The following is a 108,947-nucleotide window of genomic DNA, read 5'->3' as shown; positions in this document are numbered from 1 at the left end:
GGCCGTGCTGGTGCTGGACCTGCGCGCACTGTGGCTGGACGTGGACGGCGACGGTCGCCGCGGACCGGGCGAGGACATCCAGACTCTCTCGGGCCTGCCCTTCCCCGAAGGCCCGGCCGAGGTGCGATTCGACGCCGCCGACATCCACTGGCTGCGCGCCTATACCCACCTGATCGAGGGGGTCGCGTCCCTGATCCTGGCCTTCGACCCCGAACCCGCCCTGGCGCAGCGCATCGCGCTGGAGGCCGCGCTGGCCGAGCAGTTCGCCGAACCGCCCGGCCAGATGGCACGCGCGCCGAACATGGACATGCAGGCCCGCGCCTTCGGACCCGTCGTCGACCGCATCGCCGTGGTGCTGCAGACGCTGCGTCGGCAGCCCGATGCGGCGCTGACCCAGGCCGCGGGCGATCACCTGCGCGCCATGGTCGCCGCGAACCGCCTGTTCTGGGCCGAGGTCGCGACCGAGACCGACAACGACCGCGAATGGATCCCGAACGACGCCCAGCAGGCCGCCCTGGGCTTTGCCCTGCCGCCCGGCACCGGCCCCATGTGGCTGGCCATCCTGGACGAGGTCGAACAGGCGTTGGAGGGGCGGATGCTGATCCCCTACTGGCGGTTCGCGCCGGGCCATGGCGTCGATCTGGCGCAGTGGCTGCGCGAGCCCGCGCCGGTCGAGGTCGCGGACTGGGTGCAGGGCAGCGCCGCCCTGCCCTATGCCCGTCCCGGCCTGACCGTTGGGCGCGACAATTGGGACCGGTTTCTGGGCAGCCTGGGCGCGCGGGCGGGCCTGACGATGCTGCTGCTGAACTGACGCTGCGGTCGAATCGCGCTGCTTGCGCTATCGGCGCGGCAGCTTTGTGATCACGGCAAATCTGGCTGTGATCACATTCGGCAACTTCCCGCCGGTTTTGCGCATTTTACGGGGAATTCGTTTCTGTGTGCCGCGACAGCGTGGCACAAGGCCCCAAATCTGTCGAACCGAACGAGGGGGTCGAGATGAACATTCACGAATACCAGGCCAAGGCGCTGCTGCGCCAGTACGGCGCACCCGTCAGCGATGGCCGCATCGTGATGAAGGCCGACGAGGCCAAGACCGCAGCCGGCGAGATGGACGGCCCGCTCTGGGTGGTCAAGGCCCAGATCCATGCGGGCGGCCGCGGCAAGGGCAGCTTCAAGGAAGCCGAAGCCGGCGAGAAGGGCGGCGTCCGCCTGGCCAAGTCGGTCGAGGAGGCCGAGGAGCTGACCCGTCAGATGCTGGGCCGCACCTTGGTCACGCATCAGACCGGCCCGGCCGGCAAGCAGGTCAACCGCATCTACATCGAGGACGGCAGCGACATCGCGCGCGAGCTGTACCTGGCGCTGCTGGTGGATCGCCAGACCTCGCGCGTGAGCTTCGTCGCCTCGACCGAGGGCGGCATGGACATCGAGGAAGTGGCCGAGCACACGCCCGAGAAGATCGTCAGCTTCAGCGTCGATCCGGCCTCGGGCCTGTCGGACTTCCACGGCCGCCGCGTGGCCTTCGCCCTGGGCCTGGAAGGCGCGCAGGTCAAGCAGTGCGTGGCGCTGGTCAAGAACCTGTATCGCATGTTCATCGAGAAGGACATGGAGATGCTGGAGATCAACCCGCTGATCGTGACGCCCGAAGGCCAGATCAAGTGTCTGGACGCCAAGATGGGCTTCGACAACAACGCCCTCTACCGCCAGCCCGACATCATGGCGCTGCGCGACGAGACCGAGGAGGACAGCAAGGAGCTGGCCGCGTCCAAGTTCGACCTGAACTACATCGCGCTGGACGGCGAGATCGGCTGCATGGTGAACGGCGCGGGCCTGGCCATGGCGACCATGGACATCATCAAGCTGTTCGGCGCCGAGCCTGCCAACTTCCTGGACGTCGGCGGCGGCGCCACCAAGGAGAAGGTCACCGAGGCGTTCAAGATCATCACCTCGGACCCGAATGTGAAGGGCATCCTGGTCAACATCTTCGGCGGCATCATGCGCTGCGACATCATCGCGGAAGGCATCATCGCCGCCGTGAAGGAAGTCGGGTTGCAGGTCCCGCTGGTCGTGCGCCTCGAGGGCACGAATGTCGATCAGGGCAAGCAGATCATCGCGGATAGCGGCCTGAACGTGATCGCCGCCGACGACCTGAAGGACGGCGCCGAGAAGATCGTCAAGGCGGTCAAGGGCTGATGAAGTTTGTCGCGGCCTTTAATGCGCTAGGTTATGCCGTGGCTAATCCACGGCAGGACTGGTCGTCTGAGAAGGCCGACGGCATCTGTATTACAATCTGGATAAAAGAAATGGGAGTTGCTGACAAGCTCCCGTATCTCGACCTCCGGGAACTCCACCCGGTGGGAGCAGATTGGACAGACAAGCCCGGAAACATATTGCGGAAGAAGCATCTACAGCGCGCTTTGATTGAATTTGGCGGCCGCGTTGACGTCATCCTTTTAGATGGCACTCCCGGCGGGTCTTATGAAAACGCGAACCCATGGATCGTGGCCGAAAGAGGCGGTCGTTATTGGCAGGTCTCGCAGCTCGATCCGGCAAGTGGATTCTTCCGCGCAGATATCCAAGCGAATCCAGCGCCCCGAAACGCAAGAAAGTAGGAAAGCCAACAATGGCCGTTCTCGTCGACAAGAATACCAAAGTCATCTGCCAGGGGATCACCGGATCCCAGGGCACCTTCCACACCGAGCAGGCGATCGCCTATGGCACGCAGATGGTCGGCGGCGTGACCCCCGGCAAGGGCGGGTCCGAGCATCTGGGCCTGCCGGTCTTCAACTCGGTCCATGAGGCCGTCGCGAAAACCGGCGCCAATGCCAGCGCGATCTATGTCCCGCCCCCCTTCGCGGCGGATTCGATCCTGGAGGCCATCGACGCCCAGGTGCCGCTGATCGTCTGCATCACCGAAGGCATCCCGGTCCTGGACATGATGCGCGTCAAGCGCGCCCTGGCCGGGTCGAACTCGCGCCTGATCGGGCCGAACTGCCCGGGCATCATGACGCCGGACGAATGCAAGATCGGCATCATGCCTGGCAGCATCTTCCGCCGCGGCAGCGTGGGCGTCGTGTCGCGCTCGGGCACGCTGACCTATGAGGCGGTCAAGCAGACCTCGGACGTGGGCCTGGGCCAGTCCAGCGCGGTCGGCATCGGCGGCGACCCGATCAAGGGCATGGAGCATATCGACGTGCTGCAGATGTTCCTGGACGATCCCGAGACCGAGTCCATCATCATGATCGGCGAGATCGGCGGATCGGCCGAGGAAGAGGCCGCCGAGTTCCTGGCCGAGCAGAAGCGTAAGGGCAAGTGGAAGCCCACCGCGGGCTTCATCGCCGGCCGCACCGCCCCTCCGGGCCGTCGCATGGGCCATGCCGGCGCGATCGTGTCGGGCGGCAAGGGCGACGCCGAATCCAAAATCGAGGCCATGAAGAAGGCCGGCATCATCGTCGCCGACAGCCCCGCGGGCCTGGGCGAGGCCGTGCTGAAGGCGATCAAGGGTTGATGATTTGACTTGCCGCCCCCCGGCACCCAAGTACCGGGGGGCGGATCGACCAAGGGGATACCGATTGGACCAGCAGCCACAGCCAGGCCGACAGACGGGACCGCGCGCGCGGGGCCTTCTGTCGCTTGTCGCGTTGCTGGGCCTGGCCGCATGCGGCGACAGGATGACGACCGACATCCTGCCCGGAGGCATCCCCGCCCGCACCAATCTGCATCAGGCCAGCGGCCTGCCGCCGGAATCGGTGCGCACCGTGGCGCGGCGGGATTTCGGATGGCGGGTGATCTATCGCCCTGCCTTCGCCCCCGCCAACGCCGAGAGCCGCGCGGCCGTCGCGCTGTGCGGCCTCGAACGTCGCGCGCCGCTGCGCATCCAGCAGCAGCCGCGGCTCGACCCATTCGCCGATCCCGGCGCCCGCATCTTCGACATCTACTGCGCCTGACCCAACCCTTCCATTTGCCCTGAACGGGGACCAGCCATGACCGACCAGCCAAAGAACACCGATTTCCACGACTCCTCCTTCCTGCAGGGCCACAACGCGGCCTATGTGGAGCAGCTCTATGGCCAGTGGGCCAAGGATGCGGGCGCGGTGGACGAGGCCTGGGGAGCCTTCTTCCGGTCGCTTGGCGACGATCAGGACGTGGCCGTCCGCGAGGCCGAGGGCGCCAGCTGGAAGCGCGCCGACTGGCCGCCGGTCCCCCATGACGACACGACCAGCGCCCTGACCGGCGAATGGCCCTCCGCCTCCAAGGGCGATGCCGATGCCGCGATGAAGAAGATCGCCGCCAAGGCCGAGGAGAAGGGCGTCACGCTGACGACCGACCAGATGCGCCAGGCCGTGCTGGACAGCATCCGCGCGCTGATGCTGATCCGCGCCTTCCGCATCCGCGGCCACCTGCACGCGCAGCTGGACCCCCTGGGCCTGCGCGAGGTGCCCGACCATGGCGAGCTGAACCCCGCCACCTACGGCTTCGGTCCCGGCGACATGGACCGGCCGATCTTCATCGACAACGTGCTGGGCCTGGAGATCGCCTCGATCCGCCAGATCACCGAGCTGATGACGCGCACCTATTGCGGCACCTTCGCGCTGCAGTACATGCATATCTCGAACCCCGAAGAGGCCGCCTGGCTGAAGGAGCGGATCGAGGGTTACGGCAAGGAGATCGCCTTCACCCGCGAAGGCCGCCGCGCCATCCTGAACAAGCTGGTCGAGGCCGAGGGCTTCGAGAAGTTCCTGCATGTCAAGTACATGGGCACCAAGCGCTTCGGCCTGGACGGCGGCGAGGCGCTGATCCCCGCCATGGAGCAGATCATCAAGCGCGGCGGCGCTCTGGGGGTCAAGGAGATCGTGTTCGGCATGCCCCACCGCGGCCGCCTGTCGGTCCTGGCCAACGTGCTGTCGAAACCCTACCGCGCGATCTTCCACGAGTTCCAGGGCGGCAGCTTCAAGCCCGAGGACGTGGACGGATCGGGCGACGTGAAGTACCACCTGGGCGCCAGCGCTGACCGCGAATTCGACGGCAACACCGTCCACCTGTCGCTGACCGCCAACCCCAGCCACCTGGAGGCCGTGAACCCGGTCGTGCTGGGCAAGGCCCGCGCCAAGGGCGACCAGCTGGGCGACGTGACCGACCGCAGCTCGGTCCTGCCGATCCTGCTGCATGGCGACGCGGCCTTCGCGGGCCAGGGGGTCGTCGCGGAATGCCTGCAGCTGTCGGGCATCCGCGGGCACCGCACGGGCGGCTGCATCCACATCGTGGTGAACAACCAGATCGGCTTCACCACCGCGCCGGCCTTCAGCCGCACCTCGCCCTATCCGACCGACATCGCGCTGATGGTCGAGGCGCCGATCTTCCACGTGAACGGCGACGATCCGGAGGCGGTCGTCCATGCCGCCCGCGTGGCGACCGAGTTCCGCCAGAAGTTCAAGAAGGACGTTGTCCTGGACATCATCTGCTATCGCCGCTTCGGTCACAACGAAGGCGACGAGCCGATGTTCACCAACCCGGCGATGTACACCAAGATCAAGGCGCAGAAGACCACGCTGCAGCTCTATACCGAGCGTCTGGTCGCCGACGGGCTGATCCCCGAGGGCGAGATCGAGGACATGAAGGCCGCCTTCCAGGCCCATCTGAACGAGGAGTTCGAGATCGGCAAAAGCTACAAGCCGAACAAGGCCGACTGGCTGGACGGCAAGTGGTCGGGTCTGGACCGCGAGGGCGCGGATTACATCGCCGGTGAGACCGGCATCGCCCCCGAGGTGATGACCCAGGTCGGCCGCGCGCTGACCACCGTCCCCGAGGGGCTGAACCTGCACAAGACCGTGGGCCGCCTGATCGAGGCCAAGAAGCAGATGTTCGAGACCGGCGAGGGCTTTGACTGGGCCACCGCCGAGGCGCTGGCCTTCGGCTCGCTGGTGACCGAGGGGCACGGCGTGCGCCTGGCGGGCCAGGACAGCACGCGCGGCACGTTCAGCCAGCGTCATTCGGCCTTCATCGACCAGAAGACCGAGGACCGCTACTATCCGCTGAACAACATCGCCGAGGGTCAGGCCCGCTACGAGGTCATCGACAGCATGCTGTCGGAATACGCGGTGCTTGGCTTCGAATACGGCTATTCGCTGGCCGAGCCCAACACGCTGACCCTGTGGGAGGCGCAGTTCGGCGACTTCGCCAACGGCGCGCAGATCATGTTCGACCAGTTCATCTCCTCGGGCGAGAAGAAATGGCTGCGCATGTCGGGCCTGGTGATGCTCCTGCCGCACGGCTTCGAGGGTCAGGGCCCCGAGCACAGCTCGGCCCGCCTGGAGCGGTTCCTGCAGCAATGCGCCGAGGACAACTGGATCGTCGCGAACTGCACCACGCCCGCGAACTACTTCCACATCCTGCGCCGCCAGATCCATCGCGGCTTCCGCAAGCCGCTGGTGCTGATGACGCCGAAATCGCTGCTGCGCCATCCGCTGGCGGTCAGCCGCGCCGAGGAGTTCCAGACCGGCTCGACCTTCCACCGCGTGCTGTGGGACGATGCCGAGCGCGGCGGATCGCCGACCAAACTGGTGGCCGACGAGCAGATCAAGCGCGTCGTCATCTGTTCCGGCAAGGTCTATTACGACCTGCTGAAGGCGCGCGACGAGGCCGGGATCACCGACACCTACCTCCTGCGCCTGGAGCAGTTCTATCCCTTCCCGGCACAGTCGATGGTCAAGGAACTGGGTCGCTTCAAGCAGGCCGAGGTCGTCTGGTGCCAGGAGGAGCCCAAGAACCAGGGCGGCTGGAGCTTTGTCGAGCCCTATCTGGAATGGGTGCTGGAGCGGCTTGGCGCCAAGCACACCCGCGCGCGCTATGCGGGCCGCAACGCCGCGGCCTCGGTCGCCACGGGCTTGGCCTCGCGCCACAAGGCCGAACAGGAGGCGCTGGTCGCCTCTGCCCTGAACCTTGAAGGATGATCCGATGACCACCGAAGTCCGCGTGCCCGCCCTGGGCGAATCCGTCACCGAGGCCACCATCGCCACCTGGTTCAAGAAGCCCGGAGACCGCGTCGAGGTCGACGAGATGCTGTGCGAGCTGGAGACCGACAAGGTCACCGTCGAGGTGCCCAGCCCCGCCGCCGGCACCTTGGCCGAGATCGTCGCCGCCGAGGGCGAGACGGTCGGGCCCGACGCGCTGCTGGCCCAGATCAGCGAGGGTGGCGAAGCCGCCGCCCCCGCCCCGAAACCTGCCAAGGCCGAAGCACCGGCCGAAAAGACCGAGGAACAGAAGACAATGAGCGGCAATTCCGTGGACGTGATGGTCCCGTCCCTGGGCGAAAGCGTGACCGAGGCGACCGTCGCCACCTGGTTCAAGAAGCCGGGCGACCGAGTCGAGGCCGACGAGATGCTTTGTGAGCTGGAAACCGACAAGGTCTCGGTCGAGGTCCCGGCCCCCGCCGCGGGTGTCCTGGCCGAGATCCTGGCCGAGGAAGGCGCGACCGTCGATGCCAAGGCGCGCCTGGCGATCATCACCGAGGGTGCCGCCGGCACCGCCGCGCCCAAGGCGTCGGATGCGCAGGAGACCGTCCTGCCGAATGCCGGCCCCGAGGAGACCAAGCCGCGCGACGTCGAGGATGCACCCTCGGCCAAGAAGGCCATGGCCGAGAAGGGCGTCAGCCGCGACCAGGTCCAGGGTTCGGGCCGCGACGGCCGCGTGATGAAGGAGGACGTGGCCAAGGCCAAGGCAGCCCCCGCGCCCGCCGCGAAGGCTCCCGCCGCCCCCCGCCCGGCCGAGGATGCCGCGCGCGAGGAGCGGGTCAAGATGACCCGCCTGCGCCAGACCATCGCCCGCCGCCTGAAGGACGCGCAGAACACCGCCGCGATGCTGACGACCTACAACGAGGTCGACATGTCCGCGATCATGGGCCTGCGCAACGAGTACAAGGACGCCTTCGAGAAGAAGCACAAGGTCAAGCTGGGCTTCATGTCCTTCTTCGTGAAGGCCTGCTGCCACGCGCTGAAGGAGGTCCCCGAGGTCAATGCCGAGATCGACGGCACCGACGTGGTCTACAAGAACTACGTCAACATGGGCGTCGCGGTGGGCACGCCTTCGGGTCTGGTCGTGCCGGTCGTGCGCGACGCCGACCAGAAGGGCTTCGCTGCCATCGAGAAGGAGATCGGCGAGCTGGGCCTGAAGGGCCGCGACGGCAAGCTGTCCATGGCCGAGATGCAGGGCGGCACCTTCACCATCTCGAACGGTGGCGTCTACGGCTCGCTGATGTCGTCGCCGATCCTGAACCCCCCGCAGTCGGGCATCCTGGGCATGCACAAGATCCAGGAGCGTCCCGTGGTCGTCGGCGGTCAGATCGTCATCCGCCCGATGATGTATCTGGCGCTGTCCTATGACCACCGGATCGTCGACGGCAAGGGCGCCGTGACCTTCCTGGTCCGCGTCAAGGAGGCGCTGGAAGATCCGCGCCGCCTGCTGATGGATCTCTGATCCCGCCGGGGGCCCTTCGGGGCCCCTCTCGCGCCACGGGCTTGCACTCCCGGCGGCGCAGGACCAAAGCTGGGCCGTCACGAACCGGAGCCTGACCCATGCAACTGATCGTCCGCTACACCCATGCCGACGCCGCCGCCTTCCGCCGGGCCTTCGACGCCGATGCCGAGGATCGGGGCCGCAACGGCCTGACCCAGCTGCAGCTCTGGCGCGAGGATGACGGTCATTCCTGGGCGCTGTTCCAGGTCGGCAACCCCAAGACCGCCCGCGACTATCTGGACGGCGCCTCGGCGGTCTTCGCGGCCCAGGCCGGCGTCACCGCCACCGACGCGCATTTCGTGGAAACCGTCTGATGTCCCCCGAGGTCGCAGCCCTGGCCGTCGCCGGCCTGATCCAGACCGCGCAGTTCGCGACCTATTCCGTGATGGCGCAGCGCCAGGTCGGCCGCCGCGCCGCCATGAGCCCGCGCGACGGCGGCAAGGTCGAGCTGACCGGGACGGCCGGCCGCCTGCAACGTGCCTTCAACAACCATTTCGAAGGCCTGATCATGTTCACCCTGGCGGTGGTCGTGGTCACGCTCGGCCAGGCATCCGGCACGCTGACGGCGATCTGCGCCTGGACCTATGTGGCCGCGCGCATCCTCTACATCCCCGCCTATGTGCGGGGCTGGGTGCCGGGCCGGTCGATCATCTGGATCATCGGCTTCGGGGCGACCGTGCTGATGATCCTCTCCGCCCTGCTTTCTTCTTCATGAAAATATCCCGCGGGGGTGCGGGGGCGCGAAGCCCCCGCCGCTGCGGCCTGATCTAAAGGAACTGCCATGTATGATCTCATCGTGATCGGCGCCGGCCCCGGCGGCTATGTCTGCGCCATCCGCGCCGCCCAGCTGGGCCTCAAGGTGGCCTGCGTCGAGGGCCGCGAGACGCTTGGCGGCACCTGCCTGAACGTGGGCTGCATCCCCTCCAAGGCGCTGCTGCACGGCACCCACATGCTGCACGAGGCGCATGAGAACTTCGAGAAGATGGGCCTGATCGCCCCCGAGGTGACCGTCGATTGGCAGAAGATGCAGGGTTACAAGGCCGAGACGGTCACCGGCAACACCAAGGGCATCGAATTCCTGTTCAAGAAGAACAAGATCGACTGGATCAGGGGCTGGGCCTCCATCCCCACCGCGGGCCAGGTCAAGGTCGGCGACACCGTCCATGAGACGAAGAACATCGTCATCGCCACCGGCTCCTCCCCCGCCGCGCTGAAGGGCGTGACCGTCGACAACGACGCGGGCGTGATCGTCGATTCAACGGGCGCGCTGGCGCTGAAGCAGATTCCCAAATCCATGGTCGTTATCGGCGCAGGCGTCATCGGGCTGGAGCTGGGTTCAGTCTATGCCCGCCTCGGGGCCGAGGTGACGGTGGTCGAATACCTGGACGTCATCACCCCCGGCATGGACGGCGAGGTGCAGAAGCAGTTCCAGAAGATGCTGGTCAAGCAGGGCCTGTCCTTCGTCATGGGCGCCGCCGTGCAGTCGGCCGAGGCCAAGGACGGCCAGGCCACTGTGACCTATGCGCTGAAAAAGGATGACAGCACCCACAGCCTGACCGCCGACGTGGTCCTGGTCGCCACCGGTCGCCGTCCGCATGTGGAGGGCCTGGGCCTCGACGCGCTTGGCGTCGCAATGACCGATCGCGGCTTCGTCAAGATCGACGATCACTGGGCGACCAGCATCAAGGGCGTCTATGCCATCGGCGACGCGGTGCCCGGCCCGATGCTGGCCCACAAGGCCGAGGACGAGGGCATGGCGGTGGCCGAGGTCATCGCCGGCAGGCATGGCCATGTGAATTATGGTGTCATCCCCGGCGTCATCTACACCACCCCCGAGGTCGCCAATGTCGGTCTGACCGAGGAGCAGGCCCGCGAGGGTGGGCGCAAAGTCAAGATCGGCAAGTTCCCCTTCATGGGCAATGCCCGCGCCAAGGCGCAGTTCCTGGGCGAGGGCTTCGTCAAGCTGATCGCCGATGCCGAGACCGACCGGATCCTCGGCTGCCACATCGTCGGGCCGTCGGCGGGCGACCTGATCCACGAGGTCTGCGTGGCGATGGAGTTCGGCGCCTCGGCCGAGGATCTGGCGCTGACCTGCCATGCGCATCCGACCGTGTCGGAAGCCGTGCGCGAGGCGGCGCTGGCCTGCGGCGACGGGGCGATCCATGCGTAAGGCCGGGGCGGACGGGGCGGCGCGCGCCGCCCTGACCCTGCCGCGGCGCGGGCTGCTGCTGGCGGCCCTTGCCGTCGCGGCCTGCGGCGGCGGGCGCGGATCGTCGGGCGGCAACGGCCGCATCGGCGGCAGCGGCCTCTATCCCAACGAGACGCCCGAACTGCGCCAGCGCATCAACTACTGGTCGCGCCACTATCAGGTGCCCACCAGCCTTGTGCAGCGGGTGATCCTGCGCGAATCCAGCCACCGCCCGGATGCCCGCAACGGCTCGTATTACGGGCTCATGCAGATCAACCCGACCACGGCGCGCACCATGGGCCATCGCGGCCCGGCCTCCCAGCTGCTGGATGCGGACACCAACCTGCGCTTTGGCGTGAAATACCTGCGCGGCGCCTGGATCGTCGCGGATGGCGACCCCGACGGGGCGATCAGCTGGTATTCGCGGGGCTATTACTACGAGGCGCGGCGGCGCGGCCTGCTGCGCGTGACCGGGTTGCGGGCCTGAGGCCCCGGCCCGACCGGACGCCGGGGGTCAGCCCCCGGCGATGATGCGGACATAGTTCCGCGTCTCGCGATAGGGCGGGACGCCGCCATGCTTCTGCACCGCCCCCGGCCCGGCATTGTAGGCCGCCAGGGCCAGAGTCCAGTTGCCGAACTGATTGTACATCATCCGCAGATAGCGCGCACCGCCGTTCAGGTTCTGGATCGGGTCGTTGGGGTTCACCCCCAGCTTGGCCGCCGTGCCCGGCATCAGCTGCGCCAGACCCATCGCGCCTTTGTGGCTGCGCGCATTGGGGTTCCAGCCCGATTCCTGCTGGACCAGCCTCAGGAACAGATCCTCGGGGATGCCGTGGCGCTGCGCGGCCTGGCGCGCATGCGGCAGGTATTCGCTGCGCCGCCCGGTATAGCGCGGGATGTTCGGCGCGCTCTCCAGCACGATCTCCTGGCGGCCCGCATTGGGCTGCAGCCGGGCCGAGGACTGATACTGCGTCGACAGCCGCGAATCCATCAGGCGGGTCTGCCGGGCGAACTGTTCGGCCCGCGACTTGGAGGAGCTTCCCGACAGGCGCAGCCCCTGCGCGCCGACCTCGGTCGGGGCCGCCAGGGCCAGCACGACCGCCGCGCACAGCGAAGCCGCCAGGGAATGGGTGATCCGCATGATGTCCGCCCTCGTTCTTCGTTCGGCGCCGGGCGCCGTCTTTGGCGTCACTATACATCAAAACCGGTCTTCGGAAAGCTGCGGGTTGGTGCTGCGCGACTTCCTGCTTGGCTTCCACCGGCGGGCTGGGCTAGACCCGATGGAAATCGACATAACCCAAGGAGCGCGCACATGGCTGGCAGCGTCAACAAGGTCATCCTGGTCGGCAATCTGGGCCGCGACCCGGAAATCCGCAGCTTTCAGAACGGCGGCAAGGTCGCGAACCTGCGCATCGCCACCTCCGAGACCTGGAAGGACCGCAACACCGGAGAGCGCAAGGAGCGCACCGAGTGGCACACCGTCGCCATCTTCAACGAAGGCCTGGTCGGCGTGGTCGAGCGCTATCTGAAGAAGGGCAGCAAGGTCTATGTCGAGGGTGCGCTGGAGACCCGCAAGTGGCAGGACCAGTCCGGCCAGGACCGCTATTCGACCGAGGTGGTCCTGCGCGGCATCGGCGGCACGCTGACCATGCTGGACGGCGCCAGCGGCGGCGGCGGCGGCGGCATGGGTGGCGGCGGCATGGGCGGGGGCCGCGACAGCGGCGGCTATGACGACTACAACCAGGGCGGCGGTTCGTCCTTGCGCGGCGGCGGCAGTCAGGGCGGCGGCGGCCGCGCGGATTACGACGACGAGATCCCGTTCTGATCGGACCCGCGAATCACCTGCGACGGGCGGCCCCTCGGGCCGCCCTTTTTCGTGGTGCGATCTTTCGGCCCGCCCCGTCCGACCTTGCGGCAAGTTGCGCGGCGGGGGGGCCGCGCTTTGCGAATGATCCCGCGCTTGCAAAGCCTGCGCGACGGGTCTTTCTGGGCTGATCCTCGACGCGGCTGATCCGCGCGGACGCAACAGGAAGGCACGCGCCATGACCCTGACACTGACCGATCTGACCCCCCCGCCGGGCTATGAGCGCCTGGTGCTGGCCGAGGCCCCGCAGGCGGGGCTGCGCGCGCTGATCTGCCTGCATTCGACCGTGCTGGGGCCGGCGGCGGGCGGATGCCGGATGTGGGACTATGCCAATGACGCGGCCGCGATCCATGACGTGACGCGCCTGGCCCGCGGCATGACCTACAAGAACGCGATGGCGGATCTGGGCCTCGGCGGCGGCAAGGCGGTCATCATCGGCGACGCGCGCCGCGACAAGACGCCCGCGATGATGCGCGCCTTCGGCGAGGCGGTGGATGCGCTCGGCGGCACCTACTGGACGGCCGAGGACGTGGGCATCTCGCCCGAGGACATGGCCCATGCGGCGCAGGCGACGCGCTTTGCCGTGGGCCTGTCGGGCGCCTCGGGCGACCCCTCGCCCTGGACCGCCGAGGGCGTGTTCCGCTGCCTGACGGTAGGCGCGCGCCACGCGCTCGGCAGCGACGACCTGACGGGACGGCGGGTGCTGGTGCAGGGGCTGGGCCATGTCGGCCGCTCGCTGGCCGACAAGCTGGCCGCCGCCGGGGCGCAGCTGATCGTGACCGACATCAACCAGGCCGCGCTGCGCGACGCGCAGGATCAGCTGGGCGCCACGATCTGCGCCCCCGATGCGGTCTTCGATCAGCAGATCGACATCTTCGCGCCCTGCGCGCTCGGCGGCGTGCTGACCGGGACGACCGCGCAGGCGCTGACCGCGCGGCTGGTCTGCGGGGCCGCTAACAACCAGCTGGCCGATGACGGCGTGGCGACGATTCTGGCCGCGCGCGGCGTGACCTACCTGCCCGACTATGTCGTGAACGCGGGCGGCATCATCAGCGTCGCCAGCGAGATCCACGGCCATCCCGACGCCTGGCGGCTGGAGCGCCTGACCGCCATCGCCGGCCGCGTCGATGAGATGCTGACCCGCGCCACCGCCAGCGGCGACCTGCCGGCGCGGGTGGCCGACCGCATGGTCGAGGCGATGCTCTCGCCCCGCCGCGCCGCTTGATCCGGCTCCGGCGCCAGCCAGCCGCGGCGTCCCCCTCGATGGGGGGCGGCGCGGCTTTCCGGGCCGGGACGGCGATCAGTGCCGCGCGTCGGCCAGCACCCGGGTCAGAGTCGCGCCCTCCACCGCGTCGCTGACGAAGGCCGCGCCGATCCCGCGCGCCAGGACAAAGCGCAGCCGCCCGTCCACGACCTTCTTGTCCTGCCCCATCAGCGCGATCAGCGCCGCATCGTCCGGCAACGCGCCCGGAATGTCGGACAGCCGCGCGGGCATGCCCATCGCGCGCAGATGCGCCAGGACCCGGCTCGGGTCCTCCTGCGGGCACAGCCCCATCCGCGCCGACAGATCGAAGGCCAGCGCACAGCCGATCGCCACCCCCTCGCCATGCAGAAGCCGGTCGGAATAGCCCGTGGCCGATTCCAGCGCATGGCCGAAGGTGTGGCCCAGGTTCAGCAGCGCGCGCTCGCCCTGCTCGGTCTCGTCGCGGGTGACGATGCCGGCCTTCATGGCCACCGAATGCGCGACCGCGCGCTGGCGCAGGCCCGCGTCGCGCGCGAGGTCCGGCCCGTGCGCCTCCAGCCAGCCGAAGAAATCGGCATCCCCCAGCAGTCCGTATTTCACCACCTCGCCATAGCCCGACAGGAAGTCGCGCGGGCTCAGCGTGTCCAGCACGTCGATATCGGCCAGGACCAGCGACGGCTGGTGGAACGCTCCGATCAGGTTCTTGCCGTGGGGGCTGTTAATGCCGGTCTTGCCGCCCACGCTGCTGTCGACCTGCGCCAAGAGCGTGGTCGGCAGCTGCACGAAGCGCACGCCGCGGCGCAGGATCGCCGCGGCGAAGCCCACCAGGTCGCCGATCACGCCGCCGCCCAGGGCCAGCACCACGTCGCGCCGCTCCACCTGCCGCTCCAGCAGCCATTCGACGCAGCGGGTCAGCTGCGGCCAGCTTTTGGTGCCCTCGCCCGCGGGCAGGACCAGCGCCTCGCAGGCGATGCCCTCCGCGCGCAGCGCCGCCTCCAGCGCCGGCAGGTGCAGCCGCGCGACGACCTCGTCGGTGACGATCGCCACGCGCGGCCGCGCCAGCAGGGGCGCGACATGCCGGCCCGCATCGGCCAGCAGCCCCTGCCCGATGCGCACCTCATAGGCCCGGTCGCCCAAGGGCACGGTCACGGTCACCGGATCGGTCATGGTCTCTCCTGCATCAGCGTGGGATGGGCGGCGCGCAACTCGGCCAGCAACCGCAGCGCGGTGGCCTCGATGCTGTCGCCCGCGCAGGACACGAATTCCATGTCGGCCAGCGCATAGACGGGGCTGCGCTCGGCCAGAAGCCGCAGCAGCGTGCCCTTGGGGTCGGCGGTCTGCAGCAGCGGCCGCGTCGGGCGCTGCCGGACCCGCGCCCAGAGCGTCTCGGGCGCGCAGTTCAGCCAGACGGACAGGCCCCGCGCGGCGATGGCCACGCGGTTCTCGGGGCGCATCCAGGCGCCCCCCCCGGTGGAGATCACGCAGGGCGCCCCCGCCAGCAGCCGCGCCAGCACCTGCGCCTCGCGGGCGCGAAAGAACGCCTCGCCGTCGCGGGCGAAGATCTCGCTGATCGTCATGGCGGCGGCGGCCTCGATCTCGGCATCGGAATCCGTGAAGGGCACGCGCAGGCGGCGCGCCAGCTCCGATCCGATGGCGGTCTTGCCCGCCCCCATCATTCCGATCAGCACGATATGGCGCGTCAGCACCTGTGTCATCCGGCCCCCCGTCAATCGGCTGACTGAATGACGTGATCTTTCGGAAATTGCCATATATATTCGCCCTGGGCCGGCCTCAGACCGGCCATGACACAACAAGACACGGTCGAGCAAAGGCGAATCGAATGCGGATGTTGAAACTGCTGGTGGTGCTGATTCTGGCGGGGCTGATCGGCCTGGCGGGCTATGCCTATTTCGGCGACATGGCCCCCAACCGCCGCGAGGTGCGCACGCCGCTGCAGATGGATGCGCCCGCAGCCGACACAACGACCCCCGCCCCCGCCACGGAACCGACCGAGGCCTCGGGTGGCTGATAGCGGCCCTTGGGCGGCGCTGGCCGTGACGGTGGCGCTGCTGGCGGGTCCGGCCGCCGCGCAGCAGCAGCCGCTGTCGGCCAGCGACTGGCTTTCGGGCAGCGTGCGCGGTCCGGTGCGCGAAAGCTCGGCCTGGCGGCCGGGCGACGCGCCCCCGCCGCGCCCCGATGCCCGGCCCCAGCCCGTCGCCACCAGCGGCGCGGTGGGTCCCGTGCAGGTCAGCCGCCTGGACGAGGGCGATCCCGACCATACCGGCACGCAGAGCCCGCGCCGCGCCGGCCTGCCGCCCGATCTGTGGTCGGGCAGCGATCCGGCGGTGCTGGCGCCGATGGTGCTGGCCACGCCCGCGCGTCTGGAGGCGATGCAGGCGCTGCTGCGCCGGGTGCTGACCGCGCAGCTGGCCCCGCCCACCGGGGGGCAGGGCGCACGCGGCCAACTGTTCCTGGCCCGCGCCGACCGCCTTCTGGACATGGGCGCGCTGGACGAGGCGCAGGCCCTGCTGGTCGCCGCCGGTCCCGGCCAGCCCGAGATCTTTCGCCGCATGTTCGACATCGCCCTGCTGGAGGGCGACGAGGGTCGCGCCTGCGCCATCATGAACGGCACGCCCGGCATCGCGCCCAGCTTTGCGGCGCGGATCTTCTGCCTGGCGCAGACCGGGGACTGGGCCGCGGCCGCCGTCAGCTTGCACGGCGCCGAGACCCTGGGCCTGATCGACGAACGCCAGGCCGTGCTGATGACGCACTTCCTGGACGACGCCTTTGTGGACGGGACCGAGCTGCTGGAACCCGCAGAACGCCTCAGCCCGCTGGAATTCCGCATCCACGAGGCGGTGGGCCAACCCCTGCCCACGCTGACGTTGCCCGTGGCCTTCGCGCAATCGGACCTGCGGCTGAACAGCGGCTTCAAGGCCCGGCTGGAGGCCGCCGAGCGGCTGGCGCGCACCGGCGCCCTGCCCGCCGCGACCCTGCGCCAGATCTATGGCGAACAGCGCCCCGCCGCATCGGGCGGCGTGTGGGAGCGGGCGGGCGTCATGCGCACGCTGGAGGCCGCGCTGGCGGGGGGCGACCTGACCCAGGCCCTACCCCGCGCCTTCGAGGAGTTCCGCGCCGCCGGCATGGCCGATCTCTTGGCCGCGATGGTCGCGGCCGACCTGCCCGCCGCGATCCCCGACCCAGAGGCCGCCCGCGTGGCCGAACTGTTGCGCGCCTGGTCGGGCCTGGCCGACGCGACCGTGCCCACGCCAGACCCCGCGATGGAGGCCCCCGTCCCCCCCGTGCCCGAGACCCGGCGGGGCGAGGCGCTGCTGACCGCGATGGCGGACATCGACGCCGCGATCGAGGGCGATCTGGCCCGCGCGGGCCGCGGCATCGCGATGCTGCGCGCCCTGGGCCTGGACCGCGACGCCGACCGCGCGCAGGCGCAGGTCGTCCTGCTGCCGCAGATGACCGCCCAGCCATGAGCGCCGATCACAACGCCATCAGCGCCTTTCTGGACGCCCAGGCCGCGGAATCCGGGGCGGCGCGCAACACGCTGCTGGCTTACGGTCGCGATCTGCGCGACCTGTCCGACTGGCTGAACAGGCGGGCGCTGACGCTGGCCGCGCTGACCCGCCCGCTGGTCGAGGATTACCTGGCCCATTGCGACGCGCAGGGCCTGTCGCGGGCGACGCGGGCGCGGCGGCTGTCCTCGATCCGCCAGTTCACGCGATTCGCGCTGGAGGAGGGCTGGCGCACCGACGATCCGGCCATCCGCATCGCGGGACCGGGCCGGGCCAAGCGCATCCCCCGCACGCTCTCGCGCGAGGAGATCCAGGGCCTTCTGGGCGCGGCCCCCGCCATCGGGCGCAACCCGGCCGACCGGGCGCGCAACCTGTGCCTGATCGAGCTGCTCTATGCCACCGGCATGCGCGTCTCGGAACTGGTCGAGCTGCCGGTCGCGGGCTGCCGTGGCGATCCGGCGGTGCTGGTCATCCGCGGCAAGGGCAACAAGGACCGCATGGTCCCCCTGGGCGGCCCGGCGCGGAAGGCGCTGCGCGACTGGCTGGCGCTGCGCGACGCCGCCCCCGAGGGCAGCCCCTTGGCGCGGCTGCTGGCTGCCAAGGGCGGGCGGTGGCTGTTCCCCGCGCCGGGCGCTGCGGGGCATCTGCCGCGGCAGGGCGTCTCGCGGCTTCTGGGCCAGATGGCTGTCGCGGCGGGGATCGATCCGACCCGCGTCACGCCCCATGTCATCCGCCACGCCTTCGCCACCCACCTGCTGGAGGGGGGCGCAGACCTGCGCAGCATCCAGATGCTGCTGGGCCATGCCGACCTGGGAACGACCGAAATCTATACCCATGTGCTGAACCATCGCATGCGCGAGCTGGTTCTGAACCATCACCCCCTGGCGCGGCCCCATCCGCGCGGCTCCGCTTCCTCAACCTGACGGGACTACATGACCGACATCCTCTCCGCTCTTGATTTCGCGGCCCTCGTGACCATCGGCGCGATCCTGGTCTGCCTGCTGCTGTCGGCCTTCTTCTCGGGGTCGGAAACCGCCCTGACCGCCTCCAGCAAGGCCAAGCTGCGCGCCCGCGCGGACCGCGGCGACAGCGGGGCCGCCGCCGCCGTCCGCGTCACCGCCGACAGCGAGAAGCTGATCGGCGCGATCCTATTGGGCAACAACGTGGTCAACATCCTGGCCGCCAGTCTGGCCACCGCGCTGTTCACCCGCCTCTTGGGCAGCGGCGGCGTCGCCATCGCCACGCTGGTCATGACGGTGCTGGTGCTGATCTTCTCAGAGGTGATGCCCAAGACCTATGCGATCTCGGCCCCCGAGAAGGTCGCAAGCCTGGTCGCGCGGCCCATCCGCCTGCTGACCGTGGTGCTGGCCCCCGTCGTGACCGTGGTGCGGCTGATCGTGGGCGGCATGCTGTCGCTGGCCGGGCTGAAGACCGACCCCGACAAGCACATGTTCTCTCTGGAGGAGGAGATCGAGGGTGCGCTCTCGATCGGCCATGCCCAGGGCGCCGTGAACAAGGAGGACCGCGACCGCCTGCTGGGCGCGCTGGACCTGGGCAACCGCACCGTCGAGGAGATCATGCGCCACCGCTCGGAGGTGCAGATGATCGATGGCGACCTGCCCCCCGCCAAGATCCTGGAGCAGGTCCTGGCCAGCCCCCACACCCGCCTGCCCGTCTATCGCGACGAGCGCGAGAACATCATCGGCGTGATCCACGCCAAGGACCTGCTGCGCGCCGTCAACCGCGCCGTGCGCGAGGCGGGCGATGCCGGGGCCGCGCGCCATTTCGACCTGGCCGCGGTGATGATGCCGCCCTATTTCGTCCCCGAGACCAGCGCCCTGGACGAGCAGATGCGCGAGTTCCTGAAGCGGCGGACGCATTTCGCGCTGGTCGTGGACGAATACGGGTCCTTGCGCGGCCTGATCACCCTGGAGGACATCATCGAGGAGATCGTCGGAGAGATCGCCGACGAGCATGACACCGAAGAGGATCAGACGCTGAAGCCCAACCCCCAGGGCGACTATCTGGTCGAGGGCGGCATGACCATCCGCGACCTGAACCGGCAGCTGGACTGGGACCTGCCCGATGACGAGGCCAACACCATCGCGGGCCTGGTGATCCACATGGCGCAGTCGATCCCGGAACAGGGTCAGGTGTTCAGCTTTGCGGGATACCGCTTCGAGGTCGTGACGCGGCGCGAGAACCGCATCACCCGCCTGCGCATCCGCCCCCTGGCGCCCGCCGCCCTGCCCTGAGGCGCGTCGGCTTGCAACCGCCCCGGCCAGGGCCTAACAACGCGCCAACCCCATGCGCTGCAAGGAATCCCCCATGGACATCGCCGCCCGTCGCACCGCCGACCCCGCCCACTGGAACCTGGCCAGCGCGATCCGCGTGCTGTCCATGGACGCGGTCGAGGCCGCCAATTCCGGCCATCCCGGCATGCCGATGGGCATGGCGGACGTGGCGACCGTGCTGTTCCGCAACCACCTGAAATTCGACGCCAGCGCGCCGCACTGGTTCGACCGCGACCGCTTCATCCTGTCGGCCGGCCACGGCTCGATGCTGATCTACAGCCTGCTGCACCTGACCGGCTATGAGCAGATGACGCTGGAGCAGGTCCGTAACTTCCGCCAGCTGGGCGCGATCACCGCGGGCCACCCGGAATACGGCCATGTCGAGGGGGTCGAGACCACCACCGGCCCCCTGGGCCAGGGCATCGCCACCGCCGTGGGCTTTGCCATCGCCGAGGAGGCGATGCGGGCCGAGTTCGGGTCTGATCTGTGCGACCACCGCACCTGGGTCATCGCCGGCGACGGCTGCCTGATGGAGGGCATCAGCCACGAGGCCATCGCCCTGGCCGGGCACCAGAAGCTGGGCCGGCTGATCGTGCTGTGGGACAACAACGACATCACCATCGACGGCCGGGTCAGCCTGTCGGACGCGACGGACCAACATGCGCGTTTCGCCGCCGCGGGCTGGCGCGTGCTGTCCTGCGACGGCCATGACGCCGCCGACATCGACCGCGCCCTGACCGAGGCTGCGCAGGATGACGGCCGCCCAACCCTGGTCGACTGCAAGACGATCATCGGCTTCGGCGCGCCGAACAAGGCCGACAGCAGCAAGGCCCACGGCTCGCCCCTGGGGAAAGACGAAATCGCCGCGACCCGCGCCGCCTATGGCTGGAGCCACGAGCCCTTCGTGATCCCCGACGACATCCGCGCCGAATGGCACGCTATCGGCGAGCGCGGCGCCCAGGCCCGCGCCGCCTGGAACGATCGCGTGGACGGGCTGGACGACGCGGCCCGCAACGATTTCGCGCGCCGCATCGGATCGGAGGCGAACCCGCGCCTGAATGCGATCATCGACGCCTTCAAGGTCCAGACGCTGGAGGCCAAGCCCAAGGTCGCCACCCGCAAGGCCTCCGAGAATGTCCTCGAGGTGCTGAATGCCGAGATGCCCGAGAATTTCGGCGGATCGGCCGACCTGACCGGGTCGAACAACACCAAGACCGGCGGCCAGGGCATCTTCGATGCCGGCAACCGCATGGGCCGCTATCTGCATTACGGCATCCGCGAACACGGCATGGCGGCGGCGATGAACGGCATCTGGCTGCATGGCGGCTTCCGCCCCTATGGCGGGACGTTCCTGACCTTCACCGACTATGCGCGCGGCGCGATGCGCCTGTCGGCGCTGATGGGCCTGCCGGTCGTCTATGTCATGACCCATGACAGCATCGGCCTGGGCGAGGACGGCCCGACCCACCAGCCGGTCGAGCATCTGGCGATCTGCCGCGCCACGCCCAACACGCTGACCTTCCGCCCCTGCGACCAGATCGAGACCGCCGAGGCCTGGGAGATCGCGCTGTCGCAGGACGCGACGCCCTCGGTCCTGGCCCTGTCGCGCCAGAACCTGCCGCTGCTGCGCGAGGACGTGGCCGAGAACCGCACCGCCAAGGGCGCCTATGTCCTGCGCGAGGGGTCGGCCGCGCCCAAGGTCGTGCTGATGGCCACCGGATCGGAGGTCGAGATCGCCGTCGCCGCCCGCGACGCGCTGGAGGCCCAGGGCATTCCGACCCGCGTCGTCTCGGTCCCGTCGATGGAGCTGTTCCGCGACCAGGACAAGGCCTATCGCGCCGAGGTCCTGCCCGCCAACACCGTCCGCATCGCCATTGAGGCCGCCGTGCGCCAGCCCTGGGACTGGCTGCTCTTGGGCGAGCGCGGGAACGAGGAGCGCTCGGCCTTCGTCGGCATGGAGGGCTTCGGCGCCTCGGGCCCCGCGCCCGAGCTCTATGCCGAATTCGGCATCACGGTCGAGGCGGTCGTGGAACGCGCGAAAGCGCTTCTGTGACGACCGCCGCGCCCTTGGCCCGACCGGCCCGCTGATGCGCGTCCTGGCGCGCGGCTTCGCGCTGATGGGCCGTGAACGGGACGGGTTGCGCCGTCCCGGTTCGGACCAGGCGCGCGGCATCGCCCTGCTGCTGGCCGCGATCCTGGGCTTCACGCTGATGGATGCGACGGCCAAGCACCTGACCCAGACCTATCACCCGGCGCAGGTGGTCTGGGCGCGCTTCGTGGGCAACCTGCTGATCTTTGCGCTGATCTTTCGCGGCGCGATGCTGCCTTTGCTGCGCACGCGCCAGCCGGGGACGCAGCTTGCGCGCGCGATCATGCAGCTGGGATCGGTGGGGCTGTTCTTCACCTCGCTGCAATATATCGGCCTGGCCGAGGCGACCGCGATCATGGACCTGAACCCGGTCCTGATCACGCTTGGCGGCGCGCTGTTTCTGGGCGAACGCGTCGGGCCGCGCCGCATGGCGGGCATCGCCGCCGCGCTGGTCGGCGCGCTGCTGATCATCCGGCCCGGCATGGGGGTGTTCCAGCCCGCGGCGCTTCTGCCGCTGGCGGGGGCCTTCACCTATGCGGCGGGCGCGCTGCTGACGCGCATCGTGCGTGCGGATTCGGTGGCGACCTCGGTCCTGTGGTCGGCGGTGGTGGGCAGCATCGCCTCGTCCCTCGTGGTGCCGCTGTTCTGGCAGCCCATCGCCGCGGGCGATCTGTGGGCCTTCGCGGCGCTGGCGCTGTTCGGCACCGCCAGCCAGTATCTGCTGGTCAAGGCCTTCAGCGCGGCCGAGGCCGGCGCCCTGGCCCCCTTCGGCTACACCGGACTGATCTGGGCGGGGCTGTGGGGCTGGCTGTTCTTCGGCCAGCTGCCGGATGGCTGGACCATCACGGGGGCGGCGATTATCGTGGCGGCCGGGCTCTATGTCTGGTCCCGCGAGGCCCGCGCCGCCAGGGAGGCACCATGCGCGACGACCGATCCACGCTGACCGACCGGCTGGCCAATGGTGCCTTCCTGGCGATCATGGGGCTGGCCCGGATGCTGCCCTATCAGCGGCGCATCCCGGCGATGGGCTGGGTCTTCGCGCATCTGATCGCCCCGGTCGCGGGCTGGCGGCGGCGCATCCGCGACAACCTCGCCCTGGCGCGCCCCGACCTCTCCCCGGCCGAGGTCGCGGCGCTGGTCCGCGCGGTGCCCGACAATGCCGGCCGGTCCTTGGCCGAAATCTATTCGGGCGACGAGTTCACCGACCGCATCCGCCGCGCCGATCCGCTGGAAGGACCGGGCCTGGCCGCGCTGGAGGCGGCCTTCGACAGCCACCGCCCCGTCATCCTGGCCTGCGCGCATTTCGGCAATTACGACGCGATGCGCGCGGCGCTGTCGGCGCGCGGCTGGCCGGTCGGCGCGCTTTATCGCCCGATGAACAACGAGGCGTTCAACCGCCATTACGTCCCCGCCATCACCGCCATCGCGGAGCCGCTGTTCCCGCGCGGCCGGTCGGGCCTGGCCGCGATGCTGCGCTTCCTCAAGGGCGGCGGCTGGCTGGCCCTGGGGTTCGATCAGTTCGACCGCGAGGGGGCCGAGCTGCGCTTCTTCGACCTGCCCACGCGGACGGTGCTGACGCCCGCGGATCTGGCCCGCCGCTATGACGCGCTGCTGGTGCCGGTCGCGGGGATCCGGCAACCGGACGGGCTGTCCTTCCGCGTCCATGTCGGCAGCCCCGTCGCCCATGACGACTCCCGCGCGATGATGCAGGCGCTGAACGACGATCTGGAACAGCAGGTCCGCCGCCACATGGACCAGTGGTTCTGGGTCCACCGCCGCTGGAAGTGAGCGGGCCTTGCCGCTTGACAGCGCGGCCCCCCATGCGTCAAAAGGACGCCGCCACGGTTCCGGCTTGCCGGATTGAAAGGGAATTCCGGTGCGCCCGTCCGCGGGTCAGGCCGGAGCTGCCCCCGCAACTGTAAGCGGAGAGCGCGGGCCGATCATGCCACTGGAGCCCGCTCCGGGAAGGCCGGCCCAAGCATCGACCCGCAAGCCAGGAAACCTGCCGCGGTCCTCACCCATTTCCGGCGCGGGGCGTGCCAGGAAAGCGGCCGTTCCGCAGCGGTGACACTCACCGCCCCGTCGCCGCGATGCGACCGGGCAGAACTGCGTGTCGCAGGCCCCCGCGCCTGCCTTCGAAAGGCCCGACCGATGCGTCGCCCCCTGTCCCTGCTGGCATTCGCCGCCGCCCTGCCCGCCCTTCCCGCCAAGGCGCAGGAACCCATCCTGCTGGACGAGATCGTGCTGTCCGCGGGCCTGACCCCCCTGCCCGCGGACGCCTATGCCCGCGCCTTCAGCACCGTCACCGCCCAGGAGATCCGCGACCGCGGCATCACCACCGTCCAGGACGCGCTGCGCGCCCTGCCGGGCCTGTCGGTCAACACCTCGGGCGCGGGCCTGACGCAGGTCCGCATCCGCGGCGCGGAGGCGAACCAGACCCTGATCCTGATCGACGGGGTCGAGGCGGTCGGCGGCGCGGACGAGTATTTCCTGTCGGGCCTGGACACCGACAACATCGAGCGGATCGAGGTGCTGCGCGGCCCGCAATCGGTCTTCTACGGATCGAACGCCTCGGCCGGCGTCGTCAACATCATCACCCGCCGCGCGCCGCAGGGCCGCTCCTACGGGGCGACGATCGAGGCGGGCAATGGCGGCGCAGCCAGCCTCAGCGCCGGGCATCGCGGCGAACGCGGCGGCATGCAGGTGATCCTGTCGACGCGCGACGATCTGGGCTATGATCTGTCGGGCAGCGGCGGCGATAAGGACGGGCTGCGCCGCAAGACGCTGAGCGTGACCGGCGATCTGGCCGCGACCGAGGATCTGCGCCTTGGCCTGACCCTGCGCCGCAGCGCTGAACGCATCCAGCAGGACGATGCCGATTCCGGCGCCGCCCGCCCCGAAGACTACATCGTCGATTCGGACATGATCCGCGACCGCGACGAGCTGCAGGCCGGGCTCTGGGCCGAATACGGCGCCGCCGACGCGCGGCTGACGCATCGGCTGGACTGGCAGCAGAGCGTCCTGCGGGAGACACAGGACGCCGACCCCGAGCAGCGCGGCGAGACCCGCAAGCTGAAATACCGCGCCAGCCTGGGCCTGGACGGCGCGGCGTCCGAGGCGCGCCACCTGCTGAACCTCCTGGCCGAACATCAGCGCGACGAGAACACCACCGCCCCCGGCCAGTCGCGCGAGATGAGCTCGGTCGCGCTGGAATACCGCGCCTTCCTGGACGGTGGGGTCAGCCTTCAGGCCGGGCTGCGCCATGACGCGAACCGGGTCTTTGACGATTTCAACAGCTGGAACGTGGCGCTGGACTGGCAGATCCCCGACCGGCCCTTCCGGCTGCATGCCTCGGCGGGGACCGGGCTGGTGAACCCGTCCTTCTTCGAGCTTTACGCCGATCAGAGCTTTGGCAGCGTCGCCTATCGCGGCAATCCGGATCTGCGCCCGGAGCGCAACCGCGGCTTCGACATCGGCGTCGAGGCGCAGCTGCCCGGCGGGCGCGGCAGCATCGACGTCACCTATTTCAACGAGACCTTCCAGGACGAAATCGACATCGTCGCCCTGCCCACCCCGGACGGATCGCTGCTGTTCTCCTACGCCAACCAGGCCGGCGACAGCCCGCGCGAGGGGGTCGAGGTCAGCGCCCGGATCAACGCGTCCGACCGGCTGAGCCTGTCGGGCAGCTATACCTATCTGGACGCGAAGAACCCCGACGGCTCGGCCGAGGTCCGCCGCCCCCGGCATGAGGCGGGCCTTTCTGCGACGCTGGCCATCCTAGACGGGCGCGGCACGATCAGCGGCGATCTGCGCCATGTCTCGGGCAATGTGGACACGCGCTTCTTCGGCGATTTCAGCGCGGGCACGTTGCCCGCCTTCACGGTGGCAAACCTGGCCGCGGGCTATGACGTGACGCCGAACGTCCGCGCGGTCGCGCGGATCAGCAACCTCTTCGACACGGATTACTCCGAGAGCTGGGGCTATCCCGCGCAGGGCCGCACGGCCACCATCGGGCTGCAGGCGCGCTGGTGATCCGCGCGTCGGCCCTGCTCCTGGCGCTGGCGCTGCCGGCGGGGGCCGCGCCGCCCGAACGGGTCGTGTCGATCAACCTGTGCACCGATCAGCTGGCCATGCTGATGGCCGCGCCGGGGCAGCTGGTCTCGGTCAGCTGGCTGGCGCGCGACCCGACGCTCTCGGCCATGCCCGATGAAGCGCGCGCCCTGCCCGCCAATCACGGCCTGGCCGAGGACATCCTGCGGCTGCGCCCCGATCTGGTCCTGGCCGGGGCCTGGAGCGACCCGACCACGCTGGCCATGCTGGAGAGGCTGGGCCTCCGGGTCGAGACCTTCGGCGCCGACGCCGACATGGCGGGCATCCGTGCCGACCTGCTGCGCATGGGCGATCTCCTGGGCCGGGCGGACCGCGCCCGCGATCTGGCCGCGGCCTTCGACGCGCGGCTGGCCGCGGTGCCCCCGCCCGACGGGCCGCCCCCGCGCGCGGCTCTCTATGCCACCGACGGTTACAGCGCCGGTCGCGGCAGCCTCTCGGACGCGATTCTGGCGGCGGCGGGGCTGGCCAACATCGCCGCCGATCTGGGCCGGCCCGATGGCGGCTTCGTCCCGCTGGAGCGGCTGGTGCTGTCGCGCCCCGACATGCTGGTCACCGACCGCGCCGGACCCGACCCCGCCCGCGCCGAGGAGGTGCTGCGCCATCCCGCCCTGACCGCCCTGCGCGCCCGCACCCCCGCCACAGCCCATCTGGACGCGCGCTGGAGCTGCGCCACCCCGCATGTGGCCGACGCCGTGGCCGATCTTGCGGCGGCGCGGCCATGAGGGCGCTGTGGTCCGCCCTGGCGGCCCTCGTCGCGGCGCTGTTCCTGGCCTCGCTGCTGGTCGGGCCGGTGCCGCTGGCGCCGGGGACGGCGCTGGCGGTGCTGGCCGGGCGCGGCGATCCGCTTCTGGTGCTGGTCATGCAGGAGCTGCGCCTGCCCCGCGCGATCCTGGGCGCGGCGGTGGGTGCCTCCCTGGGGCTGGCCGGGGCCGCGATGCAGGGCTATCTGCGCAACCCCCTGGCCGAACCGGGGCTGATCGGCACGTCAGGCACGGCCGCCATGGGCGCGGTGCTGGCCATCCAGACGGGGCTGGCGGCGGCGGTGCCGCTGGCGCTGCCGCTGTCAGCGCTGGCGGGGGCCGGGCTGTCGGTCGCGCTGGTCCTGACGCTGGCCGGGCCGCATGGCGGGGCGCTGGCGGTGATCCTGGCGGGCATCGCCATCTCCGCGCTGGCGGGCGCGGCGACCGCGCTGGTCCTGAACCTGGCGCCCAACCCCTTCGCGGCGAACGAGATCATCTTCTGGATGATGGGGTCGCTGGCCGACCGCTCCATGCTGCACGTCCAGATCGCGCTGCCGGTGATGGCGGCGGGGGCGCTGATCCTGGCCCGCACCGGACCGGCGCTGCGCGCGCTGAGCCTGGGCGAGGACGCGGCCGCCAGCCTAGGCCTGTCCCTGCGCGCGCTGCGGCTGCGGCTGGCCTTGGGCACGGCGGCGCTGGTGGGGGCCGCGACGGCGGTGGCGGGCACGGTGGGCTTCGTCGGGCTGGTCGTGCCGCACCTGCTGCGCCGGGCGGTGGGGGGCGATCCCGCGCGCCTTTTGCCCGCATCGGCCCTGGGCGGCGCGGCGATGGTGCTGGCCGCCGACATCGCGGTGCGGGTGATCGTGCCCGAACGCGACCTGAAGCTGGGGGTGCTGACCGCGCTGATCGGCGCGCCCTTCTTCCTGCGGCTGATCCTGCGGCTGCGACGCGAGGCGCCATGACCCTGATGCAGATCCGCGGCCTGTCGGTCTCGCGCGGCGCCGCGCCCGTCCTGCGCGACATCGACCTGACGGTCGCCGCCGAAGAGGTCGTGGGCCTGATCGGCCCGAACGGCGCGGGCAAGACGACGCTTCTGCGCGCGGCGATGGGGCTGCTGCCGGCGCAGGGCCATGCCTCGCTGGCGGCGCTGGCCCCCACCGCGCGCGCGCGCCACGCGGCCTATCTGCCGCAATCGCGCGAGATCGCCTGGCCCATGACTGTGCGCGCGGTGGTGGGGCTGGGGCGCATCCCCCATCCCGGCACCTCCGGTCCCCGCGACCGCGCGGCGATCGACGCCGCGCTGGCGGCGCTGGCGCTGAGCGATCTGGCGGATCGCTGCGCCACGACGCTGTCGGGTGGCCAGCAGGCGCGCGTGCTGATCGCCCGGGCGCTGGCGCAGGACACGCCCCTGCTGATCGCGGACGAACCCACGGCGGGGCTCGACCCTGCGGCGGCGATCCGGGTGATGGCGCTGATGGCGCGACTGGCGGCCGAGGGGCGCGGCGTCGTCGCCTCGCTGCACGATCTGGGCCTGGCCGCGCGGCACTGTACGCGGCTGGTGGTGCTGGACGGGGGCCGGATCGTCGCGGACGGCCCGCCGCTTCAGGTGCTGACGCCCGACCTTCTGGCGGGCGTCTTCGGGATCACCGCGCATCTGGCGACCGGACCCGACGGCCCGGTCTTTCAGCCGCTGACGGCGCGCCCCTAGAAGTCCCAGTCTTCGTCCTGCGTGGCGACCGTCTTGCCGATCACGTAGGACGAGCCGGAGCCCGAGAAGAAGTCGTGGTTCTCGCTGTCGGGCGACAGGGCGGCCAGGATCGCGGGGTTCACCTCGCAGGCGGCGGCGGGGAACAGCGCCTCATAGCCCAGGTTCTGCAGCGCCTTGTTGGCGTTGTAATGCAGGAAGGCCTTCACGTCCTCGGTCAGGCCGATCCCGTCATACAGCTCCTCGGCATAGCGCGCCTCGATCTCGTAGAGGTCGAACATCAGCGCGAAGGCGAACTCCTTCAGGGCCGCACGCTCGTCCTCCGACACCCGCTCCAGCCCGCGCTGGAACTTGTAGCCGACGTAATAGCCATGCACCGCCTCGTCGCGGATGATCAGCCGGATCAGGTCCGCGGTGTTGGTCAGCTTGGCGCGTGAGGACCAGTACATCGGCAGGTAGAACCCGGAATAGAACAGGAAGCTCTCCAGGAAGACCGAGGCGATCTTGCGCCGCAGCGGATCGGCCCCCGCCTTGTATTCGTCCAGGATCAGCCGGGCCTTCTGCTGCAGATGCGGGTTCTCCTCGGACCAGCGGAAGGCGTCGTCCACCTCGGCCGTCGAACACAGGGTCGAGAAGATCGACGAATAGGACCGCGCATGCACCGCCTCCATGAAGGCGATGTTGGACAGCACCGCCTCCTCATGGGGGGTGATCGCATCGCCCATCAGCGATGGCGCGCCCAGACCGCTCTGGATCGTGTCCAGCATGGTCAGCCCGGTGAAGACGCGGATGGTCAGCTCACGCTCGGCCGGACGCAGCGTGGCCCAGCTGGGAACGTCGTTGGACAGCGGCACCTTCTCGGGCAGCCAGAAATTCGCCGTCAGCCGGTTCCAGACCTCCAGGTCCTTCTCATCCTCCAGCCGGTTCCAGTTGATCGCGCGCGCCGCGCCCGTCACCATGTCACGCATCGCCCAAACCCTTCTTCTTCATGCAAATATCCCACAGGGTTCCGGGGGTGTGAAACCCCCGGTCCGACGCCCGTCACAGCGAACAGGACACGCAGCCCTGCACTTCGGTCCCTTCCAGCGCGGTCTGGCGCAGCCGGATGTAGTAGATCGTCTTGATCCCCGACTTCCACGCCTTGATCTGGGCGCGGTTGATGTCGCGGGTGGTGGCCTCGGCCGGGAAGAACAGCGTCAGGGACAGGCCCTGGTCCACATGCTCGGTCGCGGCGGCATAGACGTCGATGATCGCGTCAGGCCCGATCTCGTAGGCGTCGCGGTAATACTCCAGGTTGTCGTTCGACATGAACGGCGCCGGGTAATAGACGCGGCCGATCTTGCCTTCCTTGCGGATCTCGATCTTCGAGACGATCGGATGGATCGAGCTGGTCGAGTTGTTGATGTAGCTGATCGACCCGGTCGGCGGCACCGCCTGCAGGTTGCGGTTGTAGAGGCCGTCGCGCATCACGGCCTCCTTCAGCGCGGCCCAATCGGCGCGGGTCGGCAGGTCGATCCCCTCGAACAGGCGTGCGACATCGGCCCGCTCGGGCAGCCAGTCGCGGTCCAGATACTTGTCGAAGAAGGTCCCATCGGCATAGCGCGACCGCTCGAACCCGTCGAAGGTCGCGCCCCGCTCGCGCGCCAGCGCGTTCGACGCGCGGATCGCGTGATAGGCCACGGCCGCGAAATAGACCGAGGTGAACTCGACCGCCTCGGGGCTGTCGTAATGCACCCGCTCGCGCGCGAGAAAGCCGTGCAGGTTCATCTGCCCCAGGCCCACCGCATGGGCCAGGTCGTTGCCGCGCCGCACCGAAGGCACCGCGTCGATGGCCGACATCTCGCTGACGGCGGTCAGGGCGCGGATCGCGGTTTCGACCGTGGCGCCGAAATCCGGGCCGTCCATGGTCTGCGCGATGTTCAGCGATCCGAGGTTGCACGAGATGTCCGTCCCCATCCGCGCATAGCTGAGATCCTCGTTGAAAGCCGAAGGCTCGGCCACCTGCAGGATCTCCGAGCACAGGTTCGACATGGTGATGCGCCCCGCGATGGGGTTGGCGCGATTCACCGTGTCCTCGAACATGATGTAGGGATAGCCGCTCTCGAACTGGATCTCGGCCAGGGTCTGGAAGAAGGCGCGCGCGTTGATCTTGCGCTTGCGGATGCGCTTGTCCTCGACCATCTCGGCGTATTTCTCCGAGACCGAGATCTCGGAGAAGGCCATGCCGTAGACCTTCTCGACGTCATGCGGCGAGAACAGGTACATGTCCTCGTTGCGCTTGGCCAGCTCGAAGGTGATGTCGGGGATCACGACGCCCAGGGACAGCGTCTTGATGCGGATCTTCTCGTCCGCGTTCTCGCGCTTGGTGTCCAGGAAGCGCAGGATGTCGGGATGGTGCGCGTTCAGATAGACCGCGCCCGCGCCCTGCCGCGCGCCCAGCTGGTTGGCATAGCTGAAGCTGTCCTCCAGCAGTTTCATCACCGGGATGACGCCCGAGGACTGGTTCTCGATCCCCTTGATGGGGGCGCCGGCCTCCCGGATGTTGGTCAGCATCAGGGCCACGCCCCCGCCGCGCTTGGACAGCTGCAGGGACGAGTTGATGGCCCGGCCGATCGACTCCATGTTGTCCTCGATGCGCAGCAGGAAACAGCTGATCAGCTCGCCGCGCTGCGCCTTGCCCGCGTTCAGGAAGGTGGGCGTCGCCGGCTGGAAGCGGCCCGACAGCATCTCCTCCATGAAGCGCATGGCCTGGTCCCGGTCGCCGCGCGCCAGCGTCAGCGCGACCATGACCACCCGGTCCTCGTAGCGCTCCAGATAGCGCTGGCCGTCGCGGGTCTTGAGGGTGTAGCTGGTGTAGTACTTGAACGCGCCCAGGAAGGTCGGGAAGCGGAACTTGGCCTTGAAGGCCGCGGCCCAGATCGCGTGCAGAAAGTCCCGCGGATACTGCGCCAGGACCTCGCCCTCGTAATAGCCCTCGTCCACCAGGTAATCCAGCTTCTCGTCCAGGCTGTGGAAGAAGACGGTGTTCTGGTTCACATGGGTCAGGAAATACTGACGCGCGGCCATGCGGTCCGCGTCGAAGCGGATCCTGCCCTCCGCGTCATAGAGGTTCAGCATCGCGTTCAGCGCATGATAGTCGAGGTCGGGCTTCACGGCGTCAAGCATGGCTCTCTCCAGAATTGGTCCAGCCCGTCGCGGATGCGGGCGATGTCGGTGTCGGTTCCGGCCAGTTCGAACCGGGCCAGGAGGGGAATGGCGCATTTCTGCGCGATGATGCGGGCGGCCAGGGCATAGGTCGGGCCGAAATTGCGGTTGCCCGCGCCGATCACGCCGCGGATCAGAGCGCGTCGGTCGGGGTCGTTCAGGAACGCGATCACCTGCTTGGGGACCGCGCCCCGGCCCTCGCCGTCGGAATAGGTCGGACAGATCAGCACGAAGGGGCGCGCGGGGCGCGGCACCTCCTGGCCCGTCCGGATCGGGATGCGCAGCGCGGGCAGGGCCAGCCGCTCGACGAAGCGGGCCGTGTTGCCCGACCCCGAGGAGAAATAGACCAGCCGCTCCACCGTGCCGCGCTCCGCAGGGTCAGGACAGGCGGCCGATCATGTCGGGACGGAAGCCCGCCCAGTGATCCTCGCCCGCCACGACGACCGGCGCCTGGCGATAGCCCAGGGCGGTGACGCGGGCCATGGCCTCGTCGTCCTGGGTCAGGTCGATCACGTCATAGTCCAGCCCCCGCGCGTCCAGGGCGCGGGTCGTGGCGGTGCACTGCACGCAGGCGGGTTTGGAATAGACGGTGATGGTCATGCGCATGGGTCCGTGTGTTGGGGGCCGGGCGGCCTTGGGCGGCTGCGGCGATAGCTGGTTGGGCGGCCCGCATGGCGGTCTGGCTGACGGGCCTGTATCGAATTCGGATACAGGATATAGAGATGTTGCCCCTCAAAATGTCAAGATGTTGACATTTTGCTCTCGGTATCTGCGTCGGAAGGAATCAGATCCTTAACCACTCGTTTACCTTATTGCCCCAAAATGCACGTCATGCGGGCGGAATCGCCGAAGGACAGTGACGTGATGGGCAGGAGCGGGGCGGCAGACATGACCGATGACGGCCGGAATGGCAAGCAGCGGCTGGACACATGGTCCCCGGCCCGGGAGGTCGCACCGACGGGCTTTTCCGAGGAGGCGCTGAAGGGTCTGGCCGAGCTGGAGGCTCGCAGCGCGCCCCCCGACGTCGAGACCAGCCCCGCCTATGTGCGGCCCTTCCGCATGACCGACCGGCTGCGGCCCGAGGTCGCGGCCGGGGGCGGGCTGCTGCGTGATTCGTCCGGGCACGCCCGGCCGCATTATTGGGGACACCGCGAACGGCTGCGCACCCGCTTTCTGGAGGGCGGCCACGCGCCCATGCCGGAATACGAGCTGCTGGAACTGCTGCTGTTCAACGCCATCCCCAAGATCGACGTCAAGCCGCTGGCCAAGCGGCTGCTGGCCGAGTTCGGCGACCTGAACGGCGTGATCGCCGCCTCCGAGCACCGCATCCTCCAGGTCGAGGGTGCCGACCGATGGGTCTATCTGCAGCTGCGCGTGATCGATGCCTTTGCGCAGCGCATGGCGCAGGCCCGCGTGATGCAGCGCGAGGTGCTGTCCTCCTGGGACGCGCTGATCGCCTATTGCCGCACCTGCATGGCGCACCGCGAGACCGAGCAGTTCCGCGTCCTGTTCCTGGACCGCAAGAACGTGATGATCGCCGACGAGGCCCTGGGCCAGGGCACGGTCGGCCATGTCCCCGTCTATCCGCGCGAGGTCGCCAAGCGCGCGCTGGAGCTGAACGCCAGCGCCGTGATCCTGGTCCACAACCACCCCTCGGGCGACCCGACCCCCAGCTCCGAGGACATCGCCATGACCGCGCGCGTGCTGTCGGCCTGCGCGGCGATCGACGTGACGGTGCATGACCATGTCATCATCGGCAAGGAGGAGGAGACCTCGTTCCGCGCCGAAGGACTGCTCTAGCGCGTCAGGACGTGGCGAAGCGGTAGCCGACCCCGGCCTCGGTGAAGATGTAACGCGGATTGCCCGCGTCGTCGCCGATCTTGGCGCGCAGCTGGCGGATGAAGACGCGCAGATACTGGCTGTCCTCCAGATGCGCGGGCCCCCAGACATGGCTGAGCGCCATGGCCTGCGTCACCAGCCGCCCGGCGTTGGAGGCCAGGAGCCACAGCAGGTCGAACTCCTTGCGGGTCAGGTGGATCGACGCGCCGTCCTTGGTCACCGTCCGCCCGGCCGCGTCGATCACCAGATCGGCGATGGTCAGCGCCGCGCCGCGCGGCTCGGACGCGCCGCGGTCGCGCAGAAGCCCGCGCAGGCGCGCCAGAAGCTCTCCGATGCCGAAGGGCTTGGTGACGTAATCCTGCGCGCCCGCGTCCAGAAGCGCCACCTTGTCCGCCTCGCTTGCGCGCACCGACAGCACCAAGACCGGCACCTGCGTCCAGTCGCGCAGCCGCAGCAGCACCTCACGCCCGTCCATGTCGGGCAGGCCCAGGTCCAGGATCACCGCCTCGGGCGTGGTCAGGGCGCAGGCCTCGATGCCCGCGCGGCCGGTGGCGGCCTCGGTGACGTGATGGCCCTCCGCCTCCAGCGCGACGCGCAGGAAGCGCCGGATCGGCGCCTCGTCGTCGATGATCAGGATACGCGCGGACAGGCTCACAGCGGCGCCTCGGGATTGGCCAGCGGCAGGGTCAGGGTGATGCGGGTGCCGCGCCCGTCGGGCCGGGCGGGCTGGGCGGTGATGCGCCCGCCGTGAGCCTCGACGATGCCGCGCGCGATGGCAAGGCCCAGCCCCGTGCCCGCGCGCTGCCCGTCGCCCTGATCGACGCGATAGAACATGTCGAAGACGCGCGCCCGCGCCTCCTCGGGGATGCCCGGCCCCTCGTCGGCCACCCACAGCAGGGCGTCCGGCCCCTGCACGCGCGCGCCCACCTGGATGCGGCTGGCCTCGGGGGCGTATTTGGCGGCATTGTCCAGAAGGTTCATCACCACCTGCTCGATCAGCAGCGGATCGGCCAGGACCGGCGGCAGTCCGGCGGGCACCGCGACCTCGACCGCATGGCCGCGCAGCGCGCCGCGCAGGCGGTGGCGCGCGCTGCCCGCGATCTCGCGCAGATCGGCGGCGATGCGCTTGGGCACCAGCGCGCCGTGGCCAAGCCGGGTCATGTCCAGCAGGTTCTGGATGTAGCGGTCCAGCCGCTCGCCCTCGTCGCGGATCGTCTCGGCCAGTTCGGTCCGCGCGACGGCGGGCAGGCTCAGCCCCGGATCGGCCAGCGACGAGGCCGCCCCGATGATCGAGACCAGCGGCGTGCGCAGGTCGTGGCTGACCGAGGACAGCAGCGCCGCGCGCAGCCGCTCGGCCTCGGAGGAGACCAGCGCGCGTTCCAGGTCGCCCTGCAGGGCGATGCGCTCCAGCGCGACGCCGGTCTGGTCGGACATCGCCTCCAGCAGGCGGCGGTCCATGGGGCCGGGCGCGCGCCCGTCGGGCAGCGCGACGCCCAGCACGGCCACGCGCCGGTCCGGCGACCCCACCGGCAGGAACAGCCAGCGGCTGGCGGGCAGCGTGCCCGAGCCGCGCCCCGCCTCCTCGCCCCGCGTCCAGGCATAGTCCGCGGCCGAGGCGTCGCGCAGCTCCAGCGTCTCGCCCGGCGGCTCGGCCGCCTCGACGGCCAGCCGGCCCGTCGCGTCGGGGCGCATCAGCACCGTCCGCCCACCCGAGGCCGCCGCCACATGGGTCGCGGCCGCATGCAGCACCTCGACCGCCGATCCGGCCCCCGCGACCTGGCGCGCGAAATCATAGAGCAGGTTGGTGCGCATCGCGATGTCGCGCTGCGCCAGCGCCCGGTCGCGCAGCCGCGCCGCTAGGTTCCCGGTCAGCCCGGAGGCGATCAGGAACAGCAGCAGCGTCATGATCTGGTCCTGATGGATCACGAACAGCGTGTTGCGCGGATGGGTGAAGAAGAAGTTGTAGGTCAGAAAGCTGATGCAGGACGCGTAGAGCGATGGCCACAGCCCCTGGCGGACCGCGACCAGGATCACCCCGGTCATGAAGATCAGCGACAACGACGGGATCGGAAAGATCCGGTCTGCCGCCAGGGCCAGCAGGCTGGCACCGGCGACGGTCAGCGTGGCCTTGGCATAGGCCCGCGGGTCGCGGTCCACCGACCAGGTGCGCACCGCGGGCGGCGTGCGCCCCTTGCGCGGGTCCGAGACCATCGTGACCTCGAAGTCGCGCCCGGCCTCGGTCACGGCGCGGGCGACGTTCTCGCGCCCGATGCGGCGCCACCAGGGGCGCGGACGCGCGCGGCCCAGCAGGATGCGGCTGACGTTGCGGCGGCGGGCATAGTCCAGGATCTCGTCGGCGACGGGGCCGGCGGCGGTCAGCGTCGCCACCTCGGCGCCAAGGCGCTCGGCCAGGCGCAGGGCCTGGGCCAGCGCCTCGGTATCGGCCTCGGGCAGGCGGTCGGCATGGGCCGAGGTCACCGTCACCGCGACCCATTCGACCCGCGCCCGGTCCGCCATCCGCTTGGCCGTGCGCACCAGCGTGCGCGCCACCGGGCTGGCGGTCAGCGCGACCAGCACGCGCTCCTGCGCGGGCCACGGCCCGCCGATGGCGTTGGCGCGCATGTGCTCCTGCAGCTGCGCGTCCACGCGGTCGGCGGCCGCGCGCATGGCCAGCTCGCGCAGCGCCGTCAGGTTGCCGCGCGAGAAGAAGTTCTGCACCGCCCGCGCGATCTGGTCCTGGACATAGACCTTGCCCGCGCGCAGCCGCTCGATCAGCTCCTCGGTGGGCAAGTCGATCAGCTCGACCTCGTCGGCGCGGTCCAGGACGGCGTCGGGCACCGTCTCGCGCACGCGCACGCCCGAAATCCGCGCGACCCGGTCGTTCAGCGTCTCCAAGTGCTGGACGTTCAGCGTGGTCAGCACGTCGATGCCCGCCGCCAGGACCTCCTCCACGTCCTGCCAGCGCTTGTCGTGGCGCGATCCGGGGATGTTGGAATGGGCCAGCTCGTCGATCAGGGCCAGCTGCGGGCGGCGCTCCAAGAGCGCGTCCAGGTCCATCTCGTGCAGGATGCGCTCGCGGTAGAAATGCGCCCGCTTGGGCAGCAGCTCCAGGCCCGCCAGCAGGGCCTCGGTCTCGGCGCGGCCATGGGTCTCGACGACGGCGGCGACCACGTCCACGCCTTCGGCCGCGCGTCGCCGCGCGGCCTCCAGCATGGCATAGGTCTTGCCGACCCCCGGCGCCGCGCCCAGAAAGATCTTCAGCCGCCCGCGCCCCTCGCGTTCGGCTTGGGCCAGAAGGGCATCGGGTTCGGGACGCAGTTCGGTCATGGATCAGCCTTCGCTTTGGGTCCCAGTGGGGGCCTGCGGAAAGGCCGCGTCAAGGGCCAGATTGACGGCCAGCACGTTCACGCGCGGCTCTCCGAAGAGGCCCAGCCAGCGCGGCTCGACCTGGGTCTCGATCAGGGCCGCGACCCGGGCCTCGGGCACGCCCCGCGCGGCGGCGATGCGCGCGGCCTGGGCCCGCGCGTTCTGGGGCGAGACATGCGGGTCCAGACCGCTGCCCGAGGCGGTGACGGCATCCACCGGCACGCGGGCCGCGCCGGTCGAGGCGACATAGTCCGCCGCCCGCGCGGTCTGATCGGCGATCAGCGCCGCGCTGTTCGGCCCGAGGTTCGAGGCCCCCGCCGCCGCCGCATCGTAGTCCACCGCCGAGGGGCGCGGCTGCAGGTATCCCGGCGCGGCGAAGGCCTGCCCCACCAGCGCCGAGCCGATGACCTGCCCGTCGCGGACGATCAGGCTGGCATTGGCCTGTTTCGGCATCAGCGCCTGGCCCAGCCCGGTCAGGGCCAGCGGATAGGCCAGCCCCGTCAGCACGGTCATCACCCCAAGCGTCGCCAGGGCGGGTCGGATATGGTCGATCATGGCTGTCTCCTCAGGCCAGGCCCAGGGCGGTCACGGCCATGTCGATGACCTTGATGCCCAGGAAGGGAACGATCAGGCCGCCCAGGCCATAGATCGTCAGGTTGCGACGCAGCAGGGCCGCCGCGCTGGAGGGCGCGTATTTCACCCCCCGCAGCGCCAGCGGGATCAGCGCCAGGATCACCAGCGCGTTGAAGATCACCGCCGACAGGATCGCGCTCTGTGCGCTTTCCAGGCCCATCACGTTCAGCACGGCCAGGCCGGGATAGGCGGCGATGAACAGCGCGGGCAGGATGGCAAAGTATTTCGCCACGTCGTTGGCGATGCTGAAGGTGGTCAGCGCGCCACGGCTGATCAGCAGCTGCTTGCCCACCAGGACGACCTCGATCAGCTTGGTCGGGTCGCTGTCCAGGTCGATCAGGTTCGCGGCCTCCTTGGCGGCCGAGGTGCCCGAGTTCATCGCCACGCCCACATCGGCCTGGGCCAGCGCCGGCGCGTCGTTCGAGCCGTCGCCGCACATGGCGACCAGCTGGCCCTTGGCCTGCTCGGCGCGGATCAGCTCCAGCTTGTTCTCAGGCGTGGCCTCGGCCAGGAAGTCGTCCACGCCCGCCTCGGCCGCGATGGCGGCGGCGGTCAGGGGGTTGTCGCCGGTGATCATCACCGTGCGGATGCCCATGGCGCGCAGTTCCGCGAAACGCTCGCGCACGCCGGGCTTGATGATGTCCTTCAGATGCACCGCGCCCATGATGCGGGTGCCTTGCGACACCAGCAGCGGCGTGCCGCCCGACCGGGCGATCTGGTCCACCGACGCGGCCAGCGCGCCGTCCATCGCCGTGCCGGTATGGCGCAGGATCGCGTCGACCGACCCCTTGCGCAGCTGGGTGCCGTCGGTCAGGTCGGCGCCCGACAGACGGGTCTGGGCCGAGAACGCGATGGCCTCGGCCGTGTCGGCCATCGGCGCGTCGGCGCCGGGCTGGCGGCGGGCCAGCTCGACCAGGGACTTGCCCTCGGGCGTGTCGTCGGCGCGGCTGGCGGCCAGGGCGGCGCGGGCCAGATCGGCGGGCGAGACGCCCTGCGCCGGGATCAGCGCGTCGGCCATGCGGTTGCCGAAGGTGATCGTGCCGGTCTTGTCCAACAGCAGCACGTCCACGTCGCCTGCGGCCTCGACCGCGCGGCCCGATTTCGCGACCACGTTGGCGCGGGCCAGACGGTCCATGCCCGCGATGCCGATGGCCGACAGAAGCCCGCCGATGGTCGTGGGGATCAGCGTCACGAACAGCGCGGCCAGGAACACCACCGGGATCGAGATGCCCGAATAGCGCGCGAAGGGCTCCAGCGTGACCACCACGAAGAGGAAGATCAGCGTCAGGCCGGCCAGAAGGATGTTCAGCGCGATCTCGTTCGGGGTCTTGCCGCGTTCGGCCCCCTCGACCAGCGCGATCATGCGGTCGAGAAAGCTGCGGCCGGGTTCGGCGGTGACGCGCAGCACCAGCCAGTCCGACACGATGCGCGTGCCGCCGGTGACCGAGCTGAAATCGCCGCCGGATTCGCGGATCACCGGGGCGCTCTCGCCGGTGATGGCGCTTTCATCGACCGATGCCACGCCGCGCACCACCTCGGCATCGGCCGGGATGATGTCGCCCGCGCGGACCAGCACGATCTGGCCCTGCTTGAGGCTGGCGGAGGGCACCGTGGTCGCCGTCTCGGGCGCGGCATCGGGGCCGGAGAGGACCTGCACCATGGTCTCGGACTTGGTGGCGCGCAGGCTGTCGGCGCGGGCGCGGCCGCGGCCCTCGGCCAGGGCCTCGGCGAAGTTCGCGATCAGCACCGCGGCCCACAGCCAGACCGCGATCGGCACCGCGACGCCCGCGCCGGGCACGCCCAGCACCAGGTCGCGCAGGCCCAGCACGCTGACCATCAGCGCCACCACGGCGGTGGCGAAGATAACCGGGTTCTTCAGCAGCAGCCGCGGCGCCAGCTTGGCCACCGCCTGCCGGGCGGCGGCGGGGGCCAGCGCGCCCATCGAGGGAACGGGAAGCGAATGTTTCGACATTGCGAATGTGCCTTCAGAAGGTTTGCCCGCCCAGCATGGACACATGCTCGGCGATGGGGCCCAGGACCAGGGCCGGGAAGAAGGTCAGCGCGCCCAGGACCAGCACGGTGATGACCAGCAGCAGGACGAACAGCGGACCATGCGTCGGGAAGGTCCCCGCCGTGGCCGGCACCGGCGACTTCATCGCCAGCGAGCCGGCGACGGCCAGCATCGGCACGATGATCGCGTAGCGACCAAGCGCCATGGCGATGCCCTGCAGCGTGGTGTGGAACGGCGCCGCCGCGCCGAAGCCGCCGAAGGCCGAGCCGTTGTTGCCGGTGGCCGAGCTGTAGGCATAGAGGAGTTCCGACAGCCCGTGCGGCCCGGTCTCCTGCAGCGAGGCGAGGCCCGCGGGGATCACCGTCGACAGCGCGCTGAAGACCAGGATGCCCAGGGGCATCGACAGGAAGGCCAGGACCGACAGGGTGACCTCGCGCCCCTCGATCTTCTTGCCCAGGTATTCCGGCGTGCGCCCGACCATCAGGCCGGCCAGGAACACCGCCAGCACGACATAGAGGAGCATCCCGTAGAGGCCCGAGCCGACGCCGCCGAAGATCACCTCGCCGACCTGCATGTTCAGCATCATCACCAGACCCGACAGCGGCATGAAGCTGTCATGCATCGCGTTGACCGAGCCGTTCGACGCGGCGGTCGTGGCCTCGGCCCAGAGCACCGACAGGGTGGCGCCGAAACGGACCTCCTTGCCCTCCATGTTCGGGCCGGTGTTGCCGGTGGCCTGCGCCAGGGCGGGGCTGCCCGCCTGCTCGGGCAGGTTCATCGCCACAAGGCCCGCTACGAACAGCACGCCCATCGCCGCGAAGATCGCCCAGCCCTGCCGCCGGTCGCCGACCATGCGCCCGAAGAGGAAGCAGAAGGCGACCGGGATCAGCAGCAGATAGACCGTCTGGATCATGTTCGACAGGATGGTCGGGTTTTCCAGCGGATGGGCCGAGTTCACGCCGAAAAAGCCGCCGCCGTTCGTTCCCAGCTGCTTGATGGCGATCTGCGCCGCGGCGGGACCCTGGGCGATGACCTGGCTTGCGCCCTCCAGCGTGGTGGCGCGGACATAGGCCGAGAGCGATTGCGGCACGCCCTGCCAGATCAGCACCACCGCCGCCACGACCGACAGCGGCAGCAGGACATAGAGGACCGAGCGGACCATGTCGGTCCAGAAGTTGCCGAGCCGGCCGTCGCCCTTTGCGACGAAGCCGCGGATCACGGCCACGGCGACCGCCATGCCGGTCGCGGCCGAGACGAAGTTCTGCACCGTCAGCCCGACCATCTGCGACAGGTAGCTGAGCTGCACCTCGCCGGAATAGGCCTGCCAGTTGGTGTTGGTGACGAAGCTGATCGCGGTGTTGAAGGCCAGGTCGGGCGACATGGCCGCGATGCCTTCGGGGTTCAGCGGCAGGACGCCCTGCAGGCGCAGCACCGCATAGAGCGCGACGAAGCCCGCCAGGTTGAAGGTCAGCACCGCGCCCGCATAGGCCAGCCAGCCCTGCGGATGACGTGCGGCGGGACCGGCCGCGCCCAGGATCAGCCGTTCGACCGGCCGGGCGACGGCGCCCAGCCAGGGGCGCTGATCGGCATAGACGCGATGGAGATGCACGGCCAGCAGCCAGGCCAGCGCCGTGGTGACGGCCGCGTAGGCCGCATAGACGAGATATTCGGAGGACATGCGGATGAGCCCGTCAGAAGCGGTCGGGGCGCATCAGCGCCACCACCAGATAGCCGAGAAGGCCCGCCGCCACGGCCAGGCCCAGGACAAGGTCGAACATCGGGGCGCCTCAGATCCGGGCCAGCGCGCGCGCGGCGGCCAGGAAGATCAGAAAGCTGCCCGCGCCAAGCGCGAGATAGACGATGTCGGTCATGGGGCGATTCCCTTGCGGTTCAGATATGGCCCCAATCTGGTCCCTGCCCCCGTCAGGGTTCCATGCGCGATGCGCGGGCGCGCCGTAAGGATCGCGTAAGGACGGGCCGTCTCAGACCGGCAGGGGGCGCTGGTCGGCGATGGCCTCCATGGTGATGACCGATGTCACCGTGTCCAGCTCCATCCGCTCGATCAGGCGCTGATAGACGCGGTCGTAATCGTTCATGTCCGCCGCCACGACCTTCAGCATGTAGTCGTAATCGCCCGCGATCCGGTAGAAGTCGATGACCTCGGGGATGGCCAGGACCATGCGGCGGAACTCGGCCAGCCAGTCGCGGGAGTGGTGGCGGGTGCGGATCATCACGAAGACCGTCAGCGTCAGCCCCGCCCGGCCCGCATCGATCACCGCGCGCGTGCCGGTCAGCACGCCCGCCTCGCGCAGCGCGTGCAGGCGGCGCGCGCAGGCGGTCTGCGACAGGCCCACCCGTTCGGCCAGGTCGCGCTGCGACAGGGCGCCGTCCTGCTGCAGCGCCTGAAGGATGGCGCGGTCCAGGTGGTCCGGCGCGCTCATGCGACAGCCTGCTCCGGCAGGGGGTGAAAGCGCGCCGTGCGGGCATCGCCGCGATAGCGGTGGGCGTGGCGGTCGGCATCCTGCGGCAGGGCGGAGACGGCCTCCAGGATCAGGCGCTCCTTCTCCGGGGTCAGATAGGCCGACAGGTTCAGGCGCAGCCAGCCGGGCTTGGCGGTCTCCTCTCCGGAAAGGATCGCCTCGCGCAGCGCGTCCGACCGTGCCGCGTCGATCCCCAGCAGGGCGTGGGCATAGGGTCCCGCGCAGGCGCATCCGCCCCGCGCCTGGATGCCGTGCAGGTCCGACAGAAGCCGCGTCGCCAGCTGATGATGCACATGCCCGCCCTGCCCGTCGCCCAAGCGGATCGAGAAGATCGGCAGGCGCGGCGCCGTCGGGTGGCCCAGCAGCTCCAGCCGGGGCACCGCCGACCAGCGCGCCCGCGCCCGCGCCGCCAGATCCGCGTGCCGCGCATCCAGCCAGTCCTGGCCCACCGCCGCCTTGACCATCAGCGCCAGCGCCGCGCGGATGTCGCCGATGACATTGGGCGTCCCCGATTCCTCGCGCGCGGTCAGGTCGGTCGCATAGTCGTGGCCACGACCGGAGACGAAGCGCACCGTGCCGCCGCCCGGCTGGCCCGGCCTGGTGGCGCGCACCGCGTCCTGGCGCAGGACCAGGATGCCCGACGCGCCCGGCCCGCCCAGGAACTTGTGCGGAGACAGCACGACCGCGTCCTTGGCGTGATCGGTGCCCGAGGCCATGTCGATGGGCACATAGGGCGCCCCCGCGGCATAGTCCCAGACCGTGACCACGCCCGCCGCCCGCAGCATCCGCCCCACGGCCACCGTGTCGGTCAGGATGCCCGTCACGTTCGACACCGCCGACAGGGCCGCGACGCGCAGGGACCGGTCACGGGTCCGCTTCAGCGCCTCGGCCAGGGCAATGCGGCAGGGGCCGCCCTCCGGGGCCTCGGGCAGGGTGATGATCTCGGCGCCGCTCTCGCGCCAGGGCAGGATGTTCGAATGATGCTCGTAGGGGCCCAGCAGGACGACAGGGCGCGTGCTGGCGGCGACAGCCTGCGGCAGGCCCAGAAGATGGACCAGCCGGTTGACCCCCGCCGTGGCCCCCGCCCCCGCGAAAATCACCGAACAGTCCGGCCCCGCGCCCAGCATCGCGGCGATGCGCTGGCGCGCCTCGCGGCGCAGGCGCGTCATGAAGGCGCCGCAATAGGAGGCCTCGGTATGGCTGTTGGCGTAATAGGGCAGCACCTCGTCGCGGACGAAATCCTCGACCTGCGCCAGCGCACGCCCCGAAGCGGTGTAATCGGCATAGACCAGCGCGCGGGGGCCGAAGGGTCCGGGCAGTGCCACCCCCTCGCCGATGGTGCCGGCGCGCAGCCGTGCGGGAAGGTCGGGGCCGCCGAGGCTGGCGGCAAAGCGGTCGAGGGGCGTGGTCATGGCAAACATCCGTGCTGGGCTGCCCCGACGCTACCTCCGGCCTGCCTGGTCGAACAACGCCCCATCAGGCCGTGATCGACCTGAAATCGGTTCAAATGAAGCGTTGATGCGCCCATTCTGACGCATATGAACCGGAACTCAGTCCCCGGTGACCTGTGCGGCCACGGCCTCCGATCCCAGCATGTCGGCCAGGCTCAGCGATTCGATCAGGATCAGATAGGACCAGAATACCTCGGAGAAGACGCGGCGCAGGCGGCAGCTGGCCTCGTCGGTGCAGTCCTCGCAGCGCTGATAGGCGCGGCGCGACAGGCAGGGCAAGGGCGCGATCGGCCCGTCGATCAGCCGCAGCAGCTCCGAGATCGAGATGTCCTCGGGCCGCTTGATCAGCGTGTATCCCCCTGACCGCCCCCGGATCGAGGCGACGATGCCGGCATTGCGGATCTCCAGCAGGATCTGCTCCAAGAACCGCTTGGGCGTGCCCGAGCGGCGGGCGATGGCCTCGATGGTCAGCGCCTCGGCGCGGTCGCGGCGGGCCTCGTCGCCCAGAACCAGCAGGGCCTTCAGCGCGTATTTCATCTTCTGCGTGATCATGCCCGGCCCCCGACGCGTTGGTGTCGCCCGGATATAAGGCCGAACCGGGCCGTGCGAAAGAAAAGACGACCGCAATCCGTGCCTTTTTTCCGGGCTGTGTCGGACCGGTCGCGGCGGTCCGACATCTAAAAACGATAAAGGCGCTCGACAATATATTCTTTTGAGGCATTCTTCAGGAGAAAGGAATCGCCGCCATGACGCAATCCGCCGCCCTGGACCTGATCGACCGCAAGATCGTCGCCGCGCTGATGGCGGACGCGACCATGCCCATCGCCCAGATCGCCGACAAGGTCGGCCTGTCCCAGACCCCCTGCTGGAAGCGCATCCAGAAGCTGGAGACCTCGGGCGTGCTGACGGGCCGGGTCGCGCTGGCCGATCCGGCGCGGTTGGGCTTCGGGCTGACCGTCTTCGTGGGCATCGAGGCGCCCGATCACGGGCCCGAATGGCGCGCGGACTTCACCCGCGCGGTCGACACCCTGCCAGAGGTCATGGAGGCGTGGCGGATGGCAGGCGACATCGACTATCTGCTCCGCGTAGCGGTGCCCGACATGGCGGCCTATGACCGCTTCTACCGGCTGTTGACCGACGCCGTGCCGATCAAGAATGTCATCTCGCAATTCGCGATGGAGCGCGTGCGCCACACCACCGCCTATCCGGTGAACACCCGCGACCGGTAGAACGGCGTTCCCTTTCGGGGGCGAAGTTTGGAACCCAAATACACGACAAACATTATAGTGTTATGAGAGATAAAAGGAGCGATGCGATGACCAAGACCCTGATCGTCCCCGGCCTCGACGGCTCTCAGGCCCCGCACTGGCAGGACTGGTGGGCGCGCACGGACCCCGACGCCATGTTGCTGGAGATGGGCGACCCGAGCCGCCCCGTTCGCGAGGTCTGGGAGGCGACGCTGGCCGCGCATGTCATGGCGCATCCCGATTCGATCCTGGTGGGCCATTCGCTGGGCGCGGTGACCATCGCGCATCTGCTGGGCCGCTGGCCGGGCCTACGGGTGCGGGCCGCGCTGCTGGTCGCGCCCGCCGATCCGGTATTGTCCGAGCGCACGCGCCGCTTCGGCCGCCTGCCGCGCGAACGCTTCGACGTGCCCTCCGTCCTGGTGGCCAGCCGCAACGACCCGTGGATGTCCTTCGACCTCAGCCGCCAGATGGCCGACACCTGGGGCGCCGAGCTGCACGACATCGGCCATGCGGGCCACATCAACGCGGCATCGGGCTTCGGCCCCTGGCCCGCGGGCAAGGCGCTGCGCGATGGGCTGATCGCGGCCACGCAGCGGCCCAGCCTGCTGGCCCGCCTGCGCGGCGGCTGGCGCGGTGGCGAGGCACTGCGCGCCCGCCTGGCCTGACCCTGAACCCACAGTCACGGGAGAAACCCGATGTTCGACCTGCAGACCGAAGCCTTCCTGCGCCACGCCCACAGCCCCCAGCAGCGCCGCGCGGCCCGCGACCACGACACCAGCCCGGTCGTCCCGGTGCTGATCGCGCTCAGCTTCGCGATGTGGTGCGGCGTGCTGTTCGCCGCGCTCTGACCCCTTCACCCCGGAGACGCCCCATGAAGATCGACGCCCGCCCCGACATGCCCGCCGCCCATGCCGCGCACTGGCCCCATGTCGTCATCATCGGCGGCGGCGCCAGCGGGGTCCTGCTGGCCGCCCACCTGCTGCGCGATCCGCAGGCGGCGCTGCGCGTCACGGTCGTCGAAGGGCGGCACATGCTGGGCTGCGGCGTGGCCTATTCGACCAACGATCCGCGCCACCTGCTGAACACCCGCGTCGCGAACATGAGCGCCTTTCCTGACGAGCCCGACCATTTCCGGGCCTGGCTGGAACAGGGCGGGCATGCGGCGACGGGGGCGTGCTTTGTCAGCCGGGCGACCTACGGCGCCTACATGACGGCGCTTCTGGCGCCGCTGACGGCGGACGGGCGGCTGCGCTGCGTGCGCGCGACCTGCCTGCGGTTGACGCCCGCGAAGGGCGGGGTGGCGGCGCATCTGGACGACGGCCAGGTCATCCCCGCCGTCCGCGCGGTGCTGGCCACCGGCCACGCCCTACCCGAGGCCGACCCCGAGGGTCTGGTGCTGGGCGCATGGGAGGCCGCGCCGCCGCCGCCCTCCGGCGGGCGGGTGGTCATCGTCGGGTCGGGCCTGTCGATGGTCGATCAGGCGATCAGCCTGATGGCCTTGGGCCATCGCGGAGAGATCGTGGCCCTGTCGCGGCGCGCGCAGCTGCCCCGCGTCCATGCGCCGGGCCAGCCGCTTCCGCTGGACCGCGCCGAGATCCCCCTGGGCGCCCCGGTCAGCCGCCTGATGGCCTGGCTGCGCGCGCAGGTCCGCCGGGCCGAGGCCCAGGGCGGCACCTGGCGCGATGCGGTGGACGGGCTGCGCCCGCATCTGTCGGCGCTGTGGCGCGCCCTGCCCCATGCCGACCGCGCACGCTTCCTGCGCCATGCCGCGCCCTGGTGGGAGGTGCATCGCCACCGCCTGCCGCCCGAAAGCGCGGCCCCGCTGGAGGCCGCGCTGAAGGACGGCCGCCTGCGCCTCTTGGCCGGCAGCTTCGAGGGCGCCAGCCGCGACGGCACCATCCTGCGCGCCCATTGGCGCCCGCGCGGAGAGGACCGGGTGCTGAGCCTGGATGCCGCGCGGATCGTCGATTGCCGGGGCATCCGCCGCGATCCGCGCCGCAACGCGACGCCGCTGATCGCGGACATGCTGACGCGCGGGGCTGCGCGCATCGATCCGCTGGCGCTCGGGCTGGACGTGACGCCCGACTGCGCGGTGATCGACGCGGCCGGACGGCCCGATCCGCGCATCCGCGCCATCGGCCCGGCCAGCCGCGCGGCCTTCTGGGAGGTCACGGCCATTCCCGACATCCGCGAACAGGCCGCGCGCGTGGCGCAGGCGCTGCGCGCGGAGCTGGTGCGGGTGCCGGCCTAGGCCTGCGACACCAGCAGCTTGTCGATGCGGCGGCCGTCCAGGTCGACGACCTCGATCCGCCAGCCCGGCAGGTCGACATGGGCGCCGACCTCGGGCAGCACGCCCGCCAGGTCCAGCACCAGGCCCGCGACGGATTCATAGTCGCGGTCCTCGGGAAGGGTGATGCCCAGCAGGTCGGCGAACTCGTCCACGGGCATCCAGCCCGCGATCAGCCAGCTGCCGTCCTCACGGCGCACGGCCTTGGGCTCGTCCTCGCCCGGATCGGGAAAGTCGCCCGCGATCGCCTCCAGCACGTCCATGGCGGTGATCACGCCCTCGAAATTGCCGTATTCGTCGAAGACCAGCAGCATATGCGCGGGCGATGACTTCAGCTGTTCGATCACGTTCAGCGCGGGCAGGCCGTCGCGGACCACCGGAACGGGCTGGATCAGGCTGCGCAGGTCGGTGTCGGTATCGTCCTTCAGGCGGATCAGGTCGCGCGCATGGATCACGCCCACGATGTCGTCATCCGCGCCGTCGCGCAGCAGCACCCGCGAACGGTGCCCCGCGCGGAGGATCTGCGCCAGCGCCTCGGGTCCGGCATCGGCATCCGCGATCAGCACCTCGCGGCGCGGCGTCATCAGCCCGCGCGCGCTGCGGTCGGCGATGCGCATGACGCCGGCGATCATCTCGTTCTCTGCAGGCTCGATCACGCCGGCGCTGTGGGCCTCGGCCAGCATGACCTTGATCTCCTCGTCCGACATGCTGCTCTCGGCCTTGCCGGACTGGCCCAGAAGCGCCAGGACCACACGGCCCGACCGGTCCAGCACCCAGACCACCGGCGCGGCGATGCGCGAGATCAGCCGGATCAGCGGCGCGATGCGCGCGGCCACGGACTCGGGCGCGCGAAGGGCGATCTGCTTGGGTACCAGCTCTCCCACGATCAGCGACAGATAGGTGATGGCCACGACGACACCGCCCACGGCCAGCGTGTTGGCCAGCGCGGGCTGCATGCCCCCCGCCACCAACGCGGCCGACAGACGCGTGCCCAGGGTGGCGCCCGAGAAAGCACCCGACAGCACGCCGACCAGCGTGATGCCGATCTGCACGCTGGACAGGAAGCGGCCCGGATCGGCCGCCAGGTCCAGCGCGATGGCCGCCCCCCGGCTGCCCTGTTGGGACATTGTCTTGAGGCGTGCAGGTCGCGCCGAGACGATGGCCAGTTCGGACATGGCAAGAATGCCGTTGAACAGGGTCAACAGCAGGACGATGGCGATTTCAAAATACATGGGACTTTCGTCAGGTGATGGAAGGCGGCCTTACGGGCCGGCCCTGATCCGCAGATTAGGGCAGCATCACCGATCGGGCCAGCGGAAATCACGGGATTTCGCGCCATGACCGCATTTCCGCGCATCGAACGCGGCAAATACGAAAGCGCGCCGCAGGGGCGGCGCGCCGGTTGGCGGATCGGGCGTAGGACCGATCAGATATGCGTCGGGAAGCTGTCGCGTCGGATGCCCAGCTGCTTGAGGCTGGCATCGGCGGGGCGACGGTGGGCCCGGACGGCACGCGCGGCCTCGAGGCTGGCGCCGAGGGTGTCCAGAGCCGACAGGATGCGGGTCCAGGCGTTGCGCAGGGTGGTCATTTCAATCTCTCTTTCTGTCATCTGGTGACAGGAGGGATATCGGGTCCGACCACCCATTCTGCAATGCGGCATTGGGAAGACCCGCCTTGCAGCAGGTGCATAGCCCGGCCCGCATCGGGGCCGGGCCGCGGGGTCAGTCTTCGTCGGCGGCCATCTGGCTCAGGACCTGGCCCTTGCCGCGGGCGCGCATGATCATCGGCACGATCAGCGCGAAGGCCGCCACCGCGATCAGCCCGGCCGAGACCGGCGTCGAGACCAGCGTGGTCACATCGCCCTGGCTGATCGACAGCGCGCGGCGCAGCTGCTGTTCGGCCATCGGTCCCAGGATCAGGCCCACGACCACGGGCGCGATCGGATAGCCGTAGAGGCGCATCAGATAGCCCATGACGCCGAAGATCAGCAGCATCGACAGCTCGATCGGGGACGGGTTCGCGCCGATCGTGCCAAGCGTGGCGAAGCACAGGATGCCCGCATAGAGCCACGGCCGCGGGATGGTCAGCAGCCTCACCCACAGCCCGATCAGCGGCAGGTTCAGCACCACCAGCATCACGTTCGCGATCAGCAGCGACGCGATCAGGCCCCAGACCAGGTCCGGGTTGGTCGCAAAGAGCAGCGGTCCCGGCTGAAGGCCGAACTGCTGGAAGCCCGCCAGCATGATCGCCGCCGTCGCCGTCGTCGGCAGGCCGAGCGTCAGCAGCGGCACCAGCGTTCCGGCGGCGCTGGCGTTGTTCGCGGCCTCGGGTCCGGCGACGCCCTCGATGGCGCCGTGGCCGAACTCCTCGGGGTGCTTGGCGGCACGTTTCTCTGCTGCATAGGACAGGAAGGTGGCGATGTCGGCACCGCCCGCCGGCATGGCGCCGATGGGAAAGCCGATGAAGGTGCCGCGCAGCCAAGGCTTCCACGACCGCTTCCAGTCGCTGACCGTCATCCAGACCGACCCCTTGACGGCGATCACCTTGTCCTCGACGCCGAAGCGATTGGCGGCGACGATCATCGCCTCGCCCACGGCGAACAGCGCCACGGCCAGGGTCGTGACCTCGATCCCGTCCAGCAGCTGCGGGACGCCGAAGTCCAGGCGCGCCTGTCCGGTCAGCTGGTCGATGCCGATCAGCGACAGCGACAGGCCGATGAACAGCGAGATCAGCCCCTTGCGCGCGCTGTCCCCGAAGGCCGAGGACACGGTGACGAAGGCCAGCACCATCAGCGCGAAATATTCGCGCGGCCCGAAGGTCAGGGCCAGCTTGACCACGGTCGGCGCGACGAAGGCCAGCAGCAGCGTGGCGATCAGGCCCGCGACGAACGAGCCGATGGCCGCGGTGGCCAGCGCCGGGCCGCCGCGTCCGGCGCGGGCCATCTTGTTGCCCTCCAGCGCGGTCACGATGGAGGCGCTCTCGCCGGGCGTGTTCAGCAGGATCGACGTGGTCGAACCACCATACATGCCGCCGTAATAGATGCCCGCGAACATGACCAGCGACCCGGCCGGGTCCAGCCCGTAGGTCACCGGCAGCAGCAGCGCCACGGTCAGCGCCGGCCCGATGCCGGGCAGCACGCCCACGGCGGTGCCAACGGTCACGCCGATCAGCGCATAGAGCAGGATCATCGGGTCGGTGGCGACCATCAGGCCCTGAAACAGATATCCGAACGTGTCCATGCCCCTAGCCCCCCGTGATCAGACGTTCCAGCGGACCGGCCGGCAGGCTGAGGTTCAGAAGCTGGGAGAAGACAAGGTAGATGGTCCCGGCAAAGACCAGCCCGATGGGCAGGGTCAGCAGAAGGTTGCGCTTGCCGAAGGCCCGCGCGGTCGCCGCGAACAGCAGCGCGGTCGAGATGACGAAGCCCGCCGTGTTCAGCAGCGCCAGCTGCGCCGCCAGGCCGCCGATGATCCAGGCGATGGGCGCGGGGTCCTGGGCGGGCCGCTCGGACGGACCCTCGCGGAAGGCCGCGACGACGGTCCAGGCCGAGAGGCCCAGCAGGCACCACGCGATCCAGCGCGGGACGTCGGCCGGGCCGACGCCGGAATAGCCCCGGTTCTGCGGCAGGCCTGCGACGTCGCGGAAGATGACGACCGCGATCAGCGCAAGCACCGCCGCCACGGTCAGCGCCGCCCCGTCGGGGCGGCGTCTCGTGTCCGGGGCCTGGCTCATTCGACCAGCCCGATGTCCTTGAGGACCGCGGCCGTGGTGGCGATGTCCTGCTCCAGCTGGGCGTTGAACTCGTCGCCCGCCAGATAGGTGTCGGACCAGCCCTTGGACGCCAGCGCCTCCTGCCAGGCGGCCGATTTCGCCATCGTCTCGATGTCGGCGGCGATCGCGGCCTGGTCCTCGGCCGAGAGGCCCGGCGCGGCGGCGACCATGCGCCAGTTCTGCAGCACCACGTCCAGACCCGATTCGCTCAGCGTGGGCGCGTCGATGCCCTCGATCCGCTCCTCGGAGGTGACGGCCAGGATGCGCAGCGTGCCGGCATCGGCCTGCGGCTTGAACTCGCCCACCGACGAGATGCCCGCGGTGACCTGGTTGCCCAGGATCGCGGCCAGCGCCTCGCCGCCGCCCGAATAGGCGATGTAGTTGATGGCGGTCGGATCGACGCCCGCGGCATTGGCCAGCAGGCCCACCGCGATGTGGTCCGCGCCGCCCGCCGAACCGCCGGCCCAGCTGACGGAACCCGGATCGGCCTTCAGCATCTCGACCAGCTGGTTGATGTCCTGGATCTCGGACGCAGTCGGCACCACGATCGCCTCGTATTCGCCGGTCAGGCGGGCGATGGGCGTCACGTCGGCCAGCGACACGGGCGAGGCGTTGGTCAGGATCGCGCCGACCATGACATAGCCGCCCACGATCAGCTGGTCGGCCTTGCCGGCCGCCTGCGACGCGAACTGCGCCAGACCGACAGTGCCGCCGGCGCCGGGCACGTTCTGGACCTGCACCGAATCGGAGATGCCTTCGGCCTGCAGGACCTCCTGCATTGTGCGGGCGGTCTGGTCCCAGCCACCGCCGGGCGCCGCGGGCGCCAGGATGGTATAGTCGGTGGCCAGCGCGGGAACGGCCAGAGCGGCCGTGAACAGGCCCGCAAGGAATGCGTGTTTCAAGGTAGTCCTCCCCTATTGGCCGGGCCTCCACCCGGCAGGGGCCACCTTGGCACGCGAACCTGTCACAAAGCTGACATCGCGGCCATCAATCCGCAGCGGGACCCGGATCGGGTGCCAGGGCCTGCTGCCAGCGGCTGATCAGCCGGGCGCGGCGGGACTGGTCCAGATAGGCCAGCAGGCCGGGGCTGATCGCGACGGGGCGCAGCTGCGCGCCAAGCGCGGGGGGCAGGTTTCCGGCCGTGGCCCCGATCTCCAGGCTGACGGCGGGCAGGCGCAGCTCCTCGGCCAGGATGGTCTGGCCCTCGCGCGACATCAGGAAGGCCAGGAAATCCGCGCCCAGATCCGGCCGCGCCGCCGCGCGGGGCACCAGCGCCACCCGCGACACCACCACCGTGAAGTCGCGCGGGAGCAGCAGGCCCAGGTCCGGCTCCTGCCGAGCCCGGTCCGCGGCATAGGAGCCGAGGATGTTGTAGCCCACCGCCAGCCGTCCGTCCGCGACCCGGTCCAGGATCTCGCGCGAGGTGGCGAACTGCTGCACGCCCGCGCGCCCCATCGCCGCGCCCAGGTTCCAGATGTCGAAGAAATGCTCCTGATCGCGGGCCAGGAACAGATAGCCCACGCCGGACCGCGCGATGTCATAGGTGCCGATGCGCCCCTGCACCTGCGGACCGCCCCGCTCCAGCCAGTCCAGCAGCTCGAACCGGGTCGCCGGGGGCGCGCGGTCGCGGAAGCTGGGCCGGTGATAGACCAGAACCGCGGGCTCGAAGGTGATCGCGTAGGCCGTGTCGCGCCAGTTCGCCCAACGCGGCCACTCCTCCGAGGCGGGCGTGGGCACGGCCATGGCATAGCCGTCATTGGCCAGCTTGACCTGCAGGTCCATCGCGCTGGAGAAGGCCAGGTCGGCCGTGCGTCCGCCGTCATCGGTCTCCTGCGTGACGCGGGCGAAGATCTGGCCGGTGAGCAGATCCTGAAACTCGACCGTGACGCCGGGATGGCGGGCCTGGAACCCCTCGATCAGCGGCCGGGCCAGATCCTCGTCCAGCGACATGTAGAGCCGCAGCCGGTCCGCCCCGCCGCCCTGCGGCGCGGGAAAGGTCAGCACCTGCGCCGCCGCCGCACCGGCGGTCAGCATCAGCGTCAGCAGCAGGGGAATCGCGCGGGCCAGCATGGTCCCATCGTGGCACCGCCGGGGCCTGGGGGGCAAGCGCGCCCTTGCCCCCCGGCGCGCCCCCGCCCTAAGATCGCGCCGGGGGGACAGGACATGCGCATTCTGCTGGTCGAGGACAACGCCGCCCTGGCGGACGGGCTGGTGCAGCTGCTGTCCGGGGCGGGCCATGCGGTCGATCACGTCGATGACGGCGCTTCGGCCGAGGCGCTGATCGCGGCGGAGCGGTTCGATCTGGTGATCCTGGACCTGAACCTGCCGCAGATGGACGGGCTGGAGGTGCTGCGCCGCATGCGCCAGCGCCGCGACCCGGCGGCGGTGATGATCCTGACCGCCCGTGGCACGCCCGAGGAGCGCGTGCGCGGCCTGGACCTGGGCGCGGACGACTATCTGGTCAAGCCGTTCGAGATCACCGAGTTCGAGGCCCGCGTCCGCTCGCTGCTGCGCCGCCAGGCGGGGCTGCGCGCGGCCGAGGTCACCATCGGCGGCGTCATGCTGGACCTGATCGCGCGGCGGTTCCTGGCGCAGGGCCAGCCCATCGACCTGCCGGCGCGCGAACATGCGCTGCTGGAACTGCTGTTCATGCGCGCGGGCAAGGTCGTGCCCAAGGACGTGATCATGCAGTCCATGACATCGCTGGACGACACCCTGTCCGACAACGCGATCGAGCAATATGCCAGCCGCCTGCGCCGCCGCCTGGCCCCGCACGGGGTGCAGCTGCGCACCGCGCGCGGCATCGGCTATTACATCGACAAGGGCGTCTAGGCCTTGGGCTCGCTGCGCCACCGCCTGCTGGGCTGGCTGCTGGCGGCGACGGCGGCCCTGGGCAGCCTGGCGCTGGCCGATACCTGGTCCGAGGCCGTGGCGACCGCCCGCGCCGTTTCCGACCGGGTGCTGGCCGGATCGGCCCTGGCCATCGCCGAACGGGTGACGGTCGCCGACGACGCGCAGCTGCAAGCCGACATCCCCTATTCCGCGCTGGAGATGCTGACCTCGACCGCGCAGGACAGCGTCTTCTATCGCGTGGACGGGCCGGACGGGTTCATGACCGGCTATGCCGACCTGCCGGTGGCCGAACCGCAGGGCGACGGCGCGGGCTATGCCGACGCCGATTTCGCGGGCGCGCCGATCCGGGTCATCACCCTCGCGCGCACGGTCTCCACCGGCATCGAATCGATCCCCTTCCGCGTCACGGTCGCGGAATCAAAGCTGGCGCGGAACCAGCTGTCGCGCGCGATCCTGCTGCGCTCGGCCGCGCGGCTGGCGCTGATGATCGGGGGCGCGGCGGCGATCATCTGGATCGCGGTGCCGCTGGCGCTGCGGCCGCTGAACAGGCTGGGGGGCGTGATCGGGGCGCGCCGGACGGACGACCTGTCCCCCCTGCCCGCCGATGTCCCGCAGGAGGTGCAGGGGCTGGTGGGCGCGATGAACTCGTTCATGACGCGGCTGGACACGGCGCTGGCGGCGCTGCGCAACTTCACCGGCAATGCCAGCCATCAGCTGCGCACCCCCCTGGCGGTGATCCGCACGCAGCTGGTCCTGGCGCAGCGGGCGGGCGACGACCGTGCCGTGCGCGCAGCCGTGGCCAAGGCCGATGCGGCGCTGTCGGATGCCGAACGCATCCTGGCGCAGCTGCTGCTGCTGGCGCGGGTCGATGCGGCGGCGGGCCATCCGATGGCCGCGGCCCTGGATGCCGAGGCGCTGGCGCGCGACCTGACCGCCGCGATGATCCCGCGCGCCGCCGATGCGGGGATCGACCTGGGCTTCGACGGCCAGCCCGCCACCGTCCGGGCCGAGCCGGTGCTGCTGACCGAGGCGCTGAAGAACCTGCTGGACAACGCGCTGGCCTATGCCGGGCCGGGGGCCGAGATCACCGTCAGCGTCACCCGACAGGGCACTGATGCCGTGATCGCGGTCGAGGATGACGGGCCGGGCATCCCCGCCGCGGCCATGGCGCGGCTGACCTCGCGCTTTGCCCGCGGGGCTGAGGCTCCGGCGCGGCCGGGGGGCAGCGGTTTGGGTCTGGCCATCGTGACCGAAATCGCGCAGCTGTTCGGCGGCGGCTTGGCGCTGTCGCCGGGGCGGTCGGGACGCGGGCTGCGCGCAGAGCTGCGCCTGCCCGCGGCCTAGTCCTGCGCGCGCAACACGCGGGCCGGGCGCGCGGCCAGCGGGCGCCAGGCGAAGATCAGCCCTGCCGCGACAGTCGCCACGATGCCCCCCGCCACGATCGGCAGCGCCGAACTCAGGTCGAACCGATAGGGCACCTCCATCACGAAGCGGCTGACCGCCCATCCCGCGATGCCCCCGCCCAACAGCGCGACCAGCCCCGCCGCGGCCCCCATCAGCGCTTGGCGCAGCGCAAAGCTGCGCAGGATCAGCGCCCGCGACGCGCCAAGCGTCTTCAGGATTGCGGCCTCATAGACGCGGGCGCGCTCGCCCGCCGCCGCAGCCCCGATCAGCACGACAAAGCCCGTGACCAGCGTGGCGCCCGCAGCCCAGGCCACCGCCGCCGCGATCCCCGCCAGCGCGTCCGAGGCGCGGTCGATCGCCTCGGCCACCGGAATGGCGGTGATGTTCGGGAAACGGTTGCCCAGATCGCGCAGGATCGGCGCCTCGGCCGCCGGATCGGCATGGACGGTGGCGATGTGGGTGTGCGGCGCGCCAGCCAGCGCACCGGGGTTCAGCGCCATGATGAAGCCGATGCCCGCATCGCTGAAATCCACCACCCGCAGGTTGGCGATGGTCGCGGTGATGTCGCGGCCCAGGATGTTCACGGTGACGGTGTCGCCCAGGTCCAGGCCGATCTCGGTCGCGATCTCGTCGGACAGGCTGACCAGCGGGGGGCCCGCGTAATCCTCGGGCCACCACGCGCCGCGGGTGATCTGGGTGCCGGGCGGCGGGGTCGCGGCATAGGTCACGCCCCGGTCGCCGCGCAGCACCCAGTGATCGCCCGCGACCTCGCGCGCAGGGCGGCCGTTCAGCTGCGTGACGATGCCGCGCAGCATCGGCGCGGTCTGGACCTCGGCCACCAGCGGATCGTCCCGCAGACGGGCCAGGAACGGGTCCAGCTGATCGGGCTGGATGTCCAGGAAGAAATAGCTGGGCGCGCGTTCGGGCAGTTCCGTCGCGATGGCCTGGCGCAGGTTCGACGAGACCTGCCCCACCGCCGCCAGCACCGTCAGGCCCAGGCCCAAGGACAGGATCACCGACAGCGCCTCGCTGCGCGGTCCGCCGATGGCCGCCAGCGCCAGCCGCAGCGCCGGTCGGCGCCGCGCCAGCCGCGCCCCCGCCCCCGCCGCGCGCCGGACCAGCGCCGCCGCTCCGGCCAGCACCACGAACGCCGCCACCACGCCCCCCGCCATGCCGAGCGTCAGCCCCCACAGCCCCGAGAACAGCGCCGCCAGCCCCACCAGAGCGACCAGTGCCGCGACGATCATCGCCAGATAGCGCCGCCCGGGCCAGCCGCCCCCGGAGGCATCCGCGTCGCGGAACAGCGTCGCCGCCCGGACACGCCGCGTGCGCGCCAAGGGCCACAGCGCAAAGACGAAGGCGGTCAGCAGCCCATAGACCGCCGCCTGCGCCAAGGGACCGGGATAGAGGCCGAACTCCGCCGGCACCGGCAGGCGCGCCGTCAGCAGCGGCGCCAGCGCCAAGGGCACCGCCGCCCCCAGGATCAGCCCCGCCGCCACGCCGATCGCGGTCACCGCCCCGATCTGCAGCAGATAGACCTGAAAGATCGTGCGCCCCGACGCGCCGAAGGTCTTGAGCACGGCGATGGTCTCGGTCTTGCGGGACAGATGGGCGCGCACCGCGGCCGACACGCCGACCCCGCCCACGGCCAGCCCGGTCAGCCCGATCAGCACCAGGAACGCGCCGATGCGGTCCACGAAACTGTCGATGCCCGGCGCGCCGCGGCGGCTGTCGCGCCAGCGCGCGCCGCTGTCGGGGAAGGCCGCGCGCCAGTCGGCCCGCAGCGCATCCAGATCGGTCCCCGGCGGCAGCGCAAGTCGGTAGTTGCTGTCGTAGAGCGTGCCCGCGCCCAGCAGATCGCTGTCGGCCAGCGCCTCGCGCCGGACCAGGGTGCGGGGGCCGAAGCCGAAGCTGGCCGCGCCCGCATCGGGTTCGCTGACCAGCCGCGCGGTCAGCACGAAATCCTGCGTCCCAAGGCGGAACACGTCGCCTGACGACAGCCCCAGCCTGTCGGCCAGCAGCGGCGCCATGACGCCCCCCGGCAGCCCCTGCGGGGTCTGCCCCAGAGCCTCGGCCAGCGGCATGGGCGGGTCCAGCACCGCCTGACCCAGCAGCGGCCAGGCCGCGTCGACGCCCTTGACCTGGGTCAGGGCGCGTTCGGAGGCATCCCCCTGCCCGACGACCGCCATGGACCGGAAATCCACGATTTCCGAAAGGGTTACGGCCCGATCCTCCAGCCAGTCGAGCTCCTCGGGGCTGGCAAAGCGATAGGTCAGCTGCACCTCGGCATCGCCGCCCAGCAGGGTCGCCCCCTGCGCGGTCAGCCCCGCCTGGATCGCCGCGCGCACCGAACCCACAGCGGCGATAGCGGCCACGCCGAGCGCCAGGCAGGTCAGCAGCACCCAGAACCCGCGCAGGCCCCCGCGCAGGTCGCGCCGCGCCAGCCGGGCCGCCAGCGCGAGGCTCATGCCGCGGCCTCGGCGGCCAGACGGCCGTCGGCCAGGCGGATCACCCGGTCGCAGCGCCGCGCCAGGTCCGGGTCATGCGTGACCAGCACCAGCGTCGCGCCATGATCGGCGCGCAGCCCGAACAGCAGGTCCATGATCGCCTGCCCCGTCGCCCCGTCCAGATTGCCGGTGGGTTCGTCCGCCAGCAGGATCGCCGGGCGCGGCGCGGCGGCGCGGGCCAAGGCCACGCGCTGCTGCTCTCCGCCTGACAGTTGCGCGGGGTAATGGTCGCGCCGCGCGCCAAGACCCACGCGGTCCAGCTCTGCCGCCGCGCGGGCAAATGCGTCTGGCGTACCGGCCAGCTCCAGGGGCGTCGCGACATTTTCAAGCGCGGTCATGGTGGGGATCAGGTGGAAGGACTGGAACACGACCCCCATATGGAACAGACGAAAGCGCGCCAGCGCATCCTCGTCCAGCGCGGTCAGGTCCTGACCCATCGCCTGGACCAGGCCGCCCGTGGCGCGTTCCAGACCGCCCATCAGCATGAGGAGCGACGACTTGCCCGATCCCGAAGGACCCACCAGCCCGACCGTCTCTCCGCGTTCGACCTGCAGCGACAGGCCGCGCAGGATCGGGACCGGCCCGGCATTGCCCTGCAACGTCAGATGCGCATCGGACAGGCGGATCACGGGGTCGGCCATCGGGTCGCTCCTTCGTCGCGGTCTGGGTGTCGGGGCACGATATGGTCGGCCCGCCCGCGAAGGCAACCGCCTGACGGCCGCCGTCGCGGCGCTGGCGGTCACCATCGCGGCATCATGGGCAGCCCCTGCTGACGCAGAGACGCTGCGCCTGACCGCGATGGGCGACAGTCTGACGCAGGGATACGGCCTGCCGCAGGATCAGGGGTTCGTGCCCATGCTGGAGGCGTGGCTGCGCGAGCGCGGCCATGACGTCGCGGTGACCAATGCGGGCGTGTCGGGGGACACCACCGCGGGGGGTGCCGCGCGGATCGACTGGACGCTGGCGGACGGGCCCGACGCGATGATCGTGGCGCTTGGCGGCAACGATCTGTTGCGCGGGATAGACCCGTCCTCCAGCCGCGCGAACCTGGCGGCGATCCTGGACAAGACGCAGGCGGCGGGGGTGCCCGTGCTGCTGGCGGGCCTGCCCGCGCCGGGCAATTACGGCCCCGATTTCAAACGCGACTTCGAGGCGATGTATGCCGATCTAGCCACTGAATACGACGCGGTGCTGGTCCCCGACTTCCTGGGACCGATCGGAGAAAAGGCCACGCAGGGCCTGTCCCTGTCGGACCTGATGCAGGACGACCGCATCCACCCCAACGCGCGCGGCGTCGAACAGATCGTGGATGCGATCGGCCCCAAGGTCGAGGAGCTGCTGGCCCGCGCGGATCAGTAGCGCGCGGCCATCTCCGGCAGGGACATCGGGCGCAGCTTGTCGGCGTTGCCGGCGGTGCCGAAGGCCTCGAACCGGTCGCGGCAGACCTGGGCCATCATCGCCATCGCGGGCTTCAGATAGGCGCGCGGATCGAACTCGGCCGGGTGTTCGGCCATCACGCGGCGGATCGCGGCGGTCATCGCCAGGCGGTTGTCGGTGTCGATGTTCACCTTGCGCACGCCGTGGCGGATGCCGCGCTGGATCTCCTCGACCGGGACGCCCCAGGTCGGGCGGATGTCGCCGCCATGGGCGTTGATGATCGCCTGCAGATCCTCGGGGACCGAGCTGGAGCCATGCATCACCAAATGGGTGTTGGGCAGGCGGCGATGGATCTCCTCGATCACGTGCATGGCCAGGATGTCGCCATCGGGCTTGCGCGTGAACTTGTAGGCGCCGTGGCTGGTGCCCATGGCGATGGCCAGGGCGTCCACGCCGGTCTCCTCGACAAAGCGCACGGCCTCGTCCGGGTCGGTCAGCAGCTGCTCCTCGGAGAGCTTGCCCTCGGCGCCGTGGCCGTCCTCGGCGTCGCCCATGCCGGTCTCAAGGCTGCCCAGAACGCCCAGCTCTCCTTCGACCGACACGCCGCAGGCATGGGCCATCTCGGTCACGCGGCGGGTGATGTCGGCGTTGTAGGCGTAATCGGCGGGCGTCTTGCCGTCCGATTTCAGCGATCCGTCCATCATCACGCTGGTGAAGCCGTTCTGGATCGCGGTGGCGCAGGTCTCCAACCCGTTGCCATGGTCCAGATGCATGCAGATCGGGATGTCGGGATAGGCCCGCGCCAGGCCCGCGATCAGCCCGGCCAGCACCGCGTCATTGGCATAGGCCCGCGCGCCGCGGCTGGCCTGCAGGATCACCGGGCTGCGCGTGGCCTGGGCCGCCTGCATGACCGACAGGCCCTGCTCCATGTTGTTGATGTTGAAGGCGGGCACGGCATAGTCATGCTCGGCCGCGTGGTCCAGAAGCTGGCGCAGGGTGATCATCGGCATGGGATGTTATCCTTGAAGGGCGGCGTGAAGCGCGTCGATTTCCTCGGACGCGCCGAAGAACAGGGGGGTGAAGTCATGCGGCCCGCGCGGCACGCGGTCCAGGATCGGGCCATGCCCGTCGGTCGCGCGGCCCCCGGCCTGTTCGATCAGAAAGGCGATGGGCACGCATTCATAGATCAGCCGCAGCCGGCCGTCGCCGTATCCGGGCCGCGCATCGGCGGGATAGAGGAACGCGCCGCCTTTCAGCAGGATGCGGTGCAACTCGCCCACGGCGGCGGCCAGCCAGCGCATGTTGAAGTCGCGCCCGCGCGGCCCGTCGCGTCCCGCGCGCAGATCGCGCGCCCAGGCCTGCAGGCCCGGCGCCCAGTGGCGCTCGTTCGAGGCGTTATAGGCGATGGTCGAGGCCTGGGGCTTCAGCCGCAGGTTCTGGCGGCTGACGCGGAAGGCCTGGGCCTCCGCGTCCCAGGTCGCGACATGGACGCCCGCGCCGGTGGACCAGCCGAAATCGACCGAATGACCGAAGGAGGCGTATCCCGCCGCCACCACCGCCCGGCCCGTGCGCGCGAACCCCTGCGGGTCGGCGGGCAGGATGCTGAACAGCATCCCCAGGGGCGCGCCGATGCCGATGCTGCCCGAGCCGTCGATCGGGTCGATCGCCACGTCGAAGGCGCCGCCGTCGTTCAGCAGAATGACGTCCAGCGCCTCCTCGGACAGGACCTGGCGCACGCCCGCCGCGCGCAGGGCGGCGATCATGTGGTCATGGGCCGCGACGTCCAGTGCCTTCTGCCGGTCGCCGCTGTCGTTGGTGCCGACGATGGCCTCGGGGTCGCCATGCAGGCGCCCCGCCGCCAGCCGCGCGGCCAGGGGCGGCAGCGCGCCCGCGATGGCCGCCACGATGGCCGCCGCGCCCTCGCGCGCCAGCACATCGTCCAGCAGCGGCCCCGTCGCGGGCCCGTCCGTCGGCAGGCGCAGCATCAGAGCCCTGCGTATTTCGCGCCGACCGCGTCGATGGCGGCCACGTTGCCCGCCGACTTGCCGTTGCGGTCGAAGTTCCGGGTCTGCGCCAGCCAGGCATCGGCGATGGCCTTGGCCAGTTCGGGTCCGATGACGCGGGCGCCCATGGTGATGATCTGCGCGTCGTTCGACAGGGCGGCGCGTTCGGCCGAATAGGTGTCATGCGTCAGGGCGGCGCGGATGCCGGGCACCTTGTTGGCCGCGATGCAGACGCCGATGCCCGTGCCGCAGACCAGGATGGCGCGGTCATAGGTGCCGTCCATGACCTGGGCGGCCACCCGGTCCGACAGGTTGGCATAGAAGGCGTCGGGGCCTTCGTCGGTGCGGCTGATTTCCGACACCTCAAAGCGGTCCTTGAGGTGGTCGGCCAGCACCTTGGCCAGACCTTCGCCCGCGCTGTCCCCTGCGATTGCCAGTTTCATGCGTTCTCTCCGATGGTTGCGGCGCAGCGCGCCAGGATGTCCAGATAGCCGTTCACGTCCCAGGCCGACCGCCCGATGAACAGCCCGTCGATATGCGGGCAGGCGATCAGTTCCGCGCAGTTGCCCGGATTGACCGACCCGCCGTAAAGACACGGCACAGGGCGGCCCAGCACGTCCTGCGCGACCGCGATGATCTCGGCCTGCCGCGCGTCGGCGTAATCCGAGGTCGCGGGGATGCCGTTCGCGCCGATCGCCCAGACCGGCTCATAGGCCAGGAGGATCGGGGCGTCGGAGCCGGCAACCGGCTCCAGCGCGGCGCGGACCTGGGTCTCCAGAACCTCGGCCGCACGGCCCGCCTCGCGCTCGGCCAGGGTCTCGCCGATGCAGATCAGCGGGATCAGGCCGTGGCGGACGGCGGCGGCGGTCTTGAGGCCCACGGTCCCGTCCGTCTCTCCGAAATGCTCGCGGCGTTCGCTGTGGCCCAGCTCCACGATGTCCAGCCCGCAATCGGTCAGCATCACGGGGCTGATCTCTCCGGTCCAGGCGCCCGCGTCGTCCCAATGCATGTTCTGCGCGCCGACCTTGACGTCGGTTTCCGACAGAGCCTCGGCCACCTGGCGGCAGGCGGTGAAGGGCGGGATGACGAAGCGCTGGATGCCCGCGGGCGCGGGCGTGCCGCGCAGGCCGTCGGCGAATGTCATCGCCTCGGCCAGGGTCTTGTTCATCTTCCAGCTGGTGCCGATCCAGAACGGGGTCATGCGGGGTCCTTTGCGATGGTCAGCGCGATGCCCGCCCGGTCGATCGCGGCGCGATCCTCGGGCGCGGGGGGCGCGTCGGTGATGATGGCGTCGAATTCGGTCAGGTCGGCCAGCGCATGCAGCGCGCTGCGCCCGAAGCGCGCGTGGTTGACCAGCAGCACGCTGCGTTCCGCCGCGTGCATCATCGCGCGCTTGGCCCGGACCGCGTTGTCGTCCATGTGGAAGGCCCGCAGCCCCGCCACCGCGGGGGTCGAGATGAAGGCCAGGTCCGCATGCAGCCCGGCCAGCGCGCTTTCCGTGACCATGCCGAAGAAGCCGTTGAACTTGGCGCTGTAGATGCCGCCAAGCGCGATCAGCGTGACGCGCGGCGCATCCTTCAGCCGCTCGATCACGGCGGCGTTGTTGGTGATGACCGACAGGGGCGCGCATTCCGTCAGGCTGGCGCCCAGCAGCGCCGCCATCGAGCCGTCATTGACCATCACGGTCATCCCCGGCTCGATCAGGGCGCGGGCGGCATGGGCCATGCGGATCTTGGCCTCGCCGTCCTGCAGGGCGCGGATGCGGAAGTCGCTCTCGAACTGGGTGCCGGCCTCGATGGTGGCGCCGCCGCGGACCTTGCGCAGCAGGCCCGCCTGTTCCAGGTCGTCCAGGTCGCGATGGATGGTCATCTTGCTGACCGCGAAGCGGGCCGCCAGATCGTCCAGGTCCACGGCGCGCGCCGCGACCAGCAGATCCATGATCGCCTGCCTACGTTCCTCGCGTTTCACCCGCACCCTCCCCTGGTCCGCCGGTTTCATAACATGATCCGCGTGCGTGGCAACACTCAGATTGTGACTTTGTGATTTTTTGTTGTGATGATGCCGGGGCCGCGTTATGGAGGGCGCGACAGGAGGACCGCCATGCCCTTAGACACCCCCAAAGACCCCGCCATCGCCGCCAAGGCGGATCTGGACCCGCAGAACTTCGCGCTGGCGAACTGCATCCGCGCGCTGACCATCGATGCCGTGAACGCCGCCAACAGCGGCCATCCCGGCGCGCCCATGGGCATGGCCGATGCCGCCACGGTGCTGTTCCGCAACCACCTGAAGTTCGATGCGGCCAATCCCGACTGGCCCGACCGCGACCGCTTCGTGCTGTCGAACGGGCATGCGTCCATGCTGCTCTACAGCCTGCTGCACCTGACCGGGTACCAAGACATGACGCTGGAGCAGATCCGGAATTTCCGCCAATGGGGCGCGATCACCGCGGGCCATCCGGAATACGGCCACGCCAAGGGCGTCGAGACCACGACCGGCCCCCTGGGCCAAGGCTTGGCCACCGCCGTCGGCATGGCGCTGGCGGAACGCGCGCTGGCCGGAGAGTTCGGCGATGACCTGGTCGATCACCGCACCTGGGTCATGCTGGGCGACGGCTGCCTGCAGGAGGGCATCGGCCAGGAGGCGATCAGCCTGGCGGGCCATCTGGGCCTGGGCAAGCTGATCGTTCTCTATGACGACAACAGCATCACCATCGACGGCCCGACCTCGGTCAGCTTCTCCGAAGACATCCCGGCACGGTTCAAGGCCTGCGGCTGGCATGTCCAGAGCTGCGACGGCCATGACGGGCGCGCTCTGGACGCAGCGATGGAGGCCGCCAAGGCGGAGACGGGCAAGCCCTCGCTGATCGCGATGAAGACGATCATCGGTTTCGGCTCTCCCAACCGCGCGGGCAGCTATTCCGTGCATGGATCGCCCCTGGGCAAGGATGAGGGCGCGCTGACCCGCGAGGCCCTGGGCTGGAACCACGAGGCCTTCGTGATCCCCGAGGACCTGGGCGCCCAGTGGCGCGAAATCGGTGCGCGCGGTGCCAAGGATCGCGAGGCCTGGGAGGCCCGTCTGGCCGCATCCCCCAAGGGCGCGGCCCTGACGCAGCGCCTGTCGGGCGCCCTGCCCGAGGGCTATGACGCGGCCCTCGCCGCCGCCCGCGACGCGCTGTTCTCCACGCCCAAGAAGGCCGCGACCCGCAAGGCCAGCCAGATGGCGCTGGAGGCGCTGACCCCGGCCGTGCCCGCGATGATCGGCGGATCGGCCGACCTGACCGGATCGAACCTGACCCGCGTCAAGGCCGTCGACACGCAATACACGCGCGAGGCGCCAGGCCGCTACATCGGCTATGGCGTGCGCGAGTTCAGCATGGCCGCCGCGATGAACGGGCTGAACCTGCATGGCGGCGTGATCGCCTATGGCGGCACGTTCCTGGTGTTTTCCGACTATGCCCGCAACGCGATCCGCCTGTCGGCGCTGATGGGGGTCGGCACGATCTATGTGATGACCCATGACAGCATCGGCTTGGGCGAGGACGGCCCGACCCACCAGCCGGTGGAGCATCTGGCGTCCCTGCGCGCCATCCCCGGCCTGACCGTCCTGCGCCCCGCCGACACGGTCGAGACGCTGGAGGCTTGGGACATCGCGATCCGCAACCGGACCGTGCCGTCGCTGCTGGCCCTGTCCCGCCAGGACGTCCCGCAGCTGCGCACGGAGGCCGGGTCCGAGAACCTGACCGCCAAGGGCGCCTATGTGATCCGCCAGTTCGGCGAGGGCCGCGACGTGACGCTGATCGCCACCGGCACCGAGGTCGCCATCGCCGTGGAGGCCGCCGAGGCGCTGGCCGCCGAGGGGATGGCCGTGGCCGTGGTGTCGATGCCCAGCTGGGAGCTGTTCGAGGCGCAGGACGCGGATTACCGCGCCCAGGTGCTGGGCACCGCGCCCCGCATCGCGGTCGAGGCTGCGGGCAAATTCGGCTGGACCCGCTATGTGGCGACCGAGGACGACGTGATCGGCATGACCGGCTTCGGCGCATCGGCCCCGATCGACCGGCTGTACCAGGAGTTCGGCATCACCCCCGAGGCGATCATCGCCCGCGCCCGCCTGGTGACGGGTCACTGATCCAAAGGCCAAGGCCGCAAGCGGCCTTGCCACGATGCTCCCCACGCGCGCAAGGCGCGCGCGCGGGGCCCAGCGGCAGCGACCGGGTCGGGGTTTCCCCGACCCGTCCCCGTTCTGGTCACTCCGCCATCAGGGCGCGGGCCGTGATCTCGTCGGTGATCAGGCCGGACAGCCGGCCGCTGTTGAGGACCGCGCGGATTGCCGGAACCTTCTCCGCACCGCCCGCGATCACGACGATCTGGTGACCGTGGTCGTGGTGCAGGTCCACCGACAGGGTCCGCGCGCTCAGCGCCGTCTCCAGGACGCGCCCGTCGGCGTCGAAGAAATGCCCCATCATCTCGGCCACGCCGCCCGCCGCGTTGATCTCGTCGATCTCGTGGCGCTCGATCATGCCCGACGCGACCAGCTGCGCGCTGGCATCCGCCGTGCCCATCCCCACCAGCTTCAGGGAGGCGCTGTTCGACAGATCGAAGATGTCGCGCACGCCCGGCTGCGCCAGAAGCACCGCCCGGTCGCCTTCGGAATTGGCGAAGAACGGCACCGGCAGCACGAAGGATTGCGCCCGCGTCTTTTCGGCCAGGTTGTGCATCACGTCATGCGGGTTCGCCGCGTAGTTCCGCGTCAGCCCGCCCAGGACGGAGACGAAGCGCACGCCCGCGGCCTCGATCCGGGGCAGCTGCTGGACCGCCGCGGCCATCGTCCGGCCGTGGCCCAGACCGATGGTGGAATGGTCGCCCCGTTCGATCTCGCGCCGCAGGAAGGCCGCGCCGGCCAGGCCCAGGGCGCGCAGCGGCATACCCTCCTCGCCTAGGTCCGGCGCCACCTCGCAACGGTCCAGCCCGTAGCGCGCGCAGAGCCGGTCCTCCAGCAGGGCGCATTCCACGATCTCGCCGTCGATCGACACCTTGACCACGCCATCGGCCACCGCGCGCGCGATCAGGCGATGCGCCTTGACGCCGGGCAGGCCAAGGCGCTTGGCGACCGCGGCCTGGGTCAGCCCGCCGACATAGTGCAGCCAGGCCGCGCGGATGGCGAGGCTCTGCTCGGGGTCGATGGGTCCGCGCCGCCCCATCACGCGGCCTCGCGCATCAGCGCACGCAGATCGGCGGCAGTCAGGACCGCCGGGTTGGCCTTCATCGACGACGACGCGGCCGCAGCCTCGGCCGCCGCATCGCAGGCGGCCGCGTCGATGCCCAGGTCCGACAGACCCGGCAGGCCGCAGCCCCGCGACCAGTCGTCCAGCAGCGCCGTGGCCCGCGCCATGTCCGCGCCCGGTTCCCCGAAGGCCGCACCGATCCAGCCGGCGACCTGATCCAGCCGCGCCGGATCGGCGACCGCGGCGCGGTTGGCGCGCAGCACCGCCGGCAGCAGCGCCCCGCAGATCGCCCCATGCGCCGCCCCGGTCAGCCCGCCCAAAGGCCCCGCCAGCCCGTGGACCGCCCCCAGCCCCGCATTGGCCAGCGCCAGCCCGCCGCAGAGGCTGGTCCAGGCCATGGCGTCGCGGGACTGGGCGTCCTCCGCATCCATCAGGCGGATCAGGGCCGCAAGCCCGGTCGGGATCGCGTCGCGGCACAGCGCGTCGGTCAGCGGGTTGGCGCGGGCGCTGACATAGGGCTCGATCACCTGCGTGATGGCGTCCAGCCCGGAGGCCAGCGTCACCGCGCGCGGGCAACCGTCCGTCAGGGCCGGGTCCACGATGGCCAGCGCGGGCAGCATCCGCGCATCGCGCAGGCTGACCTTGCGGCGCGCCTCGGGGACGCCGATCACGGCATTGCGGGTCACCTCGGCCCCGGTGCCGGCGGTGGTGGGGATGGCCACGAAGGGCAGCGGCGGGTGGTCCAGCGGCAGGCCCCGGCCCACGACCTCCAGATGATCCATCAGCGGGCGGGACATGGTCAGGCAGGCCGCCAGCGCCTTGCCCGCGTCGATCACCGCCCCGCCGCCCATCGCGACGACGACCTGCACCCCCGCGCCCGCCCGGACGCCCGCCGCGATCAGGGCGATGTCGGGTTCATGCGGGACGGCGAAGGTCGCCACCGAACAGCCCGCCGCGGCCAGATCGCGGGCCAGCGCCGCGCTGCGGCCGGGGTCGCGGCCGTGGACCAGCAGCACCCGCCGCCCCAGGGCCGCCACCCGTGCGGCGGCCTGCGCCGCCTGCCCCCGGCCGAACAGGATCTCGGTGGCGGTGGCGAAGGCGAAGGGCTGGGGCATGGGGCGTCCTGTCAATGATGGCTCAGATATTCAGCGTATCCGCCCCGGTGTCGATATGCGGCGCCCAGAATGCGACACTTTCGGCGATCTGGGCGATGACCTGCCGATCGTTGGGATCGCGCTCCTTGAAGGACAGCTCAAGGCAGATCTCGTTGTCGACGGCACCGCCTTGGGCCAGCGCCTCCAGCAGGGGTTCCGGCTGGACGCGGCCCTTGGCGTTGAATTCGGCCGTGAAGGGGCGGTGGCCGCCCTTGTCCATCAGCGACTGCTTGATGTGGATGATGGGGCTGACGCGCGGCACCGCGCGCGCCCAGGCATAGGGGTCGTAGTCGTCGGGATCGGGGCTGGTCACGTCGCCATGGTCGATATCGGCCATCATCCACATCGGCACCGCCATGTCGGCCGCGCTCAGCCGGTCCTGCAGCGCCAGGGCCGCGGGGATCGTCTCTCCGAACTCGCGCCCGACGCTCATCGGCTCCCAGAAGACGTAATCCAGTCCCGCGGCCCGCGCATGGTCCGCGACCTCGGACCAGCAGTCGATGGCGATGCGGATCAGGTCCTCGCGCTGGTTGGGGTCGTCGTAATCGCGATAGGTGAAGATCGCGAACTGCGTGCCCACCGACCGCCCGCCCAGATCGGCGGTTATGTCCGCGAAGGTTTTGAACCAGTCGACATAGTATCGCCGCACATCCGCGTCGGGATGGCCGAAATGGTTCAGCCGTCCATAGGGTCCGGTCATGCCGCTGGTGACGCGCACACCGGTGCGGTCCAGCGCCGAACGCATCTGCCGGGTCAGGCGGCGGATCACCGGCGCGGGCCAGGAGGGATTGATGAACTCATGCGTCAGCTGCAGGTCGCGGATGCGCAGATCGCGCGCGACCGTGTCGATCAGGTCGTCCGGATCGGCAAAGCGGTTGACCAGCGGATTGGTGTTCAGCGACAGGGTCAGCATCAGGCGATCTCCGGCGCCAGGGTGTCGTCGAACCATGCGGCGAAGGCCGCCTGCTGGTCCTTGGTCAGGTGCAGATAATGCTTGGTGCGCCGGGTCAGGATGTCCTCGGGGCGGCGCGCCCATTCCCTGGCGACCAGATAGCGCGCCTCGGCCTCGTAGAGCTGCCCGCCGAAATGGCGCCCCAAACCCGACAGGCTCATGGCGCCGGCCACGACATCCTTGGTCCGCGCGCCGTAGAGGCGGCCGTAATGCTGGACCAGCGCGCGCGGCATCCAGGGGTGCAGCTCGCGCAGCAGGTTGGCGAAGCTCTCGTAATCGGCATTGGCGATCTCGCCGCCCGGCAGGGTCGCGGTCTCGGTCCAGTCGGGGCCCATCTGCGGGAACACCTCCTTCAGGCGGTGCATGCCGCGTTCGGCCAGCTCGCGGAAGGTGGTGATCTTGCCGCCGAAGATGTTCAGCATCGGCGCGCCGCCCGTGCGGTCCAGGTCGAACACATAATCCCGCGTGACCGCCGACGGGTTGCCCTGCCCGTCGTCGAACAGCGGGCGCACGCCCGAAAAGCTGTGGATCACGTCGGACCGGCGAAGCTTCTCCTTGAAATAGCGGTTCACGGCGGCCAGCAGATAGTCGATCTCGGCATCGTCGGCCGTCACGTCCTCGGCCCGGCCGTCATAGGCGATGTCGGTGGTGCCGATCAGCGCCATGTCGCCCTCGTAGGGGTTGATGAAGATCACGCGCTTGTCGTGGTTCTGCACCAGATAGGCATTGGTCCCCGCCCACCATTTCGGCACGATGATGTGGCTGCCCTTGACCAGCCGCACGTTGCGGGCCGAGTTCGACCCCGCCACGCGGGTGATGATGTCGCTGACCCAGGGCCCCGCGCAGTTGACCAGGCAGCGGGCGCGAAAGACGCGCTCCTCCCCGGCCTCGCTGCGGGTGGTGACGGTCCACAGCCCGTCCTCGCGGCGCGCCGAGACGCAGGCATGGCGCGTGAGCACCGTCGCGCCGCGTTCGGCCGCATCGACCGCGTTCAGCACCACCAGCCGCGCGTCATCGACCCAGCAGTCGCTGTATTCGAAGCCCTTGTGATACTTGTCCAGCAGCGGCGCGCCCTCGGGGTCGCGGCGCAGGTCCAGCGTGCGCGTGCCCGGCAGCTTCCTGCGCCCGCCCAGGTTGTCATAGAGGAACAGCCCCAGCCGGACCAGCCAGGCGGGCCGGTCGTCGGGGCTGTGCGGCAGCACGAAGCGCATCGGCCAGATGATGTGCGGGGCCGCGGCCAGCAGCACCTCGCGTTCGATCAGCGCCTCGCGGACCAGGCGGAACTCGTAGTACTCCAGATAGCGCAGCCCGCCATGGACCAGCTTGCCCGAGCGCGACGAGGTGCCCTGCGCCAGGTCGTCCTTTTCGCACAGCACGACCGACAGGCCCCGCCCCGCGGCATCGCGCGCGACGCCCGCGCCGTTGATGCCGCCGCCGATGACGAACAGGTCGATGATGTCGGGGGCTTGGGTCATGTCACTCTCCGGTCGGGATGCGGGCGCGCGCCAGGGCGGCCCAGACGGGCGGCAGGGCGGCGCGGGTCGCGGCAAAGGCGGGGAACAGCCGCGCATAGGTCGCGGCCAGATGCGGGTCGGGGGCCTCGGGCACGCGCAGAAGCGGCGTGACCCAGGCGTCGATGCAGGCGCGCATGTCGGGATAGGCGCCGATGGCCACGGCGGCCATCATCGCGGCGCCCGCGGCCCCGGCCTCGTCGCGGTCGGACACGCGGACGGGCGCGCCCAGGCAGGCCGACAGGATCGCGCGCAGCGCGGGCGAGCGCGCGGCCCCGCCGGTCAGGCGCAGCTCCGATGGCAGCGGCCCCATCGCGGCATAGCAGTCACGCATGGCCAGCCCCAGCCCCTCGGCCACGGCACGGACCAGATCGGGATAGCGGTGCCCGGCCGAGAGGCCCGTGAACCCCGCCCGCGCATCCGCATCGACGAAGGGGCCGCGTTCGCCCGCGTCCGAGATGTACGGGTGATAGAGGATCTGCCCCGGCGCCGCCTGCCCCAGCCACCCGTCCAGCCGCGCGACCAGGTCGCGATGCGTCACCGGCTGGCCCATGTCCGACAGGATGCTCGCCGCCAGGCCCAGCACCCAATCCAGGTTCAGCGTCGCCGCCATGTTGGTCTGGACCTGCGTGACCACGCCCGGCACCGGCAGGCAGATGACATAGCCCGTGCCCTGATCGTTCAGATGCACCCGGTCGGCGGTGACCGCGCGCAGATGCACCCCGGTCGAGCCGACCGTCGAACAGGCCACGTCCCCCGCCCCGCCCAGCACGCCCGCGCCCAACGCGGTCATCACCATGTCCACATAGCCCAGGGACACCGGCGTCCCTGCCAGGAGGCCCGTCGCGGCGGCGGCATCCGCGCTCAGCGGATGGGTCACCTGCGTGCCGTCCACGATGGGCGGCAGCAGGCCGCGCCTGTGCGTCAGGCCCAGCGCCGCGATGACCGCGTCGTCATAGGCGCGGCTGCGGAAGTTGCCGAAGGTGAAGCTGGCCTCGGACGGGTCGGTCGCCCGAACGCCGGTCAGGTTCAGATAGAGCCAGTCCTTGCAGTGCAGCGCGACCTCGGCCCGGTCCAGCAGGTCGGGGTGATGGGCATCCATATGCGCCATCTGCGCGCCCTGCTGGCAGGTGTTCAGCCCGGTGCCGGTCGCCTCGAACCGGGCGCGGTCATGGCCCAGCCGTGTGACGGTCGGGGCCGCGCGGGCGTCCAGCCACAGCCAAGCGTCGCCCACCGGCCCGTCGCGCCCGACCAGCCAGGTGCCGTCGCCCTGCCCGGTCACCGCCAGCGCCGCCGTGCGCGCCGCAAGCTCCGGGATGTGATCCGCCAACCCGCGCAGGGCCGCGGCGCAGTCGTCCCAGGTCCGGGTCATGTCCTGCGTGACAAGCCCCCCCGCCCCGGTTGCATAGCGATTCGGCACCGCCGCAGCGCCCAGCTGACGCCCGGAAAGATCGAACCCCACGGCCTTGATCACCGAGGTTCCGGCGTCGATGCCGATCAGCACGTCGCGCTGCCTGTCCACCATGGTGCCTCCATCCCTTGGCCGTCACCTATATCACGATCCCGGCGCGCGAAACGTATTTTTTTACGGACAGCGCAATTTATTTCATCTAAGCTGGTCGCCGCTGCACCCGCTGTGATGCGCGGATTCGCCGCAATCGCGGCATCGCAGGGCGCGAATCGACCGGAGGGGAGGCCGGGAGGATGAGGATGACCGACAGCATGTCCATGCCGCCCGTCCGGGTTCCTGGCCGGTCCACGCCGCGCCCCCTGACCCATCCCGAGGCCCATTCATGACCGACAGCACCCACGCTCCCAAGGCCCCCGCACCCAGCCGCCGCGGCCTGATCCTGTCCGCCGTCCTTGGTGTCGCGGTGCTTGGCGCCATCGCGCTGGACACCACGGTGGTGCGCGTGGGCTCCGAGGCCGATGCCCGGCAGCAGGCCTTCTCGCCCGACAGCTACGGCACGCAGGAATTCCCGCGCATCCGTGACGCGGTGATCGAACGCGCCGTGCCCGCCGCCGACCTGGCCGCCGCCATCGCCGCCGACCAGGACGCGGCCATCGCCGAATACGGCACGCCCGCATCGACCGGCGCGATCATGATGGTCACCGTGACCGGCACCGCCGGGGAGCCGCGCGCCGGGGTCTATCCGCTGACCGTCGAGGGCCTGCCCGAGGATCTGCGCGTGCGCGTGCAGACCGGCCCCGCGATCAACGGCACCGACCTGCGCGACGCGCCGGGCGACATCGCCTTCGGCGCCTTCAAGAACCAGATCGAATATCAGGACGCCGGATCGGGCATCAACCGCGCCATGGCGGCCGAGGTGCTGGCCCCCATCGACACGGCCAACCTGGCCGGGCGGACGCTGACGGTCACCGGCGCGTTCCGGCTGATCAACCCGTCGAACTGGCTGATCACCCCCGTCGCGCTGGAGGTCCAATGAGCGCCGAGGTCGTCCTGGCCGCCCGCAATGTGGCGAAATCCTATGGGCAGGTCCATGCGCTGAAGGGCGTGAACTTCGACATCCATCGCGGCCAGGTCACCACGCTGTTCGGAGAGAATGGCGCGGGGAAATCCACGCTGATGAAGATCCTGTCGGGCGTGATCCAGCCCAGCGCGGGCCAGATCGTGCTGGACGGCCAGCCCGTCGCCTTCGCCAATGCCAATGACGCGCGCGACCGCGGCATCTCCATCATCCACCAGGAGCTGTCGCTGGCCCCGAACCTGTCAGTGCGCGACAACATCTTCATGGGCCGCGAGATCATGGGCCCCTTCGGCGTCGATTACGCCGAGGAGGACCGCCAGACCCGCGCCCTGATGGAGGAGCTGGAGGAGCGGATCGACCCCGCGACCCTGGTCGAGGACCTGCGTCTGGGCCAGCAGCAGATCGTCGAGATCGCCCGCGCCCTGTCGGTGGACAGCCGCATCCTGATCATGGACGAGCCGACCAGCGCCCTGTCGGCCTCCGAGGTCGAGGTGCTGTTCAAGGTCATCCGCGACCTGACCGCGCGGGGCGTCAGCATCGTCTATATCTCGCACCACCTGGAGGAGGCGCTGACCATCACCGACCATGCGGTGGTGCTGCGCGACGGGGTGATGACCGCCTATGCGCCGCGCGCGGACATCGACCTGGAGTGGATCGTGCGCAACATGGTCGGCGAGAACTATGACCTCGGCTCGCCCCCCGACAGCACCATGGGCGAGGTCGCCCTGTCGATCCGCGACCTGTCGGTCCCGGACGCCACCGGCCAGGACCTGGTGCGCGGGCTGAACCTGGATGTGCGCGCCGGAGAGATCGTCTGCATCTATGGCCTGATGGGCGCGGGCCGCACCGAACTGCTGGAGACCGTCGCGGGGCGGCTGCGCGCCACCGGCGGCCAGATCGTGCTGGAGGGCCATGAGATCAGCCAGCTCTCCATCGGCGAGCGCATCGCCCGCGGCCTGGCCCTGGTCCCCGAGGACCGTCAGCGCGACGGCCTGGTCCAGACCATGAGCGTGGGTCAGAACCTGTCGCTGGCCTCCATCGCGCGCTTCACGCGGGGGCTGTTCACCAGCAGCCGCGCCGAACGCGACCTGATCGACGACAGCATCCGCCGCGTGACGGTCAAGACATCGGGCGGCGGCGCCCCCATCGGGTCGCTGTCGGGCGGCAACCAGCAGAAGGTCGTGATCGGCAAGATGCTGGCCACCCGGCCCCGCGCGATCCTGCTGGACGAGCCGTCGCGCGGCATCGACATCGGCGCCAAGGCCGAGGTGTTCCGCCTGCTGGCGGAAGGCGCGCGCGCCGGGCTGGCGGTGGTCTATTCCACCTCCGAGGTCAGCGAATGCCTGTCCATCGCCCACCGGATCATCGTCATGCACAAGGGCCGCATCACGGCCGAATTCGACAGCACCGTGTCCAAGGACCGGATCATGGCCGCCTCGGGCGAGTCCGTGGCCGCCTGACGCGCCCGAGGGAGGGAACTCATGTCCGCAACCACCACGACCGCCCCCGCGAAAGGCCGCCAGTTCCATCTGGGCCGCCTGCTGCTGGAAGGGCGCGCCTTCTTCGCGCTGATCGCCATCATCGCGGTCTTCTCGTTTCTGTCGCCGAACTACTTCACGCTGTCGAACCTGCTGATCATGTCCAGCCAGGTCGCGATCTTCGGCATCCTGTCCATCGGCATGCTGCTGGTCATCCTGAACGGCGGGATCGACCTGTCCGTGGGCTCCATCCTGGCGCTGTCGGGCGTGGTCGCCGGCGCGATGATGCAGGGGGTCGAACTGGATGCGCTTGGCGTGATCCTGTATCCGCCGGTCTGGGCGGTCGTGGTGCTGACGCTGTGCGTGGGCGCGGCCGTGGGCGCGGTCAACGGCGTGCTGGTCGCGATCTTCAAGGTGCCGCCCTTCGTGGCGACGCTTGGGGTCATGTACGTGGCGCGCGGCATCGCGCTGTTGATGACCAACGGGCTGACCTACAACAACCTGCGCGGGTCCGAGGCCCTGGGCAATACCGGCTTCAACTGGCTGGGCTTCTACCGCATCGGCGGCGTGCCCATCAGCGTGATCGTGCTGGCGGTCGTGGCGATCGCCGCGGGGCTGATGCTGGGCCGGTCGGCCTTCGGGCGCTGGCTTTACGCATCGGGCGGCAACGAACGCGCGGCGGAGCTGTCCGGCGTGCCGGTCAAGCGGGTCAAGATCACCGTCTACATGGTGTCGGGCGCGCTGGCCGCCGCCGCGGGGCTGGTCCTGGCGTCGCAGCTGACCTCGGCCGGGCCCACGGCGGGCAACGCGTATGAACTGACCGCCATCGCCGCGGTCGTGATCGGCGGCGCGGCCCTGACCGGCGGGCGCGGCAACGTGCGCGGCACGATGCTGGGCGCCTTCGTCATCGGCTTCCTGTCGGCGGGCCTGGTGATCATCGGGGTCAGCTCCTACTGGCAGACGGTGTTCACGGGCGCAGTGATCGTGCTGGCCGTGCTGATGAACTCGCTTCAATACGGCAGCGGCACGCGCAAGACGTGAGGCCCTGCCCCCGACCTTCCCCGCGCGCCACAGGGATGGCGCGCGGAAAGACTGCCCCGCACCGGGCAGGATCACCACACCAAGGGAGAGAGACCAAATGATGAAGATGACGCGCCGGATGCTGATGGCCGCCGTGGCCACCGTGCCGCTGATGGCCGGATCGGCCTGGGCCGAGGGGCTGATCACCGTGATCGTGAACGATCCGGCCAACCCCTACTGGTTCACCGAGGGCGAGGTCGCCAAGGCCACCGCCGAGGAGCTGGGCTATACCGCCAACGTGGCCGCCCATCGCGGCGACACCAACACCGAGAGCACGCTGATCGACACCGCGATCACCAACCAGTCGGTCGCGATCATCCTGGACCCGGCCAATGCCGACGGTTCGGTCGGTGCCGTCCAGAAGGCCGTCGATGCGGGCATCCCGGTCTTCCTGGTGAACGCCGAGATCAACCAGGAGGGCCTGGCCAAGGCGCAGCTGGTGTCGAACAACGCGCAGGGCGCGGCCTTGGGCGCGCAGGCCTGGGTCGAGGCCATGGGCGAGGAGGGCGGCCAGTTCGTCGAGCTGTTCGGCAACCCCTCGGACAACAACGCCCAGACCCGCTCGAACGGCTATGAGACGGTCCTGAGCCAGTACCCCGAGTTCGAGAAGGTCGGCCAGGAGGTCGCCAACTGGGACCGCACCCAGGGCTATCAGCGCATGCAGTCGCTCTTGCAGGCGAACCCGGACATCACCGGCGTGATCTCGGGCAATGACGAGATGGCGCTCGGCGCCATCGCCGCGCTGAAGGAGGCCGGCAAGCTGGAAGCCGTGACCGTCGGCGGCTTCGACGGCTCGCCCGACGCGGTCGAGGCGGTCAAGGCCGGAGAGATGGCCTATACCGTCTTGCAGCCCGTGGCCGTCTTCGCCGAGGAGGCCGTCCGTCAGGCCGACAACTTCATCAAGACCGGAGAGACCGGGGCCGATGCCGAAAAGCAGCTGTTCGACTGCCTGCTGATCACCCCCGAGAACGTCGAGAGCTACACCGCGGCCTTCACGCTGTCGCAGTGATCCCCTCACGGTGATCCGCAACCGGGCCGGGCGCGCATCGTCGCGCCCGATCCCTTTCCGCCCCTCGACCCGACGCGCCCGGAGGCCCGCCATGTCCCCCTTCGCCGCCCCGCCATGCTGATCCTGGGGATTGACAACGGTCTGACCGTCACCAATGCGGTCGTCTTCGACGCGACCGGCCGCGTGCTGGCCACGGCGCGCAGGCGGGTGGCGCAGGCCATACCGCAGCCGCGCCATGTCGAACGCGACATGAACGACCTCTGGCACCAGACCGCCGCCGCCGTGGCCGAGGCCGTCGCCGCCTGCGGCCGCCCGGCCCGCGACATCGCGGCCGTCGCCGCGACCGCGCATGGCGACGGGCTCTATCTGCTGGACCAGGCGGGCGCGCCCCTGGGGCCGGGCATCCTGTCGCTGGACAGCCGCGCGGGCGGCATCGCCGATGGCTGGGCCGCCGACGGCACCGCCGCGCGGGCGCTGGCGCGGACGGGGCAGATGCCCCATGCCTCGGCGCCGTCGGCGATCCTCGCGTGGCTGCGCGATCATGACCCCGCCCGCTTTGCCGCGATCGGCCATGTGCTGGCCTGCAAGGACTGGCTGACCTATCGGCTGACCGGCCGCATCGGCACCGACCTGACCGAGGCCAGCACCGCCTTCACCGATGTCGCGACCCAAGGCTTCGCCCCCGACATCCCCGGCATCTTCGGCCTGCCGGGCCTGCCCTTGCCCGAGATCGCCCTGCCCGACCAGATCGTGGGCCATGTGACGGCAGACGCCGCCGCCCTGACCGGCCTGGCCGTGGGCACGCCGGTCGTGGCGGGCCTGCATGACGTGACCGCATCGGCCCTGGGGTCGGGCGGCTACGGTCAGGGCTGCGTCGCCATCGTCGCCGGCACCTATTCCATCAACGAGACCGTCACAGACCGCCCCCTGTCCGATCCGCGCTGGTTCTGCCGCAACGGCATCGCGCGGGGCGAATGGAACGCCATGTCGATCTCTCCGGCATCGGCCGCGAATTACGACTGGTTCCTGGACAGCCTGTGCCGCGAGGGGGGCGACCAGCCCGCCCATCTGCGCGTCATCCCCGAGATCGAGGCCGCCCTGGCCCGCCCCTCCAGCGCGCTGTTCCACCCCTACCTGTTCGGCTCGCCCCACGGAGCGCAGGCCAGCGCGGGCTTCTTCGGCCTGCGCGGCTGGCAGGATCGCGGCGACATGCTGCGCGCCGTGATCGAGGGCATCGCCTTCAACCACCGCCACCACGTCGACGCCCTGCGCGACGGCTTCGCCCCCGGGGCGGCGCGGCTGACCGGCGGCATCTCGCGCGCACCGGTCTTTGCGCAGCTCTTCGCGGATGTGCTGGACATGCCCGTGACCACCAGCGCGACCGAGGAGGCCGCGGCCTGGGGCGCGGCGCTCTGTGCGGGCGCGGGGGTCGGCCTCTTCGCCTCGCCGCGCCACGACCCGCGCGACATGGGCGCGATCAGCACCACCCATCACCCCGACCCCGCCCGCGCCGCAGAGATGGCGCGCCGCTACGCGGTCTTTACCGACATCGCCGCCGCCATGGCCCCACTCTGGCCGCAGATCGAGGCCTTGCAGGACATCCCATGACCCAAGACATCGACGTGCTGATCCTGGGCGCGGGCATCAACGGCGCGGGCCTGTTCCGCGACCTGTGCGAACAGGGCGTCAACGCCGTGATCGTGGACAAGGCCGATTACGGCGGCGGCACCTCGGCCGCGCCCTCGCGCCTGATCCACGGCGGCATCAAGTACCTCGAGACCGGAGAGCTGCGCCTGGTCGCGCAATCCACGCTGGAGCGGAACCTGCTGCTCAAGAACGCGCCGCATCTGGTCAGGCCGCTGCCCACGGTCATCCCGATCTTCTCCTGGCTGCGCGGCATCGGGCCGGCGCTGCGCACGCTGATGGGGTCGACCACCGCGCCCCGCAGCCGCGGCGCGGTGCTGATGAAGGCGGGGCTGGCGATGTACGACTTCTACGGCCGCCGCCACAGGGTGATGCCGCGCCATCAGCTGTGGTCGCGCGCGCGTGCGCTTCGCGAGATTCCGCCCCTCAACCCGCGCATCAAGGCCGCCGGCCAGTATTACGACGCCGCCGTCACCCTGCCCGAACGGCTGGTCTGGGAGCTGGTCGCGGACGGCCTGCGCGCCAACCCCGCCGCCCGCGCGCTGAACCACACCGCGCTGACCGGCACCGACGGCGACGTCATCCACCTGACCGGCCCGCAGGGCGCACTGTCCCTGCGTCCGCGCATCGTGGTGAACGCCGCCGGTCCCTGGATCGACCGGGTGAACGCGGCGCTTGGCGCGCCCACGCGGATGATCGGCGGCACCAAGGGCTCTCACATTCTGCTGGACCACCCCGAACTGCTGGCCGCGCTCAAGGGCCGCATGATCTATTTCGAGGCCGATGACGGGCGCATCTGCCTGGTCTTCCCTTATCTGGACCGCGCGCTGGTCGGCTCGACCGACATCCGCGCCGACGACCCCGACGACGTGGCCTGCGACGATGCCGAGATCGCCTATTTCCTCGACGCGCTGCGCGGCCTGCTGCCGGGACTGCATTTCGACGACAGCCAGATCGTCTATGCCTATTCCGGCATCCGCCCCCTGCCCGCCTCGGATGCGGCCAATCCCGGCCTGATCAGCCGCGACCATTCCGCGCCGGAGATCGCCCCCGACGCCGACCGCCGCTGGCCGATCATCGCGCTGGTGGGCGGCAAATGGACCACCTTCCGCGGCTTTGCCGAGGAGGTCGCCGACGATCTTCTGGCGCGCCTGAACGCGTCCCGCCGCATCGCCACCGACAGGCTGCCCATCGGCGGTGGCCGCGATTACCCGGCCGATGCGGGCGCGTGGAGCGACGATGCGGCCCGGCGCAGCCTGGCCGCGCCCGCCCGCGCGCGCCATCTTCTGGCGCGCTACGGCACGACGGCGGCGGCGATCCTCGCGGCCGAAGGCGCGGCGCCCACCATGCTGGCCGACAGCGATCACAGCGAACAGGAGCTGGACTGGATCATCCGCAACGAACAGGTCGGCACCCTGGCCGATCTGGTCATGCGCCGCACCGCGCTGGCCGTCACCGGCCATCTGTCGGCCCGCGATCTGGCGCGCATCGCCGATCTCTGCGCGGCGGCGCTGGACTGGGACGCCACGCGGCGCGACCGCGAAGTCAGGGAGACACAGGCGATGCTGCTGACGCGGCACCGCCTGCGGATGGATCAGGCCGCGTCGGCCTGATCCAGACGGGCCAGACGCCCCTCGACGGCCAGCATCTGCGCGACCGCATGGGCGGCCTCGGCGCCCTTCTTGACGAAATGCTCGCGATAGAAACCGGTCAGCAGCTCGGTCTCCTGATAGTTGTGCGGCGTCAGCGACACCGAGAACACCGGCACGCCCGTGTCCATGCCCGCCTGCATCAGGCCGCTGACCACGGCGCCCGCAACGAAATCATGGCGATAGATGCCGCCATCGACCACCAAGGCCGCGGCCACGACGGCGTCGTACTTGCCAGTCAAAGCCAGCTTCTTGGCCAGCTGCGGCATCTCGAAGGCGCCGGGCACGTCCCAGGCCTCGATCTGGGCGCCGGGGATCAGGCTGGCGGCCTGGGTCAGGAAACCCTCATGCGCGCGGTCCACGACATCGGCGTGCCAGCGTGCCTTGATGAAGGCGATACGGGGAGATTGGGTCATCTTTCAGGAACCTTCCGTAAGTTGCGTCAGGCCCCCAAGGCATACCACCACGCACGCCGGGGTGGCGCACGGGACGGTTCTCTTCCATCCGGACTATACCGTCGGCCCCGGAATTTCACCGGATCTGCTGACCCCCCTGCCATGGCAGGGGGCGCTCGCGGGCTGTCACCGCCGGTGGGGAATTGCACCCCGCCCTGAGAACTTCGTCAAGATAGCCGCCCCGCCCGGCGGCGCCAAGACCCGGAAGGGGAAAATCCTTCCAAATCCGCGACGTCACACAGGCTCGATATCGCCTTCCGCGCGGCGTGCGTGGAATTCGGCCACGAAGGCGTCCAGACGCCCCGCCGCGATCGCCTCGCGCAGCCCCGCCATCAGCTGCTGATAGTAATGCAGGTTGTGCCAGGTCAGCAGCATACCGCTGATCATCTCCTTGGCGCGGAAGACATGGTGCAGATAGGCCCGCGAATAGCCCCGGCAGCAGGGGCAGGTGCAATCCTCGTCCAGGGGACGCGGATCGTCCTGGTGGCGGGCGTTCTTGATGTTGACCTGACCGCGCGGGGTCCAGGCCTGACCCGTCCGCCCCGACCGCGAGGGCAGCACGCAATCCATCATGTCGATGCCGCGCTGCACCGCGCCCACGATGTCGTCGGGCTTGCCCACGCCCATCAGATAGCGCGGCTTATCCACCGGCAGGAAGCCGGGGGCATAGTCCAGCACGCCGAACATCGCCTCCTGCCCCTCGCCCACGGCCAGGCCGCCGACCGCGTATCCGTCAAAGCCGATCGCCTGCAGCGCCTGCGCGCTCTCCTCGCGCAGCTCGCGGGTGACGCCGCCCTGCATGATGCCGAACAGCGCATGTCCCGGACGGTCGCCGAAGGCGTCGCGCGACCGCTGCGCCCAGCGCATCGACAGGCGCATGGAGGCCGCCACCGCCTCCTCGGTCGCGGGCAGCGCGGGGCATTCGTCGAAACACATGACGATGTCGCTGCCCAGAAGGCGCTGGATCTCCATGCTGGTCTCGGGCGACAGGAAATGCTTGGAGCCGTCCACATGGCTGGAGAAGGTCACCCCCTCCTCGGTCAGCTTGCGCAGGCCCGACAGCGACATCACCTGGAACCCGCCGCTGTCGGTCAGGATGGGCTTTGACCAGTTCATGAAGCGGTGCAGCCCGCCCATCCGCGCGACACGCTCCGCGCCGGGGCGCAGCATCAGGTGATAGGTGTTGCCCAGCAGGATGTCCGCGCCCGTGGCCGCCACGCTGTCGGGCAGCATCGCCTTGACCGTCGCGGCCGTCCCCACCGGCATGAAGGCCGGGGTGCGGATCTGGCCGCGCGGCGTGTCGATGACGCCGGTGCGCGCGGCGCCGTCGGTCGCCTGGAGGGTGAAGTCGAAACGCGTGGTCATGGGTCCGCCCGAGCCTTTTGGAACCGGCCGCTTGTAGCGCCGCCCCCCGCCCGGCGCAATGCGGGCCGCCACTGGACCGCGGGCGGCCGGTGCCCTATATAATCGGTCGGAATTGAAGGATGCACCGATGACCGAACCCCTGATGGAAGGCGCGCCGCTGATCGCGCCGTCTTCGACCGACCATCCCCTCTACGAGCCCATCGTCGAGGCGTGCAAGACCGTCTATGACCCCGAGATCCCGGTCAACATCCACGATCTGGGCCTGATCTACACGATCGACATCAACGACGCCTCCGAGGTGCGGGTGATCATGACCCTGACCGCGCCGGGCTGTCCCGTCGCCGGAGAGATGCCCGGATGGGTCGCCGACGCCGTCGAGGCCGTGCCCGGCGTCAAGCAGGTCGATGTCGAGATGACCTTCCAGCCGCAATGGGGCATGGAGATGATGTCCGACGAGGCGCGCCTGGAGCTGGGCTTCATGTGATCGCCGGGGGCAGGCTTGAACCCGCGCCCCCCGGATGACTATGTTTCAGTGACCCCCCGAAAGGATCACCGCCATGTTCTCGCTGCCCGGTACGCCGCCCGTCACCATCACACCCGCCGCCGCCGCGCGGATCGCGCAGCTGATGGCGGGCAAGAACGCCTACGGCCTGCGCATCGGGCTGAAGAAGGGCGGCTGCGCGGGCATGGAATACACGATGGAGCTGGCCGAGACCGCCACGCCCAACGACGAGGTGGTCGAACTGGACGGCGCCCGCGTGCTGATCGCGCCCATGGCGCAGATGTATCTGTTCGGCACCCAGATCGACTATGAGACCGGCCTGCTGGAGCAGGGCTTCCGCTTCCGCAACCCGAATGTCACCGACAGCTGCGGCTGCGGTGAATCCGTGGCCTTCGCGCCCCTGGAGGGCAGCCGCGCCCAAAGCTGACGGTTGCCAGCGGCGCACGCTCTGGCTAAGCCTTCGACGCAACGTCAGGAGGACAGGATGTCGGTTCGGAAACTCGCGGCTGGAAACTGGAAGATGAACGGCGATCTGGCCGCGCTGGAGCAGCTGGACGCGATGGTCGAGGCCGCCGAGGAGGCCTCCTGCGCGGTGCTGATCTGCCCCCCCGCCGTGCTGATCCACCCGATGGTCGCGCGCGTCGCGGCGGGCGATCTGAATGTCGGCGGACAGGACTGCCACGCCGCCGCGTCGGGCGCCCATACCGGCGACATCGCGGCCGCGCAGTTGCGCGACGCGGGCGCCACGCATGTGATCCTGGGTCATTCCGAACGCCGCGCCGATCACGGCGAGACCGACGCCACCGTCCGCGCCAAGGCCGAGGCAGCTTTGGCCGCCGGCCTGACCGCCATCGTCTGCTTGGGCGAGACCGAGGCCGAACGTGATGCGGGCCGCACGCTGGACGTCATCGCGGGGCAGCTGGACGGATCTCTGCCCGCCGGCGCCACCGCCGCCAACACTGTCATCGCCTATGAGCCGGTCTGGGCCATCGGCACCGGCCGCACCCCCACCGACGACCAGATCGCCGAGGTCCACGCCCTGCTGCGCACGCGGCTGAGCGAACGCCTGCCCGATGGGGCGTCGGTCAGCCTGCTTTACGGCGGCAGCGTCAAGCCCTCGAACGCGGCCCAGATCTTTGCGATCGCGCATGTGAACGGCGCGCTGGTCGGCGGCGCCAGCCTGAAGGCTGCGGATTTCGTCCCTATCATCCGTGCGCTGGACGCGGCGGGCGCCTAATTTCACCATTGCACCGCTCGGCCTCAGCGGCTAATCAGGCGCTGCGTGCACCCGTAGCTCAGCTGGATAGAGCGCTGCCCTCCGAAGGCAGAGGCCAGGGGTTCGAATCCCTTCGGGTGCACCATTTTCAGCGATTTTGGCACAGTTTCCGGCACAAGATAGCGCCGAATCCCCTTCGCAACTAACCCTTCCGGGCATCGATAGACGGGTTGCTAACCGCAATCAGCGGCGCGCGACTGACCAAGACGCGCGCCCCCTGCTGCATGGTCAGATCCGCGCGGGGGCACTCCGTCTGCAGAACATCCCACGCGGCCCACATAGCCTTCAACGAGCCGGCGGCCAGGGTATACCGCCCGAAGTTCGGGTCCCGGCACCAGATGATGAACAGCGCCTGGTTCTCGGGGAATTGAGGCTGGTGAAAGTGAGCCATGGCAGTCTCCTTCCGCTCAGATAGAACGGAAAGAGAACATCACGCAAGTAGGCTATTGTCCGACCGGCGCCCCGGCCTGCTGCAGCGCCTCGGTCAGCCGGTCCCGGCCGATCATGGCGTCCACCTGCTGCTGCAGCTTGGCCCGCGCCATCTGCTCCAGCTGCGCCCGCGACGGGGCCAGCTTGCGCAAGGCGTCCGGCACCGACCGCTCGACGTAATCCAGCACGGTGCCGATCGCCATGTCAGGCGCGGCGATGGTCGGGTGCTTCTGCATGGTGTCGATCAGCAGGCCCACGCCGGTGTCGATCGCCGAATGAAGCGCGGCGCGGTGCTTCGCCTCGATGTCCACGCGGAACCGCTCGGGCAGCAGGCGCAGGAACCACGCCAGCACGGCGAGGATCAGCGTCAGCAGCAGCTCGACCATGATCGGTTGGACGATATTCTGGATGCTATCGATGGGTGTCATGTCACTTTCCTCCGAGGATGCGAGACAGCCACGCGAACAGCGCGGCGATGGGGTTGGGGGTCGATATCGGCTTTCCGATAGCGGGCGGCGCGGCGTCCACGACCGGGGGCCGGGCATTGGCCGCAGCCCACCACGACCGCACGTCAAAGCCGGGGCATTGGGTCGGACCCAGATCGCGGTGGCCGACCACCTGGGCGCCGGGGTGCTTCGCCAGCAGGTCGCGGATCAGCGTCACGGTCGCGGCCTTCTGCGCCTCGGTGCGGTTGTCGACGCCGACGTTCGGCCCGGTGGCGCGCTCGATACCGCCGATGCAGCAGATGCCGAGGCTGCCGGTGTTGTGGCCCTTGACGTGCGCGCCGACTACGCTGTCCGGTCGGCCCTTCTGGACGGTGCCGTCGCGCTTGATGACGTAGTGGTAGCCCACGCTGCTGAAGCCGCGGGCGCGGTGCATCTTGTCGATGTCGGCCACGCCCAGATCCTGGTCGGGATAGGTCGCAGAATAGTGCAGCACGATCCTTCGGATGGGGCTGTTGGTCATGGCTTTCTCCAATGCGGAAAAGCCCGCCGCAGGTGCTGACCTGAGCGGGAGAGAATCAGCGTTTCGGCCAGCTATTGCTGGGTGCGATGGCGCTGACGACGGGAATGGAAATCGGTGATGGAGGGTCAGATAGCGTTGGTCGAACGACCGGCATCATCCGTTACGATAGAGCGACGCCCCACTTCGCGGCCAGGTCCGAGATTGCCTGCACATCATCGGCATCGGAGTGGACCACGTTCTCCACGACCACTTCGAAGTAGTCGGTGCTGGACTGAGTGCCGGCATAGGCGCCAGCGTTGTCGCGCAGCGCGCCAAGCATGAATGCCAGCGTGCTCCCCATCGCAGCCGTGTTCTGCGGAGCGTCGGCCACGGCCTTGGTCAGGGAGTTGTCCCAGATGGTCACGCTCGTCCCGGTGAAGCGCACGGCGAGAACCCGGCGGGTGTTGGCGGGCTGGCCCGTTCCGAAGTTCACGTCGTTGTTGGTGCCGGTGTGCTTCCGTCGGATGCTGCCCGCCGTAGTGCGGCGGATGGCAGCGACGCCTTGGCCGTCCGTCTCACCCACAGGCCCCGACGCCGACCAGACGTAACCCGTGTTGGTATCCAGCGGGGTGTAGACCGCATAGATCGTAAACGGCTTGTCGTCGCCCTGGAACAGCTGCGAGACCGGCGAAGCGACCGGGGCTTCGAGGCGAGGCATGGTCAGCCCACCGGCTGATGCCAGCCGGGTCAGACGGACAGCGGCGCCGGCCCTGGTGATGTTCGCTGGCGTGCCCTGACTTGTCAGTCCGCCGCCGCCCGCTCGCTTGTTGGCGATCGCCGTCACCTGGCCCCCAGAGAGGGTAAGCGTGCTGTCGTCGGACATATCGAACCATCCAGGACCGGTCCAGGACGTGTAAGCCGGCGCCGGGCCGGGCTCGGGAACCTCCTGGACCGTGATCGTGCGGGTGACGGTTGTCGTTTGACCCTCGATGTTCGTCGCGGCAATCGTGATCGACTGCGTGGCCGAAGCCGTGCCGGTGATCTGCACCTCGGTCGTTCCGTTGCCGGTCACGGTCAGGCCCGGCGCCGTGACGGCATAGGTGTGCGGCCCGAGGTTGCCCGAGTGGAACGCCGTGAACGGAATGACGATGTTGACCGCATCGCCCTCATTGAAGCTCCAGCCACCCGCGAGAGATTGGACGGCAGGCGCAACATGGTAGGGCAGAAGAACCCGCTTGGCGGGGCTGCCATCGGCATAGGCGTAGGTCAGCGACCTGTCGATGCAGGTGTCGGCACCGACCCAAGGCAGCAGCCTGCCCTCGCGGACCTTGGCCGAGGCCGGGTTGCCGTGCGTGGGCTTTGGCCAGACGATCAGGCGGTCGTCGCGCCGCGCGACCAAAAATTAGCGCTTGCTGATCGTCGGCGCGCCATGCTCGCATGCCCGCAGATCGCGCCACTGGACCTTATCTTCGGCCTTCTTCGGCCGCCCGATCCAGAGCTCAAATGTCTGGCCCGCAAGAGCCTTGATCGGCTGGCCGTCATTGTTGACCGGGCCCCAGGTCACGAACTCCTCAACGTTCTCCATGCAGATCACGTCGGGCTTGACGAACTCGGCCCACCGGACCACGACCTAGGCCAGATCGCGGATGTTGCGGTCGCGCGGCGCGCCGCCCTTGGCCTTGCTGAAATGTTTGCAATCCGGGCTGGCCCACAGCAGGCCGACATGGCGGCCCTTGGTCACCGCCAGCGGGTCCACGCCCCAGATGTTGCTGTCCAGATGCAGCGACTCGCGGTGGTTGGCGGCATGTAGGGCCAGCGCCTTGGCGCTGTGGTTGATCGCCACGTCCGGGCTGCGGCCCAAGGCCAGCTCGATCCCGGTGGACGCCTTGCCACCTCCGGCGAAGCCGTCGGTGACAATGGGCAGGCGGGCGTGCCGGCCGACGAGCTGGCCGACGCGATGAACGACCAGGTCGAGGAATGGCAGCGCGGCTTCGGTGAGCTGCCGATGCTGCAGGGCATGCAGGCCAAGACGCTGAACGTCACCTTGCCCAGCCCGGAGCATCTCCACGCGATCCCGCTCTTGTCCTTCGCGGCCTCCCTCGGCGTCCCGGCCAAGATCCTGATCGGGTCGCAAACCGGCGAGATCACCGCGACCATCAAAATCACCGCGACCATCAAACTGCTGCGCAACGCGAACGTCTGGGCGCTGGTGACGGTCTACCTGAACGCGGCCGACGAGTTCTATGCCACCAACACCGACCATGCAGCGAACTACGCGAAGACCATCGCGCAGCGTATCCGCGAGATCGAGGGCATTGCGGCCCTGATGCCCGCGCCGACGCTGGCTCCTGGCCAGATCATCGCCTGCGTCACGGATCGCCGCATGCTGCAGGTGCTGAACGCAATGCCGGTCACCACCCGCGTGCAGTTCCGGGCGAACCTGGAGGACGATTACAACTTCGTCACCCTGGCCGCCGCCGCGGTCGAACTGAAGCCCGACGCCGATGGCAATCTCGCCGTCGCGGTGTCGACGCCGTGATTATCGGGCGTGGCCGTCGAGGCCCTGCCCTCCACCCAGGGAGAGCACCCATGACGCTGAAGATCAACAAGCCCGGCTACCACAACAAGAACGGCAAGCCCGTCGGGGTCGGCACCATCGTTCCCGTGTCCGGCGACCGGATCCTGGCCTTGCTGCTGAACAAACGCGCGATCGTGGGCGAGGAGACCGAGGGCAAGGACTGGGCCACCGGCCAGAACCCCGGCCCCACCGTCGAGGAATACGTCGCGGCTGGCTACCGCGCCGAGAGCTATCCGCCGCAGGGCCATGAGCCCCGCAGCACCCCGGAAAAGATCGAAACGGCGATCAAGGTGCAGAAGGCGGCCGACGAAGCCGCGAAGAAGACCACGGCGAAGGCCTGACCTTCGGTGCGCGGCCGCGCGTCGGTCGCCATCCAAAGCGCAGGAGGCAACATGCTCAACTTCACCGTTTCGGTCATGACGGAGACCGAGGCCACGGCCTACATCGCAGTCGGCGGCGCGGCAGGTTGGCCGACCGATGCCACGCTGCAGCGGCACGCGATCATGCGGGGACAGCGCTATGTCGCGTCCCGCTTCAAGAGCGGCTGGCGCGCGGCATGGCCCGAGGGGACAAGCCCGGCGCCGGTAAAACGGGCCGTCGTCGAGGCGGTCGTCATCGAGGCCCGAAAGCCCGGTGCCCTGTCGCCCGTCTCGATCCCGGCCACCGACAAGGTGCTGATCGGCGTGGGCAAGGTGACCTGGGAGCGCGTCGGCGACGACAGCGTGCCGGATACCTTCGTCCTGCGCATCGCGACGATCAAGGGCCTGCTCGGGGGCCTCATCTGGCCGACCGGAAAGGGGGTGATCGTGAGGTCGATTGGGGGATAGTAGGCCGCAGCATTACAGGAGGCCCGGTTGCTCCAAAACGTAATCTTCGTTGGTGCGGAACCGGCCACTGATCCTGCGATACACGGTCATTTTTTCTTCAGTTGCCATCGGTGCCACTTCTGATTTGGCATTTCTATGTACTTCCACCCTGCCACCGAAACACCCATCAGTGCCGGTGATTGGGCGCAGCATAAAAGAATATTTTTATTTATATTCAAATAGTTGTTGAACGCTCCCCAAAGGCGCTCCCATGGAAGGCTGACAGACCATCGCGGCCGAGGCAACGGCCGAGGTCGGCTATACCGCCACGCTGACCCGCAGCACCGCCACCGGGCCGCGTTACGAATGGGACGGCCCAGCCGATCCCGTCACGCAGACCTTCCCGGCGACCGTGATCGAGGACACGGCCATGACCCGCTACAACCGGGATGATGGTGGCGCGCTGATCCCCCGATCGGTGCGGGTGCTGATGATCGCGGCCGATAGCGAGTCGCTCCATATGGGAGACAGGATCACCCTGCCGGATGGGCAGCACGAGATCACCCGCGTCGCACCCCTGCAGCCGGGCGGCACGGCGCTGCTTTACGAGGTCGAGGTGGGCGCATATGGCTGAATAAAGGGGGTGGGGGCGTCGGATCGGGCGAACCGCAGGTGGCATGGACACCCGGTCGCACGCGGTTACCAAGGCCAAGGGGCGGCCAATCGGGTTCTACATGTGTGCCGGTCCGGTGGGTGATTGCACCGGCGCAGCGGCGCTTCTGGGCAGCGTGCCAAAGGCGGGTCGGCTTTTGGCCAACAAAGGCCATGACGCCGATTGTTTCAGAGAAGCGTTGGAAGACAAGGGGATGAAGGTCTGCATCCCCGGACGGAAGTCCCGCAGAAGACCGTCAAATACGACAAGCGGCGGCACAAATGGCGCAACCGCATTGAGATCATGTTCGGCCGCCTCAAGGATTGGCGACGTGTCGCAACCCGGTACGATCGGTGCCCGAAAACGATCTTCTGGGTGATCATGCTCGCCGCAACCGTCCTGTTCCGGCTGTGAAATTCAATGAGTCTGGACGCTAGTCCTTGAAAGTACGCGCGACGCCAAAAGCGCATTATCTTTGCCAAGCCGCCGATCCTGCGTAGATGGCGCGGCCCCTTCAGGCGCACCATCTTCCTCTGATTGCGGCACAGGATCGTGCCACTCCGGCCATCCCGCCGTGCTGACGCCTCCACCGGCGGTCAGACGCCCACGACCTCCGCCCCGACGACGCCGCGGATCCTGTCGGCGACGAGCTCGCACCAGCGGGCGTTTCCGTGCAGCGCGTCATCGGCCTCAAACTCCGGCAGCATCCGCAGCTCGGCATCCCCGGTGGCCTGGCGCGTGTCGATGATCCCGATACCGGCGGCGGCCAGCCCGTCGATCATCACCTGGTCATGGGCCAGCCAGGCCGCCTTCTGGTCCGGCGGATAGCGGCAGGCGCCCAGCATGAAGGTGACCGCCGGCACATGCGCCCTCAGGGCCTCGTGGAAGGCCACGAAATGCTGGACGTGAGCGGCGGCGGCCGCGCGCAGTATCCGACCCGACGCCCCCGGCATGCCGTCCTCGGCCGATGCCGCGACGCGCCGGGCAAAGCGATAGCTTGCGGCCCCAAGGGAGGAGATCACCGGCAGCCCCGCCTCGATGATCGCCTGCAGCTGCGTGTCCAGGCGCTGTCGCGCGAGGGTCATCGTCGTGATCACCTCGGCCGTCGCGCGCGGGAAGGCCGCGCTCAGACCGTCGGCGGTAATGCGGAGGCCGCCCTCGGACGCGGCGAAGAAACGGCCGTCGAAATGCTTGGCCGGCGCCGTCATCGTGCGGCGGAACACGATCCCCGGTGCCAGGTGCTTCCAGACGGCCATGGCGTGCGAATCGCCGATGATCGCAGCCTCGATATGGGTACGTTCGGGCCTAGTGTTCATTGAAGCGGTCCAGTTCCAGATCGTCGCAGACGGCATCGCCTTGGGCCAAGGCGTGGTCGACCCGTTCCTGCATCGCCGCGTCGGGCGCCTCCGGCGCGTCCGTCCCCGCCTGCGCGACCCCGAGGCCGTCCAGGAAATGCCGCATCACGAAGGCCACCGCATCCCGGCGCACCTCGCGCCGATCCGCCTCGAACATGTCGATGGCCAAGGCGGGGTGGGACACGATCTCGTAGGAGGGAAAGTAGTCGACGTCGTCATGGTTCCGGGCCATCTCTCCGGCGGCCGCCCGGAGGATCGACTTGGACTGCACCGTCGATACTAGCACATGCGCCCCGGGCTCGGCGGTCGCGGTCAGCGGGACCGGAGACACGGTCAGAAGCAGGCGGATGTCCGGGTTCATCTCGCGCAGGATGGCGCGGATCTGCTCCAGGTCGCGGGACACCGACGCGAAGCCCGCATTCGCGAAGCGGTGCCTCTCGGCGTCGAAGGCTCCGGCCTGGGTGCCGGGGCAGCTGGCAAGGATCAGGCCGGTATCGGCAGTCACCCACATCTCGGTCAGGCCCAGGGTGAAGATCAGCACGTCGGCCTCCGCGATCCCCCTGCGCATCGCGGCCAGGGTTGCGTCGCGCGCGGCCCAGAGATCCTCGACCGTCTCGAAGCCGCCGGGTTCGATGCCGGGCCGCACCGGGTCGAAAAAGACGGTGCCGTCGCTCCAGACCTCGCGGTCCTGCGAGGCGGGGTCGCTCGCCCATCGCAGCCACTGAAGCAGCATGGCCGCGGTATAGACGTTCCCGACCCGGAACGAGAAGACGCCGAAGCCGAACCCCTCATGCATCGAGGCCGGAAGGAACCCGGGCGCCCTCTCGACCAGCATCCGGTTTAGCCCGGCGCCGGCAAGGGCGCGGCCGATATGCTGGGCGAAGCAGGAACCGACCGTCAGGAACCCATGCCCTGAGCTAATGCCAGCGCCCGGCCGCCACAGGCCCTTCAGGACCCGCCCCGACCCGGCGTGACGCGCGACCCCGGTCCGCCAATAGGCTTCCGCAGGCAGTTTCGTGTAGGGGTTCGTGGCCATTGCGGTCACCTCGTTGATAAAGCCGATCCCATGCCCCGACCACGCCGCCGCGTCCCCCGGCACGGCTGCCTCCGACCCTTGCCGCAAACGGGCGGGTCGCAGAGTGCCCGCGTCGCGCCCGAGGCCGTCGGCAACGGGAAACCGGCGGTCGTCAGTCTGACCGGAACCGAAAGGGAGAGAGGGAACCGCGCCGCGCCGCATCGACAGGCAGCCGCTCCGGACGGACATCCGGTACCGTGAGAGCGGTCGATCCAGAAATGACCGGTCACTGTCCAATACCCTCACTGTTCAAATAAGCGTGATGTCAGTGATTCCGACGTAACCACGTCGATCCTGCCTCTGTCCAGAAAAGAAGTCGGGGATGTCTAACGGGCCTGCGCCGCACCGCTCCGGTCGCACCGGCCGCCGATGGCAGGACCGGTCCGACATGCAGGCCCAGCGCGACCCGCCGGGCCGTGTCGCTCCCGAACCGACGCGCGGGCGGCCCCTTCCCCGCCGCGGGTGCCCCGAATGCAAAGACCCGGCGCAATGGCTTCCGCTGTGGAAGGCATCGACGCCGGGTCGCCGCAGTCAGACTGTCACCTGATCAGGGCATGACGCCCGATCAGCGGTAGATGTAGATGATCTTGCGGTTCTCGGGGTTCACCAGAACGGTCTGACCGTTGATCTGGGCATAGCGATAGTCCGGCTGCTCCGGGATGTCGTAGATCGTGACCGTCTCGGGGATGCCCGCGCCGACGACGACCTCGCCGTCCAGATAGACCGGCTCGACCGCGTTCGTGGTGACGTAGGTGGTGACCTCCTCGGTCGGCTCGACATTGGCGGCCGATGCGCTGGTGCCGCCGATCGCGGCGCCCGCGACCGCGCCGATCGGACCGCCGATCAGCGCGCCCATGGCGGCGCCGCCGACGCTGCCGACCGCCACGTCCTGGCCGGTGTCGGTGTCATCGGCGGGGGCCTCGATGATGGCGACGCCGACCGTCTCGCGGTTGGGATAGAGGGAGACGACCTCGTCGCCCGCCTTGACGTTCAGATAGTCGCCATAGGCCCAGCCCTGCAGGTCGCCCGAAGCCACCTTGCACCAGTTCGCGCTGTCGATGCAGCCCTCGACTGTTACGTCCGCATCGGTCGAGATCGCGCCGATGACCGGATGCTGGACGCCCGGCCCCGAGCGGACGTTGAGGTCGGTGGACACGGTCGCGGAGGTCTGGGCGAAGGCCGCGCCCGACATCATCAGGGCGGCCAGAGTGGTGCCGATTGCCAGTTTCTTCATGATATTGCTCGCTGTGCTGTTCGTATCAGGGTCGTCTTCAAGCTGTCCAAACAACACCGTACCGATCGCCGCGGTTCCCCTTGACTTTCGCCCGGCGCCGGTCATGACGGGGGCGCGGCCGCCCGCAGCGCCGCCACGACCGCATCGGCCTCAGCCGCGACCTGCGCGCGCGTGGGCGTCCGGCCCAGGACGACCATCCGCCAGTAGAGCGCCGCCGGCAGCAGGTCCAGCGCCAGGTCAGGGTCCACCGTCGCATCCAGCTCTCCGCGGGCGATGGCGCGGTCCAGCAGGACCTGCGCCTGCGCCCGGCGCGCCTCGGCCACGGTCGTGTTCAGCGCGCGCATGACGGTGGAGCGGGCGGCCTCGGCGTGAAGGTCGGGCAGGATGCGCCGGATCACCGGATGGCGCAGCACCGCCCGCAGGCGCATCAGGAAGGCCAGCACATCGGCATGCAGGCTGCCGCGATCCTCGGGCATGGCGACGCCGAGGCCAAGCGCTGTGACCGCCGCCGCGGCGAACTCCTGCGGCGACGAGAAGCGGCGATAGATGGCGGCCTTGCCCGCCCCTGCCCGCGCCGCGACGCGCTCCAGGCTGATTGCCGCAAAGCCGCGCTCGGCCCATTCCCGGAAGAAGGCGCGGTGCAGCGCCTCGGTCAGCGCGGCATTGGGCAGGGCCGCCCCGGACGGCTTCCGTTTCACCACGCCGACGGAACGGTTGCGTTCCAACGTAAGCCCTCCTATATGGTCGATACGCTACCGTTCCATTGATAGGAGGTTTCCCCATGGCCGGCAAGTTCGACAGATTCTCAGACCTTCTGCGCGCCGCATTGGGCGACCGGCTGGCCCCGGCGGAGAGCCTTCTGGACCTGTTCGCCGAGGATGTCGTGTTCGAGTTTCCCTATGCCCCGGAGGGCCTCCCGCAGCGGCTTGACGGATCCGCCGCGCTTGGCGCGCACATGGCCAGGCTTGGCCCGCTGCTGAGCTTCGGGCCGATGCAGCTGGGCGACGTCCATGACGCGGGCGCCACGGTGGTCTTCGAGTTCACATGCCATGGCCGGGGAATGGCCACCGGCGCGCCCTATGATCAGCACTACGTCTCGGTCGTCACGCTGCGCGACGGGCGGATCGGGCGGTATCGCGACTTCTGGAATCCATTGGCGGTGCTGACCGCCCTGGGTGGCGCGGAGGCGGCGGCCGCAGCGCTGTCGGAGGGCGCATGATGGCGGTGTCGCGGGTTCCGGTCACCGGCGGGACGGGCAAGACGGGCCGACGCGTCGCCGCGCATCTGGCCGCGGCGGGCTGCGAGGCGCTGATCGGCACGCGCGGCCCCACGGGCGACCGGCCACAGGCGGTTCGACTGGACCGACCCCGCCTCGGCGGCGGCCTTCGCGGGGTGCGATGCGGCCTATCTGGTGGCGCCAACGGACCGCAGCGACCACCTTGCGGTCATGCAGCCGCTGCTGGAGGCGGCGATGCGCCAGGGCGTGCGGCGGTTCGTCCTGCTTAGCGCCTCGCTCCTGGAGCCCGGCGGGCCGATGATGGGCGCGGTCCATGCCTGGCTGGCCGCGAACGCGCCCGAATGGGCCGTGCTGCGACCGTCCTGGTTCATGCAGAACGTCACCGAAGGCCCCCATGCCGCGACGATCCGGCAGGAGGGCGCGCTCTACACCGCCAGCGGCACGGGGCGCGTGGGCTTCATCGACGCCGAGGACATCGCGGCCGCGGGCGCCGCCGCCCTGACCGCCGCCGAACCGCTGAACGGCGACGTCGTGCTGACCGGCCCGCAGGTGCTGAGCTATGACGACGCCGCGGCGATCATCGCGACCGCCTTGGGGCGGCCGGTGCGGCACGTCGCCCTGGACCCCGCGGAGATGACCGCCCGGCTGATGCGCCAAGGCCTGCCCGACGACTATGCCCGGACGCTGACGCGGATGGACGCAATCATCGCCGCCGGGGGCGAGGACCGCACCACCCCCGGCGTCCGGAAGCTGACCGGCCGCGAACCCACCGCCTTCGCGACCTTCGCCGCACGCGCCGTCGCGGCGTGGCGGTGACCGCACCGGTGCCGCCTGACGACGCACGCTGCTAGGTATTCAGTCGCGGCATCTGGTGGATCGGATTTGGGATCACTCTGCGTGGCTCTGATGTCCAGATCCTGCAGATGTATTCGTTGGGCGTGAGCCCTCCGAGGGTCTTGAGCCGACGGGCGAAAATGTAAGCTGCCATGACGTCCGCCAGGCAGATGCGGCACGGATCGTGATCGTCGCAATGCAAGCGCTTGACGGTCGCGTCCCTGATCGCGCGGTTCATCCGCCCGACCTGGTCGTCCCTCGGGAAAACGATCCCCCCGGATCGTTTTCCGATCCTCGGAACTCCAAGGGTGGTTCGGCTTCGTGAGGCGGTGCTCGATCCCGCTCGACCATTGTCCTCGGACCGATGGCGGACAAGGTCTCCCCTCGCAGATCATGTCGAAGCGCGTGGGCCGGGAGTAGATGGTGTTGCGGTTTATGGGCTGCTCGGCGAGCTGAATTCCGTTGTGCGCAGGAATGATGTGGACCTGATACGGAGCGGCCTCGATCATGCGCTGCGGGAACTGCCAGGCCGTCTTCCTGTCTGGCCTGTCGATCAACTGGGTCACGGCAAGTTTCCTCGTGCGGTCAATGCCGACGAACGGAAACGGCTTGCCCTCAGCAATCTGCACCTCGGCGATGCCGATGGGGTGGCGCCTGAACTTCTGGCGCTTCGGCTTGTCGCCCTCCCCGTCAGGCAGCCGAGAAATGCCGTGGCGCTGCAGACACCGATGAAGCGCTGAGCGCGTCAGATGCGGGACGGATGGCTGCAGGGCATGCCGGCAATCGTCCAGTGGCAGCAGCGTATCCCGCCGGAAAGCGACGATGGTCGACCCTTCGGCCTCGGTCAGGATCGTCGCGCGCGGTTCTCTTGGCCCGGTCTTGAGATCCTCGACCGTCTGGCGCCTGCGCCATCTGGCAACAGTCTCCGGGTCGATCCCAAGATCCTGGCTCAACGTCGCGGGCGAAGCTGGCGATCACTCGCGCCAAGCCCTCAGACCGATGGCGCGCCGGCCCTCGCTCTTGCAGCTCCGGTGGCGTGCGTGGTCGTGACGCTTCCGTGACGAACTGGGCTCGTAATGCCTCCTTCCATTCCTCAGAAAAGATCGAACCATCAAACCGCGGGATCAAACAGCTAGGCCGCCGCGTCGGGGATGCGGGCCACGACCTTGATCTCGAAGTCGAAGCCTGCCAGCCAGGTGACGCCGATGGCGGTCCAGGCGGGGTGCGGGGCGCGGGGGAAGTGCCGCGCCTTGACCGCCATCAGGTCGCCGAACTGCGCGGCCGGATCGGTGTGCATCGTCGTCACGTCGATCACGTCGTCAAAGCCGCAGCCCGCCGCCGCCAGGATCGCGGCGAGGTTGTCGAAGGCGCGCTCGACCTGGGCCAGATGGGTCGCCTCGGCGGTGCCGTCGGGGCGGCTGCCCACCTGCCCCGAGACGAACAGCAGCCCGCCGCTGCGGATCGCGGGGGAATAGCCGTGTTCGTGATAGAGGGCGTGCCGGGCCGCCCCTTCGGGAAAGATCGCGTCGCGAGGGATCATGGGTCTGTCCTTGTGTTGCATTCAGGGAGGCGGCGTCCGACAAGGCGGGACAGGGTCGCGGCGACCCGCCCGAACTGACATACGCGGCGTATGTCAGTTGTTACTTACATACGCCGCGTATGTAAACACCTGTCGCGTCGCGGCAGGCGATGCCTGAAGGACAACCATGGCCCGCACCCGCGCCCAGATGACCGAGGAGACCCGCGACCGCCTGATCGAGGCCGCCCGCCAGGCCTTTGCGCGCGACGGGTTCGCCGCGACCTCGATGGATGCGCTGACGGCGGCGGTGGGGCTGACGCGCGGCGCGCTCTATCACAATTTCGGCGACAAGACCGGGCTTCTGGCCGCCGTCGTGGACCGCATGGATGCCGAGATGGCCGACCGCGCCCGCCAGATCGGGTCCGATGCCGCCGACCCGTGGGAGGCGCTGATGGCCGAGGGCTGCGCCTATATCCGCATGGCGCTGGACCCCGAGGTGCAGCGGATCGTGCTGCTGGACGGCCCGGCATTCCTGGGCGATCCGTCGCGCTGGCCCAGCCAGAACCGATGTCTGGAGGCCACGCGCGCGGCGGTCGCGGCGCTGGAGGCGGCGGGGCGGCTGCACCCGGTCGATCTGGAGGCCGCCGCGCGGCTGCTGAACGGGGCGGCGCTGAACGCGGCGCTGTGGGTCGGGGCGGCCGAGGACCCGGCCGCCACCCTGCCCCGCGCCCAGCACGCCTTCCGCCTGCTGGCCGAGGGGCTGCTGCGCCGGGACTAGCGGGCCTCGATCTCGGTCACGATCGCCGCGCCGATGCGGGCGATGGCGGCGTTGCGGGTCGCCATGTCGGCCTCGTTGCCGGTCAGATAGACCGCCGCCAGCCAGGGCGCCCCCTCGGGCGGACGGATCACCGCGACGATGGATCGCGAGCCGTTCCCTCCGGCCCCGGTCTTGTCGCCGATGATCCAGCCCTCGGGCAGGCTGGCGCGGATCAGGTCGTCGGCCACCTGATCGGCGCGCATCCAGGCCTCCAGCTGTTCCTGCGACGGCTTGGACAGGACCGGGCCGAACAGCATCCGCTCCAGCGTGGCCACCATCGCCTCGGGCGTCGAGCTGTCGCGCGGATCGCCGGGCGCGCCCTCGTTCAGCTCGGTCTCCCACCGGTCGAGGCGCGTGGTCTCATCGCCGATGGCGCGCAGATAGTCGGTCAGCCCGCGTGGCCCGCCCACCCGCTCCAGCAGCAGGTTGGCGGCGGTGTTGTCGCTGAGCGTGATCGTCGCCTCGCACAGCTCGGCCAGGCTCAGGGTGTTGCTCGTCTCCGTCACCGGCGAATGGCTCACAAGATCGCCGCCGCTGTAGCCGATGACGCGGTCCAGCTGATCCTCGCCCGCATCGACCAGCGTCAGGATCGCCCCACATAGCGGCGCCTTGAAGGTCGAGGACAGCGGGAACCGCTCATCCGCGCGATATCCCTCGCCCTGGGCGCTGCCCTGCGGGCGCAGCGCGACGCCGACGCGGCCGCCCAGCTGGGCCTCGACCGCGCGGGCGGCCTCGGTGATGGTCTCGGCCCCGGCGGGGACCGCGACGGCGGTCAGCAGCAGGGCGGCAAGGATGGTCATGCGCGTCATGGAAGGCGTCCTCGGCAAGGGTCCACGGACGACCGGACGCCGGAACGGCGCGGCCCTGCCGACCCGGATGGGCGGTGTCCGTCGATGATCTGGATCGGCCTCGGGCGGATGGCGCGCGGGCCGTGACGACCCTATAATCCGGCTGCGGCATCCGGGCCAAACGACAAATCCTGACGGGGCGCATAAGCTGGCATGATGGACCGACCCGACCTTGCGCTGAACGGGCTGCGCGCCTTCGAGGTCGCCGCCCGGCAGGGCAGCTTCACCCGCGCCGCGATCGAGCTGCGCGTGACCCAGGCCGCCGTCAGCCAGCAGATCCAGCGGCTGGAGGACATCCTGGGCCATCCGCTGTTCACCCGCGCCTCGACCGGGCTGATCCTGACCGATATCGGCGCCGCGCTGCACCCGGTGCTGACCCGCAGCCTGGACGACATGGCCGAGGCGCTGTCGCGCTGCCAGACCGGCCGCCACCGCGAGGTGCTGAACCTGGGCGTGGTCACCACCTTCGCGACCGGCTGGCTGATCCCGCGCCTGCGCGCCTTCGAGGCCGCCCACCCCCAGGTCGCGCTGCGCCTGTTCACCCACAACAACCGCATCGACATCGCCAAGGAGGGGCTGCATATGGCGATCCGCTTCGGCGATCCGGACGCCTGGCCCTGGCACGAGGCCGATCCGCTGGTCGCGGCCCCGATGACGCCCCTCTGCGCGCCCGCGCTGCTGGCGCGGCTGCGCCGGCCGCAGGACCTGGCGGGGCAGCGCCTGCTGCGATCCTATCGCAGCGACGAATGGGAGGGCTGGTTCGCCCGGGCGGGCGCGCCCTGCCCGGTGCTGGACGGGCCGGTCCTGGACAGCTCGGTCGCGCTGGCCGATCTGGCCGCGGCGGGCGAGGGCGTGGCCCTGCTGCCCGCGGCGATGTTCACCCGGCCGCTGCGCGCGGGCATCCTGGCCCGCCCCTTCGCGGCGGAGGTCGATGCCGGGCGCTACTGGCTGACCTGGCCGCGCGGGCGCACGCAAAGCGATGCGATGGCCCGGTTGCGCTCATGGCTGGCCCGGACCATCGCCGACGATCCCGCCAACTGACCGCGCGGCCCTGAGCCGCCGTTCCACCTTGGCCGCCAGCGCCAAGCTGGCCGACAGCAGCAGCGCCCCGCTCAGCGGATGCAGCGACAGCATCGCCGGGCCGGACCCCGCCGCCAGGACGACCTGCAGGACGGAGAGGATCAGCACGATCCCGGCCCACCCGCCGAACCCCGGCAGCAGCGGCACCGTGCCCCCCCGCCGTCAGCGCCAGCACCAGGAGGTCGCCCGTCGCGCCGTGCAGGTCCCACGGGCGCGGCACCGCCGAACAGCGCCCGCCCGGCACGGAGGAACTGCGCCCGAAGACCCAGGGGCCGCACCAGGGCCGCACCCATGAACCACGCCGGCGTGCCGCGCGGCAGATCGCGCAGCGCGTCATGCACCGGCATCGTCAGACCTCCACCGGCGTGGTTGCGTCAATCCGGCGCGTCAGCGCCCGCGCATAGTCGGCGGCGGCGGCATCGCGCTCTGCCCCGGTCAGCTCATTGGCCTCGTAGAGCAGGAACGGCCCGGCGATGACCAGCCCGCAGCGGTTGGCCGTCGCGGCAAGCGGCGCCAGAAGATCCGCAAGCGGCATCAGGTTCGCCTCGCCGCGGCGATAGGCGTCGGCCCGGCTGCCTGCCGTCACCGCCAGCATCACCGGCTGGCCACGCAGGCGCTGGCCCTCGGCGTCGAAGGCCAGATAGACCATGCGCGTCCTGCCACACCTGCAGCAGGGGCGGCGTGGCATACCAGCGCAGCGGGAATCGCAGCACGATCCGGTCGGCGGCCAGCAGCATCGCCGCCTGCGCCGCGGCATCGGGAAAGGCGTTGGGACCCGAGGCGCGCGGGTCGCGGCCATGTCGATCACGGTGACGCCCGGCACGGTCGCCGCCGCCCGGGCCAGCGCCGCATTCGCGCGCGAGCGCGACAGGTCGGGGTAGAACAGCAGGATATGGGTGCGTGTCATGAGGCCTTCGAAGGGTTGGGGATGCCGCGATCATGGCGCGGCGCAGGAAATCACTCCAACCGATTGATGCGATGATGCATTATCGACCTCGTGAATGAGCGGTCCGTCGATCTGACCCTGTTGGTGATTCCGGACGCCCTGCCGGACGAGGTCCATGTCGGCCCCGCGGCGGACCGCGTGGGGCTGTCGCAACCGGCGGCCTCGGCGGCGCTGCAACGCTGCCGCCACCTGTTCGATGACCCGCTGCCGGAACGCGGGCGCGGCGCGATGCTCCTGACCGCCAAGGCGCAGGCACTGCGCGGTCCGCTCTAGTCGACCCTGCTGGCGATTGGGCTTCAGGCGGGGCTGGCGCGGACCGCGTCGGGGGTGGATCTGGTCATCCAGCCCTGGCAGGACGGCCGGGCCGCGCTCGCCCCGCTGATCGAGGGATGCTCGGACATGGTCCTGTCGGTCCTGCCCCAGGACGATCCCGACATCCTGCACGACCACCATGTCGTGGCGCTGCGCCCGGGCCATCCGGCGCGGGCCGGCTTCGACCTCGGGCGCTGGCTGGACTGGCCGCATGTCGTCTCGGGCCGGGGCGAGGCGCGCGATCCGCTGGACGGGCAGCTGGCCGAACGGGGCCTCGGCCACCGGGTGGGGATGGTCGTGCCGGGCTTTGCCATGGTGCCGGACCTGCTGCGCGGGTCCGATCACCTGGCGATGCTGCCCTTGCGCGTGCTGCGGGGGGCGGCGGAGCTGATCGCGCTGCCGCGGCCGGTCCCGGTGCCGGGGCTGACGCTGCATCTGGCGTGGCACCGCCGGCGCGATGGGGACTGCTCCCCGCAGCACGCGGCGGCGCTGATCGCGTCCCTGCCCGTCGATGGCGCGGCCTATTCCGGGCCGCTCAGGTCCAGCCCGGTCCAGCGCGCGGCAAAGGCCCATTGCGTCGCGATCTGCGCGATCCGGGCCGCTCGTGGGGTGCCCTGCCCGTGCCCCGCGCCCTTGGCGACGCGCAGCAGATGCGGCCGCCCGCCGATATCGGCCTGCTGCAGGGCGGCCGCGTATTTCAGCGAATGGGCGGGCACGTCGCGGTCGTCGGTATCGGCCGTCGTCACCAGGATCGCGGGATAGTCGACGCCCTCGCGGATGGTGTGCAGGGGCGAATAGGCCAGCAGGGTGCGGAACTGATCCTCGATCGCGGGGCTGCCGAACTCCTCGACCCAAAGCGCGCCGCCGGTGAACCGGTCAAAGCGCAGCATGTCCATCACCCCCACATCCGGCAGGACCGCCGCGAACAGGTCCGGCCGCTGGTTCGCGACCGCCGCGACCAGCAGGCCGCCATTCGACTGGCCGTGGATGGCCAGCCCGTCCGGCGCCGTGATGCCCTGGGTGACCAGATGCTCGGCCGCGGCGATGAAGTCGTCGAACACGGCCTGCTTGCGGTCGCGGCGCCCGGCATGGTGCCATGCGCTGCCGTATTCGCCGCCGCCGCGGATGGTGGCCACCGCATAGACGCCGCCCTGTTCGACCCAGGCCATTGCCTCGGGCAGATAGACGGGCAGCATGCTGATACCGAAACCGCCATAGCCGGTCAGCATCGTGGGCGCAGGTCCGCCGACCCCCTTGCGGCGGATGACGAAGATCGGGATGCGCGTGCCGTCCGGCGACCGGGCGAAGCGCTGTTCCACCACCACCTGATCCAGATCCACCGGCAGGCGGGGCGGCTGCCAGGGCGTCGCGCGGTTCGCCGCCACGTCAAGCTGCATCACGGTCGGCGGCGTGTCATGCCCCGTGAACAGGAAATGCGCGTCGTTCCGGTCGGGCCGGCCCATGAACAGGCCCGTCGTGCCGATGCCCGGCAGCGGGATCGTGCCGTCGGGCGTGCCGTCCAGCGTGAACCGTTCCAGCCGCGAGACCGCATCCTCGATGTAGCCCAGGACGATCCGCCCGCCCAGAACACCGCCCGAGCTCGCGCGCATCACCGCATGGGGATGTTCGGGGATCAGCTCGGCGAAGGCGGGGTGGGGATCGGCCAGGTCGATGCTCATGACGCGGCCCCGCGGGGCGCCCATCTGGGTCGCGAAGAACAGTCGCGTGCCGATATTGCCCAGAAGCGCCCAGGGGTCGTCATGGCCCTCGACCAAGGTGACGGCGCGGGCATCGGGGCGCGACAGGTCGGTGACCCGCACCGCCACCCCGCCCGACAGGGCCGAGCTGTAGATCACCAGGAACCGACCGTCGGTGGTGACGGTCGCCGTGTGCAGCAGCGGCCGGTCCGAGACATGGTGATGGACCTGCCGATCCTGCTGCTGCAAGGTGCCGAGGCGGTGGAAATGGACCGCGTGATCCCGAAGCGGCGCGCTGCCCGAGGCCCCCTGGCGTCGTCCGGAAAGCGCGAATAGTAGAAGCCCGTGCCGTCCCCGGACCAGGCGATGGTGGTGATGCACGCCCGCTCCACCCGGTCCTCCAGCACCTCGCCGCTGCGGGTGTCCATGACGCGGATGCTGCGCCAGTCCGAGCCGTCGCGCTGCACCGCATAGGCCAGGAAATCGCCATCCGGCGACAGGTCCCATTCGGCCAGCGCGATGGCGCCGTCGGGCGACCAGGCGTTCGGGTCCAGCAGCACCCGGTCGGCCCCGTCCGGGCCGTCGCGCATCAGCAGGCGGGCCTGGGCGTCGGTGCCGCGCTGGTGCAGGAAGACATGCCGGTCGCCACGCACCTGCGGCGGCAGGACGACATCGTGGTCGTTCAGCAGCGTCAGCCGCTCGACCAGGATGTCCCGGCCCGGCAGCGTCGCCAGGTGGCGGTCCGTCACGGCGTTCTGCGCGTCGATCCAGGCGGCCACGCGGGCATCGTCGCGCGGATCGGCCTCCAGCCAGCGGAAGGGATCGGGGATGCGGATGCCGAAATGCTCCTCGACATCGGCGCTGCGGGGGGTCGGGGGATAGGTCAAGGGCGTCTCCTGGGCGGCCGGGGCGATGCTGGAGAGGATCAGCGCGACCGCCGCCCCGTGCAGGATGCGCGGCAGCCATGTCGCGCTGCGGCGCGGCGCCGCGGGGTCGCGGGTCGCGTCGAGCGTCATCGGGGGTCTCCTTCGGGGGCGATGTCGGCCGCCCTGCGGATGCAAGGCGGCCTGTCGGGTCGATCAGGGGCGCGGGCCGCATTCGCGGCGCGACGGATCGCGCTGACAGCGCTGGTCGCGGGCACGGTCGCTCATGATCTGCGCGTTCAGCGCGGTCTCGCTGACCATGTTCTGCCGATAGAGGCTCTCGGTCGAGCTTCCCTCGGACATGCATCCGGCCAGCAGGACCGTCGCCGTCAGGGCCAGGCCGATCAGGCCGCCACGCGACAGGGGGAGCAGGGTTTCACGCATCTCATTCGCCTTCTTTTCGTTTCTTCGGCGATGCGGGCGCGGGCGGGCCGCACCGGCATCGCGGCCCCTATGGGGCACGAAGGCTGCGCGAACATGGCATGTCCGTGCCGGCCTTCAGGACGCGGCGGGCGTCCCCGCGCCCAGTTCGACCCGGACGATGGTCCCGCCGCCGGGCGCCGCGTGGATGGCGACCCGCCCGTCATGCCGGGCCACGACCTCGGCCACCAGGGCCAGGCCAAGCCCGCTGCCGCCGGACCCCGGGCGCAGGCGGGTGAAGGGCTCGAACACGCGGTCGCGCTGATCGGCGGGAATGCCCGGCCCGTCGTCACGCACCTCCAGCACTCGCCCCGCGACCCGCAGCACGACATGCCGCCCGCCATGGTCCAGCGCGTTGCGCAGGAGGTTCATCAGCACCCGCTCCGGCGCGGCGGCATCGCCGGGCACGGTGGCGGGGGCGTCGACCTGCACCGCCAGGCTGCGCCCCGCGTCGATGGCCAGGGGTGCCATGTCGGCCACCACCCCGCGCGCCAGGGCCGCCAGATCGACGGGCGCCGCGGGGCCGCCCTGCCCCATCCGCTGCAGGTCCAGCAGCTGTTCGATCAGGATCGTCAGGCGCTGGATGTCGCCCTCCAGCGCGCGCAGGGCCGGGTCGCGGCCGCCCTCGACGCGGGCGCGCAGCACGGCGACGGGCGTGCGCAACTCATGCGCCGCGGCAGAAATGAAGCGCTGCTGGCGCGCATGCCCCTCGTCCAGGCGCCGCAGGGCGTCGTTCACGGCCCGGACCAGGGGCGCGATCTCGCGCGGGACATGGGCCTCGCTGAGGCGGCGGCCGCGGCAATCGGGGTCGATCCGCTCGGCCTCTCGCGCGATGCGCGACATGCCCGCCATCGCCCGCCGCACGATCCAGGGCGTGATCGCGAAGGTGCTCAGCGACAGCAGGACCACGATCGGCAGGAATACGACGCTGGAGGCCAGAAGCACGATCACGTTCAGCTCCAGCAGCGGGCCGTGGCCCAGCACCGTGACCGTGCCGATGGCCGTCGCCTCGCGGCGCAGGACGGCGGTCATGCGGTGGGGCGGGCTGCGGTCGCGCAGCTGGGCGAAGGACAGATCCGACAGGCGCCCCCGGAACGCGTCGAAGGCGGGGGGCACGTCGCCATGGCGCAGGCCGCGCCCGGTCTCGTCCTCGACCATGAACCACAGGTCGGGCGCCTCGGCCCGCAGCGCGTCGAGGGCCGGGGTCTCGCGCAGGCGCAGCGCGCCATCCGGGTCGCGCGCGACGGCCGCGGCGATCACGGGGGTGATCTTCTCATCCGCATAGGGCCCGCCGCTGTCCAGGCGCAGCGCGCCCGCGATCAGGACCAGCACCTAGACCAGGAGCGTCGCCAGATGCACGATCAGCGGATAGACGATCAGCGGCCGCTTCAGCGAGGGTGCGCGCATCAGGACGCCGCGCGCAGCAGATAGCCGACCCCGCGGATGGCGTGGATCTCGACCCCGGCATCCGCCTCGCGCAGGCGGCGGCGCAGGCGCGAGACGTGGGAATCCAGCGTGTTCGACTGGATCTCGTCGTCCAGACCGAAGACCCCCTGCTCCAGCGTCTCGCGCAGCACGGTGCGCCCGCGCCGCCGGATCAGCGTGGCCAGCACGCGCAGCTCGCGGCGCGGCAGGATGACGGGGCGGCCGCGGATCTCGACCGTGTCATGGACCGGATCGAAGATCACCGCGCCCGCGCCGATGGGGTCCTGCAGCACCTGCGCGGGGCGGCGGCGGACGGCGCGGATGCGGGCCAGAATCTCGTCCAAGGCAAAGGGTTTCACCAGATAGTCGTCCGCGCCGTGATCCAGGCCCGCCACGCGGTCCTCGACCTCGCCGCGCGCGCTGAGGATGATGACCGGGATGCCCGGATTGCGCGCGCGCAGCGCCGGCAGCAGCAACAGCCCGTCCCCGTCCGGCAGGCTGCGGTCCAGCAGCGCGAAGTCGTAATCGACCATCGCCGCGGCCTCGCGCGCGTCCTCCAGGCAGGCCAGGTGATCGACAACGAACCGCTCGCGGCGCAGAAAGCCCGCCAGCATCTCGGCCAGCCCGGCCTCGTCCTCGACCAGCATGATGCGCATGGCGACCCCCGGCCCGGCTCAGCCCGGCAGCGTCAGGATGACGGGGCCGCGTTTCGTGGCGACCACCGTGTGTTCATATTGCACGACCGGGGCTGCCGGGCTGGCGTGCAGCGTCCATTCGTCCCCGCCCCCCCTGCACGGCCCAGGCCCCACCCTGCGACAGGAACGGCTCGACCGTCAGGACCAGACCGTCATGAATCCGGCGCCGGTCGCCGCGGGTGGGCCAGGTCGCGATCTCCTCGGGCGCCTCGTGCAGGGCGCGGCCGATGCCGTGGCTGGCCAGGTTGCGGATCAGCGTATAGCCGCGCCGCGCGGCGAAGTCGCCGACCGCCCGACCGATGCCCGACAGGGGCTTGCCAGGACCGACCTGGGCGATGCCCAGCTGCATGGCGCGGCGACCGTCCCGGCACAGCCGGTCCAGCGACGGCGGGGCCGCGCCCAGCACGAAGCTGGCCCCGGTATCGGCGTAATAGCCGTCCAGCGAGGCCGAGACGTCGATGTTGACCAGATCGCCCTCGGCCAGGCGGCGCGGGCCGGGGACGCCATGGGCGATCTCCTCGTTCACGCTGATGCAGGTGTCGCCCGGAAAGTCATAGGTCGCCCGCGGGGCCGAGACGGCCCCCTCGCGGTCCAAGAGCGCGCGGCCGATCCCGTCCAGCTCGCGCGTGGTCATGCCCGGCTCCATCGCGGCGGCCATGGCCTGCATCGTGTTCGCCACGACCCGCCCGATCCGGCGCAGGGCCTCCAACTCGTTTTCATGCGTGATCGTCATGGTCGGCCTTTCGCTGCGGCGGGTCGGTCTGTGGGGGACGGGCGGCATCATGAGGGACGGCCCGCCCTGCGACAACCCCCCGGCGTCATTGCGGGCCATGCTGCCTGTCCGCGGGTCGGCAGGGGTGCGGGTTGGCGGATGGCGCAACCGCAGGGTTTGCGGCATGGTGCCGCCGGAGCCGGTTCTAGGGCCGCGGATGGCGGACCCCAAGTCACAAATTCAATGGGCGTGCATCAGCCCATGTTATGGGCATCGCGGTCGCATCGGCCCGCGATGCCGGAGGAGACAGGATGACACTGACCCGCGACAGAACTGCGCTGGTCGCCAGCGCCGCACTGGCCCTGTGCTACTGGGCCGTGGTCGCCATGAGCGCGCGGACGGCCGAGCCATGGGACGCCGCGGGCTACTGGACCCTCGCCTATCCGCTGTCGCTGGTGCTTGGCGCGGTGGCGGGGGCGGTGGCCGGGCGGCGCGCGTGGCGGGCCGGGGTGGTCGTGATCATGGCGCAGCTGCCGGTGATGATCGCCCTGGGGTCGGCGGGGTCGATGACGGCCTTCGCGGTGCTGATCCTGATCGCGCTGTCGGTGCCGGCTGCGGCCCTGTCGGCGCTGGCGGGCGGGCTGGCGCGCCGGTGAGGGACGCGCCTACTGCATCGCGGCGGTGGGCCGGATAGTGATCTCGCCGACATCCACGCCTGCGGGTGCCTCGATCAGCTGACGCACGGCGCGGGCGATGTCGGCGGGCTGCAGGGCGATGGCGCGGTAATCCTGCATCAGCGCGCGGGTGCCGGGATGGGTGATGGTCGGGGCCAGGTCGCTCTCAACCACGCCCGGATTGACGCAGGTGACGCGGATGGCGTGCGTCTCCTGCCGCAGGCCGTCCGAGATCGCGCGGACCGCGAATTTGGTCGCGCAATGGACCGCCGCCGTCGGCACCGCCTGAAGCCCGCCGATCGAGCCGATGTTGATGATCTGCCCCGACCCCTGCGCCTCCATCACCGGCAGCACGGCCCCGATGCCCCACAGGACGCCCTTGATGTTGACGTCGACCATCCGGTCCCGTTCGTCGAAATGCCGCGCCGAAAGCGGTGACGGCGGCATGATGCCCGCATTGTTGGTCAGCACGTCGATGCGCCCCCATAGCGCCATCGCCCGATCGGCGAAGGCCCGCATGGCCGCGCGGTCAGTGATGTCCAGCGCGGCGGTCCGGACCTCGCCGCCCCGGGGCGTATCGTGGTTCTCGCGAACACACTGCTGCGCGAAGACCGCGATCGGCTGCCAGAGCGCCCTTGACCAAGACGGATACTCGGCCCAAGACGCCGCACCGGCCAGGCGGTGAGCGTCCTGCGGCGTCACCTGCAGATCGCAACCGCCCTGCACGTTCAGCATCGGTCCCCTTTGTCCGCGTTCAGCGCCGCCGGATCATGCCGGAATGCGTCGATCAGATAGCCCTGCACCTGCGGCGCGAATAGCCCCCGCAGGGCCGGGTCCAGCGGCCCGGCATCAACCAGCACGCCGCGTTCCAGCGACGCGAGGGCGGCCTCGGCCTGATCCTGCAGGGCCGCGTTGGCGGGATCGGCGCGCAACTGTCCGCGGATGATCTGCGCCAAGGGCCGCCCCGGCGCGCAGACCAGGATCAGCCCCGCAGGCGCCGGCAGCCGCGCCGTCGCGGCCAGCCCGGCAGCGCTGTGGCTCAGGGGTATCACGCGCCGGTGGCCCGCGGCCACGGGCAGCCGCTACCGGATCGCCCCGGTCTAGGCCATGAGATCGTCGCCGCAACCCGCGATGATCACTGCATTCGGATCGGCCACCGCACCGGCCGAGCCGAACAGCCCCCGCCTGTCGATGCGAACCGAGGCGATGCCCTGCCGCGCCAGAGCCCGCGCCAGCAGTGCATAGGGCGCCGCCGCGACGCCAAGCGCAGAGTTTCCGTCCCGGTCCGTCGGCCCCGATCCCGGCACGATCAGCACCACCGGCATCCCGTCGGCCAGCGCCGCGTCCGGACGCGTCAGCGTGCTGGCCAGCGGCCCCTGCGGGCCGGGGGCGTGGATCTACTCCTCGATTGGCATGGCGTCGGTCTTTCCATGGGCGGGCGGTGCGGGCATTGCACGGGCAGGTCACGGACGCGACCCGAAGAGCCGGGCGTCCGACGGCTGCATTCTTCATCGGGTCTGAAAGGATGGGCCACGGTCGTCGTGGAAGAGCCATGCCCACACCCGTCGAGGCTGCAGGAACGAGGGCCGCCCGCCTGCGGTCCAACGGCCTCGCCCGACTGATCGCAGGCGTCGCCCGCGACGCCAAGCCGGAATCCGACGACCAAACGCGGAACTGTCACGAAGAGGCGCGGACCCAGGACAGTCGATGGTCTCAGGACAGGTCCAAAGGAACCGCGTTCGGCAGTCCTGACAGAGGTAAAGGAGGCTGCCATCGTGGCGTTTCGCCGCGGGACGCAGGTTCTAGCAGACGACAGCCGCCTGATCCTGCAGCCATCGACCCCGATCCGAGACGCCGGGAACTGCATCGGTGCCGACAGCCTCATAGAACCCCCCGGGCGCCTGATGGCGCAGGTGACGAATCGAAGAGGTCGAGATTGAGGCGCCACAACACGGGTTTCCTCCATATCATATCGGCTTGGCCGGGGCCCAGACGGCCGCACGAAAGCGCATCCTCATCCTCGGCCCGGACCGCACGGGCAGGGTCGCCGCGAGTCGACCGGTCAAGGCGGTATACGGCATGGGAGTTCCCGGAGCACATGCGGGAGCCCCTGCGGCATCACGTCCTCACCGACAATGGCCGTCGGTACGCCAAGCAGCCGCCGAACCGGAACATCGTTCACTCTCAGGTCATGCGTGCCGACATGGCCCGTGGCGGCCGGCGGGATCGACCATCGCCCGACCATCCGTGCCTCAACGGCAAGGTCTGGCGAACGAACCGCATCATCGGATACCGCAACGACGGGCATGACCGGCTGCGGATGCATCTCGCGGAGCTCATGGCAACCTGCGATGTCGCCTGCAGGCTCAGGACACGCAGCAGGCTGGTACCAGACGAACGCATCCGCAGGGCTTGGATGACCGTATCCGACAAGTTCATCCTGAGCCCATGCCAACAGATGCCAAGGCTGAAGACCTTATGTGTCTCGTCCCTGCACTGCCCTCCAACCTTGGCGCGTTGGATGCTGGAGTTTTCCCGGCTTGGCCATGGCGACGGGCTGGCTGCGCCGCCGGGATAATCCATGGTGATCGCGACGTCATATCCGATCGCGCAATGGGGTCCGCCCTCGTGGCAGTATCGACACCGATCCTCCAGTTCTTTCCTGCCCGCCTGCACGGCTCATTAAGGCGCCGGTGTCGCGCCATCGGGCCGAGCGGCAATGGCGCCGCGCGTTCAGGCATTCGAACCGGATCGTGCTGTTGAACGCCTCGATGAAGCCCCTCGACATGGGGCTCGGACCGATGGTGCACCCATGACGACCCCTGCGTTCGACGCGCCCCAATCGATGCACATCCCGCGAATCAGCTCACGCATCCGACCAAGGCGCGCCAGCAGGCATCATCAGTCCAAGCCTGCTGGCAATCGACCTGTCGGCGGATGACGTGCCTGGCACACATCTCACGGTTGAGCGTCAGGTCCGCCACGAACCTTTTAATGCCACCGTTCACACCATCCGATGCCTTCAGCCGGCGCATCTCGTCCGCAGCAAACCGCCATATCGCGTGCGTCGGACGAACGGACCACTGGACTGTTCATTCATCCTGCGTACTCCAGTTGAACGAGGCCGCCTGACTCATCCCCGCCTTCCGGCAGCCTAGTACTACAGTTGCGCATTGATGCGCAACTTCCGATGTGCGATGGCAGCGATCGCTTGATGTTCTCGTCGCCATCGTGACCAGTCCCAGACA

112 protein-coding genes, 1 tRNA gene, 4 pseudogenes and 2 riboswitches (1 of these 119 running past the window's edge) are annotated in these 108,947 nt (G+C 70.0%); of the genes and pseudogenes, 57 read left to right on the top strand and 60 right to left on the bottom strand.

Annotated elements, in window-relative coordinates:
- The 11 genes from AC2SGK_RS08435 to AC2SGK_RS08385 all read left to right on the top strand — a co-directional run.
- Window positions 1-811, top strand: the 3' portion of a protein-coding gene (locus AC2SGK_RS08435) for a hypothetical protein (protein WP_488323137.1). 359 nt of this gene lie to the left of the window's left edge; only the last 811 of its 1,170 coding nucleotides appear in the window; the start codon falls outside the window, past its left edge; its stop codon occupies window positions 809-811.
- A gap of 185 nt (window positions 812-996) precedes the next feature.
- Window positions 997-2,190, top strand: a complete 1,194-nt coding sequence (sucC, locus tag AC2SGK_RS08430) for an ADP-forming succinate--CoA ligase subunit beta (protein WP_488323136.1) — start codon at window positions 997-999, stop codon at window positions 2,188-2,190.
- Window positions 2,190-2,609, top strand: a complete 420-nt coding sequence (locus AC2SGK_RS08425; protein WP_488323135.1) for a hypothetical protein — start codon at window positions 2,190-2,192, stop codon at window positions 2,607-2,609. Before sucC ends, AC2SGK_RS08425 begins: the two co-directional genes overlap by 1 nt.
- Before the next feature lie 11 nt (window positions 2,610-2,620).
- Window positions 2,621-3,505 carry a succinate--CoA ligase subunit alpha gene (sucD, locus tag AC2SGK_RS08420; protein WP_411839135.1) on the top strand — a complete coding sequence of 295 codons (885 nt, stop codon included), beginning with the start codon at window positions 2,621-2,623 and terminating at the stop codon, window positions 3,503-3,505.
- 163 nt (window positions 3,506-3,668) lie between these two features.
- Window positions 3,669-3,944: a hypothetical protein gene (locus AC2SGK_RS08415; protein WP_488323134.1), complete on the top strand. Its 276-nt coding sequence runs from the start codon at window positions 3,669-3,671 to the stop codon at window positions 3,942-3,944.
- Window positions 3,945-3,980: 36 nt separating this feature from the next.
- Window positions 3,981-6,947: a 2-oxoglutarate dehydrogenase E1 component gene (locus AC2SGK_RS08410; RefSeq protein WP_488323133.1), complete on the top strand. Its 2,967-nt coding sequence runs from the start codon at window positions 3,981-3,983 to the stop codon at window positions 6,945-6,947.
- Window positions 6,948-6,951: 4 nt separating this feature from the next.
- Window positions 6,952-8,469, top strand: a complete 1,518-nt coding sequence (gene odhB / locus AC2SGK_RS08405; protein ID WP_217844519.1) for a 2-oxoglutarate dehydrogenase complex dihydrolipoyllysine-residue succinyltransferase — start codon at window positions 6,952-6,954, stop codon at window positions 8,467-8,469.
- Between the two features lie 98 nt (window positions 8,470-8,567).
- The gene (locus AC2SGK_RS08400; RefSeq protein ID WP_488323132.1) at window positions 8,568-8,822 is read left to right on the top strand and encodes a hypothetical protein; all 255 of its coding nucleotides are present in this window, start codon (window positions 8,568-8,570) and stop codon (window positions 8,820-8,822) included.
- Window positions 8,822-9,223 carry an MAPEG family protein gene (locus tag AC2SGK_RS08395; RefSeq protein WP_488323131.1) on the top strand — a complete coding sequence of 134 codons (402 nt, stop codon included), beginning with the start codon at window positions 8,822-8,824 and terminating at the stop codon, window positions 9,221-9,223. The genes AC2SGK_RS08400 and AC2SGK_RS08395 overlap by 1 nt, the downstream gene beginning before the upstream one ends.
- Window positions 9,224-9,289: 66 nt before the next feature.
- Window positions 9,290-10,678 (top strand): dihydrolipoyl dehydrogenase, encoded by a 1,389-nt coding sequence (gene lpdA, locus AC2SGK_RS08390; RefSeq protein ID WP_488323130.1) that lies wholly within the window; start codon window positions 9,290-9,292, stop codon window positions 10,676-10,678.
- A complete protein-coding gene (locus AC2SGK_RS08385; RefSeq protein ID WP_488323129.1) occupies window positions 10,671-11,183 on the top strand; it encodes a transglycosylase SLT domain-containing protein in 513 nt (170 codons plus the stop codon). Before lpdA ends, AC2SGK_RS08385 begins: the two co-directional genes overlap by 8 nt.
- Window positions 11,184-11,210: 27 nt before the next feature.
- Here AC2SGK_RS08385 and AC2SGK_RS08380 read toward each other — a convergent pair whose 3' ends face one another.
- A complete protein-coding gene (locus AC2SGK_RS08380; RefSeq protein ID WP_488323128.1) occupies window positions 11,211-11,837 on the bottom strand; it encodes a lytic transglycosylase domain-containing protein in 627 nt (208 codons plus the stop codon).
- 171 nt (window positions 11,838-12,008) lie between these two features.
- Between AC2SGK_RS08380 and ssb the strand changes: the two genes are divergently transcribed.
- Both ssb and AC2SGK_RS08370 read left to right on the top strand, forming a co-directional pair.
- Complete coding sequence (gene ssb, locus AC2SGK_RS08375; RefSeq protein WP_488323127.1) at window positions 12,009-12,521, top strand: single-stranded DNA-binding protein; 513 nt, start codon at window positions 12,009-12,011, stop codon at window positions 12,519-12,521.
- Between the two features lie 217 nt (window positions 12,522-12,738).
- Entirely contained in the window at window positions 12,739-13,785 is a 1,047-nt protein-coding gene (locus AC2SGK_RS08370) for a Leu/Phe/Val dehydrogenase (RefSeq protein WP_488323126.1), read from the top strand.
- 75 nt (window positions 13,786-13,860) lie between these two features.
- On the opposite strand, the gene aroB is transcribed toward AC2SGK_RS08370, so the two are convergent.
- Both aroB and AC2SGK_RS08360 read right to left on the bottom strand, forming a co-directional pair.
- Window positions 13,861-14,970: a 3-dehydroquinate synthase gene (aroB, locus tag AC2SGK_RS08365; protein WP_488323125.1), complete on the bottom strand. Its 1,110-nt coding sequence runs from the start codon at window positions 14,968-14,970 to the stop codon at window positions 13,861-13,863.
- Entirely contained in the window at window positions 14,967-15,572 is a 606-nt protein-coding gene (locus tag AC2SGK_RS08360) for a shikimate kinase (protein WP_488323124.1), read from the bottom strand. The genes aroB and AC2SGK_RS08360 overlap by 4 nt, the downstream gene beginning before the upstream one ends.
- 71 nt (window positions 15,573-15,643) lie before the next feature.
- Between AC2SGK_RS08360 and AC2SGK_RS08355 the strand changes: the two genes are divergently transcribed.
- The 11 genes from AC2SGK_RS08355 to AC2SGK_RS08305 all read left to right on the top strand — a co-directional run bounded on the left by AC2SGK_RS08355 (window position 15,644) and on the right by AC2SGK_RS08305 (window position 28,271).
- The gene (locus AC2SGK_RS08355; RefSeq protein WP_488323123.1) at window positions 15,644-15,832 is read left to right on the top strand and encodes a hypothetical protein; all 189 of its coding nucleotides are present in this window, start codon (window positions 15,644-15,646) and stop codon (window positions 15,830-15,832) included.
- Window positions 15,825-17,291 carry a hypothetical protein gene (locus AC2SGK_RS08350; protein ID WP_488323122.1) on the top strand — a complete coding sequence of 489 codons (1,467 nt, stop codon included), beginning with the start codon at window positions 15,825-15,827 and terminating at the stop codon, window positions 17,289-17,291. Before AC2SGK_RS08355 ends, AC2SGK_RS08350 begins: the two co-directional genes overlap by 8 nt.
- Entirely contained in the window at window positions 17,288-18,253 is a 966-nt protein-coding gene (locus tag AC2SGK_RS08345) for a site-specific tyrosine recombinase XerD (protein ID WP_488323121.1), read from the top strand. Before AC2SGK_RS08350 ends, AC2SGK_RS08345 begins: the two co-directional genes overlap by 4 nt.
- 9 nt (window positions 18,254-18,262) lie before the next feature.
- Complete coding sequence (locus tag AC2SGK_RS08340; RefSeq protein WP_488323120.1) at window positions 18,263-19,585, top strand: HlyC/CorC family transporter; 1,323 nt, start codon at window positions 18,263-18,265, stop codon at window positions 19,583-19,585.
- A 73-nt stretch (window positions 19,586-19,658) separates the two neighbouring features.
- On the top strand, window positions 19,659-21,677 hold the full coding sequence (gene tkt, locus AC2SGK_RS08335; RefSeq protein WP_488323119.1) for a transketolase: 2,019 nt from the start codon (window positions 19,659-19,661) through the stop codon (window positions 21,675-21,677).
- 34 nt (window positions 21,678-21,711) lie between these two features.
- Entirely contained in the window at window positions 21,712-22,656 is a 945-nt protein-coding gene (locus AC2SGK_RS08330) for a DMT family transporter (protein ID WP_488323118.1), read from the top strand.
- Window positions 22,632-23,501: a lysophospholipid acyltransferase family protein gene (locus AC2SGK_RS08325; protein ID WP_488323117.1), complete on the top strand. Its 870-nt coding sequence runs from the start codon at window positions 22,632-22,634 to the stop codon at window positions 23,499-23,501. The genes AC2SGK_RS08330 and AC2SGK_RS08325 overlap by 25 nt, the downstream gene beginning before the upstream one ends.
- A gap of 37 nt (window positions 23,502-23,538) precedes the next feature.
- Window positions 23,539-23,737, top strand: a riboswitch (cobalamin riboswitch).
- Window positions 23,738-23,864: 127 nt separating this feature from the next.
- Window positions 23,865-25,745 (top strand): TonB-dependent receptor plug domain-containing protein, encoded by a 1,881-nt coding sequence (locus tag AC2SGK_RS08320; protein ID WP_488323116.1) that lies wholly within the window; start codon window positions 23,865-23,867, stop codon window positions 25,743-25,745.
- Window positions 25,742-26,545 (top strand): ABC transporter substrate-binding protein, encoded by an 804-nt coding sequence (locus tag AC2SGK_RS08315; protein ID WP_488323115.1) that lies wholly within the window; start codon window positions 25,742-25,744, stop codon window positions 26,543-26,545. The genes AC2SGK_RS08320 and AC2SGK_RS08315 overlap by 4 nt, the downstream gene beginning before the upstream one ends.
- Window positions 26,542-27,525, top strand: a complete 984-nt coding sequence (locus AC2SGK_RS08310) for a FecCD family ABC transporter permease (RefSeq protein ID WP_488323114.1) — start codon at window positions 26,542-26,544, stop codon at window positions 27,523-27,525. Before AC2SGK_RS08315 ends, AC2SGK_RS08310 begins: the two co-directional genes overlap by 4 nt.
- Entirely contained in the window at window positions 27,522-28,271 is a 750-nt protein-coding gene (locus AC2SGK_RS08305) for an ABC transporter ATP-binding protein (RefSeq protein ID WP_488323113.1), read from the top strand. The genes AC2SGK_RS08310 and AC2SGK_RS08305 overlap by 4 nt, the downstream gene beginning before the upstream one ends.
- On the opposite strand, the gene nrdF is transcribed toward AC2SGK_RS08305, so the two are convergent.
- The 4 genes from nrdF to nrdH all read right to left on the bottom strand — a co-directional run bounded on the left by nrdF (window position 28,268) and on the right by nrdH (window position 32,072).
- Window positions 28,268-29,236 (bottom strand): class 1b ribonucleoside-diphosphate reductase subunit beta, encoded by a 969-nt coding sequence (gene nrdF / locus AC2SGK_RS08300; protein ID WP_411839111.1) that lies wholly within the window; start codon window positions 29,234-29,236, stop codon window positions 28,268-28,270. The two genes, AC2SGK_RS08305 and nrdF, sit on opposite strands and share 4 nt — an antisense overlap.
- A 73-nt stretch (window positions 29,237-29,309) precedes the next feature.
- The gene (nrdE, locus tag AC2SGK_RS08295; RefSeq protein ID WP_488323112.1) at window positions 29,310-31,433 is read right to left on the bottom strand and encodes a class 1b ribonucleoside-diphosphate reductase subunit alpha; all 2,124 of its coding nucleotides are present in this window, start codon (window positions 31,431-31,433) and stop codon (window positions 29,310-29,312) included.
- A complete protein-coding gene (gene nrdI / locus AC2SGK_RS08290; protein WP_488323111.1) occupies window positions 31,418-31,831 on the bottom strand; it encodes a class Ib ribonucleoside-diphosphate reductase assembly flavoprotein NrdI in 414 nt (137 codons plus the stop codon). Before nrdI ends, nrdE begins: the two co-directional genes overlap by 16 nt.
- 19 nt (window positions 31,832-31,850) lie before the next feature.
- Window positions 31,851-32,072 (bottom strand): glutaredoxin-like protein NrdH, encoded by a 222-nt coding sequence (gene nrdH, locus AC2SGK_RS08285; RefSeq protein WP_488323110.1) that lies wholly within the window; start codon window positions 32,070-32,072, stop codon window positions 31,851-31,853.
- A 459-nt stretch (window positions 32,073-32,531) separates the two neighbouring features.
- On the opposite strand from nrdH, the gene radC reads away from it, so the two are divergent.
- Window positions 32,532-33,272: a RadC family protein gene (gene radC, locus AC2SGK_RS08280; RefSeq protein ID WP_488323210.1), complete on the top strand. Its 741-nt coding sequence runs from the start codon at window positions 32,532-32,534 to the stop codon at window positions 33,270-33,272.
- Window positions 33,273-33,276: 4 nt separating this feature from the next.
- On the opposite strand, the gene AC2SGK_RS08275 is transcribed toward radC, so the two are convergent.
- From AC2SGK_RS08275 to AC2SGK_RS08235, 9 genes are all read right to left on the bottom strand, one after another.
- On the bottom strand, window positions 33,277-33,966 hold the full coding sequence (locus AC2SGK_RS08275; RefSeq protein ID WP_488323109.1) for a response regulator: 690 nt from the start codon (window positions 33,964-33,966) through the stop codon (window positions 33,277-33,279).
- Entirely contained in the window at window positions 33,963-36,638 is a 2,676-nt protein-coding gene (locus AC2SGK_RS08270; protein WP_488323108.1) for an ATP-binding protein, read from the bottom strand. The genes AC2SGK_RS08275 and AC2SGK_RS08270 overlap by 4 nt, the downstream gene beginning before the upstream one ends.
- Window positions 36,639-36,641: 3 nt before the next feature.
- Complete coding sequence (gene kdpC / locus AC2SGK_RS08265; protein ID WP_488323107.1) at window positions 36,642-37,232, bottom strand: potassium-transporting ATPase subunit KdpC; 591 nt, start codon at window positions 37,230-37,232, stop codon at window positions 36,642-36,644.
- Window positions 37,233-37,242: 10 nt separating this feature from the next.
- Window positions 37,243-39,282: a potassium-transporting ATPase subunit KdpB gene (gene kdpB, locus AC2SGK_RS08260; RefSeq protein WP_488323106.1), complete on the bottom strand. Its 2,040-nt coding sequence runs from the start codon at window positions 39,280-39,282 to the stop codon at window positions 37,243-37,245.
- A 13-nt stretch (window positions 39,283-39,295) separates the two neighbouring features.
- Entirely contained in the window at window positions 39,296-40,999 is a 1,704-nt protein-coding gene (gene kdpA, locus AC2SGK_RS08255) for a potassium-transporting ATPase subunit KdpA (RefSeq protein WP_488323105.1), read from the bottom strand.
- A 13-nt stretch (window positions 41,000-41,012) separates the two neighbouring features.
- Window positions 41,013-41,099, bottom strand: coding sequence for a K(+)-transporting ATPase subunit F (gene kdpF, locus AC2SGK_RS08250; RefSeq protein WP_411839469.1), 87 nt, complete (start codon window positions 41,097-41,099; stop codon window positions 41,013-41,015).
- Between the two features lie 204 nt (window positions 41,100-41,303).
- Window positions 41,304-41,762: an Lrp/AsnC family transcriptional regulator gene (locus AC2SGK_RS08245; RefSeq protein WP_488323104.1), complete on the bottom strand. Its 459-nt coding sequence runs from the start codon at window positions 41,760-41,762 to the stop codon at window positions 41,304-41,306.
- Window positions 41,759-43,213 carry an aminotransferase class V-fold PLP-dependent enzyme gene (locus tag AC2SGK_RS08240; protein ID WP_488323103.1) on the bottom strand — a complete coding sequence of 485 codons (1,455 nt, stop codon included), beginning with the start codon at window positions 43,211-43,213 and terminating at the stop codon, window positions 41,759-41,761. Before AC2SGK_RS08240 ends, AC2SGK_RS08245 begins: the two co-directional genes overlap by 4 nt.
- Window positions 43,214-43,351: 138 nt before the next feature.
- Window positions 43,352-43,804 carry an RrF2 family transcriptional regulator gene (locus AC2SGK_RS08235; RefSeq protein WP_488323102.1) on the bottom strand — a complete coding sequence of 151 codons (453 nt, stop codon included), beginning with the start codon at window positions 43,802-43,804 and terminating at the stop codon, window positions 43,352-43,354.
- A gap of 194 nt (window positions 43,805-43,998) precedes the next feature.
- Here AC2SGK_RS08235 and AC2SGK_RS08230 point away from each other — a divergent pair, with 194 nt between their 5' ends.
- From AC2SGK_RS08230 to AC2SGK_RS08215, 4 genes are all read left to right on the top strand, one after another.
- Window positions 43,999-44,481, top strand: coding sequence for an Lrp/AsnC family transcriptional regulator (locus tag AC2SGK_RS08230; protein WP_488323101.1), 483 nt, complete (start codon window positions 43,999-44,001; stop codon window positions 44,479-44,481).
- Window positions 44,482-44,567: 86 nt separating this feature from the next.
- Window positions 44,568-45,164, top strand: coding sequence for an RBBP9/YdeN family alpha/beta hydrolase (locus AC2SGK_RS08225; RefSeq protein WP_488323100.1), 597 nt, complete (start codon window positions 44,568-44,570; stop codon window positions 45,162-45,164).
- 30 nt (window positions 45,165-45,194) lie between these two features.
- Window positions 45,195-45,347, top strand: a complete 153-nt coding sequence (locus tag AC2SGK_RS08220; RefSeq protein WP_488323099.1) for a hypothetical protein — start codon at window positions 45,195-45,197, stop codon at window positions 45,345-45,347.
- A 23-nt stretch (window positions 45,348-45,370) separates the two neighbouring features.
- Window positions 45,371-46,750: an FAD/NAD(P)-binding protein gene (locus tag AC2SGK_RS08215; RefSeq protein ID WP_488323098.1), complete on the top strand. Its 1,380-nt coding sequence runs from the start codon at window positions 45,371-45,373 to the stop codon at window positions 46,748-46,750.
- Here AC2SGK_RS08215 and AC2SGK_RS08210 read toward each other — a convergent pair.
- The 6 genes from AC2SGK_RS08210 to AC2SGK_RS08185 all read right to left on the bottom strand — a co-directional run bounded on the left by AC2SGK_RS08210 (window position 46,747) and on the right by AC2SGK_RS08185 (window position 52,627).
- Window positions 46,747-48,018, bottom strand: coding sequence for a hemolysin family protein (locus AC2SGK_RS08210; protein WP_488323097.1), 1,272 nt, complete (start codon window positions 48,016-48,018; stop codon window positions 46,747-46,749). The two genes, AC2SGK_RS08215 and AC2SGK_RS08210, sit on opposite strands and share 4 nt — an antisense overlap.
- Before the next feature lie 194 nt (window positions 48,019-48,212).
- Window positions 48,213-48,374 (bottom strand): hypothetical protein, encoded by a 162-nt coding sequence (locus AC2SGK_RS08205; protein ID WP_411839094.1) that lies wholly within the window; start codon window positions 48,372-48,374, stop codon window positions 48,213-48,215.
- Between the two features lie 133 nt (window positions 48,375-48,507).
- Window positions 48,508-50,025 (bottom strand): tripartite tricarboxylate transporter permease, encoded by a 1,518-nt coding sequence (locus tag AC2SGK_RS08200; RefSeq protein ID WP_488323096.1) that lies wholly within the window; start codon window positions 50,023-50,025, stop codon window positions 48,508-48,510.
- 4 nt (window positions 50,026-50,029) lie between these two features.
- On the bottom strand, window positions 50,030-50,518 hold the full coding sequence (locus tag AC2SGK_RS08195) for a tripartite tricarboxylate transporter TctB family protein (RefSeq protein WP_488323095.1): 489 nt from the start codon (window positions 50,516-50,518) through the stop codon (window positions 50,030-50,032).
- On the bottom strand, window positions 50,515-51,459 hold the full coding sequence (locus tag AC2SGK_RS08190) for a Bug family tripartite tricarboxylate transporter substrate binding protein (protein ID WP_488323094.1): 945 nt from the start codon (window positions 51,457-51,459) through the stop codon (window positions 50,515-50,517). The genes AC2SGK_RS08195 and AC2SGK_RS08190 overlap by 4 nt, the downstream gene beginning before the upstream one ends.
- Before the next feature lie 85 nt (window positions 51,460-51,544).
- Complete coding sequence (locus tag AC2SGK_RS08185) at window positions 51,545-52,627, bottom strand: ABC transporter substrate-binding protein (protein ID WP_488323093.1); 1,083 nt, start codon at window positions 52,625-52,627, stop codon at window positions 51,545-51,547.
- 93 nt (window positions 52,628-52,720) lie between these two features.
- On the opposite strand from AC2SGK_RS08185, the gene AC2SGK_RS08180 reads away from it, so the two are divergent.
- Both AC2SGK_RS08180 and AC2SGK_RS08175 read left to right on the top strand, forming a co-directional pair.
- Complete coding sequence (locus AC2SGK_RS08180) at window positions 52,721-53,389, top strand: response regulator (RefSeq protein ID WP_488323092.1); 669 nt, start codon at window positions 52,721-52,723, stop codon at window positions 53,387-53,389.
- Window positions 53,390-53,392: 3 nt separating this feature from the next.
- Window positions 53,393-54,754, top strand: a complete 1,362-nt coding sequence (locus AC2SGK_RS08175) for a sensor histidine kinase (RefSeq protein ID WP_488323091.1) — start codon at window positions 53,393-53,395, stop codon at window positions 54,752-54,754.
- Here AC2SGK_RS08175 and AC2SGK_RS08170 read toward each other — a convergent pair.
- Complete coding sequence (locus tag AC2SGK_RS08170; RefSeq protein ID WP_488323090.1) at window positions 54,751-57,282, bottom strand: ABC transporter permease; 2,532 nt, start codon at window positions 57,280-57,282, stop codon at window positions 54,751-54,753. The genes AC2SGK_RS08175 and AC2SGK_RS08170 overlap by 4 nt on opposite strands.
- Window positions 57,279-57,962, bottom strand: a complete 684-nt coding sequence (locus tag AC2SGK_RS08165) for an ABC transporter ATP-binding protein (RefSeq protein WP_488323089.1) — start codon at window positions 57,960-57,962, stop codon at window positions 57,279-57,281. The genes AC2SGK_RS08170 and AC2SGK_RS08165 overlap by 4 nt, the downstream gene beginning before the upstream one ends.
- A 157-nt stretch (window positions 57,963-58,119) precedes the next feature.
- Between AC2SGK_RS08165 and AC2SGK_RS08160 the strand changes: the two genes are divergently transcribed.
- Window positions 58,120-58,680 (top strand): arylesterase, encoded by a 561-nt coding sequence (locus AC2SGK_RS08160; RefSeq protein WP_488323088.1) that lies wholly within the window; start codon window positions 58,120-58,122, stop codon window positions 58,678-58,680.
- Here the strand turns inward: AC2SGK_RS08160 and fba are convergent.
- The 5 genes from fba to AC2SGK_RS08135 are packed head-to-tail and all read right to left on the bottom strand — an operon-like array spanning window position 58,674 to window position 62,669.
- Window positions 58,674-59,708, bottom strand: coding sequence for a class II fructose-bisphosphate aldolase (fba, locus tag AC2SGK_RS08155; protein WP_045982706.1), 1,035 nt, complete (start codon window positions 59,706-59,708; stop codon window positions 58,674-58,676). The two genes, AC2SGK_RS08160 and fba, sit on opposite strands and share 7 nt — an antisense overlap.
- A 6-nt stretch (window positions 59,709-59,714) precedes the next feature.
- A complete protein-coding gene (locus tag AC2SGK_RS08150; RefSeq protein ID WP_488323087.1) occupies window positions 59,715-60,683 on the bottom strand; it encodes a class 1 fructose-bisphosphatase in 969 nt (322 codons plus the stop codon).
- The gene (gene derI, locus AC2SGK_RS08145) at window positions 60,683-61,144 is read right to left on the bottom strand and encodes a D-erythrulose-4-phosphate isomerase (RefSeq protein ID WP_488323086.1); all 462 of its coding nucleotides are present in this window, start codon (window positions 61,142-61,144) and stop codon (window positions 60,683-60,685) included. Before derI ends, AC2SGK_RS08150 begins: the two co-directional genes overlap by 1 nt.
- Complete coding sequence (locus AC2SGK_RS08140) at window positions 61,141-61,902, bottom strand: triose-phosphate isomerase (RefSeq protein ID WP_488323085.1); 762 nt, start codon at window positions 61,900-61,902, stop codon at window positions 61,141-61,143. The genes derI and AC2SGK_RS08140 overlap by 4 nt, the downstream gene beginning before the upstream one ends.
- Window positions 61,899-62,669 carry a DeoR/GlpR family DNA-binding transcription regulator gene (locus AC2SGK_RS08135; RefSeq protein ID WP_045982702.1) on the bottom strand — a complete coding sequence of 257 codons (771 nt, stop codon included), beginning with the start codon at window positions 62,667-62,669 and terminating at the stop codon, window positions 61,899-61,901. The genes AC2SGK_RS08140 and AC2SGK_RS08135 overlap by 4 nt, the downstream gene beginning before the upstream one ends.
- Before the next feature lie 132 nt (window positions 62,670-62,801).
- On the opposite strand from AC2SGK_RS08135, the gene tkt (AC2SGK_RS08130) reads away from it, so the two are divergent.
- Window positions 62,802-64,826 (top strand): transketolase, encoded by a 2,025-nt coding sequence (gene tkt / locus AC2SGK_RS08130; protein WP_488323084.1) that lies wholly within the window; start codon window positions 62,802-62,804, stop codon window positions 64,824-64,826.
- Between the two features lie 118 nt (window positions 64,827-64,944).
- On the opposite strand, the gene AC2SGK_RS08125 is transcribed toward tkt (AC2SGK_RS08130), so the two are convergent.
- The 5 genes from AC2SGK_RS08125 to AC2SGK_RS08105 are packed head-to-tail and all read right to left on the bottom strand — an operon-like array spanning window position 64,945 to window position 71,064.
- Window positions 64,945-65,898, bottom strand: a complete 954-nt coding sequence (locus AC2SGK_RS08125; protein ID WP_488323083.1) for a sugar-binding transcriptional regulator — start codon at window positions 65,896-65,898, stop codon at window positions 64,945-64,947.
- Window positions 65,898-67,037 (bottom strand): iron-containing alcohol dehydrogenase, encoded by a 1,140-nt coding sequence (locus tag AC2SGK_RS08120; protein ID WP_488323082.1) that lies wholly within the window; start codon window positions 67,035-67,037, stop codon window positions 65,898-65,900. Before AC2SGK_RS08120 ends, AC2SGK_RS08125 begins: the two co-directional genes overlap by 1 nt.
- Before the next feature lie 22 nt (window positions 67,038-67,059).
- Entirely contained in the window at window positions 67,060-67,992 is a 933-nt protein-coding gene (locus tag AC2SGK_RS08115; protein ID WP_488323209.1) for a sugar phosphate isomerase/epimerase family protein, read from the bottom strand.
- Complete coding sequence (locus AC2SGK_RS08110) at window positions 67,989-69,503, bottom strand: glycerol-3-phosphate dehydrogenase (RefSeq protein WP_488323081.1); 1,515 nt, start codon at window positions 69,501-69,503, stop codon at window positions 67,989-67,991. Before AC2SGK_RS08110 ends, AC2SGK_RS08115 begins: the two co-directional genes overlap by 4 nt.
- Before the next feature lies 1 nt (window position 69,504).
- Complete coding sequence (locus AC2SGK_RS08105; protein WP_488323080.1) at window positions 69,505-71,064, bottom strand: FGGY family carbohydrate kinase; 1,560 nt, start codon at window positions 71,062-71,064, stop codon at window positions 69,505-69,507.
- Between the two features lie 268 nt (window positions 71,065-71,332).
- Between AC2SGK_RS08105 and AC2SGK_RS08100 the strand changes: the two genes are divergently transcribed.
- From AC2SGK_RS08100 to AC2SGK_RS08075, 6 genes are all read left to right on the top strand, one after another.
- Window positions 71,333-71,986, top strand: a complete 654-nt coding sequence (locus AC2SGK_RS08100) for a DUF2291 family protein (protein ID WP_488323079.1) — start codon at window positions 71,333-71,335, stop codon at window positions 71,984-71,986.
- Window positions 71,983-73,488: a sugar ABC transporter ATP-binding protein gene (locus AC2SGK_RS08095; protein ID WP_488323078.1), complete on the top strand. Its 1,506-nt coding sequence runs from the start codon at window positions 71,983-71,985 to the stop codon at window positions 73,486-73,488. Before AC2SGK_RS08100 ends, AC2SGK_RS08095 begins: the two co-directional genes overlap by 4 nt.
- A gap of 21 nt (window positions 73,489-73,509) precedes the next feature.
- The gene (locus tag AC2SGK_RS08090) at window positions 73,510-74,547 is read left to right on the top strand and encodes an ABC transporter permease (RefSeq protein WP_042245462.1); all 1,038 of its coding nucleotides are present in this window, start codon (window positions 73,510-73,512) and stop codon (window positions 74,545-74,547) included.
- Between the two features lie 97 nt (window positions 74,548-74,644).
- Window positions 74,645-75,595: a D-ribose ABC transporter substrate-binding protein gene (locus tag AC2SGK_RS08085; protein ID WP_411839071.1), complete on the top strand. Its 951-nt coding sequence runs from the start codon at window positions 74,645-74,647 to the stop codon at window positions 75,593-75,595.
- Window positions 75,596-75,709: 114 nt separating this feature from the next.
- Window positions 75,710-77,203 carry an FGGY-family carbohydrate kinase gene (locus AC2SGK_RS08080; protein WP_488323077.1) on the top strand — a complete coding sequence of 498 codons (1,494 nt, stop codon included), beginning with the start codon at window positions 75,710-75,712 and terminating at the stop codon, window positions 77,201-77,203.
- Entirely contained in the window at window positions 77,200-78,852 is a 1,653-nt protein-coding gene (locus AC2SGK_RS08075; RefSeq protein ID WP_488323076.1) for a glycerol-3-phosphate dehydrogenase/oxidase, read from the top strand. Before AC2SGK_RS08080 ends, AC2SGK_RS08075 begins: the two co-directional genes overlap by 4 nt.
- Here AC2SGK_RS08075 and AC2SGK_RS08070 read toward each other — a convergent pair.
- Complete coding sequence (locus AC2SGK_RS08070; protein WP_488323075.1) at window positions 78,834-79,304, bottom strand: 6,7-dimethyl-8-ribityllumazine synthase; 471 nt, start codon at window positions 79,302-79,304, stop codon at window positions 78,834-78,836. The two genes, AC2SGK_RS08075 and AC2SGK_RS08070, sit on opposite strands and share 19 nt — an antisense overlap.
- A 72-nt stretch (window positions 79,305-79,376) precedes the next feature.
- Window positions 79,377-79,510: riboswitch (FMN riboswitch) on the bottom strand.
- A gap of 67 nt (window positions 79,511-79,577) precedes the next feature.
- Window positions 79,578-80,708 (bottom strand): tRNA guanosine(34) transglycosylase Tgt, encoded by a 1,131-nt coding sequence (gene tgt / locus AC2SGK_RS08065; RefSeq protein ID WP_488323074.1) that lies wholly within the window; start codon window positions 80,706-80,708, stop codon window positions 79,578-79,580.
- Window positions 80,709-80,835: 127 nt separating this feature from the next.
- Between tgt and AC2SGK_RS08060 the strand changes: the two genes are divergently transcribed.
- The 4 genes from AC2SGK_RS08060 (at window position 80,836) to AC2SGK_RS08045 (ending at window position 82,571) form a co-directional block, all read left to right on the top strand.
- The gene (locus AC2SGK_RS08060; protein ID WP_488323073.1) at window positions 80,836-81,192 is read left to right on the top strand and encodes an SUF system Fe-S cluster assembly protein; all 357 of its coding nucleotides are present in this window, start codon (window positions 80,836-80,838) and stop codon (window positions 81,190-81,192) included.
- A 73-nt stretch (window positions 81,193-81,265) separates the two neighbouring features.
- Window positions 81,266-81,637 (top strand): HesB/IscA family protein, encoded by a 372-nt coding sequence (locus AC2SGK_RS08055; protein WP_488323072.1) that lies wholly within the window; start codon window positions 81,266-81,268, stop codon window positions 81,635-81,637.
- Window positions 81,638-81,694: 57 nt separating this feature from the next.
- Window positions 81,695-82,447: a triose-phosphate isomerase gene (gene tpiA, locus AC2SGK_RS08050; RefSeq protein ID WP_488323071.1), complete on the top strand. Its 753-nt coding sequence runs from the start codon at window positions 81,695-81,697 to the stop codon at window positions 82,445-82,447.
- Window positions 82,448-82,494: 47 nt separating this feature from the next.
- Window positions 82,495-82,571: transfer RNA gene (locus AC2SGK_RS08045), tRNA-Arg, on the top strand.
- Between the two features lie 57 nt (window positions 82,572-82,628).
- Here the strand turns inward: AC2SGK_RS08045 and AC2SGK_RS08040 are convergent.
- The 6 genes from AC2SGK_RS08040 to AC2SGK_RS08015 form a co-directional block, all read right to left on the bottom strand.
- Entirely contained in the window at window positions 82,629-82,877 is a 249-nt protein-coding gene (locus tag AC2SGK_RS08040; RefSeq protein WP_488323070.1) for a hypothetical protein, read from the bottom strand.
- 52 nt (window positions 82,878-82,929) lie between these two features.
- On the bottom strand, window positions 82,930-83,343 hold the full coding sequence (locus AC2SGK_RS08035; protein ID WP_488323069.1) for a hypothetical protein: 414 nt from the start codon (window positions 83,341-83,343) through the stop codon (window positions 82,930-82,932).
- 1 nt (window position 83,344) lies between these two features.
- The gene (locus AC2SGK_RS08030; protein WP_488323068.1) at window positions 83,345-83,881 is read right to left on the bottom strand and encodes an N-acetylmuramoyl-L-alanine amidase; all 537 of its coding nucleotides are present in this window, start codon (window positions 83,879-83,881) and stop codon (window positions 83,345-83,347) included.
- Between the two features lie 160 nt (window positions 83,882-84,041).
- Window positions 84,042-85,259, bottom strand: a complete 1,218-nt coding sequence (locus AC2SGK_RS08025) for a hypothetical protein (RefSeq protein ID WP_488323067.1) — start codon at window positions 85,257-85,259, stop codon at window positions 84,042-84,044.
- A gap of 3 nt (window positions 85,260-85,262) precedes the next feature.
- Entirely contained in the window at window positions 85,263-85,445 is a 183-nt protein-coding gene (locus AC2SGK_RS08020; protein ID WP_488323066.1) for a hypothetical protein, read from the bottom strand.
- 45 nt (window positions 85,446-85,490) lie between these two features.
- On the bottom strand, window positions 85,491-85,703 hold the full coding sequence (locus AC2SGK_RS08015; RefSeq protein WP_488323065.1) for a hypothetical protein: 213 nt from the start codon (window positions 85,701-85,703) through the stop codon (window positions 85,491-85,493).
- Here AC2SGK_RS08015 and AC2SGK_RS08010 point away from each other — a divergent pair.
- The 5 genes and pseudogenes from AC2SGK_RS08010 to AC2SGK_RS07990 all read left to right on the top strand — a co-directional run.
- Entirely contained in the window at window positions 85,689-86,399 is a 711-nt protein-coding gene (locus AC2SGK_RS08010; protein ID WP_488323064.1) for a major capsid protein, read from the top strand. The genes AC2SGK_RS08015 and AC2SGK_RS08010 overlap by 15 nt on opposite strands.
- Window positions 86,400-86,449: 50 nt before the next feature.
- Window positions 86,450-86,779, top strand: a complete 330-nt coding sequence (locus AC2SGK_RS08005; protein ID WP_488323063.1) for a hypothetical protein — start codon at window positions 86,450-86,452, stop codon at window positions 86,777-86,779.
- A gap of 51 nt (window positions 86,780-86,830) precedes the next feature.
- Window positions 86,831-87,265: a hypothetical protein gene (locus tag AC2SGK_RS08000; protein ID WP_488323062.1), complete on the top strand. Its 435-nt coding sequence runs from the start codon at window positions 86,831-86,833 to the stop codon at window positions 87,263-87,265.
- Between the two features lie 409 nt (window positions 87,266-87,674).
- Window positions 87,675-87,878, top strand: a complete 204-nt coding sequence (locus AC2SGK_RS07995; RefSeq protein ID WP_488323061.1) for a hypothetical protein — start codon at window positions 87,675-87,677, stop codon at window positions 87,876-87,878.
- A gap of 7 nt (window positions 87,879-87,885) precedes the next feature.
- A pseudogene (locus AC2SGK_RS07990) lies at window positions 87,886-88,310 on the top strand (IS5 family transposase); the annotation flags it as partial.
- Between the two features lie 182 nt (window positions 88,311-88,492).
- Here AC2SGK_RS07990 and AC2SGK_RS07985 read toward each other — a convergent pair.
- The 4 genes from AC2SGK_RS07985 to AC2SGK_RS07970 form a co-directional block, all read right to left on the bottom strand.
- Window positions 88,493-89,212: a hypothetical protein gene (locus tag AC2SGK_RS07985; protein WP_488323060.1), complete on the bottom strand. Its 720-nt coding sequence runs from the start codon at window positions 89,210-89,212 to the stop codon at window positions 88,493-88,495.
- Window positions 89,202-90,350, bottom strand: a complete 1,149-nt coding sequence (locus AC2SGK_RS07980) for a GSCFA domain-containing protein (protein WP_488323059.1) — start codon at window positions 90,348-90,350, stop codon at window positions 89,202-89,204. The genes AC2SGK_RS07985 and AC2SGK_RS07980 overlap by 11 nt, the downstream gene beginning before the upstream one ends.
- Before the next feature lie 541 nt (window positions 90,351-90,891).
- Window positions 90,892-91,560, bottom strand: a complete 669-nt coding sequence (locus tag AC2SGK_RS07975; RefSeq protein ID WP_488323058.1) for a DUF1236 domain-containing protein — start codon at window positions 91,558-91,560, stop codon at window positions 90,892-90,894.
- Window positions 91,561-91,661: 101 nt separating this feature from the next.
- Window positions 91,662-92,285 carry a TetR-like C-terminal domain-containing protein gene (locus tag AC2SGK_RS07970; RefSeq protein ID WP_488323057.1) on the bottom strand — a complete coding sequence of 208 codons (624 nt, stop codon included), beginning with the start codon at window positions 92,283-92,285 and terminating at the stop codon, window positions 91,662-91,664.
- Between the two features lie 56 nt (window positions 92,286-92,341).
- Between AC2SGK_RS07970 and AC2SGK_RS07965 the strand changes: the two genes are divergently transcribed.
- The 3 genes from AC2SGK_RS07965 (at window position 92,342) to AC2SGK_RS07955 (ending at window position 94,371) form a co-directional block, all read left to right on the top strand.
- On the top strand, window positions 92,342-92,779 hold the full coding sequence (locus AC2SGK_RS07965; protein ID WP_488323056.1) for a nuclear transport factor 2 family protein: 438 nt from the start codon (window positions 92,342-92,344) through the stop codon (window positions 92,777-92,779).
- A gap of 192 nt (window positions 92,780-92,971) precedes the next feature.
- Window positions 92,972-93,613: a Rossmann-fold NAD(P)-binding domain-containing protein gene (locus AC2SGK_RS07960; protein ID WP_488323055.1), complete on the top strand. Its 642-nt coding sequence runs from the start codon at window positions 92,972-92,974 to the stop codon at window positions 93,611-93,613.
- A gap of 497 nt (window positions 93,614-94,110) precedes the next feature.
- Window positions 94,111-94,371 (top strand): hypothetical protein, encoded by a 261-nt coding sequence (locus AC2SGK_RS07955; protein ID WP_488323054.1) that lies wholly within the window; start codon window positions 94,111-94,113, stop codon window positions 94,369-94,371.
- Window positions 94,372-94,763: 392 nt separating this feature from the next.
- On the opposite strand, the gene AC2SGK_RS07950 is transcribed toward AC2SGK_RS07955, so the two are convergent.
- Window positions 94,764-95,171 carry a RidA family protein gene (locus tag AC2SGK_RS07950; protein ID WP_488323053.1) on the bottom strand — a complete coding sequence of 136 codons (408 nt, stop codon included), beginning with the start codon at window positions 95,169-95,171 and terminating at the stop codon, window positions 94,764-94,766.
- A 166-nt stretch (window positions 95,172-95,337) separates the two neighbouring features.
- Here AC2SGK_RS07950 and AC2SGK_RS07945 point away from each other — a divergent pair, with 166 nt between their 5' ends.
- On the top strand, window positions 95,338-95,928 hold the full coding sequence (locus AC2SGK_RS07945) for a TetR/AcrR family transcriptional regulator (RefSeq protein WP_488323052.1): 591 nt from the start codon (window positions 95,338-95,340) through the stop codon (window positions 95,926-95,928).
- On the opposite strand, the gene bla is transcribed toward AC2SGK_RS07945, so the two are convergent.
- The gene (gene bla / locus AC2SGK_RS07940) at window positions 95,925-96,776 is read right to left on the bottom strand and encodes a class A beta-lactamase (RefSeq protein ID WP_488323051.1); all 852 of its coding nucleotides are present in this window, start codon (window positions 96,774-96,776) and stop codon (window positions 95,925-95,927) included. The two genes, AC2SGK_RS07945 and bla, sit on opposite strands and share 4 nt — an antisense overlap.
- A 192-nt stretch (window positions 96,777-96,968) precedes the next feature.
- On the opposite strand from bla, the gene AC2SGK_RS07935 reads away from it, so the two are divergent.
- On the top strand, window positions 96,969-97,856 hold the full coding sequence (locus AC2SGK_RS07935) for a LysR substrate-binding domain-containing protein (protein WP_488323050.1): 888 nt from the start codon (window positions 96,969-96,971) through the stop codon (window positions 97,854-97,856).
- Here AC2SGK_RS07935 and AC2SGK_RS07930 read toward each other — a convergent pair.
- Entirely contained in the window at window positions 97,815-98,042 is a 228-nt protein-coding gene (locus AC2SGK_RS07930) for a hypothetical protein (RefSeq protein WP_488323049.1), read from the bottom strand. The two genes, AC2SGK_RS07935 and AC2SGK_RS07930, sit on opposite strands and share 42 nt — an antisense overlap.
- Window positions 98,043-98,244: 202 nt before the next feature.
- Window positions 98,245-98,544 carry an NAD(P)H-dependent oxidoreductase gene (locus tag AC2SGK_RS07925; protein ID WP_488323048.1) on the bottom strand — a complete coding sequence of 100 codons (300 nt, stop codon included), beginning with the start codon at window positions 98,542-98,544 and terminating at the stop codon, window positions 98,245-98,247.
- Window positions 98,545-98,892: 348 nt separating this feature from the next.
- Here AC2SGK_RS07925 and AC2SGK_RS07920 point away from each other — a divergent pair, with 348 nt between their 5' ends.
- Window positions 98,893-99,114, top strand: coding sequence for a LysR family transcriptional regulator (locus AC2SGK_RS07920; RefSeq protein ID WP_488323047.1), 222 nt, complete (start codon window positions 98,893-98,895; stop codon window positions 99,112-99,114).
- 54 nt (window positions 99,115-99,168) lie between these two features.
- Window positions 99,169-99,600 (top strand): annotated as a pseudogene (locus AC2SGK_RS07915) (LysR substrate-binding domain-containing protein); the annotation flags it as partial.
- A gap of 74 nt (window positions 99,601-99,674) precedes the next feature.
- Here the strand turns inward: AC2SGK_RS07915 and AC2SGK_RS07910 are convergent.
- The 6 genes and pseudogenes from AC2SGK_RS07910 to map all read right to left on the bottom strand — a co-directional run bounded on the left by AC2SGK_RS07910 (window position 99,675) and on the right by map (window position 105,046).
- Window positions 99,675-101,099: a prolyl oligopeptidase family serine peptidase gene (locus AC2SGK_RS07910; protein WP_488323046.1), complete on the bottom strand. Its 1,425-nt coding sequence runs from the start codon at window positions 101,097-101,099 to the stop codon at window positions 99,675-99,677.
- Window positions 101,006-101,866 carry a hypothetical protein gene (locus AC2SGK_RS07905; RefSeq protein ID WP_488323045.1) on the bottom strand — a complete coding sequence of 287 codons (861 nt, stop codon included), beginning with the start codon at window positions 101,864-101,866 and terminating at the stop codon, window positions 101,006-101,008. Before AC2SGK_RS07905 ends, AC2SGK_RS07910 begins: the two co-directional genes overlap by 94 nt.
- Window positions 101,867-101,929: 63 nt before the next feature.
- Entirely contained in the window at window positions 101,930-102,157 is a 228-nt protein-coding gene (locus AC2SGK_RS07900; protein WP_488323044.1) for a hypothetical protein, read from the bottom strand.
- Window positions 102,158-102,271: 114 nt separating this feature from the next.
- Complete coding sequence (locus AC2SGK_RS07895) at window positions 102,272-103,525, bottom strand: sensor histidine kinase (protein ID WP_488323043.1); 1,254 nt, start codon at window positions 103,523-103,525, stop codon at window positions 102,272-102,274.
- A 74-nt stretch (window positions 103,526-103,599) separates the two neighbouring features.
- Window positions 103,600-104,274 (bottom strand): response regulator, encoded by a 675-nt coding sequence (locus AC2SGK_RS07890; RefSeq protein ID WP_488323042.1) that lies wholly within the window; start codon window positions 104,272-104,274, stop codon window positions 103,600-103,602.
- A gap of 18 nt (window positions 104,275-104,292) precedes the next feature.
- A pseudogene (gene map, locus AC2SGK_RS07885) lies at window positions 104,293-105,046 on the bottom strand (type I methionyl aminopeptidase).
- Between the two features lie 290 nt (window positions 105,047-105,336).
- On the opposite strand from map, the gene AC2SGK_RS07880 reads away from it, so the two are divergent.
- A complete protein-coding gene (locus AC2SGK_RS07880) occupies window positions 105,337-105,681 on the top strand; it encodes a hypothetical protein (protein ID WP_488323041.1) in 345 nt (114 codons plus the stop codon).
- 9 nt (window positions 105,682-105,690) lie between these two features.
- Here AC2SGK_RS07880 and AC2SGK_RS07875 read toward each other — a convergent pair whose 3' ends face one another.
- From AC2SGK_RS07875 to AC2SGK_RS07865, 3 genes are read right to left on the bottom strand one after another with little or no spacing between them, the layout of a single operon-like run.
- Entirely contained in the window at window positions 105,691-106,434 is a 744-nt protein-coding gene (locus AC2SGK_RS07875) for an SDR family oxidoreductase (protein WP_488323040.1), read from the bottom strand.
- On the bottom strand, window positions 106,428-106,751 hold the full coding sequence (locus AC2SGK_RS07870; protein ID WP_488323039.1) for a hypothetical protein: 324 nt from the start codon (window positions 106,749-106,751) through the stop codon (window positions 106,428-106,430). Before AC2SGK_RS07870 ends, AC2SGK_RS07875 begins: the two co-directional genes overlap by 7 nt.
- A 48-nt stretch (window positions 106,752-106,799) precedes the next feature.
- Complete coding sequence (locus AC2SGK_RS07865; protein WP_488323038.1) at window positions 106,800-107,024, bottom strand: hypothetical protein; 225 nt, start codon at window positions 107,022-107,024, stop codon at window positions 106,800-106,802.
- 773 nt (window positions 107,025-107,797) lie between these two features.
- On the opposite strand from AC2SGK_RS07865, the gene AC2SGK_RS07860 reads away from it, so the two are divergent.
- Window positions 107,798-108,277 (top strand): hypothetical protein, encoded by a 480-nt coding sequence (locus tag AC2SGK_RS07860; RefSeq protein WP_488323037.1) that lies wholly within the window; start codon window positions 107,798-107,800, stop codon window positions 108,275-108,277.
- Window positions 108,278-108,626: 349 nt separating this feature from the next.
- Here AC2SGK_RS07860 and AC2SGK_RS07855 read toward each other — a convergent pair.
- Window positions 108,627-108,851: pseudogene (locus AC2SGK_RS07855) on the bottom strand (hypothetical protein); the annotation flags it as partial.
- Window positions 108,852-108,947: the final 96 nt, after the last annotated feature.

Source organism: Paracoccus sp. NIOT.M2S5SZ12 (assembly GCF_057748165.1).
The sequence above is the reverse complement of the archived record's forward strand: the minus strand, read 5'-3'. Positions and strand labels throughout refer to the sequence as shown.

Excerpts from the sequence above, each read along its gene's own strand:
- sucC (WP_488323136.1), top strand. The coding sequence starts at position 997 with ATGAACATTCACGAATACCAGGCCAAGGCGCTGCTGCGCCAGTACGGC.
- AC2SGK_RS08425 (WP_488323135.1), top strand. The coding sequence starts at position 2,190 with ATGAAGTTTGTCGCGGCCTTTAATGCGCTAGGTTATGCCGTGGCTAAT.
- sucD (WP_411839135.1), top strand. The coding sequence starts at position 2,621 with ATGGCCGTTCTCGTCGACAAGAATACCAAAGTCATCTGCCAGGGGATC.
- AC2SGK_RS08415 (WP_488323134.1), top strand. The coding sequence starts at position 3,669 with ATGACGACCGACATCCTGCCCGGAGGCATCCCCGCCCGCACCAATCTG.
- AC2SGK_RS08410 (WP_488323133.1), top strand. The coding sequence starts at position 3,981 with ATGACCGACCAGCCAAAGAACACCGATTTCCACGACTCCTCCTTCCTG.
- odhB (WP_217844519.1), top strand. The coding sequence starts at position 6,952 with ATGACCACCGAAGTCCGCGTGCCCGCCCTGGGCGAATCCGTCACCGAG.
- AC2SGK_RS08400 (WP_488323132.1), top strand. The coding sequence starts at position 8,568 with ATGCAACTGATCGTCCGCTACACCCATGCCGACGCCGCCGCCTTCCGC.
- AC2SGK_RS08395 (WP_488323131.1), top strand. The coding sequence starts at position 8,822 with ATGTCCCCCGAGGTCGCAGCCCTGGCCGTCGCCGGCCTGATCCAGACC.
- lpdA (WP_488323130.1), top strand. The coding sequence starts at position 9,290 with ATGTATGATCTCATCGTGATCGGCGCCGGCCCCGGCGGCTATGTCTGC.
- AC2SGK_RS08385 (WP_488323129.1), top strand. The coding sequence starts at position 10,671 with ATGCGTAAGGCCGGGGCGGACGGGGCGGCGCGCGCCGCCCTGACCCTG.
- AC2SGK_RS08380 (WP_488323128.1), bottom strand. The coding sequence starts at position 11,837 with ATGCGGATCACCCATTCCCTGGCGGCTTCGCTGTGCGCGGCGGTCGTG.
- ssb (WP_488323127.1), top strand. The coding sequence starts at position 12,009 with ATGGCTGGCAGCGTCAACAAGGTCATCCTGGTCGGCAATCTGGGCCGC.
- AC2SGK_RS08370 (WP_488323126.1), top strand. The coding sequence starts at position 12,739 with ATGACCCTGACACTGACCGATCTGACCCCCCCGCCGGGCTATGAGCGC.
- aroB (WP_488323125.1), bottom strand. The coding sequence starts at position 14,970 with ATGACCGATCCGGTGACCGTGACCGTGCCCTTGGGCGACCGGGCCTAT.
- AC2SGK_RS08360 (WP_488323124.1), bottom strand. The coding sequence starts at position 15,572 with ATGGCAATTTCCGAAAGATCACGTCATTCAGTCAGCCGATTGACGGGG.
- AC2SGK_RS08355 (WP_488323123.1), top strand. The coding sequence starts at position 15,644 with ATGCGGATGTTGAAACTGCTGGTGGTGCTGATTCTGGCGGGGCTGATC.
- AC2SGK_RS08345 (WP_488323121.1), top strand. The coding sequence starts at position 17,288 with ATGAGCGCCGATCACAACGCCATCAGCGCCTTTCTGGACGCCCAGGCC.
- AC2SGK_RS08340 (WP_488323120.1), top strand. The coding sequence starts at position 18,263 with ATGACCGACATCCTCTCCGCTCTTGATTTCGCGGCCCTCGTGACCATC.
- tkt (WP_488323119.1), top strand. The coding sequence starts at position 19,659 with ATGGACATCGCCGCCCGTCGCACCGCCGACCCCGCCCACTGGAACCTG.
- AC2SGK_RS08330 (WP_488323118.1), top strand. The coding sequence starts at position 21,712 with ATGCGCGTCCTGGCGCGCGGCTTCGCGCTGATGGGCCGTGAACGGGAC.
- AC2SGK_RS08325 (WP_488323117.1), top strand. The coding sequence starts at position 22,632 with ATGCGCGACGACCGATCCACGCTGACCGACCGGCTGGCCAATGGTGCC.
- AC2SGK_RS08320 (WP_488323116.1), top strand. The coding sequence starts at position 23,865 with ATGCGTCGCCCCCTGTCCCTGCTGGCATTCGCCGCCGCCCTGCCCGCC.
- AC2SGK_RS08310 (WP_488323114.1), top strand. The coding sequence starts at position 26,542 with ATGAGGGCGCTGTGGTCCGCCCTGGCGGCCCTCGTCGCGGCGCTGTTC.
- AC2SGK_RS08305 (WP_488323113.1), top strand. The coding sequence starts at position 27,522 with ATGACCCTGATGCAGATCCGCGGCCTGTCGGTCTCGCGCGGCGCCGCG.
- nrdF (WP_411839111.1), bottom strand. The coding sequence starts at position 29,236 with ATGCGTGACATGGTGACGGGCGCGGCGCGCGCGATCAACTGGAACCGG.
- nrdE (WP_488323112.1), bottom strand. The coding sequence starts at position 31,433 with ATGCTTGACGCCGTGAAGCCCGACCTCGACTATCATGCGCTGAACGCG.
- nrdH (WP_488323110.1), bottom strand. The coding sequence starts at position 32,072 with ATGACCATCACCGTCTATTCCAAACCCGCCTGCGTGCAGTGCACCGCC.
- radC (WP_488323210.1), top strand. The coding sequence starts at position 32,532 with ATGACCGACCGGCTGCGGCCCGAGGTCGCGGCCGGGGGCGGGCTGCTG.
- AC2SGK_RS08270 (WP_488323108.1), bottom strand. The coding sequence starts at position 36,638 with ATGACCGAACTGCGTCCCGAACCCGATGCCCTTCTGGCCCAAGCCGAA.
- kdpC (WP_488323107.1), bottom strand. The coding sequence starts at position 37,232 with ATGATCGACCATATCCGACCCGCCCTGGCGACGCTTGGGGTGATGACC.
- kdpB (WP_488323106.1), bottom strand. The coding sequence starts at position 39,282 with ATGTCGAAACATTCGCTTCCCGTTCCCTCGATGGGCGCGCTGGCCCCC.
- kdpA (WP_488323105.1), bottom strand. The coding sequence starts at position 40,999 with ATGTCCTCCGAATATCTCGTCTATGCGGCCTACGCGGCCGTCACCACG.
- kdpF (WP_411839469.1), bottom strand. The coding sequence starts at position 41,099 with ATGTTCGACCTTGTCCTGGGCCTGGCCGTGGCGGCGGGCCTTCTCGGC.
- AC2SGK_RS08245 (WP_488323104.1), bottom strand. The coding sequence starts at position 41,762 with ATGAGCGCGCCGGACCACCTGGACCGCGCCATCCTTCAGGCGCTGCAG.
- AC2SGK_RS08240 (WP_488323103.1), bottom strand. The coding sequence starts at position 43,213 with ATGACCACGCCCCTCGACCGCTTTGCCGCCAGCCTCGGCGGCCCCGAC.
- AC2SGK_RS08235 (WP_488323102.1), bottom strand. The coding sequence starts at position 43,804 with ATGATCACGCAGAAGATGAAATACGCGCTGAAGGCCCTGCTGGTTCTG.
- AC2SGK_RS08230 (WP_488323101.1), top strand. The coding sequence starts at position 43,999 with ATGACGCAATCCGCCGCCCTGGACCTGATCGACCGCAAGATCGTCGCC.
- AC2SGK_RS08225 (WP_488323100.1), top strand. The coding sequence starts at position 44,568 with ATGACCAAGACCCTGATCGTCCCCGGCCTCGACGGCTCTCAGGCCCCG.
- AC2SGK_RS08220 (WP_488323099.1), top strand. The coding sequence starts at position 45,195 with ATGTTCGACCTGCAGACCGAAGCCTTCCTGCGCCACGCCCACAGCCCC.
- AC2SGK_RS08215 (WP_488323098.1), top strand. The coding sequence starts at position 45,371 with ATGAAGATCGACGCCCGCCCCGACATGCCCGCCGCCCATGCCGCGCAC.
- AC2SGK_RS08210 (WP_488323097.1), bottom strand. The coding sequence starts at position 48,018 with ATGTATTTTGAAATCGCCATCGTCCTGCTGTTGACCCTGTTCAACGGC.
- AC2SGK_RS08205 (WP_411839094.1), bottom strand. The coding sequence starts at position 48,374 with ATGACCACCCTGCGCAACGCCTGGACCCGCATCCTGTCGGCTCTGGAC.
- AC2SGK_RS08200 (WP_488323096.1), bottom strand. The coding sequence starts at position 50,025 with ATGGACACGTTCGGATATCTGTTTCAGGGCCTGATGGTCGCCACCGAC.
- AC2SGK_RS08195 (WP_488323095.1), bottom strand. The coding sequence starts at position 50,518 with ATGAGCCAGGCCCCGGACACGAGACGCCGCCCCGACGGGGCGGCGCTG.
- AC2SGK_RS08185 (WP_488323093.1), bottom strand. The coding sequence starts at position 52,627 with ATGCTGGCCCGCGCGATTCCCCTGCTGCTGACGCTGATGCTGACCGCC.
- AC2SGK_RS08180 (WP_488323092.1), top strand. The coding sequence starts at position 52,721 with ATGCGCATTCTGCTGGTCGAGGACAACGCCGCCCTGGCGGACGGGCTG.
- AC2SGK_RS08170 (WP_488323090.1), bottom strand. The coding sequence starts at position 57,282 with ATGAGCCTCGCGCTGGCGGCCCGGCTGGCGCGGCGCGACCTGCGCGGG.
- AC2SGK_RS08165 (WP_488323089.1), bottom strand. The coding sequence starts at position 57,962 with ATGGCCGACCCCGTGATCCGCCTGTCCGATGCGCATCTGACGTTGCAG.
- AC2SGK_RS08160 (WP_488323088.1), top strand. The coding sequence starts at position 58,120 with ATGGGCGACAGTCTGACGCAGGGATACGGCCTGCCGCAGGATCAGGGG.
- fba (WP_045982706.1), bottom strand. The coding sequence starts at position 59,708 with ATGCCGATGATCACCCTGCGCCAGCTTCTGGACCACGCGGCCGAGCAT.
- AC2SGK_RS08150 (WP_488323087.1), bottom strand. The coding sequence starts at position 60,683 with ATGCTGCGCCTGCCGACGGACGGGCCCGCGACGGGGCCGCTGCTGGAC.
- derI (WP_488323086.1), bottom strand. The coding sequence starts at position 61,144 with ATGAAACTGGCAATCGCAGGGGACAGCGCGGGCGAAGGTCTGGCCAAG.
- AC2SGK_RS08140 (WP_488323085.1), bottom strand. The coding sequence starts at position 61,902 with ATGACCCCGTTCTGGATCGGCACCAGCTGGAAGATGAACAAGACCCTG.
- tkt (WP_488323084.1), top strand. The coding sequence starts at position 62,802 with ATGCCCTTAGACACCCCCAAAGACCCCGCCATCGCCGCCAAGGCGGAT.
- AC2SGK_RS08125 (WP_488323083.1), bottom strand. The coding sequence starts at position 65,898 with ATGGGGCGGCGCGGACCCATCGACCCCGAGCAGAGCCTCGCCATCCGC.
- AC2SGK_RS08120 (WP_488323082.1), bottom strand. The coding sequence starts at position 67,037 with ATGCCCCAGCCCTTCGCCTTCGCCACCGCCACCGAGATCCTGTTCGGC.
- AC2SGK_RS08110 (WP_488323081.1), bottom strand. The coding sequence starts at position 69,503 with ATGACCCAAGCCCCCGACATCATCGACCTGTTCGTCATCGGCGGCGGC.
- AC2SGK_RS08105 (WP_488323080.1), bottom strand. The coding sequence starts at position 71,064 with ATGGTGGACAGGCAGCGCGACGTGCTGATCGGCATCGACGCCGGAACC.
- AC2SGK_RS08100 (WP_488323079.1), top strand. The coding sequence starts at position 71,333 with ATGACCGACAGCACCCACGCTCCCAAGGCCCCCGCACCCAGCCGCCGC.
- AC2SGK_RS08095 (WP_488323078.1), top strand. The coding sequence starts at position 71,983 with ATGAGCGCCGAGGTCGTCCTGGCCGCCCGCAATGTGGCGAAATCCTAT.
- AC2SGK_RS08090 (WP_042245462.1), top strand. The coding sequence starts at position 73,510 with ATGTCCGCAACCACCACGACCGCCCCCGCGAAAGGCCGCCAGTTCCAT.
- AC2SGK_RS08085 (WP_411839071.1), top strand. The coding sequence starts at position 74,645 with ATGATGAAGATGACGCGCCGGATGCTGATGGCCGCCGTGGCCACCGTG.
- AC2SGK_RS08080 (WP_488323077.1), top strand. The coding sequence starts at position 75,710 with ATGCTGATCCTGGGGATTGACAACGGTCTGACCGTCACCAATGCGGTC.
- AC2SGK_RS08075 (WP_488323076.1), top strand. The coding sequence starts at position 77,200 with ATGACCCAAGACATCGACGTGCTGATCCTGGGCGCGGGCATCAACGGC.
- AC2SGK_RS08070 (WP_488323075.1), bottom strand. The coding sequence starts at position 79,304 with ATGACCCAATCTCCCCGTATCGCCTTCATCAAGGCACGCTGGCACGCC.
- tgt (WP_488323074.1), bottom strand. The coding sequence starts at position 80,708 with ATGACCACGCGTTTCGACTTCACCCTCCAGGCGACCGACGGCGCCGCG.
- AC2SGK_RS08060 (WP_488323073.1), top strand. The coding sequence starts at position 80,836 with ATGACCGAACCCCTGATGGAAGGCGCGCCGCTGATCGCGCCGTCTTCG.
- AC2SGK_RS08055 (WP_488323072.1), top strand. The coding sequence starts at position 81,266 with ATGTTCTCGCTGCCCGGTACGCCGCCCGTCACCATCACACCCGCCGCC.
- tpiA (WP_488323071.1), top strand. The coding sequence starts at position 81,695 with ATGTCGGTTCGGAAACTCGCGGCTGGAAACTGGAAGATGAACGGCGAT.
- AC2SGK_RS08040 (WP_488323070.1), bottom strand. The coding sequence starts at position 82,877 with ATGGCTCACTTTCACCAGCCTCAATTCCCCGAGAACCAGGCGCTGTTC.
- AC2SGK_RS08035 (WP_488323069.1), bottom strand. The coding sequence starts at position 83,343 with ATGACACCCATCGATAGCATCCAGAATATCGTCCAACCGATCATGGTC.
- AC2SGK_RS08030 (WP_488323068.1), bottom strand. The coding sequence starts at position 83,881 with ATGACCAACAGCCCCATCCGAAGGATCGTGCTGCACTATTCTGCGACC.
- AC2SGK_RS08020 (WP_488323066.1), bottom strand. The coding sequence starts at position 85,445 with ATGGAGAACGTTGAGGAGTTCGTGACCTGGGGCCCGGTCAACAATGAC.
- AC2SGK_RS08005 (WP_488323063.1), top strand. The coding sequence starts at position 86,450 with ATGACGCTGAAGATCAACAAGCCCGGCTACCACAACAAGAACGGCAAG.
- AC2SGK_RS08000 (WP_488323062.1), top strand. The coding sequence starts at position 86,831 with ATGCTCAACTTCACCGTTTCGGTCATGACGGAGACCGAGGCCACGGCC.
- AC2SGK_RS07995 (WP_488323061.1), top strand. The coding sequence starts at position 87,675 with ATGACCCGCTACAACCGGGATGATGGTGGCGCGCTGATCCCCCGATCG.
- AC2SGK_RS07985 (WP_488323060.1), bottom strand. The coding sequence starts at position 89,212 with ATGAACACTAGGCCCGAACGTACCCATATCGAGGCTGCGATCATCGGC.
- AC2SGK_RS07975 (WP_488323058.1), bottom strand. The coding sequence starts at position 91,560 with ATGAAGAAACTGGCAATCGGCACCACTCTGGCCGCCCTGATGATGTCG.
- AC2SGK_RS07965 (WP_488323056.1), top strand. The coding sequence starts at position 92,342 with ATGGCCGGCAAGTTCGACAGATTCTCAGACCTTCTGCGCGCCGCATTG.
- AC2SGK_RS07950 (WP_488323053.1), bottom strand. The coding sequence starts at position 95,171 with ATGATCCCTCGCGACGCGATCTTTCCCGAAGGGGCGGCCCGGCACGCC.
- AC2SGK_RS07945 (WP_488323052.1), top strand. The coding sequence starts at position 95,338 with ATGGCCCGCACCCGCGCCCAGATGACCGAGGAGACCCGCGACCGCCTG.
- bla (WP_488323051.1), bottom strand. The coding sequence starts at position 96,776 with ATGACGCGCATGACCATCCTTGCCGCCCTGCTGCTGACCGCCGTCGCG.
- AC2SGK_RS07935 (WP_488323050.1), top strand. The coding sequence starts at position 96,969 with ATGATGGACCGACCCGACCTTGCGCTGAACGGGCTGCGCGCCTTCGAG.
- AC2SGK_RS07925 (WP_488323048.1), bottom strand. The coding sequence starts at position 98,544 with ATGGTCTATCTGGCCTTCGACGCCGAGGGCCAGCGCCTGCGTGGCCAG.
- AC2SGK_RS07905 (WP_488323045.1), bottom strand. The coding sequence starts at position 101,866 with ATGACGCTCGACGCGACCCGCGACCCCGCGGCGCCGCGCCGCAGCGCG.
- AC2SGK_RS07900 (WP_488323044.1), bottom strand. The coding sequence starts at position 102,157 with ATGCGTGAAACCCTGCTCCCCCTGTCGCGTGGCGGCCTGATCGGCCTG.
- AC2SGK_RS07890 (WP_488323042.1), bottom strand. The coding sequence starts at position 104,274 with ATGCGCATCATGCTGGTCGAGGACGAGGCCGGGCTGGCCGAGATGCTG.
- AC2SGK_RS07880 (WP_488323041.1), top strand. The coding sequence starts at position 105,337 with ATGACACTGACCCGCGACAGAACTGCGCTGGTCGCCAGCGCCGCACTG.
- AC2SGK_RS07875 (WP_488323040.1), bottom strand. The coding sequence starts at position 106,434 with ATGCTGAACGTGCAGGGCGGTTGCGATCTGCAGGTGACGCCGCAGGAC.
- AC2SGK_RS07865 (WP_488323038.1), bottom strand. The coding sequence starts at position 107,024 with ATGCCGGTGGTGCTGATCGTGCCGGGATCGGGGCCGACGGACCGGGAC.
- AC2SGK_RS07860 (WP_488323037.1), top strand. The coding sequence starts at position 107,798 with ATGCGGGAGCCCCTGCGGCATCACGTCCTCACCGACAATGGCCGTCGG.